The organism is Pantoea sp. Tr-811, from assembly GCF_011752535.1.
In the GTDB taxonomy this organism is placed as follows: domain Bacteria; phylum Pseudomonadota; class Gammaproteobacteria; order Pseudomonadales; family Pseudomonadaceae; genus Aquipseudomonas.
In genome coordinates this window covers 1-111,948 of the sequence record NZ_VWXJ01000010.1, presented here as the reverse complement: position 1 = coordinate 111,948, position 111,948 = coordinate 1, and the positions used below count along the sequence as shown (strand labels likewise).

The 111,948-nt window shown below is 63.6% G+C and carries 106 protein-coding genes and 1 pseudogene (1 of these 107 only partly in view); 53 read left to right on the top strand and 54 right to left on the bottom strand.

Going from position 1 to position 111,948, the window contains the following annotated elements; genetic code table 11:
• The 7 genes from atpA to glmS all read left to right on the top strand — a co-directional run.
• Positions 1-580, top strand: partial view of a F0F1 ATP synthase subunit alpha gene (gene atpA / locus F3J44_RS16620; RefSeq protein WP_085676550.1) — the final stretch only. Its footprint begins 965 nt before the window's first position; only the last 580 of its 1,545 coding nucleotides appear in the window; its start codon lies beyond the left edge, outside the window; its stop codon occupies positions 578-580.
• A 48-nt stretch (positions 581-628) separates the two neighbouring features.
• Positions 629-1,489 (top strand): F0F1 ATP synthase subunit gamma, encoded by an 861-nt coding sequence (gene atpG, locus F3J44_RS16615; protein WP_013974905.1) that lies wholly within the window; start codon positions 629-631, stop codon positions 1,487-1,489.
• A gap of 27 nt (positions 1,490-1,516) precedes the next feature.
• A complete protein-coding gene (gene atpD, locus F3J44_RS16610; RefSeq protein ID WP_167274160.1) occupies positions 1,517-2,893 on the top strand; it encodes a F0F1 ATP synthase subunit beta in 1,377 nt (458 codons plus the stop codon).
• Positions 2,894-2,937: 44 nt separating this feature from the next.
• Positions 2,938-3,357 (top strand): F0F1 ATP synthase subunit epsilon, encoded by a 420-nt coding sequence (locus F3J44_RS16605; RefSeq protein WP_167063652.1) that lies wholly within the window; start codon positions 2,938-2,940, stop codon positions 3,355-3,357.
• 121 nt (positions 3,358-3,478) lie between these two features.
• Positions 3,479-4,846: a bifunctional UDP-N-acetylglucosamine diphosphorylase/glucosamine-1-phosphate N-acetyltransferase GlmU gene (glmU, locus tag F3J44_RS16600; protein ID WP_167274157.1), complete on the top strand. Its 1,368-nt coding sequence runs from the start codon at positions 3,479-3,481 to the stop codon at positions 4,844-4,846.
• Positions 4,847-5,112: 266 nt separating this feature from the next.
• Positions 5,113-5,889: a DeoR/GlpR family DNA-binding transcription regulator gene (locus F3J44_RS16595; RefSeq protein ID WP_167274154.1), complete on the top strand. Its 777-nt coding sequence runs from the start codon at positions 5,113-5,115 to the stop codon at positions 5,887-5,889.
• A gap of 2 nt (positions 5,890-5,891) precedes the next feature.
• The gene (gene glmS, locus F3J44_RS16590; RefSeq protein ID WP_167274151.1) at positions 5,892-7,727 is read left to right on the top strand and encodes a glutamine--fructose-6-phosphate transaminase (isomerizing); all 1,836 of its coding nucleotides are present in this window, start codon (positions 5,892-5,894) and stop codon (positions 7,725-7,727) included.
• Between the two features lie 54 nt (positions 7,728-7,781).
• Here the strand turns inward: glmS and F3J44_RS16585 are convergent, their stop codons facing one another.
• A complete protein-coding gene (locus F3J44_RS16585) occupies positions 7,782-8,303 on the bottom strand; it encodes a DapH/DapD/GlmU-related protein (protein ID WP_205299938.1) in 522 nt (173 codons plus the stop codon).
• Positions 8,304-8,668: 365 nt separating this feature from the next.
• Between F3J44_RS16585 and F3J44_RS16580 the strand changes: the two genes are divergently transcribed.
• Positions 8,669-9,379, top strand: coding sequence for a DUF2182 domain-containing protein (locus F3J44_RS16580; RefSeq protein ID WP_167274148.1), 711 nt, complete (start codon positions 8,669-8,671; stop codon positions 9,377-9,379).
• A gap of 33 nt (positions 9,380-9,412) precedes the next feature.
• Here F3J44_RS16580 and F3J44_RS16575 read toward each other — a convergent pair whose 3' ends face one another.
• Positions 9,413-11,035: a tyrosinase family protein gene (locus F3J44_RS16575; protein WP_167274144.1), complete on the bottom strand. Its 1,623-nt coding sequence runs from the start codon at positions 11,033-11,035 to the stop codon at positions 9,413-9,415.
• Positions 11,036-11,272: 237 nt separating this feature from the next.
• Here F3J44_RS16575 and F3J44_RS16570 point away from each other — a divergent pair, with 237 nt between their 5' ends.
• Both F3J44_RS16570 and F3J44_RS16565 read left to right on the top strand, forming a co-directional pair.
• Positions 11,273-12,571, top strand: coding sequence for an MFS transporter (locus F3J44_RS16570; RefSeq protein ID WP_167063634.1), 1,299 nt, complete (start codon positions 11,273-11,275; stop codon positions 12,569-12,571).
• Positions 12,568-13,341: a substrate-binding domain-containing protein gene (locus F3J44_RS16565; RefSeq protein WP_167063631.1), complete on the top strand. Its 774-nt coding sequence runs from the start codon at positions 12,568-12,570 to the stop codon at positions 13,339-13,341. The genes F3J44_RS16570 and F3J44_RS16565 overlap by 4 nt, the downstream gene beginning before the upstream one ends.
• Here F3J44_RS16565 and F3J44_RS16560 read toward each other — a convergent pair.
• Both F3J44_RS16560 and lpdA read right to left on the bottom strand, forming a co-directional pair.
• Entirely contained in the window at positions 13,327-14,235 is a 909-nt protein-coding gene (locus tag F3J44_RS16560; protein WP_167274141.1) for a LysR family transcriptional regulator, read from the bottom strand. The two genes, F3J44_RS16565 and F3J44_RS16560, sit on opposite strands and share 15 nt — an antisense overlap.
• 73 nt (positions 14,236-14,308) lie before the next feature.
• Positions 14,309-15,709 (bottom strand): dihydrolipoyl dehydrogenase, encoded by a 1,401-nt coding sequence (lpdA, locus tag F3J44_RS16555; RefSeq protein ID WP_167063625.1) that lies wholly within the window; start codon positions 15,707-15,709, stop codon positions 14,309-14,311.
• A 208-nt stretch (positions 15,710-15,917) separates the two neighbouring features.
• On the opposite strand from lpdA, the gene cfaB reads away from it, so the two are divergent.
• Positions 15,918-17,102, top strand: coding sequence for a C17 cyclopropane fatty acid synthase CfaB (gene cfaB, locus F3J44_RS16550; RefSeq protein ID WP_167063622.1), 1,185 nt, complete (start codon positions 15,918-15,920; stop codon positions 17,100-17,102).
• Between the two features lie 36 nt (positions 17,103-17,138).
• On the opposite strand, the gene cls is transcribed toward cfaB, so the two are convergent.
• Complete coding sequence (gene cls, locus F3J44_RS16545; RefSeq protein WP_167063619.1) at positions 17,139-18,578, bottom strand: cardiolipin synthase; 1,440 nt, start codon at positions 18,576-18,578, stop codon at positions 17,139-17,141.
• Positions 18,579-18,708: 130 nt separating this feature from the next.
• Between cls and F3J44_RS16540 the strand changes: the two genes are divergently transcribed.
• Entirely contained in the window at positions 18,709-19,236 is a 528-nt protein-coding gene (locus tag F3J44_RS16540; RefSeq protein ID WP_167274138.1) for a DUF3617 domain-containing protein, read from the top strand.
• A gap of 3 nt (positions 19,237-19,239) precedes the next feature.
• On the opposite strand, the gene folE2 is transcribed toward F3J44_RS16540, so the two are convergent.
• Positions 19,240-20,127, bottom strand: a complete 888-nt coding sequence (gene folE2, locus F3J44_RS16535; protein ID WP_167274135.1) for a GTP cyclohydrolase FolE2 — start codon at positions 20,125-20,127, stop codon at positions 19,240-19,242.
• Between the two features lie 24 nt (positions 20,128-20,151).
• Positions 20,152-20,532: a glutamine synthetase gene (locus F3J44_RS16530; protein WP_167063611.1), complete on the bottom strand. Its 381-nt coding sequence runs from the start codon at positions 20,530-20,532 to the stop codon at positions 20,152-20,154.
• Between the two features lie 111 nt (positions 20,533-20,643).
• Here F3J44_RS16530 and zigA point away from each other — a divergent pair, with 111 nt between their 5' ends.
• Genes zigA through F3J44_RS16515 form a run of 3 tightly spaced genes read left to right on the top strand, consistent with a single transcriptional unit; the run spans position 20,644 to position 23,486 of the window.
• Complete coding sequence (gene zigA / locus F3J44_RS16525) at positions 20,644-21,852, top strand: zinc metallochaperone GTPase ZigA (protein WP_167274132.1); 1,209 nt, start codon at positions 20,644-20,646, stop codon at positions 21,850-21,852.
• Positions 21,849-22,475 (top strand): DUF1826 domain-containing protein, encoded by a 627-nt coding sequence (locus tag F3J44_RS16520; protein WP_167063604.1) that lies wholly within the window; start codon positions 21,849-21,851, stop codon positions 22,473-22,475. The genes zigA and F3J44_RS16520 overlap by 4 nt, the downstream gene beginning before the upstream one ends.
• Before the next feature lie 39 nt (positions 22,476-22,514).
• Entirely contained in the window at positions 22,515-23,486 is a 972-nt protein-coding gene (locus F3J44_RS16515; protein WP_167274130.1) for a GTP-binding protein, read from the top strand.
• Positions 23,487-23,624: 138 nt separating this feature from the next.
• Here the strand turns inward: F3J44_RS16515 and F3J44_RS16510 are convergent, their stop codons facing one another.
• Positions 23,625-24,017: a DUF3301 domain-containing protein gene (locus F3J44_RS16510; RefSeq protein WP_167063598.1), complete on the bottom strand. Its 393-nt coding sequence runs from the start codon at positions 24,015-24,017 to the stop codon at positions 23,625-23,627.
• Between the two features lie 120 nt (positions 24,018-24,137).
• Here F3J44_RS16510 and pdxY point away from each other — a divergent pair, with 120 nt between their 5' ends.
• Positions 24,138-25,010 (top strand): pyridoxal kinase PdxY, encoded by an 873-nt coding sequence (gene pdxY / locus F3J44_RS16505; RefSeq protein WP_167274127.1) that lies wholly within the window; start codon positions 24,138-24,140, stop codon positions 25,008-25,010.
• Here pdxY and F3J44_RS16500 read toward each other — a convergent pair.
• The gene (locus tag F3J44_RS16500) at positions 25,007-25,495 is read right to left on the bottom strand and encodes an acyl-CoA thioesterase (RefSeq protein WP_167063592.1); all 489 of its coding nucleotides are present in this window, start codon (positions 25,493-25,495) and stop codon (positions 25,007-25,009) included. The genes pdxY and F3J44_RS16500 overlap by 4 nt on opposite strands.
• 333 nt (positions 25,496-25,828) lie before the next feature.
• Here F3J44_RS16500 and F3J44_RS16495 point away from each other — a divergent pair, with 333 nt between their 5' ends.
• Entirely contained in the window at positions 25,829-27,589 is a 1,761-nt protein-coding gene (locus tag F3J44_RS16495; protein ID WP_167274124.1) for a cation:proton antiporter, read from the top strand.
• 105 nt (positions 27,590-27,694) lie between these two features.
• On the opposite strand, the gene F3J44_RS16490 is transcribed toward F3J44_RS16495, so the two are convergent.
• The 3 genes from F3J44_RS16490 to uvrD all read right to left on the bottom strand — a co-directional run bounded on the left by F3J44_RS16490 (position 27,695) and on the right by uvrD (position 31,509).
• Positions 27,695-28,102 (bottom strand): SMI1/KNR4 family protein, encoded by a 408-nt coding sequence (locus F3J44_RS16490; RefSeq protein ID WP_167063586.1) that lies wholly within the window; start codon positions 28,100-28,102, stop codon positions 27,695-27,697.
• A 113-nt stretch (positions 28,103-28,215) separates the two neighbouring features.
• Positions 28,216-29,079: a Tim44 domain-containing protein gene (locus F3J44_RS16485; protein ID WP_167063583.1), complete on the bottom strand. Its 864-nt coding sequence runs from the start codon at positions 29,077-29,079 to the stop codon at positions 28,216-28,218.
• Positions 29,080-29,322: 243 nt separating this feature from the next.
• Entirely contained in the window at positions 29,323-31,509 is a 2,187-nt protein-coding gene (uvrD, locus tag F3J44_RS16480; protein ID WP_167274121.1) for a DNA helicase II, read from the bottom strand.
• A gap of 191 nt (positions 31,510-31,700) precedes the next feature.
• Here uvrD and F3J44_RS16475 point away from each other — a divergent pair, with 191 nt between their 5' ends.
• Positions 31,701-34,061, top strand: coding sequence for a bifunctional diguanylate cyclase/phosphodiesterase (locus F3J44_RS16475; RefSeq protein ID WP_167274118.1), 2,361 nt, complete (start codon positions 31,701-31,703; stop codon positions 34,059-34,061).
• A gap of 12 nt (positions 34,062-34,073) precedes the next feature.
• Here the strand turns inward: F3J44_RS16475 and zwf are convergent, their stop codons facing one another.
• Positions 34,074-35,516, bottom strand: a complete 1,443-nt coding sequence (zwf, locus tag F3J44_RS16470) for a glucose-6-phosphate dehydrogenase (RefSeq protein WP_167274115.1) — start codon at positions 35,514-35,516, stop codon at positions 34,074-34,076.
• Positions 35,517-35,619: 103 nt separating this feature from the next.
• On the opposite strand from zwf, the gene hexR reads away from it, so the two are divergent.
• Together hexR and F3J44_RS16460 are read left to right on the top strand one after the other, a co-directional pair.
• Complete coding sequence (hexR, locus tag F3J44_RS16465; RefSeq protein WP_167063571.1) at positions 35,620-36,486, top strand: transcriptional regulator HexR; 867 nt, start codon at positions 35,620-35,622, stop codon at positions 36,484-36,486.
• 199 nt (positions 36,487-36,685) lie between these two features.
• Positions 36,686-36,904, top strand: a complete 219-nt coding sequence (locus F3J44_RS16460) for a PA3496 family putative envelope integrity protein (protein WP_167063568.1) — start codon at positions 36,686-36,688, stop codon at positions 36,902-36,904.
• On the opposite strand, the gene F3J44_RS16455 is transcribed toward F3J44_RS16460, so the two are convergent.
• On the bottom strand, positions 36,846-37,793 hold the full coding sequence (locus tag F3J44_RS16455; protein WP_205299936.1) for a LysR family transcriptional regulator: 948 nt from the start codon (positions 37,791-37,793) through the stop codon (positions 36,846-36,848). The genes F3J44_RS16460 and F3J44_RS16455 overlap by 59 nt on opposite strands.
• A gap of 204 nt (positions 37,794-37,997) precedes the next feature.
• Between F3J44_RS16455 and F3J44_RS16450 the strand changes: the two genes are divergently transcribed.
• Positions 37,998-39,413: an acetyl-CoA carboxylase biotin carboxylase subunit gene (locus F3J44_RS16450; RefSeq protein WP_167063562.1), complete on the top strand. Its 1,416-nt coding sequence runs from the start codon at positions 37,998-38,000 to the stop codon at positions 39,411-39,413.
• An 11-nt stretch (positions 39,414-39,424) separates the two neighbouring features.
• Entirely contained in the window at positions 39,425-41,233 is a 1,809-nt protein-coding gene (gene oadA / locus F3J44_RS16445) for a sodium-extruding oxaloacetate decarboxylase subunit alpha (protein WP_167063559.1), read from the top strand.
• Between the two features lie 131 nt (positions 41,234-41,364).
• Here the strand turns inward: oadA and F3J44_RS16440 are convergent, their stop codons facing one another.
• Genes F3J44_RS16440 through F3J44_RS16430 form a run of 3 tightly spaced genes read right to left on the bottom strand, consistent with a single transcriptional unit; the run spans position 41,365 to position 43,130 of the window.
• Positions 41,365-42,036, bottom strand: coding sequence for a GNAT family N-acetyltransferase (locus F3J44_RS16440; RefSeq protein ID WP_167274112.1), 672 nt, complete (start codon positions 42,034-42,036; stop codon positions 41,365-41,367).
• A 5-nt stretch (positions 42,037-42,041) separates the two neighbouring features.
• Complete coding sequence (locus F3J44_RS16435; protein ID WP_167274110.1) at positions 42,042-42,488, bottom strand: GNAT family N-acetyltransferase; 447 nt, start codon at positions 42,486-42,488, stop codon at positions 42,042-42,044.
• A gap of 12 nt (positions 42,489-42,500) precedes the next feature.
• The gene (locus F3J44_RS16430; RefSeq protein ID WP_167274107.1) at positions 42,501-43,130 is read right to left on the bottom strand and encodes an FMN-binding negative transcriptional regulator; all 630 of its coding nucleotides are present in this window, start codon (positions 43,128-43,130) and stop codon (positions 42,501-42,503) included.
• 90 nt (positions 43,131-43,220) lie between these two features.
• On the opposite strand from F3J44_RS16430, the gene F3J44_RS16425 reads away from it, so the two are divergent.
• Positions 43,221-44,780, top strand: coding sequence for a PLP-dependent aminotransferase family protein (locus tag F3J44_RS16425; protein WP_167274104.1), 1,560 nt, complete (start codon positions 43,221-43,223; stop codon positions 44,778-44,780).
• 43 nt (positions 44,781-44,823) lie between these two features.
• Here the strand turns inward: F3J44_RS16425 and F3J44_RS16420 are convergent, their stop codons facing one another.
• From F3J44_RS16420 to aspA, 4 genes are all read right to left on the bottom strand, one after another.
• A complete protein-coding gene (locus F3J44_RS16420; RefSeq protein WP_167274102.1) occupies positions 44,824-45,927 on the bottom strand; it encodes a polyamine ABC transporter substrate-binding protein in 1,104 nt (367 codons plus the stop codon).
• A complete protein-coding gene (locus F3J44_RS16415) occupies positions 45,927-46,970 on the bottom strand; it encodes a histone deacetylase family protein (protein ID WP_167066303.1) in 1,044 nt (347 codons plus the stop codon). The genes F3J44_RS16420 and F3J44_RS16415 overlap by 1 nt, the downstream gene beginning before the upstream one ends.
• 227 nt (positions 46,971-47,197) lie before the next feature.
• A complete protein-coding gene (locus F3J44_RS16410) occupies positions 47,198-48,190 on the bottom strand; it encodes an AraC family transcriptional regulator (protein ID WP_167274099.1) in 993 nt (330 codons plus the stop codon).
• Between the two features lie 183 nt (positions 48,191-48,373).
• The gene (aspA, locus tag F3J44_RS16405; RefSeq protein ID WP_145184448.1) at positions 48,374-49,798 is read right to left on the bottom strand and encodes an aspartate ammonia-lyase; all 1,425 of its coding nucleotides are present in this window, start codon (positions 49,796-49,798) and stop codon (positions 48,374-48,376) included.
• Positions 49,799-49,980: 182 nt separating this feature from the next.
• Between aspA and F3J44_RS16400 the strand changes: the two genes are divergently transcribed.
• The 5 genes from F3J44_RS16400 (at position 49,981) to F3J44_RS16380 (ending at position 53,594) form a co-directional block, all read left to right on the top strand.
• Positions 49,981-50,913 carry a LysR substrate-binding domain-containing protein gene (locus F3J44_RS16400; RefSeq protein WP_167274096.1) on the top strand — a complete coding sequence of 311 codons (933 nt, stop codon included), beginning with the start codon at positions 49,981-49,983 and terminating at the stop codon, positions 50,911-50,913.
• A gap of 171 nt (positions 50,914-51,084) precedes the next feature.
• Positions 51,085-51,576 carry a 5-(carboxyamino)imidazole ribonucleotide mutase gene (gene purE, locus F3J44_RS16395; protein ID WP_038411454.1) on the top strand — a complete coding sequence of 164 codons (492 nt, stop codon included), beginning with the start codon at positions 51,085-51,087 and terminating at the stop codon, positions 51,574-51,576.
• A gap of 10 nt (positions 51,577-51,586) precedes the next feature.
• On the top strand, positions 51,587-52,669 hold the full coding sequence (locus F3J44_RS16390) for a 5-(carboxyamino)imidazole ribonucleotide synthase (RefSeq protein WP_167274093.1): 1,083 nt from the start codon (positions 51,587-51,589) through the stop codon (positions 52,667-52,669).
• A 96-nt stretch (positions 52,670-52,765) separates the two neighbouring features.
• A complete protein-coding gene (locus F3J44_RS16385; protein WP_167066261.1) occupies positions 52,766-53,011 on the top strand; it encodes a GlsB/YeaQ/YmgE family stress response membrane protein in 246 nt (81 codons plus the stop codon).
• A gap of 49 nt (positions 53,012-53,060) precedes the next feature.
• Positions 53,061-53,594, top strand: a complete 534-nt coding sequence (locus F3J44_RS16380; protein WP_167066258.1) for a DUF3299 domain-containing protein — start codon at positions 53,061-53,063, stop codon at positions 53,592-53,594.
• A gap of 87 nt (positions 53,595-53,681) precedes the next feature.
• Here F3J44_RS16380 and F3J44_RS16375 read toward each other — a convergent pair whose 3' ends face one another.
• Both F3J44_RS16375 and F3J44_RS16370 read right to left on the bottom strand, forming a co-directional pair.
• Complete coding sequence (locus tag F3J44_RS16375; protein WP_167274090.1) at positions 53,682-54,578, bottom strand: D-hexose-6-phosphate mutarotase; 897 nt, start codon at positions 54,576-54,578, stop codon at positions 53,682-53,684.
• A 72-nt stretch (positions 54,579-54,650) separates the two neighbouring features.
• Positions 54,651-55,049, bottom strand: a complete 399-nt coding sequence (locus F3J44_RS16370; RefSeq protein ID WP_027917060.1) for an acyl-CoA thioesterase — start codon at positions 55,047-55,049, stop codon at positions 54,651-54,653.
• 380 nt (positions 55,050-55,429) lie between these two features.
• Here F3J44_RS16370 and F3J44_RS16365 point away from each other — a divergent pair, with 380 nt between their 5' ends.
• From F3J44_RS16365 to F3J44_RS16330, 8 genes are all read left to right on the top strand, one after another.
• Positions 55,430-56,698, top strand: coding sequence for an MFS transporter (locus F3J44_RS16365; protein ID WP_370526761.1), 1,269 nt, complete (start codon positions 55,430-55,432; stop codon positions 56,696-56,698).
• Positions 56,699-56,979: 281 nt separating this feature from the next.
• On the top strand, positions 56,980-57,978 hold the full coding sequence (locus F3J44_RS16360; protein ID WP_167066250.1) for a phosphate ABC transporter substrate-binding protein PstS: 999 nt from the start codon (positions 56,980-56,982) through the stop codon (positions 57,976-57,978).
• Positions 57,979-58,141: 163 nt separating this feature from the next.
• Positions 58,142-60,406 (top strand): ABC transporter permease subunit, encoded by a 2,265-nt coding sequence (locus tag F3J44_RS16355; RefSeq protein ID WP_205299935.1) that lies wholly within the window; start codon positions 58,142-58,144, stop codon positions 60,404-60,406.
• Between the two features lie 92 nt (positions 60,407-60,498).
• Positions 60,499-62,094 carry a phosphate ABC transporter permease PstA gene (gene pstA / locus F3J44_RS16350; protein WP_205299948.1) on the top strand — a complete coding sequence of 532 codons (1,596 nt, stop codon included), beginning with the start codon at positions 60,499-60,501 and terminating at the stop codon, positions 62,092-62,094.
• A 120-nt stretch (positions 62,095-62,214) separates the two neighbouring features.
• Positions 62,215-63,015, top strand: coding sequence for a phosphate ABC transporter ATP-binding protein PstB (gene pstB / locus F3J44_RS16345; protein WP_240158403.1), 801 nt, complete (start codon positions 62,215-62,217; stop codon positions 63,013-63,015).
• Between the two features lie 139 nt (positions 63,016-63,154).
• Positions 63,155-63,922 (top strand): phosphate signaling complex protein PhoU, encoded by a 768-nt coding sequence (gene phoU / locus F3J44_RS16340; protein WP_167066238.1) that lies wholly within the window; start codon positions 63,155-63,157, stop codon positions 63,920-63,922.
• Between the two features lie 165 nt (positions 63,923-64,087).
• Positions 64,088-64,981, top strand: coding sequence for a response regulator (locus F3J44_RS16335; protein WP_167274079.1), 894 nt, complete (start codon positions 64,088-64,090; stop codon positions 64,979-64,981).
• A 190-nt stretch (positions 64,982-65,171) separates the two neighbouring features.
• Positions 65,172-66,074 (top strand): peptidoglycan DD-metalloendopeptidase family protein, encoded by a 903-nt coding sequence (locus F3J44_RS16330; RefSeq protein ID WP_167066232.1) that lies wholly within the window; start codon positions 65,172-65,174, stop codon positions 66,072-66,074.
• 36 nt (positions 66,075-66,110) lie between these two features.
• Here F3J44_RS16330 and F3J44_RS16325 read toward each other — a convergent pair whose 3' ends face one another.
• The 3 genes from F3J44_RS16325 to phoB all read right to left on the bottom strand — a co-directional run bounded on the left by F3J44_RS16325 (position 66,111) and on the right by phoB (position 69,702).
• Positions 66,111-67,451: a hemolysin family protein gene (locus F3J44_RS16325; protein WP_167066229.1), complete on the bottom strand. Its 1,341-nt coding sequence runs from the start codon at positions 67,449-67,451 to the stop codon at positions 66,111-66,113.
• 205 nt (positions 67,452-67,656) lie between these two features.
• Complete coding sequence (phoR, locus tag F3J44_RS16320) at positions 67,657-68,964, bottom strand: phosphate regulon sensor histidine kinase PhoR (RefSeq protein WP_167066227.1); 1,308 nt, start codon at positions 68,962-68,964, stop codon at positions 67,657-67,659.
• 48 nt (positions 68,965-69,012) lie between these two features.
• Positions 69,013-69,702 carry a phosphate regulon transcriptional regulator PhoB gene (gene phoB / locus F3J44_RS16315; RefSeq protein WP_003253341.1) on the bottom strand — a complete coding sequence of 230 codons (690 nt, stop codon included), beginning with the start codon at positions 69,700-69,702 and terminating at the stop codon, positions 69,013-69,015.
• Positions 69,703-69,876: 174 nt separating this feature from the next.
• On the opposite strand from phoB, the gene F3J44_RS16310 reads away from it, so the two are divergent.
• Entirely contained in the window at positions 69,877-70,248 is a 372-nt protein-coding gene (locus F3J44_RS16310; protein ID WP_167066224.1) for a hypothetical protein, read from the top strand.
• Positions 70,249-70,341: 93 nt separating this feature from the next.
• Here the strand turns inward: F3J44_RS16310 and ubiA are convergent, their stop codons facing one another.
• Both ubiA and F3J44_RS16300 read right to left on the bottom strand, forming a co-directional pair.
• The gene (ubiA, locus tag F3J44_RS16305; protein WP_167274077.1) at positions 70,342-71,232 is read right to left on the bottom strand and encodes a 4-hydroxybenzoate octaprenyltransferase; all 891 of its coding nucleotides are present in this window, start codon (positions 71,230-71,232) and stop codon (positions 70,342-70,344) included.
• Positions 71,232-71,789: a chorismate lyase gene (locus F3J44_RS16300; protein ID WP_167274074.1), complete on the bottom strand. Its 558-nt coding sequence runs from the start codon at positions 71,787-71,789 to the stop codon at positions 71,232-71,234. Before F3J44_RS16300 ends, ubiA begins: the two co-directional genes overlap by 1 nt.
• Before the next feature lie 231 nt (positions 71,790-72,020).
• Here F3J44_RS16300 and F3J44_RS16295 point away from each other — a divergent pair, with 231 nt between their 5' ends.
• The 4 genes from F3J44_RS16295 (at position 72,021) to F3J44_RS16280 (ending at position 74,355) form a co-directional block, all read left to right on the top strand.
• Positions 72,021-72,188, top strand: a complete 168-nt coding sequence (locus F3J44_RS16295) for a rubredoxin (protein WP_167274072.1) — start codon at positions 72,021-72,023, stop codon at positions 72,186-72,188.
• A gap of 16 nt (positions 72,189-72,204) precedes the next feature.
• Positions 72,205-73,353, top strand: a complete 1,149-nt coding sequence (locus F3J44_RS16290) for an NAD(P)/FAD-dependent oxidoreductase (protein ID WP_167274069.1) — start codon at positions 72,205-72,207, stop codon at positions 73,351-73,353.
• Between the two features lie 187 nt (positions 73,354-73,540).
• Positions 73,541-73,837 (top strand): HU family DNA-binding protein, encoded by a 297-nt coding sequence (locus F3J44_RS16285; RefSeq protein WP_152957349.1) that lies wholly within the window; start codon positions 73,541-73,543, stop codon positions 73,835-73,837.
• 143 nt (positions 73,838-73,980) lie between these two features.
• Positions 73,981-74,355, top strand: coding sequence for a helicase (locus F3J44_RS16280; RefSeq protein WP_167274068.1), 375 nt, complete (start codon positions 73,981-73,983; stop codon positions 74,353-74,355).
• Positions 74,356-74,542: 187 nt separating this feature from the next.
• Here the strand turns inward: F3J44_RS16280 and F3J44_RS16275 are convergent, their stop codons facing one another.
• From F3J44_RS16275 to exbB, 6 genes are all read right to left on the bottom strand, one after another.
• Positions 74,543-75,946, bottom strand: coding sequence for an aminoacyl-tRNA deacylase and HDOD domain-containing protein (locus tag F3J44_RS16275; protein WP_167274065.1), 1,404 nt, complete (start codon positions 75,944-75,946; stop codon positions 74,543-74,545).
• Positions 75,947-76,024: 78 nt separating this feature from the next.
• Positions 76,025-78,103, bottom strand: a complete 2,079-nt coding sequence (gene recG, locus F3J44_RS16270; protein ID WP_167274063.1) for an ATP-dependent DNA helicase RecG — start codon at positions 78,101-78,103, stop codon at positions 76,025-76,027.
• 3 nt (positions 78,104-78,106) lie between these two features.
• A complete protein-coding gene (locus F3J44_RS16265; protein WP_054884745.1) occupies positions 78,107-79,033 on the bottom strand; it encodes a hydrogen peroxide-inducible genes activator in 927 nt (308 codons plus the stop codon).
• A gap of 94 nt (positions 79,034-79,127) precedes the next feature.
• Positions 79,128-79,838, bottom strand: a complete 711-nt coding sequence (locus F3J44_RS16260) for an energy transducer TonB (RefSeq protein WP_205299934.1) — start codon at positions 79,836-79,838, stop codon at positions 79,128-79,130.
• Positions 79,839-79,855: 17 nt separating this feature from the next.
• Positions 79,856-80,284: a TonB system transport protein ExbD gene (gene exbD, locus F3J44_RS16255; RefSeq protein ID WP_167066201.1), complete on the bottom strand. Its 429-nt coding sequence runs from the start codon at positions 80,282-80,284 to the stop codon at positions 79,856-79,858.
• 3 nt (positions 80,285-80,287) lie between these two features.
• The gene (gene exbB, locus F3J44_RS16250) at positions 80,288-81,247 is read right to left on the bottom strand and encodes a tonB-system energizer ExbB (RefSeq protein WP_167274057.1); all 960 of its coding nucleotides are present in this window, start codon (positions 81,245-81,247) and stop codon (positions 80,288-80,290) included.
• A gap of 191 nt (positions 81,248-81,438) precedes the next feature.
• Between exbB and F3J44_RS16245 the strand changes: the two genes are divergently transcribed.
• Positions 81,439-82,296, top strand: coding sequence for an NAD-dependent epimerase/dehydratase family protein (locus tag F3J44_RS16245; RefSeq protein WP_167274054.1), 858 nt, complete (start codon positions 81,439-81,441; stop codon positions 82,294-82,296).
• 153 nt (positions 82,297-82,449) lie between these two features.
• Here F3J44_RS16245 and F3J44_RS16240 read toward each other — a convergent pair whose 3' ends face one another.
• From F3J44_RS16240 to F3J44_RS16220, 5 genes are all read right to left on the bottom strand, one after another.
• Entirely contained in the window at positions 82,450-83,175 is a 726-nt protein-coding gene (locus F3J44_RS16240) for a hypothetical protein (RefSeq protein WP_167066191.1), read from the bottom strand.
• A 54-nt stretch (positions 83,176-83,229) separates the two neighbouring features.
• On the bottom strand, positions 83,230-83,610 hold the full coding sequence (locus tag F3J44_RS16235) for a RidA family protein (RefSeq protein WP_009684531.1): 381 nt from the start codon (positions 83,608-83,610) through the stop codon (positions 83,230-83,232).
• 23 nt (positions 83,611-83,633) lie between these two features.
• Positions 83,634-85,742 (bottom strand): bifunctional GTP diphosphokinase/guanosine-3',5'-bis pyrophosphate 3'-pyrophosphohydrolase, encoded by a 2,109-nt coding sequence (spoT, locus tag F3J44_RS16230; protein ID WP_167066188.1) that lies wholly within the window; start codon positions 85,740-85,742, stop codon positions 83,634-83,636.
• A 59-nt stretch (positions 85,743-85,801) separates the two neighbouring features.
• On the bottom strand, positions 85,802-86,065 hold the full coding sequence (gene rpoZ, locus F3J44_RS16225) for a DNA-directed RNA polymerase subunit omega (protein WP_016394025.1): 264 nt from the start codon (positions 86,063-86,065) through the stop codon (positions 85,802-85,804).
• Positions 86,066-86,326: 261 nt separating this feature from the next.
• Entirely contained in the window at positions 86,327-87,199 is an 873-nt protein-coding gene (locus tag F3J44_RS16220) for a LysR family transcriptional regulator (protein WP_167274051.1), read from the bottom strand.
• Positions 87,200-87,406: 207 nt separating this feature from the next.
• On the opposite strand from F3J44_RS16220, the gene F3J44_RS16215 reads away from it, so the two are divergent.
• From F3J44_RS16215 to F3J44_RS16205, 3 genes are all read left to right on the top strand, one after another.
• Complete coding sequence (locus F3J44_RS16215) at positions 87,407-88,789, top strand: glutamine synthetase family protein (protein WP_167066181.1); 1,383 nt, start codon at positions 87,407-87,409, stop codon at positions 88,787-88,789.
• A 4-nt stretch (positions 88,790-88,793) separates the two neighbouring features.
• Complete coding sequence (locus F3J44_RS16210) at positions 88,794-89,549, top strand: gamma-glutamyl-gamma-aminobutyrate hydrolase family protein (protein WP_167274048.1); 756 nt, start codon at positions 88,794-88,796, stop codon at positions 89,547-89,549.
• A 118-nt stretch (positions 89,550-89,667) separates the two neighbouring features.
• Positions 89,668-91,206 (top strand): APC family permease, encoded by a 1,539-nt coding sequence (locus F3J44_RS16205; RefSeq protein ID WP_167066175.1) that lies wholly within the window; start codon positions 89,668-89,670, stop codon positions 91,204-91,206.
• Between the two features lie 96 nt (positions 91,207-91,302).
• Here the strand turns inward: F3J44_RS16205 and gmk are convergent, their stop codons facing one another.
• Positions 91,303-91,923, bottom strand: a complete 621-nt coding sequence (gmk, locus tag F3J44_RS16200; protein WP_167274046.1) for a guanylate kinase — start codon at positions 91,921-91,923, stop codon at positions 91,303-91,305.
• Between the two features lie 13 nt (positions 91,924-91,936).
• Entirely contained in the window at positions 91,937-92,788 is an 852-nt protein-coding gene (locus F3J44_RS16195) for a YicC/YloC family endoribonuclease (protein ID WP_205299933.1), read from the bottom strand.
• Positions 92,789-92,995: 207 nt separating this feature from the next.
• Between F3J44_RS16195 and rph the strand changes: the two genes are divergently transcribed.
• The gene (gene rph, locus F3J44_RS16190; protein WP_167066166.1) at positions 92,996-93,718 is read left to right on the top strand and encodes a ribonuclease PH; all 723 of its coding nucleotides are present in this window, start codon (positions 92,996-92,998) and stop codon (positions 93,716-93,718) included.
• A 105-nt stretch (positions 93,719-93,823) separates the two neighbouring features.
• Here rph and F3J44_RS16185 read toward each other — a convergent pair whose 3' ends face one another.
• Positions 93,824-94,603: an exodeoxyribonuclease III gene (locus F3J44_RS16185; RefSeq protein WP_008091582.1), complete on the bottom strand. Its 780-nt coding sequence runs from the start codon at positions 94,601-94,603 to the stop codon at positions 93,824-93,826.
• Between the two features lie 80 nt (positions 94,604-94,683).
• On the opposite strand from F3J44_RS16185, the gene pyrE reads away from it, so the two are divergent.
• Positions 94,684-95,325 (top strand): orotate phosphoribosyltransferase, encoded by a 642-nt coding sequence (gene pyrE / locus F3J44_RS16180; protein WP_011536401.1) that lies wholly within the window; start codon positions 94,684-94,686, stop codon positions 95,323-95,325.
• 121 nt (positions 95,326-95,446) lie between these two features.
• Here pyrE and F3J44_RS16175 read toward each other — a convergent pair whose 3' ends face one another.
• From F3J44_RS16175 to coaBC, 7 genes and pseudogenes are all read right to left on the bottom strand, one after another.
• Positions 95,447-96,106, bottom strand: coding sequence for a DUF799 domain-containing protein (locus F3J44_RS16175; protein ID WP_167066163.1), 660 nt, complete (start codon positions 96,104-96,106; stop codon positions 95,447-95,449).
• A complete protein-coding gene (locus F3J44_RS16170; protein ID WP_167066160.1) occupies positions 96,103-96,471 on the bottom strand; it encodes a DUF4810 domain-containing protein in 369 nt (122 codons plus the stop codon). Before F3J44_RS16170 ends, F3J44_RS16175 begins: the two co-directional genes overlap by 4 nt.
• A gap of 36 nt (positions 96,472-96,507) precedes the next feature.
• Positions 96,508-97,104: pseudogene (locus F3J44_RS16165) on the bottom strand (CsgG/HfaB family protein); the annotation flags it as partial.
• Positions 97,105-97,212: 108 nt separating this feature from the next.
• Positions 97,213-98,118, bottom strand: a complete 906-nt coding sequence (argB, locus tag F3J44_RS16160) for an acetylglutamate kinase (protein ID WP_167066154.1) — start codon at positions 98,116-98,118, stop codon at positions 97,213-97,215.
• Between the two features lie 30 nt (positions 98,119-98,148).
• Positions 98,149-99,537: a phosphomannomutase/phosphoglucomutase gene (locus tag F3J44_RS16155; RefSeq protein ID WP_205299947.1), complete on the bottom strand. Its 1,389-nt coding sequence runs from the start codon at positions 99,535-99,537 to the stop codon at positions 98,149-98,151.
• Between the two features lie 120 nt (positions 99,538-99,657).
• Positions 99,658-100,113 carry a dUTP diphosphatase gene (gene dut, locus F3J44_RS16150; RefSeq protein ID WP_167066149.1) on the bottom strand — a complete coding sequence of 152 codons (456 nt, stop codon included), beginning with the start codon at positions 100,111-100,113 and terminating at the stop codon, positions 99,658-99,660.
• A 5-nt stretch (positions 100,114-100,118) separates the two neighbouring features.
• The gene (coaBC, locus tag F3J44_RS16145) at positions 100,119-101,330 is read right to left on the bottom strand and encodes a bifunctional phosphopantothenoylcysteine decarboxylase/phosphopantothenate--cysteine ligase CoaBC (protein WP_167066146.1); all 1,212 of its coding nucleotides are present in this window, start codon (positions 101,328-101,330) and stop codon (positions 100,119-100,121) included.
• 128 nt (positions 101,331-101,458) lie between these two features.
• Between coaBC and radC the strand changes: the two genes are divergently transcribed.
• Entirely contained in the window at positions 101,459-102,139 is a 681-nt protein-coding gene (gene radC / locus F3J44_RS16140; protein WP_167066143.1) for a DNA repair protein RadC, read from the top strand.
• A 104-nt stretch (positions 102,140-102,243) separates the two neighbouring features.
• Here radC and F3J44_RS16135 read toward each other — a convergent pair whose 3' ends face one another.
• The gene (locus F3J44_RS16135; protein WP_167066140.1) at positions 102,244-103,833 is read right to left on the bottom strand and encodes an ABC transporter substrate-binding protein; all 1,590 of its coding nucleotides are present in this window, start codon (positions 103,831-103,833) and stop codon (positions 102,244-102,246) included.
• Between the two features lie 384 nt (positions 103,834-104,217).
• Between F3J44_RS16135 and rpmB the strand changes: the two genes are divergently transcribed.
• Both rpmB and rpmG read left to right on the top strand, forming a co-directional pair.
• Positions 104,218-104,454, top strand: coding sequence for a 50S ribosomal protein L28 (rpmB, locus tag F3J44_RS16130; protein ID WP_054894119.1), 237 nt, complete (start codon positions 104,218-104,220; stop codon positions 104,452-104,454).
• An 11-nt stretch (positions 104,455-104,465) separates the two neighbouring features.
• Positions 104,466-104,621: a 50S ribosomal protein L33 gene (rpmG, locus tag F3J44_RS16125; protein WP_003253507.1), complete on the top strand. Its 156-nt coding sequence runs from the start codon at positions 104,466-104,468 to the stop codon at positions 104,619-104,621.
• Between the two features lie 68 nt (positions 104,622-104,689).
• Here rpmG and F3J44_RS16120 read toward each other — a convergent pair whose 3' ends face one another.
• Together F3J44_RS16120 and F3J44_RS16115 are read right to left on the bottom strand one after the other, a co-directional pair.
• A complete protein-coding gene (locus F3J44_RS16120) occupies positions 104,690-104,893 on the bottom strand; it encodes an I78 family peptidase inhibitor (RefSeq protein WP_167066137.1) in 204 nt (67 codons plus the stop codon).
• An 83-nt stretch (positions 104,894-104,976) separates the two neighbouring features.
• Positions 104,977-105,336 carry a cupin domain-containing protein gene (locus tag F3J44_RS16115; RefSeq protein WP_167274038.1) on the bottom strand — a complete coding sequence of 120 codons (360 nt, stop codon included), beginning with the start codon at positions 105,334-105,336 and terminating at the stop codon, positions 104,977-104,979.
• A gap of 196 nt (positions 105,337-105,532) precedes the next feature.
• On the opposite strand from F3J44_RS16115, the gene F3J44_RS16110 reads away from it, so the two are divergent.
• Positions 105,533-107,026 carry an aldehyde dehydrogenase gene (locus F3J44_RS16110; protein WP_167274036.1) on the top strand — a complete coding sequence of 498 codons (1,494 nt, stop codon included), beginning with the start codon at positions 105,533-105,535 and terminating at the stop codon, positions 107,024-107,026.
• A gap of 155 nt (positions 107,027-107,181) precedes the next feature.
• Positions 107,182-108,321, top strand: coding sequence for an MFS transporter (locus F3J44_RS16105; RefSeq protein WP_167274033.1), 1,140 nt, complete (start codon positions 107,182-107,184; stop codon positions 108,319-108,321).
• Between the two features lie 74 nt (positions 108,322-108,395).
• Here the strand turns inward: F3J44_RS16105 and F3J44_RS16100 are convergent, their stop codons facing one another.
• Both F3J44_RS16100 and F3J44_RS16095 read right to left on the bottom strand, forming a co-directional pair.
• A complete protein-coding gene (locus F3J44_RS16100; protein ID WP_167274030.1) occupies positions 108,396-109,952 on the bottom strand; it encodes a phospholipase D family protein in 1,557 nt (518 codons plus the stop codon).
• A gap of 60 nt (positions 109,953-110,012) precedes the next feature.
• Positions 110,013-111,443: a PLP-dependent aminotransferase family protein gene (locus F3J44_RS16095; RefSeq protein WP_167274028.1), complete on the bottom strand. Its 1,431-nt coding sequence runs from the start codon at positions 111,441-111,443 to the stop codon at positions 110,013-110,015.
• A gap of 189 nt (positions 111,444-111,632) precedes the next feature.
• On the opposite strand from F3J44_RS16095, the gene F3J44_RS16090 reads away from it, so the two are divergent.
• Complete coding sequence (locus F3J44_RS16090; RefSeq protein ID WP_205299931.1) at positions 111,633-111,854, top strand: DUF1127 domain-containing protein; 222 nt, start codon at positions 111,633-111,635, stop codon at positions 111,852-111,854.
• Positions 111,855-111,948 lie beyond the last annotated feature (94 nt).

The window sequence follows — 111,948 nt, the reverse complement described above, 5'->3', positions numbered from 1 at the left end:
CGGTTCCCTGACCGCCCTGCCGATCATCGAAACCCAGGCTGGCGACGTTTCCGCGTTCGTTCCGACCAACGTGATTTCCATCACCGACGGTCAGATCTTCCTGGAATCGGCCATGTTCAACTCGGGCATCCGCCCTGCAGTGAACGCCGGTGTTTCGGTATCCCGCGTAGGTGGTGCCGCTCAGACCAAGATCATCAAGAAGCTGTCCGGTGGTATTCGTACCGCTCTGGCTCAGTACCGTGAACTGGCTGCATTCGCCCAGTTCGCTTCCGATCTGGACGAAGCGACCCGCAAGCAGCTGGAGCATGGTCAGCGCGTAACCGAGCTGATGAAGCAGAAGCAGTACGCGCCAATGTCCATCGCGGACATGGCCCTGTCGCTGTACGCCGCTGAGCGTGGTTTCCTGACTGACGTGGAAGTCTCCAAGGTCGGTAGCTTCGAGCAAGCACTGATCGCCTACTTCAACCGTGATCACGCCGAACTGATGGCGAAGATCAACGTGAAGGGTGACTTCAACGACGAAATCGACGCTGGCATGAAAGCCGGTATCGAGAAGTTCAAGGCCACCCAGACCTGGTAAGCCGCAGCGGGGGTTTCGGCCCCCGCTTGCTAACCTGATAGGTGATACATGGCAGGCGCAAAAGAGATTCGCAGTAAGATTGCGAGCATCAAAAGCACGCAAAAAATTACCAGCGCCATGGAGAAAGTGGCGGTCAGCAAGATGCGCAAGGCACAAATGCGCATGGCTGCTAGCCGTCCTTACGCGGAGCGTATCCGCCAGGTGATCGGTCATCTGGCCAACGCCAACCCGGAATACCGCCACCCGTTCATGATCGAGCGCCCTGTAAAGCGCGCCGGTTATATCGTGGTGAGCAGTGACCGTGGTCTGTGCGGTGGCTTGAACACCAACCTGTTCAAGGCCCTGGTCAAGGACATGAACGAAAACCGCGAACAGGGCGTTGAAATCGACCTGTGCGTGATCGGCAGCAAGGGTGCGACTTTCTTCCGCATCTTTGGCGGCAACGTCGTAGCCGCGATCAGCCACCTGGGCGAAGAGCCATCGATCAACGATCTGATCGGCTCCGTCAAAGTGATGCTGGACGCCTACCTGGACGGCCGTATCGATCGCCTCTCGGTGGTTTCGAACAAGTTCATCAACACCATGACCCAAAAGCCAACGGTCGAGCAATTGGTACCGTTGGTGGCAACCCCGGATCAGGATCTCAAGCACCACTGGGATTACCTGTACGAACCCGACGCAAAAGAGCTGCTGGACGGCTTGATGGTGCGTTACGTGGAGTCGCAGGTGTACCAGGCGGTGGTCGAGAACAACGCTGCTGAACAAGCGGCCCGGATGATCGCCATGAAGAACGCCACAGACAACGCCGGTGATTTGATCAAAGAGCTTCAGTTGATCTACAACAAGGCGCGTCAGGCTGCGATCACCCAGGAGATCTCGGAAATCGTCGGCGGCGCTGCCGCGGTTTAACGGTTCAAAAATTCAGAGGATCCAGCTATGAGTAGCGGACGTATCGTTCAAATCATCGGCGCCGTCATCGACGTGGAATTCCCACGTGACGTCGTGCCGAGTGTTTACAACGCGCTGAAAGTACAAGGCGCGGAAACCACCCTGGAAGTTCAGCAGCAGCTGGGCGACGGCGTGGTTCGTACCATTGCGATGGGCTCGACCGAAGGCCTGAAGCGCGGTCTGGAAGTCGTTGACTCCGGCGCTGCCATTTCCGTTCCAGTTGGTAAGGCCACCCTCGGCCGTATCATGGACGTACTGGGCAACCCAATCGACGAAGCCGGCCCGATCGGCGAAGAAGAGCGTCGCGGTATCCACCAGCCAGCGCCTTCGTTCGCTGACCAGGCAGGCGGCAACGACCTGCTGGAAACCGGCATCAAGGTTATCGACCTGGTTTGCCCGTTCGCCAAGGGTGGTAAAGTTGGTCTGTTCGGTGGTGCCGGCGTCGGCAAGACCGTAAACATGATGGAACTGATCCGTAACATCGCCATGGAACACAGCGGTTACTCCGTGTTCGCTGGTGTGGGTGAGCGTACTCGTGAGGGTAACGACTTCTACCACGAGATGAAGGACTCCAACGTTCTCGACAAAGTAGCGCTGGTCTACGGTCAGATGAACGAGCCACCAGGAAACCGTCTGCGCGTAGCGCTGACCGGCCTGACCATGGCTGAGAAGTTCCGTGACGAAGGTAACGACGTTCTGCTGTTCGTCGACAACATCTATCGTTACACCCTGGCCGGTACCGAAGTATCCGCACTGCTGGGCCGTATGCCTTCGGCAGTAGGTTACCAGCCGACCCTGGCTGAAGAGATGGGCGTTCTGCAAGAGCGTATCACTTCGACCAAAGAAGGTTCGATCACCTCCGTTCAGGCCGTATACGTACCTGCGGACGACCTGACCGACCCGTCGCCTGCGACCACCTTCGCCCACTTGGACGCCACCGTCGTTCTGTCCCGTGACATCGCCTCCCTGGGTATCTACCCAGCGGTCGACCCACTGGACTCGACTTCGCGCCAGCTGGACCCGAACGTGATCGGCACCGAACACTACGAGACTGCTCGTGGCGTTCAGTATGTTCTGCAGCGCTACAAAGAGCTGAAGGACATCATCGCGATCCTGGGTATGGACGAACTGTCGGAAACCGACAAGCAACTGGTAGCCCGCGCTCGTAAGATCCAGCGCTTCCTGTCGCAGCCGTTCTTCGTGGCCGAAGTCTTCACCGGTTCGCCAGGCAAGTACGTTTCCCTGAAAGACACCATCGCTGGCTTCAGCGGCATCCTCAAAGGTGACTACGACCACCTGCCAGAACAAGCGTTCTACATGGTCGGCAGCATCGACGAAGCGATCGAGAAAGCCAAGAAACTGTAATCCCGGCGCCCCGAAAGGGGCGCTAATCAGGTTGAGGCAAGCAGATGGCTATGACAGTCCATTGCGATATCGTCAGCGCGGAAGGAGAAATCTTCTCCGGCCTGGTCGAGATGGTAGTAGCGCACGGCAACCTGGGCGATCTGGGTATCGCTCCAGGCCACGCGCCGCTGATCACCAATCTCAAGCCTGGTCCGATCACGCTGACCAAGCAGGGTGGCACTCAAGAGGTGTACTACATCTCTGGTGGCTTCCTCGAAGTGCAGCCAAACATGGTCAAGGTTCTTGCCGACACCGTGCAGCGTGCTGCCGACCTGGACGAAGCTCAAGCTCAGGCCGCCCTCAAGGCTGCCGAGAACGCGTTGAACACTAAAGGCTCGGACTTCGACTACGGCGCTGCTGCCGCACGTCTGGCCGAGGCTGCTGCTCAGCTGCGTACTGTCCAGCAATTGCGCAAAGGCAAGTAACCCGCCCCGGGCCGGTAACCTGCATTGCGATTGAGTTAAAGGGTAGCCTCGGCTACCCTTTTTCTTTTTCAGAATTCCCCGCTTCGGTCATCCCTGACCGCCCAGGATCGGTAGCCAGTCAATGTCCCTCGATATCGTCATTCTCGCCGCAGGCCAAGGCACCCGCATGCGCTCCGCGCTGCCCAAGGTGCTGCACCCGGTGGCCGGCAACTCCATGCTCGGCCATGTTATCCACAGTGCCCGCCAGTTGCAGCCGCAAGGCATCCACGTGGTCATCGGCCACGGTGCGGAACTGGTGCGTGAGCGCCTGGCGGCAGACGACCTGAACTTCGTCATGCAGCAGCAGCAGCTGGGCACCGGCCACGCGGTGGCCCAGGCACTGCCGGCCATTACCGCCGACACGGTGCTGGTGCTGTACGGGGATGTGCCGCTGATCGAAGTGGAAACGCTGCAGCGCCTGCTGGCCAAGGTCAGCGACCAGCAGCTGGGCCTGCTCACCGTGACCCTGCAGGACCCGACCGGTTATGGCCGTATCGTGCGCGATGGTGCTGGCCAGGTAACTGCCATCGTCGAACACAAGGACGCCAGTGACGCGCAGAAGGCAATCAAGGAAGGCAATACCGGCATCCTCGCCTTGCCTGCCGCGCGCCTTGCTGACTGGATGGGCCGTTTGTCCAACAACAACGCCCAGGGCGAGTACTACCTGACCGACGTGATCGCCATGGCTGTGGCCGATGGCCTGGTGGTCGCCACCGAGCAGCCCCACGACCCGATGGAAGTGCAGGGCGCCAACGACCGTCGCCAGTTGTCCGAGCTGGAGCGCCACTACCAGCTGCGCGAAGGGCGCCGGCTGATGGCCCTGGGCGTGACCCTGCGTGATCCAGCGCGCTTCGATGTGCGTGGCGAGGTGAGCGTGGGTCGTGATGTGCTGATCGACATCAACGTGATCCTCGAAGGCAAGGTGGTGATCGAGGACGACGTGCAGATCGGCCCGAACTGCGTGATCAAGAACAGCACCTTGCGCAAGGGTGTGGTGATCAAGGCCAACAGCCACCTGGAAGGTGCGGTGATGGGCGAGGGCAGCGATGCCGGCCCGTTCGCCCGCCTGCGCCCGGGCAGCGTGCTGGAGGCCAAGGCCCATGTGGGTAACTTCGTGGAGCTGAAGAACGCGCACCTGGGCGAAGGTGCCAAGGCCGGCCACCTGACCTACCTGGGCGATGCCGAAATCGGTGCGCGCACCAACATTGGCGCTGGCACCATCACCTGCAACTATGACGGCGCCAACAAATTCAAGACCGTGATGGGCGAGGACGTGTTCATCGGCTCGAACAACTCGTTGGTCGCGCCTGTGGAAATCAAGGCCGGTGCCACCACCGCTGCCGGTTCGACCATCACCCAGGCGGTTGAAGCCGGTGATCTGGCGGTGGCCCGTGCGCGCCAGCGCAACATCTCGGGCTGGAAGCGCCCGGAGAAGATCAAGAAAAGCTGAGTTATACACAGCTGATTCAATCGAAAGCCGGCTTATGTGAATAAGCCGGCTTTTTTATGGTCTGTACAAATCTCCTTGTAGGAGCGGGCTTGCCCCGCGAACACCGGCAGAGCCGGTGCCATCCACCGCAGTGCCTGCTTCGCGGGGCAAGCCCGCTCCTACAGAGGCGGGACTTTCTGCTTGGAAATTTTATCCACAGCTTGACGAAACGCCCATCTTAGGTTTTGATTGCAATCATTATCTTTCGAATCGAAACTTAAACGCTCATGTCGAAACGAAACACCCCCCAACGCCGCCACAACATCCTCGCCCTGCTCAGCGAGCAAGGCGAAGTCAGTGTCGACGCCTTGGCCAAGCGTTTCGAAACCTCGGAAGTGACCATCCGCAAGGACCTCGCAGCACTTGAGGCCAATGGGCTGCTGCTGCGCCGCTATGGTGGCGCGGTGCCGGTGCCGCAGGAAATGCTGGGTGAAACCGTGCAGCCTGTGTCCGCCTACAAGAAGGCCATCGCCCGCGCCGCCGTGGCCCGCATCCGCGAACATGCGCGGATCATCATCGACAGCGGCAGCACCACGGCGGCCATGATTCCCGAGCTGGGGCGCCAGCCAGGTTTGGTGGTGATGACCAACTCGTTGAATGTGGCCCGCGCCATCAGTGATCTGGAGCACGAACCTGTGCTGCTGATGACCGGCGGCACCTGGGACCCGCACTCCGAGTCGTTCCAGGGCCAGGTCGCCGAGCAGGTACTACGCTCTTACGATTTCGACCAACTGTTCATCGGCGCCGATGGCATCGACCTGGGCCGTGGCACCACCACCTTCAATGAACTGCTGGGCCTGAGCCGGGTCATGGCCGAGGTGGCCCGGGAAGTGATCGTGATGGTCGAGTCCGACAAGGTGGGGCGCAAGATCCCCAACCTTGAGCTGCCTTGGGGCAGCGTGCACACCCTTATTACAGACGAGCGCCTGCCCGAAGCGGCACGCGAACAGATTCAAGCCCGCGGCATCAACCTGATCTGCGCCGCGATCAGCCAGGAGCAATAACCATGTGTGGAATCGTTGGTGCCGTAGCCGAGCGCAACATCACAGCCATTCTCATCGAAGGCCTCAAGCGTCTTGAATACCGTGGGTACGACAGCGCCGGCCTGGCGGTCTACACCCAGCAGGGCGAGCTGCAACGCCGCCGCCGCATCGGCAAGGTCGCCGAGCTGGAAGCCGCCGTTGCCGCTGAGCCGCTGAACGGCCAGCTGGGCATCGCCCACACCCGCTGGGCCACCCACGGTGCCCCCACCGAAGGTAACGCCCACCCGCATTTCTCCGCCAACGAAGTGGCCGTGGTGCACAACGGCATCATCGAGAACCACGAAGAACTGCGTGAGGAGTTGAAGGGCCTGGGCTACGTGTTCGCGTCGCAGACCGACACCGAAGTCATCGTTCACCTGATCCACCACACCCTCAAGACCGTTGCGGACCTGGCCGATGCGCTGAAGGTCGCGGTCAAGCGCCTGCACGGTGCCTATGGCCTGGCACTGATCAGCGCCAAGCAACCGGACCGCCTGGTCGCGGCCCGCAGCGGCAGCCCACTGGTGATCGGCCTGGGCCATGGCGAGAACTTCCTGGCCTCCGACCAGCTGGCCCTGCGCCAGGTAACCGACCGCTTCATGTACCTGGAGGAGGGCGATATCGCCGAAATCCGCCGTGACCAGGTACAGATCTGGAACCAGGCCGGCCAGCCGGTGCAGCGTGAAGCCGTGCAGTACCACGAGGGCGCGGAAGCCGCCGACAAGGGCGCCTATCGCCACTTCATGCTCAAGGAAATCCACGAGCAGCCAACCGTGGTTCAGCGCACCCTGGAAGGCCGCCTGGGCAAGGACCACGTGCTGGTCCAGGCCTTCGGCCCGCAAGCTGCCGAGCTGTTCGCCAAGGTACGCAACGTGCAGATCGTCGCCTGCGGCACCAGCTACCACGCCGGCATGGTTGCCCGTTACTGGCTGGAAAGCCTGGCCGGCATCCCCTGCCAGGTGGAAGTGGCCAGCGAATTCCGCTACCGCAAGGTGGTGGTACAGCCTGACACCCTGTTCGTCTCGATCTCCCAGTCTGGCGAAACCGCCGACACCCTGGCGGCCCTGCGCAACGCCAAGGAGCTGGGCTTCCTCGGCAGCCTGGCTATCTGCAACGTGGGCATCAGCTCGCTGGTACGCGAGTCCGACCTGACCCTGCTGACCCTGGCCGGCCCGGAAATCGGCGTGGCCTCGACCAAGGCCTTCACCACCCAGCTGGTTTCGCTGATGCTGCTGACCCTGGCCCTGGGCCAGGTGCGCGGCAGCGTGGAAGCGGGCGTGGAAGCCTCGTTGGTGGAAGAGCTGCGCCGCCTGCCAACCCGCCTGGGCGAAGCGCTGGCGATGGACAGCACCGTGGAGAAGATCGCCGAGCTGTTCGCCGACAAGCACCACACCCTGTTCCTCGGCCGTGGCGCGCAGTACCCAGTGGCCATGGAAGGTGCGCTCAAGCTCAAGGAAATCTCCTACATCCACGCCGAAGCCTACCCGGCCGGTGAGCTCAAGCACGGCCCGCTGGCCCTGGTGGACAGCGACATGCCGGTGGTGACCGTGGCGCCGAACAACGAACTGCTGGAAAAGCTCAAGTCCAACCTGCAGGAAGTGCGTGCCCGTGGCGGTGAGCTGGTGGTGTTTGCCGACGAGCAGGCCGGTATGAGCAATGGCGAAGGCACCCACGTGATCAAGGTGCCGCACATTGCCGATGAGCTGGCGCCGATTCTCTACACCATCCCGCTGCAATTGCTGTCGTACTACGTGGCGGTGCTCAAGGGCACCGACGTCGACCAGCCGCGCAACCTGGCCAAATCGGTGACGGTGGAGTAAGCCACCGGGCCTTGCCTGCGTGACCGTGGCCTCCTACGGGGGCCACGGTCTTCCTCACACCTGCTCTGGCACCACCAGCCACTTCTTGAAACGTGCCGGCGAGCCCGCGTACAGCGCATTGGGCGGAACATCCTCGGTCACCACGCTGTTGGCGGCAACCACGCTATTGCACCCGATACTCACACCCGGTAGCACCACACACCCGGCGCCGATCCAGGCGTTGTCGCTTACCGTGATCGGTGCAGTGAAATCGTTGCTCTTGCGCCGCTCTGGGTGAACATCGTGGCTGGTGGTGCACAAGCGCACCTGCGGGCCAAGCATGGCGTAGCGGCCGATGCGAATGGGCGCTTCGTCCAGGAACACGCAGCCGCTGTTGATGAAGGCGCCTTCGCCCAGCTCCAGATTGCCCTGTTCGAAGTAGAACGGCGGACGAATGACCACCTTGCCTTCGGTACTGATGCCCACCTTGGCCATCAGGCGGTTGGACACCTTCTTGCCCAGGTCGTGTGTGTCGAGCAGGCGAATGTACTGGCGAGGGGTGAGGGTACGTTTGAGCTTGGCGATGAATAGCAGCACGCGAAGGTTCCGGGCCTGAAACTGTGAGTGTGAACAAAGGTTATCGGTAGCACTTCGCTTGGCTGAAGAGGGCAATTCCGACACAACCTTGCACTGTGGTGTAGGAGCGAGCGCAGCTCGCGATGGGCTGCAATGCAGCCCCGGCGTTATTAGCCGCGAAGCTGAGGCCCTGCTGGGGCCGCTGCGCGCCCCATCGCGAGCTACGCTCGCTCCTACCGGTGCCCCACCGCTGCCCTGGCGGCGGGCGTTATCAGTACCGCTGAACCCAGCCGACGGAGCGCAGCGGCGCATTGGATGAACCTGCCCTATAGTCAGGTGCGCGGCGCAGGCAGTGCCGTGACAGTCGATGACAGGGAGGTCGGTTCATGGCCAGCACTCATCGCTCCAGGCTCTTTCATGCGTGGCTGCGCGACATCGGCAACGACCCGCTCAAGTGCGCCCTGTGGGGGGCCAGCGCCCTTGCCATTGCCTTCATGGCACTGCAGGACAACCTGCACGGTGATCTTCAATCGTTCTGCATCACCGCCTCGGCATCGCTGCTGGCCGAAGGCTGGGCGTTGCTGCGGCTGTACTACGCGAGCATGGACCTTGGCGGCTTCATTGCCGCGGTGGGCCTGATGTTGATCGCGATGATGTCACCGGCGCTGTACCGGCCTTTGCTCGGCCTGTGGGCGCAGGGCCGTGGGCCGGCAACCGTGGCGTTCTTGCTCGGCTATTTCTGGGTGTGGCTGCTGGGCTGTGCGCTGCTGCTGATGGTGGCCCTGTTGCTGGTGTCATTCAGCGGGTCGGAACTGGCGGCCGGGTTGTTGGCGTTGCTGGCGGGAGGGGTGTGGCAGTTCAGCGCCTTGCGCGCCCGAAGCCTTGACCACTGCCATCTGCAACCTGGCGCGAAACGCTCGGGCCTGCTGGGGCCGGCTCAGGCAGGCGGGCTGGGCGTGATGCACGGGCTGTGGTGCTGCGCCACCTGCTGGCCGTTGATGTTGATCGCGTTTTGCCTGCCAGCGGTGCACGTGCCCTTGATGCTGGCCGGTGCCGTCATCATCGCCCACGAGCGCAGCCAGCACCTGCACACCTGAGCGCGGCGGCAAAGCCGCCGCGCTGGCGCTGGGTCAGAAGGTTTCCAGCTTGAACGGCACCTCGGTTGGCGTGGCAGTGGCGGCCGCGGCATTACCGCTGGCCAGCAGGCCAGCGCCGCTGGGGCGCTTGAGCACCGTGTCGCGGGTCTGCACCTCCACCTCGATGCCGCTTTCATCGATTGCCGTGTTGTTGGCGTTCAGCGGCAGCTTGAAGGTGGCGGTGGCTTCCAGGTGAGTCTGGCAGTTCATGCAACCTTCGACGTGCCAACGGCTGAGGATCGGCCGGGTGCCCAGGTACTCGCGCTTGCCGTCGACCGTGGCATAGGCGCTGATCAGGAACGAGCCACGGATCTTGCCCCGGTTGATGCGGCTGACCCGCAGCGTCTTGCCTTCAGGCTGCACCGCACCGGCCATGAACAGTGCCTGCTTGGTGCGTTGGGCGTAGGCGTCCAGCGAGCCCTTGCCGTAGACGTAGCCGAGCTGCTTCTCGATGTTGATGCAATCGGCCGTGGTGAACGGCTTGCCATCAGCCTTGACGAAGGGGTCGAGGGTGGTTTGCAGGCCGAGGATGGCGTTCGGGTCCAGGCCTGCTGCGCCCGCGGGCGGTTGCACGCCGTCAGGCTTGTAGTAGCTGGCGCCGGGGTCCTTGGCGTCGATGCTGAACTCATCGGTAGCGCCTTGCCGGCGTTGCCAGGTCCAGAACACGTAGTCGATGAAGCAGTGGTGGAAGAAGAAGATCGGGTCCAGGCCAGCGGTTTCGTTCTCGCCCATGTCGCCATTGGCCCCAGGGATCGCCGAGCTGTCGCCTTGGCCTGGGTAGTCGAAACCGCCCACGGCCAGGTGCATGAAGTTGTGTGGCTCCTCCAGTGACACGTAGTGGGTGCCAGCGGGGGCGCTGGCATTGCTGGCGGCGGTGGAGGTGGTGTTGGAGAACAGGGTGTAGGTGGGCGCATCCAGGCAGCTTTCGAAGCGGCTGAACACTTCACCGCGCCATTTGCCGCCGATCTTGATCTTGCCGCTGAGCCAGGTGCTGATGTTGTCGTTTAGGTACTTCACGTTCTGCACGTGGTTGGGGAACCGGCTGTTGTGCAGCTTGGTGGCGATACGGTCGGCTTCGGTGCCCACCAGGCCGGACAACGGGTAGCGCACCGTTTCGTAGCCTTCGGGCTTGCTGTAGATGATCGGCGTGCCCTTCACCTCGTCGACGATGGCCTTGGGGAACACGAACGAGCGCAGGGGGTTCTCGATCCGCTTGCCATCGAGCACGAAGAACTCCTGGGTCAGTGCCGAGGGCAGGCCTTTTTCCCGCGACTCGTCGCTGCATTCATCCCAGAACGGCAGGGTGACGTCCTTGCACCCGGGGATGCTGCGCAGGGCCTCTTCCAGGCGCCACAGGTAGGCGCGGTGCCAGCTGGGGAACAGCACCGTGCCGTGCTGGCAGTAGCCGCCCCACCAGTTGGGGTCGGTCTTGCCCTGGTCACGGAATGGCTCACCGTGCAGGCCGCCGAGGGTGAAGAAGGAGTTGGGGTCGTTTGCGGGCAATTCCTTGATGCCTTTCCAGGCACGAACCAGGTTTTCCAGCTCGGTTTTGTTGCCCTGATCGTAGTCGTGCTGGATATCGCTGAGTGAACGGCGGACACGCGGGGTGGATGACATGGTGAACCTCCTTGTTGCCGATGGCCCCCATTATTCGGGGGTATTTACTGCTCCATGCGACAGCATATCCGGCCTTTGCCAAAGCGCCTGGCCAGACGCCAAACGGTCGCTTCGCTTGTTGATTGATCGCGCCTGCGCATCAATTAATGAAAAATGAACGATTATCTCCAGCGCCCGTTTCACCCATCATTCCGGAAATAAGCACTTACAATTATTAAGAAACGCTGGAGATCCACCATGAGTCTGCCGTCACGCTCGGCCTCCGAGGGCAAGTCCAAGGCCAGTATGGTCTTCCGGGTCACGTCCGGGAATTTCCTCGAACAGTTCGACTTCTTCCTGTTCGGCTTCTATGCCACGCACATTGCGGCGGCGTTCTTCCCCGCCTCCAATGAATTCGCCTCGTTGATGATGACCTTCGCCGTGTTCGGCGCAGGCTTCCTCATGCGCCCGCTGGGTGCGGTGATCCTGGGTGCGTACATTGACGATGTGGGCCGGCGCAAAGGGCTTATCGTCACCCTGGGAATCATGGCCAGCGGCACCTTGCTGATCGTGCTGGTGCCCGGCTACGCGAGCATCGGCTTGCTGGCGCCGGCACTGGTATTGATCGGGCGCCTGCTGCAGGGCTTCTCGGCCGGTGCCGAGTTGGGCGGGGTGTCGGTGTACCTGGCCGAGATGGCCACACCCGGGCACAAGGGTTTCTACGCCAGCTGGCAGTCTGCGAGCCAGCAGGTGGCGATCGTGGTTGCCGCCGCGCTGGGCTTTGCCCTGAACGAGTGGCTGTCGCCTGCCGACATCTCCCAGTGGGGCTGGCGCGTGCCGTTCGCTGTGGGCTGCATGATTATCCCGGTGATCTTCCTGTTGCGGCGTAACCTGCAAGAAACCGAAGAGTTCGCGGCTCGCGAGCACCGCCCAACCATGAAACAGGTAATGGCTACGTTGTTGGCCAACGCCGGGGTTGTGCTGTTTGGCATGCTGATGGTCGCCATGACCACCACGGCGTTCTACATGATTACCGTATACGCCCCGACCTTCGGCAAGACCGTGCTGCAACTGAGCACAGGCGATGCGCTGCTGGTGACCTTGCTGGTGGCGGTGTCGAACTTCATCTGGCTGCCCATCGGCGGCACCCTCAGTGACCGTTTCGGGCGCAAGCCGCTGTTGCTCGCCATGTCGCTGATGACCTTGATCACCGCCTACCCGGCACTGACCTACCTGGCCCAGTCGCCGAGCTTTGGCCACATGCTTGAAGTGCTGCTGTGGTTCTCGTTCCTGTATGGCATGTACAACGGTGCGATGATTCCGGCGTTGACTGAAATCATGCCGGTGGAAGTGCGGGTGGCGGGCTTCTCGCTGGCCTACAGCCTGGCCACTGCGCTGTTCGGCGGGTTCACCCCAGCCATCTCGACCTGGATGATCCATGAAACCGGCGACAAGGCTGCACCGGCCTACTGGCTGATGGTTGCCGCGCTGTGCGCATTCGTCGCGACCTGGTTGCTCTACCGCCGCCTGGCTAATCGCGTACCGGTGACCGTATGAAGGCCGCGTTCAAAACGGTACTGGCAGCCGCCCTGGTTGCCAGCTGCAGCCTCGCTGCCCAGGCAGCGGAGTTGACGGTAATGACCTCCGGCGGCTTCACTGCCGCCTACAAGCAGCTCGGCCCCCAGTACGCCACGCAAAGCGGTGACACCCTGGTGACGGTACTCGGCCCTTCCATGGGCAAGGCTCCGGAGGCCATCCCCAATCGCCTGGCGCGCGGTGAGCATGCTGATGTGGTGATCATGGTCGGCTACGCGCTGGATGAGCTGATCCGCCAAGGCAAGGTCGACCCGGCTTCGCGGGTAGAGCTGGCGGACTCGCGCATTGGCATGGTGGTGAAGGCAGGGCAGGCCAAGCCTGCGATCGGCACCGCCGCCGAGCTCAAGCAAGCTCTGCTGGCGGCGCGGTCGGTAGCCTACTCGGACAGCGCCAGCGGCGTGTACATCGAGAAGCAGCTGTATAAAAAGCTGGGTATCGAAGACCAGTTGGTTGGCAAGAGCACCATGATCGAGCGTATCCCGGTGGCCTCGCAGGTTGCCCAGGGCACCTACCAGCTTGGCTTCCAGCAGGTGGCCGAACTGCTGCCAGTGCCAGGCGTGACCTACGTGGGCAAGATTCCGGAAAGCTTGCAGTCGGTGACCCGCTTCGCCGCTGGTGTGCCGAAAAACGCCGAGCATCCGGCTGAAGCGAAGCAGTTGCTGCAGTACCTTTCCTCGCCCGGCGTACAACCTGCGGTACGCGCCACCGGCCTGGATTCAGTCGCCCGGTAGCACCCCGGGCAGTTCGCGAATCAGCCGTTCCATCTCAAGTGCCGCTGGGGTCAGCGTGCGGCCGCGGCGCTTGAGCAGGCCCATCTTGCGCGTGACCTGCGGTTCGACCAGTGCAATGCTGGCGAGTATCGGGTGCGGCGTCATCGGCAAGGCGATCGAGGGCACCGCGGCAATGCCCAAGCCCGCTTCGATCAGGCCCAGCAGCGTGGTGACGTGGCGGGCCTGGCACACGCTTTCCTTCTCTATCTTCATGCCACTCAAGGCCCTGTCCAGCACCAGGCGGTTGCCCGAGGACTTGCCCAGGGTGATGTAGTCGTGCGTGTAGGCTTGCGCCCAGGTCACCTGTTCGTACTCGGCCAGCGGATGGTCCCGGCGGCAGGCGATCACGTAGCGCTCTTCCAGCAGCACGCTGAAGTCGATTTCCGGGGCAAGGTTGCCGGTGAAGCTCAGGCCAAAATCGGCCTCGCCGGATGCCACGGCGGCGCTCACTTCGTTGGCGGAAGCGTCGTACAGGTTGATGCGCACCTTTGGGTACTGAGCATGGAAGGCGCGAATCGCGTGGGGCATGAAGTAGTAGGCGGCAGAGGGTACGCAGGCGATGGTCAGGTTGCCGGTGCGCAGCGAGCCACCGTCGCCGACACTGAGCAAGGCCAGGTCGAGGTCATCGAGCAGGCGCTCCACCTGGGGCAGGAAGGCGCGCCCCACGTTGGTCAGCGACACCTTGCGCGTGGTGCGTTCGAGCAGCTTCACGCCCAGCGCCGACTCGAGCTTTTCGATGCGCCGGCTCAGGGCCGACTGGGTGATGCGGATGGTGTCGGCAGCGCGGCGGAAGTTGCCTTGCTCGACAACGGCGCGAAAAGCCTGCAGGTCGTTCAGGTCGAAGTTGATGCTCACCCGGTGGGCTCCGCTGGTTTGATCGAAAGCATGCATCAATGGTATTTCGAAAAAACCGGCGGAGCCAGCAGGGTCAGATCTGCATGGCCATCCCGTGCACGTTCATGGCTGCCTGGCGCAGGGCCTCGGAGCGGGTCGGGTGCGGGTGGCAGATCAGCGCGATGTCTTCGGCCGAGGCGGCGAACTCCATGGCCACGCAGAACTCACCGATCATCTCGCTGACGCTTGGGCCAACCAGGTGCACGCCCAGCACTTCGTCGGTATCGGCGTCGGCGATGACTTTGGCGAAGCCTTCGGTTTCGTGGTTGATCTTGGCCCGGCTGTTGGCGGTGAAGGGGAACTTGCCGACCTTGTAGGCTCGGCCTTCGGCCTTGAGCTGTTCCTCGGTCTTGCCGACGGTGGCCAGTTCGGGGCGGGTGTAGATCACCCCTGGGATCAGGTTGTAGTTGACCTCGTGGGGCTTGCCGGCGATGCGTTCGATGCATGCCACTGCCTCGTCTTCGGCCTTGTGCGCCAGCATCGGGCCGGAGGTGACATCACCGATGACCCAGATGCCCGGCACCGACGTGCGATGCTGCTGGTTGCTGAGCATGCCGCGCTTGTCGGTTTCAAGGCCCACGCTTTCCAGGTTCAGGCCCTGGGTATAAGGGCGTCGGCCAATGGCAACCAGCACGTAGTCGGCCTGCAAGGTTTCGGCGGCGCCGCCTGCTGCAGGTTCGAGGGTCAGGCTGACGCCATCGGCCGATGGGCTGGCCTGGGTCACCTTGCTGCCGAGCTTGAAGGCCATGCCTTGCTTGGCCAGGGCCTTCTGCAGGGTCTTGGCGGTTTCCTCGTCGGTGCCGGGGCAGATCCGGTCGAGGTACTCGATGACCGTGACCTGGGCACCCAGGCGGCGCCACACCGACCCCAGCTCCAGGCCGATGACGCCAGCACCGATCACCACCAGGTGCTTGGGCACCTGGGGCAGGGCGAGGGCACCGGTGGAATCGATGATGCGCTGGTTGTCAATGGTGACACCGGGCAGGGGGGTGGGCTCGGAGCCGGTGGCAATGACGATGTCCTTGGCCTGCAGCGGCGTTTCACTGCCGTCCTCGGCTTTGACGATGACCTTGCCGACGCCATCCAGGCGGCCCCAGCCTTTGATCCAGTCGACCTTGTTCTTGCGGAACAGGTATTCGATGCCTTTGGTCAGGCCGGTTACGCTCTCGTCCTTCTGCTTCATCATCTGGGCGAGGTTGAGGGTTGGCTTGACTTCGATGCCCAGGTGGGCGAACTCGCTGCCGCTGGCAGCTTCGTAGAGTTCGGAGGCGTGCAGCAGGGCCTTGGACGGCATGCAGCCGACGTTCAGGCATGTGCCGCCCAGGGTCGAACGGCCTTCCACACAAGCGACGCTCAGGCCCAGCTGACCGGCGCGGATCGCCGCATTGTAGCCGCCAGGGCCACCGCCGATGATCACCACGTCATAGGATTTCATGGGTGTTGTACTCCAGATGAAGAAGCGCGAGAGGGGCACAAGGTTAAGCTGAGACGGCCTGATTGTATACAATCCGTTGTTCTGCTCAGATCAGTTGGTTCTAGACCTTGGTCGCGTTTAGAGGAAACATCCCACGAATGAACTACTCTGTTCCGGCGACGTTCGAAATATCAGGCGTCGTCGTCATATAAGGAAAGGAGGGGTGTTCATGCTTGCACAACTTCCACCGGCACTGCAGAGCTTGCACCTGCCGCTGCGGTTCAAACTGTGGGACGGCAACCAGTTCGATCTAGGCCCAAGCCCGCAGGTCACCATCCTGGTCAAGGACCCGCAGCTGATTACCCAGCTGACCCACCCGAGCATGGACCAGCTGGGTAGCGCATTCGTGGAGGGCAAGCTGGAGCTTGAAGGCGACATTGGCGAAGCGATCCGCGTGTGCGACGAGCTGAGCGAGGCGCTGCTGGCCGGCTACGTTGATGCCGTGCCGTTGCGCGTGGCCCACGACAAAAGCACCGACGCCGAATCCATTTCCTACCACTACGATGTTTCCAATGCGTTCTACCAACTGTGGCTGGACCAGGACATGGCCTATTCCTGCGCCTACTTCCGCGAGCCGGACAACACCCTGGATCAGGCCCAGCAGGACAAGTTCGACCACCTGTGCCGCAAGCTGCGCCTGGATGCCGACGACTACCTGCTGGACGTGGGCTGTGGCTGGGGCGGCTTGTCCCGTTTCGCCGCTCGCGAATACGGCGCCAAGGTGTTCGGTATCACCCTGAGCAAGGAGCAGTTGAAGCTTGGGCGCCAGCGGGTCAAGGCAGAGGGGCTGGCCGACCGGGTCGACCTGCAGATTCTCGATTACCGTGACCTGCCCCAGGATGGACGCTTCGACAAGGTGGTCAGCGTGGGCATGTTCGAGCATGTCGGCCATGCCAACCTGCCGTTGTATTGCCAGAAGTTGTTTGGCGCCGTGCGTGAGGGTGGCTTGGTGATGAACCATGGCATCACTGCCAAGCACACCGACGGCCGCCCGGTCGGGCGGGGGGCAGGGGACTTCATCGACCGTTATGTGTTCCCCAACGGGGAGCTGCCGCACCTGTCGATGATCAGCGCGAGCATCTGTGAAGCCGGGCTGGAGGTGGTGGACGTGGAGAGCTTGCGCCTGCACTATGCCAAAACCCTGCACCACTGGAGCGAGAACCTGGAGAACCAATTGCACAAGGCGGCGGCGCTGGTGCCGGAAAAAACCTTGCGCATCTGGCGTCTGTACCTGGCAGGTTGTGCCTATGCGTTCCAGAAGGGCTGGATCAACCTGCACCAGATCCTGGCGGTGAAACCCTATGCCGATGGGCACCATGACTTGCCGTGGACACGGGAAGATATCTACCGTTGAATAAAGAAGGGGCCGCACTTGCGGCCCCTTCTTCATTTACAGGATGGGGGAGATCAGGCGCGCAATGCGCATCCCCAGTTGTTGAATGCGATGGGTGTCGCGGCTGTCTTCTGCCGTGATCTCCCGGGCCTGTTCGAAGTCTTCCAGCAACATGGCCTCGACCTGGTCGGCAAACAGCTTGTCGACGGTCAGCAGGGTGATTTCGAAGTTCAGGCGGAACGAGCGGTTGTCCAGGTTGGCACTGCCGATGGCGCTGACCTCGTCATCCACCAGCACCACTTTCTGGTGCAGGAACCCAGGCTGGTAGCGGAACATCCTCACCCCCGCACGCACTGCCTCGAAGGCGAACAGGCTGGAGGCCGCATAGACGATCCTGTGGTCCGGGCGGGACGGGATCAGCACCCGCACATCCACCCCGCGCAATACGGCCAGGCGCAGGGCCGCGAAGATGGCCTCATCGGGAATGAAGTACGGGCTGGTGATCCAGACGCGATGGTTGGCTGAGTGGATGGCTTCCAGGAAGAACAGCGAGCAGGTTTCCTGTGGGTCGGCCGGGCCGCTTGCCAAGGCTTGGCAGAGCACCCCGTCGTCGGCATAGGTGTCCGGCAGAATCAGCGGCGGCAGTTGGCGTGTGGCCCAGTACCAGTCTTCGGCGAACGACTCCTGCAGGCAAGCCAGTACCGGGCCGCCAATCTGCACATGGGTATCGCGCCAGGGGGCCAGGGGCGGGCGCTGGCCAAGGTATTCGTCGCCCACATTGTGCCCACCAATGAAGCCCACCAGGCCGTCGACCACGACGATCTTCCGGTGGTTGCGGAAGTTGACCTGGAAGCGGTTGAACCAGCCGCGGCGAGTGGCGAAGGCATGAACCTGCACGCCACCGTCGCGCAACGCCTGGCTGTAGCTGGCGGGCAAGGCATGGCTGCCAACCCGGTCATACAGCACGAACACCTTCACACCCTCGGCTGCTTTGCGCAGCAGCAACTGCTGCAATGCCTTGCCCAGGGTGTCGTCATGAATGATGAAAAACTGCACCAGCACCGCTTCGCGCGCCTGCTCGATTGCGGCGAAAATCGCATCGAAGGTGGCCTTGCCGTTAACCAGCAGCTTCACTTGGTTGTTGGCCAGGCAGGGCATGCGGCTGAGCTTGGGCATGGCGCGCAGGGCCACATAGCTTTGTGATTGGCGCGCAGCCAGCGCTTCCTCCACCCAGGGCCGCCAGTTGAGGTTGGCCATGGCCACGTGCATTTCCTGGTTGGCCTGGCGACGCGCCTGGATATAGGCGTAGAACGAGCGAGCGCCGAAGATCAGGTAGGGAATGAGGGTGAAGTACGGAATGAAAAACAGCGACATGGCCCAGGCGATTGCGCCCTGGGCGGTGCGCACGGTGAACACCGCATGCAGCGCAGCGATGATGCCAAGCAAGTGAATGAAGCCGAGCACGTAGCCGAAGAAGTAGGGGCTGTGGTAATCCATACGCATCCTGCTTGCCGAGTACACAGCGGATAACAGAACACGTTCCAGGCCCGCCTTGCAACCTGAAAGCGGATTTGGCGTCTAAGGCACAACCCGGCCTGTGGCCGGTTTTTTCGAGGAGCGTTCGTTCATGAAGATTCGTCTGCCACTGTTGGCTTTGGCCCTTGGCCTGGGCAGCCCGCTGGTGCATGCGCAGATGTTGCAACCTGGGTTGTGGGAACTGACCACCAGCAACATGCAGGTCGACGGCAAGTCGCTGCCGGACATGCAGTTCATCCTAGGGCAATTGAAGAATCTGCCGCCCGAGCAGCGGGCGATGATGGAAGGCGCCTTGGCCAACCAGGGCGTGTCCATCGGTGGCAATGGCGTTCGTTCATGCCTGACGCCGGAGCAGGTGAAAACCAACGACATCCCGCTGCAGGACCCGAAGTCGGGTTGCACGCAGAAAATTACCGACCGCACGGGCAATGTCTGGAAGTTCCAGTTCAGCTGCCCGAAAGCCCAAGGCACCGGCCAAGCGACCTTTCTCAGCGACAAGGAGTTCACTACCCAGGTCAACGGCACGGTCAATGCCTCCGGTGTTCAGCAGCAAGGCAGCATGAACACTCGCGCGGTATGGCTGGGCAGCGACTGTGGGACCGTCAAACCTCGAACCTAAGCCTCACCACTGCCACTGGCTGCTGGCGACCGCATCGTGGGCATGCAGGCTCTCTGCATGTTCCACGCGCAGGTTGAAGGCCGTGGCCCATTCAAGCTGTCGCAGCGACTGATGCAGGCGTCGCGCGGCGTCTTCACAGAACATCAGGTTCTGCCCGTTGGCCAAGGCGAAGGCTTGTTCGTCTGCACGTTTCACGGCGGTTTGCACGGCAGTGCCCAGGCTGGCCTCAATGGTGTCGATCAAGCCAGTGACTGGCAGCCCCTGTTCATCCGAGCGCAAGCGCACCTGCACCGCTGCCTGGCTGCGTTGGCTATGGGGCGTTGCCACGATGCCTTGGCTACTGCCCAACCAATCGAGTACTTGGCTACGGTCCAGCGTAGGCGTTGTGAAATCTGCCAGGAACTGCTGCTGAATCAACTGCCGGGCCAGCGCGGCAGAGCATGGGCAGGTCGACGAATAGGGCACGCTTACCGATAGTTCCACGTGGAACATTTCATTTTCTAGCTTGGCATCTACCGTTACCGCGTAGCTTTTCCAGCCGGCCAGGGGGCTGATCAGGGCAGGTCGCTTCAGCAAGTGCTGGAAGGAAAGGCGCAGGTACGCAGCCGAAGAAAGCCCTTCGTGGCTGGCGAGAAAGGTCGCCAGCAGGTTGCGAATGGCCATTGGGCTCAGTGGCTGATGTTCCAGCGACTCTAGTGCCAGGTACAGGCGAGACATGTGAATGCCGCGCGCGCTGCCATCCACCAGGCTGACGCCGGCATCGGCCATCGCCGCTACATTGCGCCCATCCATTGGTACAGGCAAGGCGATGCCGCACATACCAACCCAGTTCAGGGGCGTGGCGTGTTGTTGGGACTGGGCGGCGATGTCGGGGAGCAGCAGGCTAGTCATCAGAAATACCAGGTCAGGGAAGCGTCAGCGGCAGCCGCCAAGCAGGCTGCAGTGCAGGTTGAAACGTTGGCCACTGGAACTGGATACGCGGTTCAGCGTGGTCCAGCCAACGCGGCGGCTATATCCCACCCAGGCTTCACCATCGCTGGCCAGGCCGGTGAAGAAGGTCAGCGAGCCATAGCGGCTGTTGGTTTGCGCCCACAGGCGGCGGGTAGCACTGTCGAAACCACGCAAGTAGAAATGGCTGCCTTCGGTGCGCACGCTGTAGTAGCTGCCATGGCGATCCTGGCAGGCCAGCAGTGTTGCACTGCGCGTACACAGCGCCAGCGTGCTGGCCTGGGGCATGGCGAGCACGGATGCGGGCGCGACGAGCGTCAAACACAAGGCAGCGCGGAACAGGTTCATTTCAATCTCCGGGTACTCATCCGACGAGTACGACTTGGCGAAATTGTATTGTTACTTTATAACATTATGCAATGCATCGTTTCGAATGCGCTCGCCTGAAGAGATTTCGCCATGTCCAACCGTTTACCCGTCACTGTGCTGTCCGGCTTCCTCGGCGCCGGCAAGAGCACCTTGCTCAACCATGTACTGCGTAATCGCGACAACCTTCGGGTAGCCGTGATCGTCAATGACATGAGTGAAATCAATATCGACGCCAGCGAGGTGCAACGCAATGTCAGCCTGAACCGCGCCGAGGAAAAACTGGTGGAGATGAGCAACGGCTGCATCTGCTGCACCCTGCGTGAAGACCTGCTGGAAGAAGTTGCCCGCCTGGCTGAGGAAGGCCGTTTCGATTACCTGTTGATCGAGTCCACCGGTATCTCAGAACCGCTGCCGGTGGCCGAGACGTTCACCTTCCGCGACGAGCAGGGGCGTAGCCTGTCCGATATGGCGCGCCTGGACACCATGGTTACGGTAGTCGATGGGCTGAACTTCCTGCGCGATTATCAGGCTGCCGACAGCCTCGCCAGCCGAGGCGAAACCTTGGGCGAGGAAGACGAGCGGTCGATCAGCGACCTGCTGATCGAACAGGTCGAGTTCGCTGACGTGCTGCTGCTGAGCAAGATCGACCTGATCAGCCAGCACGAGCGCGAGGAGCTGACCGCCATTCTGCGCAGCCTCAATGCCCGTGCGCAGATCGTGCCGATGGTCATGGGCCAGGTGCCGCTGGCGCGGATTCTGGACACCGGCCTGTTCGACTTCGACCAGGCATCCCAGGCGCCGGGTTGGCTCAAGGAACTGCGTGGCGAGCACATTCCCGAAACCGAGGAGTACGGCATCGCGGCCACCACCTGGACAGCACGCCGGCCCCTGCACCCCCAGCGCTTTTTCGACTTTGTCCACAACACCTGGAGCAATGGCAGGTTGCTGCGCTCCAAGGGCTTCTTCTGGCTGGCCAGCAAGTTCCAGGAGGCCGGCAGCTGGTCCCAGGCCGGCGGCATGATGCGCCATGGCCTGGCCGGGCGTTGGTGGCGGTTCGTGCCACATGACCACTGGCCTGAGGACAAGCAAAGCAAAGCCGACATCCTCAAGCACTGGAGCGCGGAAACCGGCGATTGCCGCCAGGAGCTGGTATTCATTGGGCAGAACATCGACTTCGTGAAGTTATCCACAGCGCTCGACCGTTGCTTGCTCACCGATGAGGAAATGGAAATGGGCCCCATGGCCTGGCTGCGGTTGGACGATCCGTTCGGCCCTTGGCATGCAGAGGAGGCAGCATGAACTTCGCGTTACAGCCTGTGGATATCCGCCAGGTGCATGGCGACTCACCTAGAACGCTGACCGAAATTTTCCAGGATGGCGTCAACTTGGCCGTGTGGGAGCGCCGCCTGCCGGCCCAGCTGGAGGACTTCGCCACGCTGGCGATCAGCCTCGGCCAGACATTGGCCGACCAGCGCGTGCTGGATGTGAATGAGCACGAGCCGCCTTTGCTGCCGGGGTTGCTGGCCGAGGCTGCGGATCTGCACGGCTACGAGAGCTTCGTCGCAGATGTGAAATGGTTGATCTCGGCCTACACCTGCCTGCTTGGCGCACGCCGGGTCGGCCTGCGCCTGCGGGTACTGCAAGGCGCCATGTGCCCGCGTTTCCATGTGGATAACGTGCCGCTGCGCTTGCTGACCACGTACGCCGGCCCTGGTAGCGAGTGGCTTGAGGAAGGCGCGATAGAGCGGGTGGGCTTGCACCTTGCGCCAGCGCCTGTGGATAACATTCGCACCTTGCAGGCCGGCGACGTGGCGGTGCTCAAGGGTGAAAAATGGCTGGGCAACGAGGGCGCGGGACTTATCCACCGCTCGCCACCCGGTGACCGGAGGCGCCTGCTGCTCAGCCTTGACTGGTTGGCCTGACGGGGCATAGTGAGGGGAAATTCGCCTGGTAATGCTTGCATGCTGCAGAACATCCCCACCCATGTCATCGCCGGCCCCCTGGGCGCGGGCAAGACCAGCTTGATCCAGCAGTTGATGGCACAGCGCCCGGCTGGTGAACGTTGGGCCGTATTGGTCAATGAATTCGGCCAGGTTGGCCTGGACGCGGCACTGCTCAGCCGCGACGAGGACGGCATCGCCATCGCTGAAGTGGCGGGGGGCTGCCTGTGCTGCGTCAACGGCACGCCCTTCCAGGTCGGGTTGGGGCGGCTGCTGCGCAAGGCGCGCCCCGACCGGTTGTTCATCGAGCCTTCCGGGTTGGGCCACCCTTTGCAGCTACTGAACCAACTGCGGGCTGCGCCGTGGATCGGGGTGCTGGCGGTCCAGCCTTTGGTGATGGTACTCGACGCCCAGGCGCTGGCCAGAGGCGAGCCATTGCCGGCCTCTCAACAGCAAGCCCTGGACGCTGCAGCGTTGCTTGTGCTGAATAAAGCCGACGCTGTGGACGAAGATATTAAGTTGTTGATAAATAACAAGTTTTCATCTATCCACAGGGTTTTGGCCCGGCAGGGCTTGGTCGATCTCGAATCGCTGCCAGTTTCATCCACAAGTCAGTTTGATGACGTTTCTGTGAATAAATGGTTAGAGGAAAGGCTATCCACAGCGCCTGAGGCCCTGTGGATAGATCCATCCCAGGCGATGTGTTCAGTGGGAGAGGGTGAGGGGGGTTGGAGCATCGGCTGGCGCTGGCACCCCAGTCGGCAATTTGATCCACAGCGCTTGCTGGCATTTCTCAAGGCGTGGCCATGGGCGCGTGCCAAGGGAGTTATCCACAGCAGCGAAGGTTGGCAGTCATTCAACGGCTTGAGAGGGGAGTTGGGGCTGTGGCAGCCAAGTGACTGGCGCAAGGACTCGCGGGTCGAGCTGATTTTCGGGCAAGCGCAGCCGCAGCAAGCGTTGATGGAAGGGTTGGCTGAGTGCCTGACCCCCTGAGCGCCTGAAAACTGCTCGGGGTTGTATGGCACCGGCCTTGCCGGTGATCGCGAGCTGCGCTCGCTCCTACGGGGTGTTGCGCAGGGCTGGTAGGAGCGAGCAGAGCTCGCGATGGGCCGCACCGCAGCCCGCACGGTTTCAGTTCCGCCAGCGGTTGTGTTCCTGCCGCCACTGTTGCATCTCGATCACATTGTCGGCACGGGGCGGGGTCTTGATCTCGAACGGGTAGGGCGCCAGCTCGATCTGCATGCTATGGGCGCCGAACTGGGTCACGGTGCCGGGGTGGCGTTGCTCCCCGGTGACCGTGAACTCGAACCCATACACACGGGCCAGGCGCTTGCGGCCATTGGCATCGCGGATGAAACCGATGCGCTTGAGCGCCACCGCGTCGTCGAGCAGTTCCAGGTCCAGTTTGGCGCAGTGCTGTTTGACCCGCTCAAGGGCCTTCTCGCGCAGCCCGTGGTTATGCCATAACCAGGCGCCTGCCGTGCCCAATACCATCAGGACGAAGAGATTCTCCAGGGTCAACATTTGCGTATGCTCCAAACAGATGGAATCAGCTTAACTGCGTCCCTGGTCTGTCGTACAGGTGGCAATCGAGTTCATACTGCGCGACGCACAATCCTTGAAACCGTTTTGGAAAACGCCTGTATGAAACGTACCCCGCACCTGCTCGCCATTCAGTCCCACGTGGTCTTCGGCCACGCCGGCAACAGCGCCGCGGTGTTTCCCATGCAGCGTATCGGGGTCAATGTCTGGCCACTCAACACCGTGCAGTTCTCCAATCACACTCAGTATGGCCAGTGGGCGGGCGATGTGCTCGCGCCTGCGCAAATTCCTGCGTTGGTGGAAGGCATTTCCAATATCGGTGAGCTGGGCCACTGCGATGCCGTGCTCTCCGGCTACCTGGGCAGTGCCGAGCAGGGCCGGGCGATCCTTGCGGGGGTCGAGCGAATCAAGGCGGTGAACCCCAAGGCGCTGTACCTGTGCGACCCGGTGATGGGGCACGCCGAGAAAGGCTGCATCGTGCCTCAGGAGGTCAGCGAGTTCCTGCTTGAGCAGGCCGTGGCCAAGGCTGACATCCTGTGCCCCAACCAGCTGGAGCTGGACAGTTTCTGCGGCCGCCGCGCGCAGTCGCTGGATGATTGCGTCGGCATGGCCCGCAGCTTGCTGGCGCGTGGCCCGCAGGTGGTGCTGGTCAAGCACCTGGCCTACCCAGGGCGCGACGAGAACACCTTCGAAATGCTGCTGGTCACCGCGGACCAGAGCTGGCACCTGCGCCGCCCGTTGCTGGCCTTCCCGCGCCAGCCCGTGGGCGTGGGCGACCTCACCTCGGGGCTGTTCCTGGCCCGCGTGCTGCTGGGCGACAGCTGGCTGCAGGCATTCGAGTTCACGGCTGCAGCTGTGCATGAAGTGCTGCTGGAAACCCAGGCCTGCACCAGCTACGAGTTGCAGCTGGTGCGGGCCCAGGATCGCATCGCCCACCCGCGCGTGCGCTTCGAGGCGCAGCGCCTGGCGGGTTAAACCGCTTCGTCGGCTTTCAGGTCCTGGTAGCGCTTTTCCAGTTCCTGGCGAATCTGGCGGCGCTGCTGGCCTTGCAGGAAGCGGCGCTTCTCTTCGCTCGATTGCGGCTGGCGCGGCGGCACCGGTACCGGGCGGCGGTTGTCATCGACGGCGACCATGGTGAAGAAGCAGCTGTTGGAATGGCGCACCGAGCGCTCGCGGATGTTTTCGGTCACCACCTTGATACCCACCTCCATGGAGGTGTTGCCGGTGTAGTTGACCGACGCCAGGAAGGTCACCAGTTCGCCAACGTGCACCGGCTCGCGGAAGATCACCTGGTCGACCGACAGGGTTACCACGTAACTGCCGGCATAGCGGCTGGCGCAGGCATAGGCCACTTCGTCCAGGTACTTGAGCAAGGTGCCGCCATGTACGTTGCCAGAGAAGTTGGCCATGTCCGGGGTCATCAGGACGGTCATGCTCAGCTGGGCGTTTCCAGGTTCCATAGTGTGCTCACGGTTTGGTTGCGCTGAATCGGGGCGGGTATCTGCAGACACTTCTGTTTCCCCTCTTTGAAGGTTTGCCTTCCTGGTTTACGGGACGTTGGCCGCCGTTCCATGGTCACGCCGATTGCGTCATCACAGGCGGCTGATCAGCCGATCTGTTTCTGCATATTGCACCGGCTTTTTGCGGCGGGGTGCGATGTTAACCTGAGTACGCCCATGCAACATGGGCTTTCCTGCACTTAATACAGTATGTACTCGCTGCTCGCTCGGCTTGCCTTGGCAGAGGAGCGGTCTGCCTGGGCATCCCGCAACGTCGAAAAGGAGTATCGCGCCATGCATGCCATCAGTTTCATCCAGGACCTGGCAGTGATCATGCTGGTCGCCGGCGTGGTGACGATTCTTTTCCATCGCCTCAAGCAGCCCGTGGTGCTGGGCTACATCGTCGCAGGCTTCATCATCGGCCCGCACACCCCGCCCTTCGGCCTGATTCACGACGAAGACACGATCAAGACCCTGGCCGAACTCGGGGTGATCTTCCTGATGTTCTGCCTGGGCCTGGAATTCAGCCTGCGCAAGCTGTTCAAGGTGGGCGCCACGGCATTCATTGCGGCGTTCCTGGAAATCGTCCTGATGATCTGGATCGGTTTCGAGATCGGCCGCTGGTTCGGCTGGAATACCATGGACTCGCTGTTCCTCGGCGCGATTCTGGCGATTTCCTCGACCACCATCATCGTCAAGGCGCTGAACGACCTGAAAATGAAGAACGAGCGCTTTGCCCAGCTGATCTTCGGCGTGCTGATCGTCGAGGACATCCTCGGTATCGGCATCATCGCGCTGCTCTCGGGCATCGCGGTCAGCGGCACGGTCAGCTCGGGCGAGGTGTTCTCGACGGTCGGCAAGCTCTCGCTGTTCATGATCGTCGCCCTGGTGGTGGGTATCCTGCTGGTGCCGCGGCTATTGGCCTACGTGGCCAAGTTCGAAAGCAACGAGATGCTGCTGATCACCGTGCTCGGCCTGTGCTTCGGCTTCTGCCTGTTGGTGGTGAAGCTTGAGTACAGCATGGTGCTGGGGGCCTTCCTGATTGGCGCGATCATGGCGGAATCGCGCCAGTTGCTGAAGATCGAGCGGTTGATCGAGCCGGTACGCGACCTGTTCAGCGCCATCTTCTTCGTTGCCATTGGCCTGATGATCGACCCCCAGGTGTTGGTCGACTACGCCTGGCCGATCGTGGTGATCACCCTGGCGGTGGTGCTGGGCAAGATGCTGTCGTGCGGCATGGGTGCTTTCATTGCCGGCAACGATGGCCGCACATCGCTGCGGGTGGGCATGGGCCTTTCACAGATTGGCGAATTTTCTTTCATCATCGCGGCGCTGGGGATGACCCTGCAGGTCACCAGTGACTTCCTCTATCCCGTCGCCGTGGCTGTTTCGGCCATCACCACGTTGTTGACCCCGTACCTGATCCGCGCTGCCGACCCGTTGTCGCAGAAACTCGGCAACGTGATGCCACGGCGCCTGGGGCGGGTGTTGTCGTTGTATGGCGAGTGGCTGCGCAACATCCAGCCGCAAGGCGAAAGCGCGATGCTGGCGGCCATGATCCGGCGCATCCTGCTGCAGGTGGGGGTGAACCTGGCACTGGTGATCGCCATCTTCTTCAGCGGCGGTTACTTTGCCGGGCGTATCGGTGCCTGGCTCAATGAGTGGATCACCGATGTCAGCCAGCAAAAAGCGGTGATCTGGGGCGCGGCGTTGCTGCTGTCGCTGCCATTTTTGATTGCGGCGTACCGCAAGCTCAAGGCGCTGTCGATGCTGCTGGCGGAGATGGGGGTGAAGCCGGAAATGGCTGGGCGGCATACTCAACGTGTGCGCCGCGTGGTGGCCGAGGTGATTCCCCTGCTGTCGCTGCTGGTGATCTTCCTGCTGCTGTCGGCGTTGTCGGCGAGCATTCTGCCCACCAGCGAACTGTTGCTGATTATCGCGGTGGTGGCGGCGGGCGTGGTGGCGCTGCTGTGGCGCTGGTTTATCCGCGTGCATTCGCGGATGCAGATTGCCTTGCTGGAGACGCTGGAAAACAACCGCGATCATTCACACTGATGAAGGGCGCCGCGTGCGGCGCATCGCGAGCTCTGCTCGCTCCTACCGGATCAGGCTACGGCCTGGTAGGAGCGAGCAAAGCTCGCGATGGGGCAAGCACGGTACTCAGCTTTCCAGCCAAACGTCCCGCGCCCAGTGCCACACCGATTCCCAACTGTCCTCGCTCATTACTTCTTCTTCGCCGTCCCACAGCACCACGGTGCCATCTTCCTCGACGCAATAGTAATTGCCGCCATCCTGGCACAGCGGGATCAGGTCGCGCGGTACGCCAGCGTCCCAGGCGTTGGCGGCCACATCGGGCAGGTAGGTGTGCGACTGCGGGTCGGTGCAGGTCACCGGCTCCAGCGAGCCGTACACCACATCACTGACAGTCAGCAGGAACTCCTTGAACACGAAGGGAATGTTGATGAACAGCTGTTCTTCAATTTCAACCAGCTGGTCCTCATCGGGAAGCTCCAGTGGCACGGGCACTGGCTCATTGGCTTCACGGAGTTGTTCGATCACTTCTTCCACGGTTCACATCCTCTGACCTTGATGACAACGCTGCGCGTTATACCCTAGTAGCCTGCTTTGGCAAAAGCAAAACCCCGGGACAGGCCCGGGGTTTTTTGGACAACGCGCGTTGGTTAACCGTTCTGACGGATACCGGCAACCAGCCAAGGCTGGTTATCGCCCTGGGCGCGAACCATGTGCCAGCTTTCGCTGAAGGCCTCACCCTGGTCGAAGCGCGAGTTCTTCGACACGCCACGGAAGGTCAGGGTGGCGTCGGTGCGGTCGGCGCGATCATCAACGCCGTCCAGCTGCACATCGAGGTTGTCGATGTAGGTGGACTGGAAGCCATCACCCAGTTCGGCACGCTCGCGCTTGAGGAATTCAAGCATTTGCGGGGTGACGAATTCGGCAATCTTGTCCATTTCGTTGGCATCCCAGTGCTGCTGCAGCGCCTGGAAGTGGTTGCGCGCAGCGGCCAGGAAGCTCTGCTCGTTGAACCAGGCCGGGGCATTGATCACCGGTGCGGCTGCGGCGGCAGGTGCGGCCGAACCCCCGAAGATGGTCTGCTGGGCCGGTTGAGCGGCCTGGCCGTGGGCTTCACGCTGGAACGGCGCGTGGCCTGGAGCGGCCATTTGCGGCTGCTGTTGGCGACGGCGCGCGGCGATGAAGCGGAACACCAGGAAGGCGATCAGGCCCATGATCAGGAAGTCCATGATCTGCATGCCCTGGAAGCCATCACCCATGAACATGGAGGCCAGCAGGCCACCGGCAGCGAGGCCGGCCAGTGGGCCCAGCCAGCGCGAAGCACCGCTGGCGGCCGCTGGCGCGCGGCCAGGTGCGGTCGGCGCGGCGGCAGGCGTGGTTGGCGTGGCCTGGCGGGTTTGGTGGATTGGCGCGGCGCCCGAGCTCTTGCCGCCGCCGAAACGCTTGGCGTTGGCGTCCAGGCTCAGCGTCAGGCCGACGCAGAGCGCCAGTGCGATGCTAAGAAAACGTTGCATAGATGGGATTTCCCCTGTTGTGGATTGCACGCGCGTCATGGTGCACAGGTTCCTGTGCACATGACCAGCGACAAGATGTTTCCAGCTTTTGCCTGAACCCTGCGCTGGCCCCTGGTAGGAGCGACAGTATGTCGCGATGGGGTGCGCCAGCAGCCCCTGATCGCGGGTTGTGCTTGCAGCATGGAGGGCTGCTTTGCAGCCCATCGCGACATGTTGTCGCTCCTACCGGGAAGTGTTTGGGGTTCAGAGGGCTTCGAGCTTGGCGTAGCCGAGCATCAGCCATTTGCTGCCTTCGGCAAAGTTCACCTGCACCCGTGCCTGGGCGCCGGAGCCCTCGAAGTTGAGGATCACCCCTTCGCCGAACACCGCGTGCTGCACCCGCTGGCCCAGGTTGAAGGCGGTCTGCGGAATGGCGGCATTGGCGAACAGGCTGCTGGCCGTGCTGGTCGAGCCACCGAATGGCCGGCTGACGCTGTTGGAAAGCCGAACTTCCTGAACCAGGCCGCTCGGAATCTCGCGTACGAAACGAGACACCTTATTGTAGGTTTCGCTCCCGTACAGCCGCCGCGTTTCGGCATAGGTCATGATCAGCTGGCGCATGGCGCGGGTGATGCCCACGTAGGCCAGGCGGCGTTCCTCTTCCAGGCGGCCGGGCTCTTCCAGGCTCATCTTGTGCGGGAACAGGCCTTCTTCCATGCCCACCAGGAACACGAACGGGAACTCCAGGCCCTTGGCGCTGTGCAGGGTCATCAGCTGGATGCTGTCTTCGTGTTCGTCGGCCTGGGCGTCGCCGGCTTCCAGCGAGGCATGGCCGAGGAACGCCGACAGCGGCGACAGGTCGGCGTCATCCTCGCTGGGCTCGAAGTTACGCGCCGCGCTGACCAGTTCCTCAAGGTTTTCTACCCGTGCCTGGCCCTTTTCACCCTTTTCTTCCTGGTGATAGATAATCAGCCCGGACTGCTCGATGGCCGTTTGGGTCATGGTGTGCAGGGGCATGTCCGCGACCTTGCCGGCCAAGCCCTCGATCAGTTCGATGAAGGCGCCCAGGGCACTGGCCGCACGGCCCTTGAGGGCCTTGGCGGCGAGCAGCTGGCACATTGCTTCCCACATCGACAGCTGGCTGTGGCGGGCATGCTCGCGGATGGCCTCGACGGTTTTCTCGCCAATGCCACGCGGCGGCACGTTGATGACTCGCTCCAGGGCGGCATCGTTGCCACGGCCCTCGATCAGGCGCAGGTAGGCCATGGCATTCTTGATTTCAGCGCGTTCGAAGAAGCGCTGGCCGCCATAGATGCGGTAGGGAATGCGCTCACGCAGCAGGGCCTCTTCCAGCACCCGCGACTGGGCGTTGGAGCGGTACAGGATGGCGATGTCGCTGCGCGCGTTGCCTTGCTTTATAAGGCTTTCGATGGTTTCGACCACGTAGCGCGCTTCGTCGTGCTCGTTGTAGGCCGCGTACAGCGTCAGTGGCTCGCCTTCGCCCATGTCGGTCCACAGTTCCTTGCCCAGGCGCCCGCTGTTGTTGGCAATCAGCGCGTTGGCCGCCTTGAGGATGCCGCCGGTGGAGCGGTAGTTCTGCTCCAGGCGGATCATCTCGGCATCGGGGAAGTCGGCGGTGTACTGGTGGATGTTTTCGATCTTCGCGCCGCGCCAGCCGTAGATCGACTGGTCGTCGTCGCCCACGGCCATCAGGCTGCCGCCGTTCTTGCCGGCCAGCAGGCGCAGCCAGGCGTACTGCACGGCGTTGGTGTCCTGGAATTCGTCCACCAGCAGGTGGCGGAAACGGCGCTGGTAATGTTCCAGCAGGCCGGGGTGGTCGCGCCACAGGTCGAGGGCACGCAGCAGCAACTCGGAGAAATCGATGACCCCGGCGCGTTCGCAGGCCTGCTCGTAGGCGCTGTAGACGTCACGCATGGTCTGCAGGAACAGGTCGCCACCGGCCTGGATATGCTGCGGGCGCAGGCCTTCGTCCTTCTGCCCGTTGATGAACCACTGGGCCTGGCGGGCGGGCCATTTCTGTTCGTCCAGGCCCAGTTCGCGCATCACCCGCTTGATCAGGCGCTGCTGGTCGTCGCTGTCGAGGATCTGGAAGTTCTGCACCAGCCGCGCTTCCTGCCAGTGCGCCCGCAGCAGGCGGTGCGCCAGGCCGTGGAAGGTGCCCACCCACATGCCCGCCGGGTTGATGCCCAGCAGCTGTTCGATCCGCTGGCGCATCTCGGCGGCGGCCTTGTTGGTGAAGGTCACCGACAGGATCGAATGCGGCGAGGCCTGCTCGACCTGGATCAGCCAGGCGATGCGGTGCACCAGCACGCGGGTTTTACCGGAACCGGCGCCAGCAAGCACCAGCTGACGCCCAAGCGTGGCCGCGACGGCCTGGCGTTGGGCATCGTTGAGGGAGTTCAGCAGGAGGGAGAGGTCGTCTGTGTGCATGCGGCCATTCTAGGGGGAGGCAGGTTACGGGGCAAACACTGCACTGTATAAATATTCACCCTGCAGCGAGCCATTCATCGCCAAGGCCAGGTGAAAGATGACCTGGAGCAGTTTGGTCGACCGCATCGCTTGTGTAAGATCGCTGCTCGTTCAGTGCCAACCATAACAAGAACTCTACAAGAATCAGCGCCATGACCCAGCAATGCACGGTGATCGGAGTATCACCGGAAGTGACACGGAACGTGCGCAGGCAATTCGCCACCCAACTGTCCGTGGAGCGAACCCGCCTGCTTTACCAGGGCTCGTTGTTGCCCACTCTGTTCATGTTGTTCAACGGCCTGCTGTGTGCCTGGCTGTTGTGGAGCCCGGCGCGCTACCTGTTGGTGATCGTGTGGCTGGTCTGGCTGCTGGCGTTGGTGGCCTTGCGGGTCATCCAGGTGGCGGCGTTCGAGGCAGCGGCGCCCCAGCGCCAGGCCAGCCGTGCCTGGCGGCGCATGTTCCTGGCAGGTTCTGCGTTCAGCGGCCTGACCCTGGCCTGCGCCGCCATCGCCCTGGTGCCGGAGGAAAACTTCCTGCAGCAGGCCTGGGTTTTCGGCCTGCTGGGCATGGCTACCCTGAGCGCCAGCATCGCCTACGCAGTCAGCCTGCCGGCGTTTCTCAGTTTCGCCTTGCCCTGCCTGCTGCCGCCAATCGCCTTTCTGTTCTACTTCGATACCGGCCAGCAACAGGGTTGGGGCTGGCTGGGGCTGATCCTGCTGGCGGCCTTGATGGTGGTGGCCTGGCAGGTCAATCGCCTGCTCGACCGCAGCCTGTTGCGGCGCTTCCAGAACCAGGCCTTGAACCAGGACCTGCAGCGCATTTCAGCGCAGAAGGTGTTGGAAGAACAGCAGCGCCTGGCCGCGACAGTGTTCGAAGCCAGCAACGATGGCATTGCGGTGTTCAGCGCCGACTTCGTGGTACTGGCCGTGAACCAGCCCTATTGCCAGATGACCGGGTACGAGCGCGCGCAGTTGCTGGGGCACGAGTTCTTCGAGCTGCCGTGCAGCAGCGACGCCCGTCGCCACAGCCAGGCGATCGAGCAGGCGCTGCAGGTACAAGGCGGCTGGCAAGGCGAGCTGGTGGAAGCACGCCGGCAAGGCGAGTTGCACCCGCAATGGTTGCGCCTTACCGCGGTGCGCGATACCGAAGGCCGATTGAGCCAGGTGGTTGGCTTCTTCACCGACCTGTCGGCGCGACGTGCCTCCGAGGAGCGCCTGCGCTATCTGGCGCACTACGACGAGTTGAGTGGCCTGGCCAACCGTGCGCTGTTCCGCCTGCGCCTGCTCGAAGCCAGCCAGCGAGTACGCCACAGCGGCCGCAGCCTGGCGCTGCTGCACATCGACCTGGACCGCTTCAAGCTGCTCAATGAAAGCCTGGGCCATGAGCTGGCCGACCAACTGATCCGCAAGATCGCCCGGCGCATTGCCAGCACCGTGCCTGAGGCCGACACCGTGGCGCGGCTGTCGGGTGATGAGTTCGCCGTGCTGTTCGACGGCTACAGCAACCTGTCCAGCCTGGTGCGGGTGACCACCCGGTTGCTGAACAAGCTGCGTGTGCCCCAGCGCCTGAACGACCATGAAGTGGTGGTCAGCGCCTCGGTGGGCATCAGCATGCTCACCGACGCCTCGCTGGACGTCGACACCTTGATCAGCCAGGCCGATATGGCCAAGCAACATGCCAAGCACCTGGGCGGCGATAATTTCCAGTTCTACACCGAGAGCCTGCGGGCCAGCACCCTGGAGCGCCTGCAGCTGGAAACCCAGTTGCGCCGGGCCCTCGAGGAAGGCCAGCTGCTGGTCTATTACCAACCCAAGCTGTGCCTGCGCACCGGCCGCCTGCACGCGGCCGAGGCGCTGGTGCGCTGGCAGCACCCGCAACGCGGTATGGTGCCGCCCGCCGAGTTCATTGGCCTGGCCGAAGAAACCGGGCTGATCGCACCCATGGGCGAGTTCGTGCTACGTCGCGCCTGCGAACACGCTTGCCAGTGGCTGCGCGATGGCCTGGAGGTTCGGGTTTCGGTGAACCTGTCGGTGTACCAACTGCGCCAGGGCAAGCTGGTGAGCCTGGTGCGCCAGGTGCTGGAGGAAACCGGGCTGGCGCCGCAGCAGCTGGAACTGGAGCTGACGGAAAGCCAGTTGCTGGACAACGTGGAACACATCATCACCACCTTCGAACAGCTGCACACCCTGGGCGTGCAACTGGCCATCGACGACTTTGGCACCGGCTATTCATCCCTGAGCTACCTCAAGCGCCTGCCGGTGGATTACGTGAAAATCGACCAGGCCTTCATCCGCGGCCTGCACGAAGGCAGCCAGGACGCGGCCATCACCCGGGCGATCATCACCATGGCCGGCAGCCTGGGCCTCAAGGTGGTGGCGGAAGGGGTGGAAACGCCGCAGCAACTGGCGTTCCTGCGCGAGCAGGCCTGTGATGAGGCCCAGGGCTACCTGATCAGCCGGCCCATCCCCGAGCCGGATTTCCGGCGCTTGCTGGCCAGCCCGTGGCAAGCCTGAGCCACGGGCGGTTCAGGCATGCCAATGCCGGCCATGGCGCGCCAGCAAGCTGTTGGCCTGCTCCGGGCCATTGCTGCCGGCCGCATAGTGGCGGGGCGCCTGGAAGTGCTCCTCCCAGCCCTTGATGATCGGGTCGACCCAGGCCCAGGCGGCCTCTACTTCGTCGCGGCGCATGAACAGCGTCGAATCGCCTTCGAGGATGTCCAGCAGCAGGCGCTCATAGGCCTCCCAGCGGCGGGTCTGGCCGAATACCTGGGCCAGGTTGAGGTCCAGGTCGACGGGTTCCAGGCGCATGCCCTTGCCCGGGCTCTTGGTCATCATGCGCAGGCTGATGCGCTCATCCGGCTGTAGCTGGATCAGCAACTGGTTGACCTGGCCGCCGTTGAACAGCTCATGCGGCACTGGCTTGAACTGGATGACGATCTGCGACGAGCGCCGCGCCATGCGCTTGCCGGTGCGCAGGTAGAACGGCACGCCGGCCCAGCGCCAGTTGTCGATGTGGGCATGCACGGCGACGAAGGTTTCGCTGTCGCTGTCGTTGTCCACGTCCTTTTCGAAGTAATAGGCCGGCACCTCCTGGCCACCGATGTAGCCGGCGCCGTACTGGCCGCGCACGGTCTTGTCCTGCACGTCCTGGCCGGTGATCGGCTTGAGCGCCCGCAGCACCTTCACTTTCTCGTCGCGCACGGCCTCGGCTTCGAACTGCGCCGGGGGCTCCATGGCGACCAGGCACAATAGTTGCAGCAGGTGATTCTGCAGCATGTCGCGAGTTGCCCCGGCGCGGTCGTAGTAGCCGCCGCGGTTTTCCACACCAAGGGTTTCGCACACGCTGATCTGCACATGGTCGACCTGGCCATTGCGCCATACCGGTTCCAGCAGGGCATTGGCAAAGCGCAGGGCCATGAGGTTCTGCACTGTCTCCTTGCCCAGGTAGTGGTCGATGCGAAACACCTGGGGTTCGTCGAACACCGCGCCAATCGCTTCGTTGATGGCAGTGGCCGAGGCCAGGGAGTGGCCGATGGGCTTTTCCAGCACGATGCGCGCTTCGTTGTCGGCAAGCCCGGCGACCCGCAGGTGGTTGGCAATCGGCACGAACAGGTTGGGGGCGGTGGCCAGGTAGTAGATGCGCGTCAGCCCTCCAGGCTCGCCCAGGTAACGCGCCAGGCGGCCGAAATCGGCGCTTTGCGCGGCGTCCATGGGGAAGTAGTCCAGCCGTGCGGAAAACCGCTGCCACACTTCCTCTTCGAAGTCCTGGCGGGCGACCTGGGCCCGGCAGTGGCGCTCGGCAAGCGTGAGGTACTGGTCACGGCTGATGGGGCGGCGGGCGAGGGCGATGATGCGCACGGCGTTGTTCAGGCGTGCCTCGCGGAACAGGTGATACAGCGCTGGCAGCAGTTTGTGCAGGGCTAGGTCACCGGTGCCACCGAACACCAGAATGTCGCAAGGGATAGTCAAACCACCACTCTCCACGTTCGTTTAACTGGGCGGGTTGGCGTCCATGTAGTATAACTACAAGAAAGCTACATCCCGGCCAGCCGATCATAACCGAGTCCAGCCCGTGAATCTGTTGCAACATATCGCCCAATCGCGCCACCTGCTGCGCAAATCGGAACTGAAAGTGGCCGACCACGTGCTGCTCGACCCGGCTGCCGTCATGCACAGCTCGATGGCCGACCTGGCGCACAGCGTGGGCATCAGTGAGCCGACCATCGTGCGATTCTGCCGGGCGATCGGCTGTTCGGGCTTCCAGGACCTCAAGCTCAAGCTGGCGCAAAGCCTGGCCGCCGGCGCCAGTTTCGGCCAATTCGCCATCCATGAAGATGACTCGGTTGCCGACTACAGCCTGAAGATCTTCGACACCACCCTGCATACCCTGATGGAAGTGCGCGAACACCTCGACCCGCACGCCCTGCAACAGGCCGTGAGTGCCATGGCCCAGGCGCAGCGCGTGGAGTTCTATGGCTTTGGCGCTTCCGGCGCGGTAGCGGCAGATGCCCAGCACAAGTTCTTCCGCCTGTTGCTCAGCGCTGCGGCCTATTCCGACCCGCACATGCAGGCGATGTCGGCCGTTACCCTCAAGCCGGGTGATGTGGCGGTGTGCATTTCCCAGTCGGGGCGCTCCAAGGATTTGCTGATCACTGCCAACCTGGTGCGCGAGAGTGGGGCCAACCTGATTACCCTATGCCCAAGCGCAACGCCGCTGGCGGAGCTGTCGACGGTCAACCTGGCCATCGATGTGCATGAAGACACCGAAATCTATACGCCGCTGACCTCGCGTATCGCCCACCTGGTGGTGATCGACGTGCTGGCCATGGGCGTGGCCATGGCCCGTGGGCCGAGCCTGGTCAATCACCTCAAGAGTGTGAAGCGCAGCTTGCGCAGCCTGCGTTTGTCGCCCAAGTCGATCAAGGCTACCGACGACTGATTTGTGTTTGTCTGTGCCGGCCTCTTCGCGGGGCAAGCCCGCTCCTACATGGATGGCCTCACCGTTTGTAGGGGCGGGCTTGCCCGCGAAGAGGCCGGCACAGGCGGTCAGATTTCATGGTTTTGTCACCAATCCACAGCCAAACCGTAAACCCCAGGCGCCAGTCTGAAACTCCCGCATCCTATCTGGGAGACAGGCCATGGCTCGTGATTTCGACGGTACGTACCAACCCAGCGCCAAAGCTCGCAAGCAGCAGGAAAAGGACCAACGCCGCATGGAATATCGCCGTGCGATCGAAAGCTACTGCGACCAGCGCCAATTGCTGCGCGACCTGGCCGACTACCCCGAACTGCAAGAACTCACCGTGTGGCAGGCGTCGGCGGCATCTTCCCCGAAAAACGTTCAACAAGCGCGCTGATCAGCGCACGTTCGCTGCGGATGAACGCCAGAAACGCCAAGGCCACCGGCGACTGTCGCTTGGCCTTGGCTTGCACCACGCACCAGCTGCGGTACAGCGGCAGTTCCTCCACCGGGAGCTCCCTGAGCACCCCGGCGGCCAGCTCCATGTTCACGGCGTGGCGGGTCAGCAGGGCGACGCCCAGGCCTGCGATCACGCACTCGCGCTGGGCATCGGCCGAGGCCACTTCCAGGGTTTGGGTGAAGTGCACGCGCTTGTCCTTGAAGTATTCCTCGCAGGCCTTGCGCGTGCCCGAGCCCTGTTCGCGGACCAGCAGGGTATGAGGCTCCAGGTCCTGCAGGCGCAGGTGTTCGAGCTTGCACAACGGGTGCTCGGGCGGCGCCACGGCGATGATCGGGTTGTTCAGGAACGGCAGGAACTCAAGGCCCATGTCCTGCGGCACCATCGACATGATGATGAGGTCGTCACGGTTGTCGGAAAGGCGCCGGATCGCCTGGGCGCGGTTCACCACCGTGAGGGTCAGGTTGACCTCCGGGTGACGCTGCTTGAAGGCGGCGAACAGGTGTGGCACGAAGTACTTGGCACTGGACTCGATCGCCAGTTTCAACTGCCCCTGCAGTGAACCCTGCATGTCCGACAGTTGCATGTCCAGGCTCTCCAGGCGGCCGAAGATGTCGCGGCTGGCGCGCTGCAGCGCCTCGGCCGCTTCGGTCAGGTAGAGCTTCTTGCCAACGTACTCAAACAGCGGCTGCCCCATCAGCTCTTCAAGCTGGCGAATCTGTAGGCTGACCGCCGGTTGCGTCAGCGACATCTCCTCTGCCGCCCGGCTGTACGAGCGTAAATCGCACACCTCGTTGAAAATCTGCAATTGACGTAATGTCATACGCATCAAGGACTTACGCATTTTTATAGGCTCATCGGCAATACCTTGTTACCGAACTATAAGCTTTTGCTAATGCAGCCCCTAACAAATATTGATTTTTGTTTATCAACCTTCGGCGCTAGGGTGAATACGCGACTGGCCAACAACACCTGGTCACGCGCCGACCGGTAAAACCGGATCGTCTGTTCCTACGGCTTTGGGAAGACTCCAGTGATAAAAAAAATCCTGATCGCCAACCGGGGTGAAATCGCAGTTCGGATCGTGCGTGCTTGCGCCGAGATGGGCATTCGCTCTGTCGCGATCTATTCCGACGCCGACCGTCACGCCTTGCACGTCAAGCGCGCCGACGAGGCCTACAGCATCGGTGCCGAGCCGCTGGCCGGGTACCTGAACCCGCGCAAGCTGGTCAACCTTGCTGTGGAAACCGGCTGTGATGCCCTGCACCCGGGTTACGGTTTCCTGTCGGAAAATGCTGAACTGGCAGAGATTTGCGCCGAGCGCGGCATCAAGTTCATCGGCCCGGCTGCCGACGTCATTCGCCGCATGGGCGACAAGACCGAAGCGCGCCGTACCATGATCCAGGCCGGCGTTCCGGTAACCCCCGGCACCGAAGGCAACGTGGCCGATATTCACGAAGCCCTGAGCGAAGGCGACCGCATTGGTTACCCGGTGATGCTCAAGGCCACCTCCGGCGGCGGCGGCCGCGGCATTCGCCGCTGCAACAGCCGTGAAGAGCTGGAGCAGAACTTCCCGCGGGTCATTTCCGAGGCCACCAAGGCCTTCGGTTCGGCGGAAGTGTTCCTGGAAAAGTGCATCGTCAACCCCAAGCACATCGAGGCGCAGATCCTCGGTGACAGCTTCGGCAACGTGGTGCACCTGTTCGAGCGCGATTGCTCGATTCAGCGGCGCAACCAGAAGCTCATCGAAATCGCCCCGAGCCCGCAGCTCACCCCCGAGCAGCGTGCCTACATCGGCGACCTGGCAGTGCGCGCGGCCAAGGCCGTGGACTACGAGAACGCCGGTACCGTGGAGTTCCTGCTCGCCGATGGCGAGGTGTACTTCATGGAGATGAACACCCGCGTGCAGGTGGAACACACCATCACCGAGGAAATCACCGGGATCGACATCGTCCGCGAGCAGATCCGCATTGCCTCGGGCCTGCCGCTGTCGGTGAAACAGGAAGACATCCAGCACCGTGGTTATGCGTTGCAGTTCCGCATCAACGCCGAAGACCCGAAAAACAACTTCCTGCCCAGCTTCGGCAAGATCACCCGCTACTACGCCCCCGGCGGCCCGGGCGTGCGCACCGACACGGCGATCTACACCGGCTACACCATTCCGCCGTTCTACGACTCCATGTGCCTGAAGCTCGTGGTCTGGGCGTTGACCTGGGAAGAAGCCATGGACCGCGGCCTGCGGGCCCTGGACGACATGCGCGTGCAAGGGGTGAAAACCACTGCCGCGTATTACCAGGAAATCCTGCGCAACCCCGAATTCCGTAGCGGCCAGTTCAATACCAGCTTCGTCGAAAGCCACCCTGAACTGACCAACTACTCGATCAAGCGCAAACCCGAAGAGCTGGCCCTGGCCATCGCCGCCGCCATCGCCGCCCACGCAGGCCTGTGAGGAACCCCATAATGTCCAAGAAAATTCACGTAACCGACACGATCCTGCGCGACGCCCACCAGTCCCTGCTGGCCACCCGCATGCGCACCGAAGACATGCTGCCGATCTGCGACAAGCTCGACAAAGTCGGCTACTGGTCGCTGGAAGTCTGGGGCGGCGCTACCTTCGATGCGTGCGTGCGCTTCCTCAAGGAAGACCCATGGGAGCGCCTGCGCAAGCTGCGTGCGGCCCTGCCCAACACCCGCCTGCAGATGCTGCTGCGTGGCCAAAACCTGCTCGGCTACCGCCACTACAGCGACGACGTGGTCAAGGCCTTCGTCGCCAAGGCGGCGGTCAACGGCATCGATGTGTTCCGCATCTTCGACGCCATGAACGACGTGCGTAACTTGCGCGTGGCCATCGAGGCGGTCAAGGCTGCCGGCAAGCACGCCCAGGGCACCATCGCCTACACCGTAAGCCCGGTGCACACCATCGACGCCTTCGTCGCCCAGGCCAAGCAAATGGAAGCCATGGGCTGCGACTCGATCGCGATCAAGGACATGGCCGGCCTGCTGACCCCGTTCGCCACCGGCGAGCTGGTGCGGGCACTGAAGGCCGAGCAGTCGCTGCCGGTGTTCATCCACTCCCACGACACGGCCGGCCTGGCTGCCATGTGCCAGCTCAAGGCGGTGGAAAACGGCGCCGATCACATCGACACCGCGATCTCCAGCTTCGCCTGGGGCACCAGCCACCCAGGCACCGAGTCGATGGTTGCCGCCCTCAAGGGCAGTGAGTTCGACACCGGCCTGGACCTGGAGCTGCTGCAGGAAATCGGCCTGTACTTCTACGCCGTGCGCAAGAAGTACCACCAGTTCGAGAGCGAGTTCACCGCCGTGGATACCCGCGTGCAGGTCAACCAGGTGCCGGGCGGGATGATTTCCAACCTGGCCAACCAGCTCAAGGAGCAGGGCGCGCTCAGCCGCATGAACGAAGTGCTGGCGGAAATCCCGCGGGTGCGTGAAGACCTTGGCTTCCCGCCGCTGGTTACCCCTACCTCGCAAATCGTTGGCACCCAGGCGTTCTTCAACGTACTGGCCGGCGAGCGCTACAAGACCATCACCAACGAGGTGAAGCTCTACCTGCAAGGTGGCTACGGCAAGGCCCCGGGTGTGGTCAACGAGCAGCTGCGCCGCCAGGCGATCGGCAGCGAGGAAGTGATCGACGTGCGCCCGGCCGACCTGCTCAAGCCGGAGATGGCCAAGCTGCGTGGCGACATCGGCGCCCTGGCGCGTTGCGAAGAAGACGTGCTGACGTTCGCCATGTTCCCGGACATCGGGCGCAAGTTCCTCGAAGAGCGCGAAGCCGGCACCCTGACCCCTGAAGTGCTGCTGCCAATTCCCGAGGCCGGCGCTGTCGCCGCTCCGGGCGGTGAAGGCGTGCCGACCGAGTTCGTCATCGACGTGCACGGCGAAACCTACCGCGTCGACATCACCGGCGTGGGCGTGAAGGCCGAAGGCAAGCGCCACTTCTACCTGTCGATCGACGGCATGCCGGAAGAAGTGGTGTTCGAGCCCCTCAACGAGTTCGTGGGCGGCGGCGGCAGCAAGCGCAAGCAGGCCAGCGCCCCGGGCCACGTCAGCACCACCATGCCAGGCAACATCGTCGATGTGCTGGTCAAGGAAGGCGACGTGGTCAAGGCCGGCCAGGCTGTGCTGATCACCGAAGCGATGAAGATGGAAACCGAAGTCCAGGCGGCCATCGCCGGCAAGGTCGTGGCCATCCACGTGGCCAAGGGCGATCGCGTGACGCCGGGCGAGATCCTGATCGAGATCGAAGGCTGAGATAAGCCCTCATCTACAAGCGGTTAACCTCTGGGGAGCGGATGCTCCCCTTTTTTTTGTGTGCGGCCAATACCCAATCCCTGTAGGAGCGGGCTTGCCCCGCGAAGAGGCCAGCTGCCCCAGCACACCCATCAGCTTCTACGGCATGCCTCAAGTGTTTCCACCTGCCCCCCCAGCTGTTGGTTTCCAAGACTCAACCACCGCTCAAACCCCGCCGCCACCTGCGGCCATTCATCATCGGTAATCGAATACCACGCCGTATCGCGGTTATGGTCCTTCACCACCAAATGCTTGCGGAACACCCCCTCGAAGGTGAAACCGAACCGCTCTGCCGCGCGTTTGGAGCGGGCATTGGCGTGGTTGCACTTCCACTCCAGGCGGCGGTTGCCCAGCTCGAAGCTCAGCTTGCCCAGCAGGTAGACGGCCTCGGTGCTCTTGGGCGTGCGCTGCATGGGGGCGCCGAAGGCGATGTGGCCGATCTCGATACGGCCGTGGTCGGGCACGATCGACATGAGCGTGAGCACACCTTGGGCCTGGCCGCTGGCGCGGTCGATGACGGTGAAGTACAGCGGGTCGTGGCCAGCGGCGTTGCCTTGCAGCCAGCGGTCGAACGCGGCGCGCTCGGTGAACGGGCCATAGGGCAGGTAGTCCCACAGTACCGGGTCGGATTCCGGGCCTTGCAGGGCTGCCCACAGGTCATCGCCGTGGCGCGCCGGGTCGAGCTTTTCCAGGCGGATGAAGCGGCCGTCGATGGGCTCGGCCTTGGGCGCCGTGGCGGGTTTCCAGTTCAGTGCGTCAGTCATGTGGCCTACAACCCTTTGCGGAATTGGATGAAGCCTGGGCGCTCGGCAACCTGCTCGTACAGGCTGATGGCGGTGGCGTTGGTTTCGTGGGTCAGCCAGTGCACCTTGATGCAGCCGGCGGCCTTGGCCGTGGTGTATACGTGCTCGATCAACTGGCGGCCGATGCCCAGGCCGCGCTGGGCGCTGTCGACATACAGGTCCTGCAGGTAGCAGGAGTTCTCGATGCTCCAGTTGGAACGATGGTAGATGAAGTTGACCATCCCCACCGCCTTGCCATCGACCCAGGCCAGGGTCGAATGGGTGGGCTCGTTCGGGTCGAGCAGGCGCTGCCAGGTGCTGAGGCTGACCTGCTCGGCCAGTTCGGTCTGGTAGAAGCGCAGGTAGGCCTGCCACAGGGCGAGCCAGGCGGCGTGGTCTTGGGCGCTGACAGGGCGCAGGGTAACGCTGGGCATGGGGCTTTTCCTTCAGAGGTGGCGCATCTGCGCCGCAAGTTGGTTGTCCAGGTAATCGGTGCTGGCGGCCAGGCCGTCGCGCACCCCGGCGAGGTCTTCGGCGCTGCGGTTCTGGCTGAGCTTGCGTGCGCCTTGCAGGCGGGCAATGGGCAAGCGAATGCCGACGATGGCGCGCAGCATGCCGTCGAGGTAGTCGGCAGGGGCGTCGGCGACCTGCCAGGGCTGGCTGCGGCCCTGTTCGTGGCGGTCGGTCAGGCGGCTGACGATCTGCAGCAGCGGCGCGGGCTCGTGGATCACCTGCGCCGCGCCGTAGGCATGCACGGCCAGGTAGTTCCAGGTGGGCACCACCTTGGGGTTGTCGGCCTTGCTCGGGTAGTAGCTGGGGCTTACATAGGCGTCTGCACCGGGAAACACCAGCAAGGCTTCAGCGCCCTGTTCCAGGTCGTGCCACTGGCGGTTGGCCCGTGCCAGGTGGGCGTAGACGGTGCCGAACTCGCCCTCGGCGGTGTCCAGCAGCACAGGCAGGTGGGTGGCCAGCAGGCCCTGTTCGCCATGGCTGATGAGCACGGCCAGGCGGGTGTCGAGCATGTGCTGGTGCAGGCGCCCGAGGTCGTGTTCCTGGTGGGGTTTGCTGTTGTACATGTGCGGTTCCCTTGTGCAGTGGCTCCATCCTAGGCAGGCTAATGGTTCTGGGTAAGAGCCATTAGAAGCTGTTTTGATAGGTCCAATACCATGAGCGATCGCCCCCTCGTTTTACCGTTCGACCCGGCCGGCATCGTGCTCGACCGCCAGCGCGGGCTTAGCCAGCAGTTGTACCAGGCCTTGCGAGCGCGGGTGCTGGACGGCCGCTTGAGCAGTGGCACGCGCCTTCCAGCCACTCGCGACCTGGCCAAGGTGCTGGCGCTGTCACGCAACAGCGTGGTGCGCGCCTACGACCAGCTGTATGCCGAAGGCTATATCGAAAGCCGGGTAGGGGATGGCACCTATGTCAGCCGCCTGGCAAAACTATCCACACAACTATCCACAGGGTTATCCCAGGGGTTATCAACAGGTTTATCCACATTTGAGGGTGAAGGCACTGAGGTTTTATCCAGCAATGCACGTTCCAGCGAGCCCCTGCAGCGGCTGAAAAACAACCATCTGCCAGCACCAAGAAGTGGTGCGCCGCGGGCATTTCGCGTCGGAATTCCGGCATTCGATCTGTTCCCTTTTGACGTCTGGGCCAAGCTGCAGGCGGGTTTCTGGCGCAACCCCAGCCCGGCCCAACTCGGTTACGGCGACCCAGCCGGTGAGCCGGTACTGCGTGAGCTGATCGCGGCCTACCTGCGCCGCTCGCGTGGCCTGAGCTGCACTGCTGAGCAAATAGTGATCACCAGTGGTGCGCAGCAGGCCATCAGCCTTTGTGCACAGCTGCTGTTGCAGCCAGGTGACGGTGTGGCTGTGGAAAACCCAGGCTACCGGGCTGCCGGGCACACCTTCGCCGTGGCCGGCGGCAAGGTGACAGGCGTGCCGGTGGACGACGAAGGCATGGTGTGCCAGCGCCTGGAGCAGGTGGCAAATTGCCGGTTGGCCTATGTCACCCCCGCGCACCAGTACCCGACCGGCGTCACCATGAGCCTGGCCCGGCGCCTGGCCTTGCTGGCCTGGGCCGAGCGTAACGATGGCTGGGTGATCGAGGACGACTACGACGGCGAATACCGCTACAGCGGTGCCCCGTTGGCGCCGCTGGCAGCGCTGGACCGCCAGGGCCGGGTGCTGTACATCGGCACCTTCGGCAAGATCGCTTTCCCGGCGCTGCGCCTGGGCTACCTGGTGCTGCCGCCGCGGTTGGTGCAGGCGTTCAGCCAGGGCCGGGCGCTGGCGGTGCGGCATTCGGAGGTGGGCACCCAGTGCGTGATGGCGCAGTTCATGGCCCAGGGGCATTTCCAGCGGCATATCCGGCGCATGCGCAAGGCGGCATTAAGCCGGCGCAATGTGCTCAAGGCCGGGTGGCCGGTGGACGTGCCTGGGTTGGGGGCGATGCCAGAGGTGGCGGCGGGGCTGCATGTGAAGGTGGCTGTGGATAACTATGCGCGGGAGCAGGAGCTGGTGGCCAGGGCAGAGGCGGTGGGGGTAGAGGTGAATCCGCTTAGCAGTTATTGGCTTGAGGACAGCGAGGTGGCGGTGGATGGGCGGGCGGGGCTGGTGCTCGGGTTTGCGGCGGTGCCTGAGGGAGAGATTGCCGAGGCGTTGATGCGCTTGCGCAAAGCGTGGCGGCCTCTTCGCGGGGCAAGCCCGCTCCTACAAGGGTAATGCGTATCCTGTAGGAGCGGGCTTGCCCCGCGAAGCAGGCGACTCAGGTCCCGGACTTGATCCGGGTCCAGGCGCGCGTACGCGCCCGCTCGGCCTCACGCGACAGCGGCTTGAGCGTATAAAGCTTGGCCATCGCCTCTGCGGTTGGGTAAAGGTTGGGGTTATTGCGAATCGCCGGGCTGACCTTGTCGGTGGCATCCTTGTTCGGGTTGGGGTAACCCACGAAGTCGCTGATCGGCGCGATCACCTCAGGGCGCAGCAGGTAGTTGATGAAGGTGTGGGCATCCTGCGGGTTGGCCGCGTTTTTCGGGATCGCCAGCATGTCGAACCAGATCGGTGCACCTTCCTTGGGCAAGCGCATGTCCACCACCACGCCGTTCTTGGCATCCTTGGCCCGGTTGGCGGCCTGGGAGAAGCTGCCGCTGTAGCCCACCGCCACGCAGATATCGCCGTTGGCGATGTCGGCCATGTACTTCGAGGAATGGAAGTAGGTGATGTGCGGGCGAATCTTGAGCATCAGCGCCTCGGCTTTCTTGTAGTCATCCAGCTTGTCGCTGTTCGGCGGCAGGCCCAGGTACTGCAAGGCCAATGGCAGGATCTCCGACGGCGAGTCGAGCAGCGCCACGCCACACTGCTTGAGCTTGGCGATGTTTTCTTCCTTGAAGATCAGCTCCCAGCTGTCCACCGGGGCGTTTTCGCCCAGCGCCGCCTTGACCTTGTCGGGGTTGAAGCCGATCAGGATGGTGCCGTACATGTACGGCACGGCGAACTTGTTGCCTGGGTCGTTCGCTTCGATCAGCTTCATCAGCGCCGGGTCCAGGTGCTGCCAGTTCGGCAACTTGCTGCGGTCCAGCGGCTGGAACACCCCGGCCTCGATCTGCTTGGCCAGGAACACGTTGGACGGCACCACCACGTCGTAGCCGGAGTTGCCGGTGAGCAATTTGGCTTCGAGCGCTTCGTTGGTGTCGAAGATGTCGTAGACCAGCTTCACCCCGCTGTCTTTCTGGAAGTCGCTCAAGGTCTGCGGGGTGATGTAATCGAACCAGTTATACACACGCAAGGTGGGCTGCTCGGCGTGAGCCTGCAGGGCACCGGTGAACAGGGTGGCAGCGATGAACGGGGTGAGCAGACGCTTGAGTCGGACCATTACCGGGCTCCTGGCTGGGCGCGCTGGAAGCCTTCCAGCACATTGACCGCGTTGATACCGATTTCTTCCACAGCGTAGCCGCCCTCCATCACGAACAAGGTCGGCTTGCCGAGCCGGGCGATGCGCTCGCCCATGGCCAGGTAGTCGGGGCTGTCGAGCTTGAACTGGGAGATCGGGTCGTCCTTGAAGGTGTCTACGCCCAGCGAGATCACCAGTACCTCGGCGTCATACGCGGCGATGCGCTGGCAGGCGTCTTCCAGGGCGTCGCTCCAGGCCGCCCAGTCACTGCCGGCAGGCAGCGGGTAGTTGATGTTGCAGCCAGCGCCTGCGCCTTCGCCGGTTTCGTCGGCGTAGCCGAGGAAGAACGGGAATTCAGCCTGGGGGTCGCCGTGAATCGAGGCGAAGAACACATCCCCGCGTTGGTAGAAGATGTCTTGCGTGCCGTTGCCGTGGTGGTAGTCGACATCGAGGATCGCCACTTTGCTGCGGCCCTGGTCGAGAAACGCCTGGGCGGCGATGGCGGCGTTGTTCAGGTAGCAGTAGCCACCCATCACCTCGGCGGCTGCGTGGTGCCCCGGTGGGCGGCACAGGGCAAAGGCCGAATGGGCGCCTTGCTCGATGGCGGCCTGGGCGGTAAGGGCCACTTGCGCGGCGCTGTAGGCAGCCTGCCAGGTGCCGGCGGTGATCGGTGCGCCGGCATCGAAGCTGTAGTAGCCCAGTTCGCCGTGCAGGCCGGTTGGCTTGACCTGGCGCAGGGTGCGCGCAGGCCAGGTGAAGGGCAGCAGGTCGCCGTCGTGGCCGAGTGCGGCCCAGCGGGCCCAGGCGCCCTGGAAGAAGTCCAGGTAGTCGGCGCTGTGGATGCGCTGCAGCGGTGCGCGGCCGAAGTCGGTCGGGCCACGGACTTCGCCGAGGTTGCGCTTTTTCACTTGTTCCAGGACGTGGTCGGCGCGCGAGGGCATTTCGAAGCAAGGCATCAGCTTGCCGTCGATCAGCTCGCAGCGGCCATGGTGCAGGCGGTGATCATCGGAATAGATCGTCAGCATTTGTTGTTCTCCGGGGGGACTGGCGTGGGCCCATTTTCACGGGCGGGCCAAAGGTGGAGAACGACGCAAACGGCCAAAAGGGGATCGATATGGCCAAGTCATCCTGTGCCGGCCCTTTCGCGGGGCAAGCCCGCTCCTACAAAGGATGGCGGCGCGCCTACGTGCAATGTTCCCTGCACGACAGCGCAGCCGATCGTGTCCCAGGAAGTGTGCAGGCCTTGCACAGGTCAACCGCGAAAATGGCTGGGCGCCACGCCGCTCCAGCGCTGGAAGGCATGGCGAAAGCTCGCTGTCTCACTGAACCCCAGCGTCTCGGCAATCCGGTAGATCGGCATCTGCTCATCGGCCAGCAACTGCTTGGCCCGCTCGAAGCGCAGTTCATCCAGCAGCTGTTGGTAACTGCTGCCAAGCGCCTGCAGGTGCCGGCGCAGGGTGCGTGATGAGCAGTTCATCTGCCGCGCCAACCCTTCCAGCCCTGGCGCTGCATCCAGTTGCTGCAGCAATAACTGGCGAATGCGCCCAAGCCAGGCCTGGCGCCCGGTGAATTCCAGGTTCAGCCGGCGGCAACGTTCGCTCATGGCCTTGTGGGTAATCGGGTCGGCCAGTGGCAGCGGCATATCGAGCCAGCGGCGTTCGAAGGCGAAGGCATTGTCTTCGGCCTCGAAGCCCAGGGGGCACTGGAATGCACGGGTATAGCGCGCGTGGTAGCCGGGGCGGGCATGTTCGAAGCGCGCACCGAGCAGCGGCAGCGGGCGGCCGAGCAGGTCGTCGCAGATCACTTTCAGCGACACCAGGCAGAATTCGGCATTGAAGGCGGCCAGCTCCGGGCAGTCATGGTAGTCGCTGGCGCTGAACCACACGCGCTGCCCATCGTCGACCAGGCGCAGTTTGAAAACTGTTCCCAGCAGTGCCGGATACTGCAGCGCCAGGCGCAGGGCGTCACCCAAAGTGGCACTGGAAAGCAGGGCGTAACCGAGCATGCCGTAGCAAGACACATGCATGCGCTGGCCCAGTTCCAGGCCGATGTCCTCGCGCCGGGCCACGGCATTGGCGCACACCTGCAACTCTTGCTGGGTGGTGATGCGTGCATCGCTATGGCCCAGGTCGGCCGGGCCTATGCCGCTGCCGGCAAGCAGCGCCGACGCTTCGCAACCTGCTTCGTGGAACAGGTTGAGAATCAGCGAAACCGCGTTGAGTGTGGTCAGGTGACTGTGCAGCATGCTGGTTGATCCCGTCGGGCTGGGAGCCATTATGGAGCAAGTTGTGTGCCGACCACCGCATTTCCCCGCCTGCGGCGCCACGTTTCATCAGGCAAAAAAAAGGCCCGGAGCGTGCGCTCGGGCCTTTGAAAGGTTGAGAGGTGTCTAGTCCCTCGACCTGGTGAGACAGTGTGCGGCGGCTCGTTACGCTTTCAGCGGAACCAGGCGCGGGGCGATCATGTTTTCCGGACGCAGGATGTCGTCGAGCATCGCGTCGTCCAGCAGCTTCTCTTCACGTACCAGTTCCAGTACGCCACGGCCGGTTTCCAGGGCAACGCGGGCGATACGGGTGGCGTTTTCGTAGCCGATGTACGGGTTCAGGGCGGTGACCAGGCCGATCGAGTGCTCGACCAGCTCACGGCAGCGCTGCTCGTTGGCGGTGATGCCGACGATGCAGTGCTCGCGCAGCATGTCCATGGCGCGCTGGAGCAGGCGGATCGAGTCGAAGATCTTGTAGGCGATCAGCGGCTCCATCACGTTCAGCTGCAGCTGGCCACCTTCGGCGGCGACGGTCAGGGCCAGGTCGTTGCCCATGATGGCGAAGGCCACCTGGTTGACGGCTTCCGGGATAACCGGGTTGACCTTGCCTGGCATGATCGAGCTGCCTGGCTGACGCGCTGGCAGGTTGATTTCGTTGATGCCGGTGCGTGGGCCGCTGGACAGCAGGCGCAGGTCGTTGCAGATCTTCGACAGCTTGACCGCGGTGCGCTTGAGCATGCCGGAGAACAGCACGAAGGCGCCCATGTCGGAGGTGGCTTCGATCAGGTCGGCAGCCGGTACCAGTGGCTGGCCGCTGATGGTGGCCAGGCGCTGTACGGCCAGGGCCTGGTAGCCCGGGTCGGCGTTGATGCCGGTACCGATGGCAGTGCCGCCCAGGTTGATTTCGGTCAGCAGTTCCGGGGCCAGCGAGCGCAGACGCTGCAGGTCTTCGGTCATGGTGGTGGCGAAGGCGCGGAATTCCTGGCCCAGGGTCATCGGCACGGCGTCCTGCAGCTGGGTACGGCCCATCTTCAGTACGTGGTCGAATTCCTTGCCTTTGGCTGCGAAGGCCTGGATCAGGCTGTCGAGGCTGGCCAGCAGGGCGTCGTGGCCCAGCAGCAGGCCCAGGCGAATGGCGGTTGGGTAGGCGTCGTTGGTCGACTGCGCCATGTTCACGTCGTTGTTCGGGTGCAGGTACTGGTACTCACCCTTCTGGTGGCCCATGGCCTCCAGCGCGACGTTGGCGATGACTTCGTTCGCGTTCATGTTGGTGGAAGTACCGGCACCACCTTGGATCATGTCCACCACGAACTGCTCGTGGTAATCGCCTTTGATCAGGCGGGCGCAGGCTGCACTGATGGCAGCGTGCTTGGCATCGCTCAGGTGTCCCAGCTCACGGTTGGCGTCGGCAGCGGCCTGCTTGACCATGGCCAGGGCCACGACCAGCTTCGGGTAGTGCGACAGCGGAACACCGGAGAGGTGGAAGTTGTTGGCAGCGCGCAGGGTCTGGATGCCGTAGTAGGCATCTGCAGGAACTTCAAGGGTACCCAACAAATCTTTTTCGACGCGGAACGATGCAGCGGAGGACATGATGTATATCATCTCGATTTTGACCCGGCACATGCCGGAATGGCGCTAATCCTAGGCCCGAAGCAGATTTTGCGGCCAATGCTGTTGCACGCTAACCTATGCACAAACGGCATAGTGTTTCATGTGACGCCAATTGACATTCGAGCGTGTTCCATTTTGGTGCACGCCGGGAGATCTGCTTCATGAACCTTGAAAGCAAGTGGCTTGAGGACTTCAGCGCCCTGGCCTCCACCCGCAGTTTTTCCCAGGCGGCGGAGCGGCGTTTCGTCACCCAACCGGCCTTCAGCCGGCGTATCCGCAGCCTGGAGGCGGCGCTGGGCCTGACCCTGGTGAACCGTTCCCGCACGCCCATCGAACTGACCGAGGCTGGCCAGCTGTTTCTCGTCACCGCGCGGACCGTTGTCGACCAGTTGAGCGAAGTTCTTCGCCACTTGCATCACCTTGAAGGCGGGCAGGGCGAGGTGGTTCAGGTCGCGGCTGCACACTCCCTGGCCTCGGGCTTTTTCCCACGGTGGGTCGCGCAATTGCGCAACGATGGCCTGAACATCGCCACCCGCCTGGTTGCGACTAACGTCGGAGACGCGGTGCATGCCTTGAGGGAGGGCGGCTGCGACCTGATGCTGGCCTTCTATGACCCCGACGCCGCCTTGCAGATGGATGCCGAGATCTTCCCGTCGCTGCACATGGGCAACACCGAAATGCTTCCGGTGTGTGCGGTGGATGCCGACGGCAAGCCGTTGTTCGACCTTGAAGGCGACGCCAGCGTGCCCCTGCTGGCCTATAGCGCCGGTGCCTTCCTTGGGCGTTCGGTCAACCTGCTGCTGCGCCAGCGCAACCTACGCTATACCACGGTGTATGAAACGGCCATGGCCGACAGCCTCAAGAGCATGGCACTGGAGGGCATGGGCATCGCCTGGGTGCCGCGGTTGTCCATGCGCGGCGAGCTGGAGCGTGGCGAGTTGGCCATCTGCGGCGGCAGCCAGTGGCATGTACCGCTGGAAATTCGCCTGTACCGTTGCGCCCTGGTGCGCAAGGCCAACGTGCGGCTGTTGTGGCGCAAGCTCGAAGGCGCCGTGACGGTTGACCCGAAAGTCAGCCAAAGCCCCGAAAAATAAGGGCGACAGTTGGTCGCCGGGGGTGCCAGCAAGGCCTTGGGTTACGGTATACTGCGCGGCCTTTCGACCGGATGCGTCCGGTTCTGATCAGCAAACAAGCCACGCCGGTCGTCCCGCGTGGCTTGTTGTTTTTTGACGCGCCCAAGGGCGCACAAGCGAAGAGGCTCGACGATGAGTGCACTGGTTGGCGTGATCATGGGCTCCAAGTCCGATTGGTCCACCCTTAGCCACACCGCCGATATGCTGGAAAAACTCGGCATTCCCTACGAAGTGAAGGTGGTTTCCGCCCACCGCACCCCGGATCTGCTGTTCCAGTATGCCGAGGAGGCCGAGGGCCGTGGCATCGAGGTGATCATCGCCGGTGCCGGTGGCGCTGCCCACCTGCCAGGCATGTGCGCCGCCAAGACCCACCTGCCGGTGCTCGGCGTGCCGGTGCAGTCGTCGATGCTGTCGGGTGTCGACTCGCTGCTGTCGATCGTGCAGATGCCTGCCGGCGTGCCGGTTGCCACCCTGGCCATCGGCCGTGCTGGCGCGGTCAACGCTGCGTTGCTGTCGGCCAGCATCCTCGGCGCCAAGCACCCGCAGTTCCACGCGGCGCTCAAGCAGTTCCGCACCGAGCAGACCGACACCGTGCTGGACAATCCAGACCCGCGCCAGGCTTGAGGCTGAACCCATGAAGATCGGTGTAATCGGTGGCGGCCAACTGGGCCGCATGCTGGCCCTGGCGGGCACTCCGCTGGGTATGAACTTCGCTTTCCTCGACCCTGCGCCGGACGCCTGTGCCGCCCCCCTGGGTGAGCACCTGCGTGCCGATTACGGCGACCAGGACCACCTGCGCCAGCTGGCCGACGAAGTCGACCTGGTGACCTTCGAGTTCGAAAGCGTCCCGGCCGAAACCGTGGCCTTCCTCTCGCAGTTCGTGCCGGTGTACCCAAGCGCCGAGGCGCTGCGCATCGCCCGTGACCGCCTGTTCGAAAAAAGCATGTTCCGCGACCTGGGCATTCCGACCCCGGCCTTCGCCGACATCCTTTCCCAGGCCGACCTGGACGCCGCGGTGGCCAGCATCGGCCTGCCGGCCGTGCTTAAAACCCGCACCCTGGGTTATGACGGCAAGGGCCAGAAGGTGCTGCGCACGGCCGAGGACGTGGTCGACACCTTCGCCGAGCTGGGCAGCGTGCCGTGCCTGCTGGAAGGCTTCGTGCCGTTCACCGGTGAAGTGTCGCTGGTGGCGGTGCGCGCCCGCGATGGCGAAACCCGCTTCTACCCGCTGGTGCACAACACCCACGAGAGCGGCATTCTCAAGCTGTCGGTGGCCAGCCAGGCGCACCCGCTGCAAGGCCTGGCCGAAGACTACGTTGGCCGCGTGCTCAAGCAGCTGGACTACGTTGGCGTCATGGCCTTCGAGTTCTTCGAGGTGGACGGTGGCCTGAAGGCCAATGAAATCGCCCCGCGCGTGCACAACTCCGGGCACTGGACCATCGAAGGCGCCGAGTGCAGCCAGTTCGAGAACCACCTGCGCGCCGTGGCTGGCCTGCCGCTGGGTTCGACCGCCAAGGTCGGTGAAAGCGCCATGCTCAACTTCATCGGCGAAGTGCCGGCGGTGGCCAAGGTCGTGGCCATCGATGACTGCCACCTGCACCACTACGGCAAGGCCTTCAAGGTTGGGCGCAAGGTTGGTCACGCCACCCTGCGCTGCCAGGACATGGCCACCCTCAAGGCCAAGATTGCCGAAGTAGAGGCGTTGATCAGCAACTGATCGAACTTCTGCCGGGGCTTGGCCCTCTGAAATGGCAACATGCCAAAGCGCTGTCTAGGCTTTGGCATGTTCCATCTTCATTTCAGAGGGACTGCCATGGGCATCATTGGAACCATCTTCATCGGCCTTATCGTCGGCCTGCTGGCCCGCTTCCTGAAGCCGGGCGACGACAGCATGGGCTGGATCATGACCATACTGCTGGGTATCGCCGGTTCCCTGCTCGCCACCTATGGCGGCCAGGCCCTGGGTATCTACCAGGCCGGGCAGGCCGCGGGCTTCATCGGTGCAGTGGTGGGTGCGATCATCATCCTGGTGATCTACGGATTCATCAAGAAACGCTGAATACTGGTTAGAATGCCCGGCAATTCATCCCGAGTTGCCGAGCCTTCTCATGCGTGCCTTGTTCCTGCTTCCCTTGCTTCTGGCCAGTACCCTGGCCCATGCCGAATTGCCTGAAACCGACTGGCTGGAGCTGATGCCCAAGTCGGACCAGAAGGCCCTCGAAGCGATGCCCGAAATCGACCACAACTCGCCGGAAGCCAATGGCACCTTCACCGCCAAGGGCGGCCTGAAGCAGAGCAAGGGCCTGCCGGCGGTGATGTACTCGACCAAGACCGTGGCGGCCATGAACGGCAAGGACATTCGCCTGGGCGGCTACCCGGTGCCGCTGGAAAGCGATGCCAAGGGCAACAGCACGCTGTTCTTCCTGGTGCCGTACCCAGGCGCGTGCATCCACGTGCCGCCACCGCCGCCGAACCAGTTGGTGCTGGTGCGCTACCCCAAAGGGCTGAAGATCGACGACATCTACACGCCGCTGTGGGTGACCGGCAAGCTCAAAGTGGAGAAGGTCAGCAATGACCTGGCCGATGCGGCGTATGCGCTGGATGCGGCGAAGGTGAGGGTGGTGGAAGACGCCGACCTCTGATCGCCTGTGCCGGCCCTTTCGCGGGCAAGCCCGCTCTTGTAGGAGCGGGCTTGCCCCGCGAAGGGGCCGGGCCTGCAAAAGCAGGCCTCAAACCGCAGCGCTACCGATCCGCACCTGCAACGCCCAGCTTGCCCCAGGCTCAAGCTTCACCACATCGCCCCACACATTCGCCGTCTCGATGCACAGCATCCGCTGCCAGCCATCGTCGGCCATGTCCGCCAGCTCCCGGGCCCGTTCGGTCCAGGGGTTCCAGATCACCGCCGAACGCGAGCCGCTGCTGGTCAGGGTGATGCGCCGCGCCCACTTCGGGTCGACGATGCTCAAGGTGCTCGGGGTATCGAGGTAGATGCGGTCGGTTTCCCCGGCAAATTCCAGCGCGCCTGGCTGCTGGCGCTGCTCCCAGTCGGCCAGGGTTTCGATGTAGTGCAGCCCCTCGACGCCTTCCACTCGCGCCTGGCGTACATCGCTGACGGCAAAGTAGCTGTGCAAGGCCTGGCTGATGGTCACCGGGCTGGTGCCCAGGTTGCGGCTGGTCAAGGCCACGCTCAGCTCATCACCCAGCACGACCTGCAGCGTCAGCTCGACATCATGCGGCCAGCCAGGCAGGTTGCCCCGGGCCTCGGGCAGGGTGAACAGGATGTGCAAGCCTGCCCCCTGTTCCTCGACGGCCAGCAACTGCCAGTCACGGGTGCGCGCCAGGCCGTGGGCAGGTGCCTGCTCGCCCTGGTACATGGCCTGCACCGAGGCGGGGTTGCGCTGCAGGTTGCCGAACCACGGCCAGCACACCGGGACCCCGGCACGCACCGACTTGCCCTGGCGGAAGATGGCCTGGTCGCTCAGCCACAGCAGCGGTGGCTCGCCAACACGCTGGTAGCTGAGAATCTGTGCGCCTTGCTGGGCAATCAGTAGTTCGGCGCGCTCGCTGCTGATGCGCCAGCAGTTGAGTTCGCCATGTTGCTCGGATTCGACCTTGAAATTAGCCATTGCGCTCGTCTCATTGAATGCCTGTGGGCCCTTGGACCCGGTGACGTGCAATGAGTTTACCGCCCGCAGGGCTCAGCGACGAGGCACCGAGCGGGTACGGCCGCTGCCGTCGATGGCGACGAACACGAACGTTGCCTCGGTGACCTTGCGCCATTCGCTGGACAGCGGGTCATCGCTCCACACTTCGACCATCATGCGGATCGAGCTGCGGCCGATTTCCAGGGTCTGGGTGTAGAACGACAGCTGCGCGCCTACCGCCACCGGCACCAGGAACGCCATGCGGTCGATGGACACCGTGGCCACCCGGCCACCGGCGACGCGGCTGGCCATGGCAGTACCTGCCAGGTCCATCTGGGCCACCAGCCAGCCGCCGAAGATATCGCCGAAACCGTTGGTTTCGCGCGGCAGCGCGGTGATCTGCAAGGCCAGGTCGCCTTGCGGGATAGGATCTTCTTGTTCGAGCTCGATCATGCGAGGGGGCCTCTGACCCGTGACGCTTTCGTTGGTGTGGCGCAAGGCCGAGAAAACGATTCAGCTGACACCATACTACGCTGATTACGTTTTCACTGGTCGGCCATAGGGAAACTCTGCGAAACCGTCTGACATCACGACCGGCGTTTTTGCACAACTTCCCTTGTTAATAGCAGCCTTTTCCTACGAACGACCAGTATATATAGCCAATCGCTCAGCGACGACCGTGCAGTCATGAATATCTGTTGGGTTTTTGTATCGCTTTCAGCGCGGCTCGGCTATTTGCTATCTTCGCTGCTCTTTCCAATCCAGAAGCCGCGTACCAAGCGGCCTGCATGCCTACAAGAGAACGACGAGCGATGACCTCCGTGCCGAGCAGTATCGAGCAGCCCCCGCGGCCGCTGACCCGCAGTGACTACAAGACCCTCTCACTGTCCGCCCTGGGCGGCGCGCTGGAATTCTACGACTTCATCATCTTCGTGTTCTTCGCCACGGTAGTCGGCAAGTTGTTCTTCCCCGCCGACATGCCCGAATGGCTGCGCCTGATGCAAACCTTCGGCATCTTCGCCGCCGGTTACCTGGCGCGCCCACTGGGCGGCATCGTCATGGCGCACTTCGGCGACCTGCTTGGGCGCAAGAAGATGTTCACCTTGAGCATCTTCATGATGGCCTTGCCGACCCTGGTCATGGGCCTTTTGCCCACCTATGCGCAAATTGGCCTGTGGGCGCCGATCCTGCTGCTGCTGATGCGGGTGATACAGGGCGCGGCGATTGGTGGCGAGGTGCCCGGTGCCTGGGTGTTCGTTTCCGAGCACGTGCCGGCGCGCAACACCGGCTACGCCTGCGGCACCCTCACTGCCGGCCTGACGGCGGGCATTCTCCTGGGCTCGCTGGTGGCCACGCTGATCAACAGCGTCTACAGCGCCGAGGAAGTGGCCGACTATGCCTGGCGCATTCCGTTCCTGCTGGGCGGCGTGTTCGGCCTGTTCTCGGTGTACCTGCGCCGCTGGCTGCACGAAACCCCGGTGTTTGCCGAAATGCAGGAGCGCAAGGCCCTGGCCGAGGAGCTGCCGCTGCGTGCGGTGCTGCGTGACCACCGTGGCCCGATCATCCTGTCGATGCTGCTGACCTGGTTGCTGTCGGCGGGCATCGTGGTGGTGATCCTGATGACCCCGGCGCTGCTGCAGAGCATCTACCACGTTAGCCCCACCGATTCGCTCAAGGCCAACAGCCTGGCCATCGTGTTGCTGAGCCTGGGCTGCATCGGTGCGGGCGGCCTGGCCGACCGGTTCGGCGCAGGCCGGGTGTTCGTGATTGGCAGCCTGCTGCTGCTGGTGACTTCGTGGGCGTTCTACCACAGCCTGCCCACCCGCCCAGAGCTGCTGTTCCCGCTGTACGCGGTGACCGGCCTGTGCGTGGGTGTGATCGGCGCGGTGCCCTACGTGATGGTCAAGGCGTTCCCGGCGGCGGTGCGTTTCAGTGGCCTGTCGTTCTCCTACAACGTGGCCTATGCCATTTTCGGTGGCCTGACGCCGATGGTGGTGACGGCGCTGCTGAAGGTCAGCCCGATGGCCCCGGCTTATTATGTGGCTGGGCTGTGCGCCGTGGGCTTCTGCGTTGGCCTTTACCTGCTTGCCAACAAGCGCTGATTTGCGACTGTAGAACGCTGTGGGGCCGCTGCGCGGCCCATCGCGACATGCTGTCGCTCCTACATTGACCGCGTTTCCATTCGCACTGGGTAGGAGCGACAGCATGTCGCGATGGGGTGCGGAAGCAGCCCCGACGCCCCCGCACCTGCGCTGTATTGGCGCTGTTGGAAATGATGGCCTTTCATCCATTTGTCATAATCAAGTCATATCGTGTTCATGCGGCCTGCCGATACTTGGGCCCGTTCCATCCAACACCCCAATATTCCTGCTAGGAGCAAGGCATGAAACTGAAGCGTTTGATGGCGGCCCTCACGTTCGCCGCCGCTGGCGTTGCAGCCGCCAACGCGGTAGCCGCCGTCGATCCGTCGATCCCGACCTACACCAAGACCACCGGTGTATCGGGCAACCTCTCCAGCGTCGGTTCCGACACCCTCGCGAACCTGATGACTCTGTGGGCCGAGGCCTACAAGAAGGAATATCCAAACGTAAACATCCAGATCCAGGCCGCTGGCTCGTCGACCGCGCCACCCGCCCTGACCGAAGGCACCGCCAACCTCGGCCCGATGAGCCGCAAGATGAAGGACGTCGAGCTGCAGGCGTTCGAGCAGAAGTACGGCTACAAGCCAACTGCAATCCCGGTTGCCGTCGACGCCCTGGCCGTGTTCGTGCACAAGGACAACCCGATCAAGGGCCTGACCATGGCTCAGGTCGACGCGATCTTCTCCTCCACCCGCCTGTGCGGTGGCAAGGCCGAAGCCAAGACCTGGGGCGACGTTGGTGTGACCGGCGACCTGGCCAACAAGCCAATCCAGCTGTTCGGCCGCAACTCGGTATCGGGCACCTACGGCTACTTCAAGGAAGAAGCCCTGTGCAAAGGCGACTTCAAGCCTAACGTCAACGAACAACCTGGCTCGGCTTCGGTCGTGCAGTCGATCAGCTCCTCGCTGAACGGCATCGGCTACTCGGGCATCGGCTACAAGACCGCCAGTGTGAAAACCGTTGCCCTGGCCAAGAAGGAAGGCGGCGAGTACATCGAGGACAACGAAGCCAACGCCCTGAACGGCTCGTACCCGCTGTCGCGCTTCCTGTACGTTTACGTCAACAAGGCGCCGAACAAGCCTCTGGCCCCGCTGGAAGCCGAGTTCGTCAAGCTGGTACTGTCGCAGGCTGGCCAGCAGGTCGTGGTGAAGGATGGTTACATCCCGCTGCCGGCCAAAGTGGTCGACAAGACCCTGGCTGACCTGGGCCTGTCCCACAGCGACAACGTTGCAAAGAAGTAAGTAACTGAGAAGCGGCCGGCGGCAAACGCCGGCCCCTTCCACGCTTTCCCCAGTCCGAAGCCAGGGTTCCTGTGCGGCGGGCTTTGTCGCGTCAACACATTGTCATGTTTTTGTCATACGGGACCGCTAGGGTGTGCGCATGAATGATCTGGCCAATTCCACAATGACCCCAAATTCTCCACCCGTGCGGATTGACTTCAATACGCCCGAGCTGCAACGCAAGCGCCGCATGCGCGCCCTCAAGGACCGCCTGACCCGCTGGTACGTGCTGGTGGGCGGGCTTGCCGTTCTGGCCGCCATCACCCTGATCTTCTTCTACCTGGCCTACGTGGTGCTGCCCCTGTTCCAGGGCGCCGAGCTGACCCGCAAGCCAGCCCTGGCGCCTGCCTGGCTGCAGCAGGACGCTGGCAAGCCATTGATGATTGCCCTGGAAGAGCAGAACCTGGTGGGCATGCGCGTTTCCGACAAGGGCCAGGCGCTGTTCTTCGATACCAAGACCGGTAACGAGATCAAGCGCGTCGACCTGCCATTGCCGGCAGGCACCCAGGTCAGCTCCATCGGCAGCGACCAGCCGGGCAGCCCGCTGGTGGTGCTGGGCTTGTCCAATGGCCAGGCGCTGGTGTTCCATCACACCTACAAGATCACCTACCCGGACAACAAGAAGACCATCACGGCCGGCATCGACTACCCCTATGGGCAGGCACCGTTCGTGCTCGACGACCAGGGCCGGGCGCTGGAACATGTCAGCGTCAACGTCAACGGCGACACCCTGGTGGTGGCCGGCTCCACCGGCGCGCACCTGCAGGTGCTGGCGCTGACCCGCACGGAAAACATGATGACCGAAGAGGTCACCACCGAGCAGAACCGTATCGAGCTGCCGCAGATGACCGAGGCGGTGAAGAACATCTTCATCGACCCACGCCAGCAGTGGCTGTATGTGATCAACGGCCGGGCCACCGCCGACGTGTTCAGCCTGCGTGAGAAAAGCCTCAACGGCCGCTATAAGCTGGCTGAAAGCGCCGACACCGAAATCACCGCCAGCACCCAGCTGGTCGGCGGCATTTCGCTGATCATCGGTGACTCCAAGGGCGGCCTGGCCCAATGGTTCATGGCCCGCGACCCGGATGGCGAACAGCGCTTCAAGCAGATCCGCACCTTCCAGATGGGCAAGGCGCCCATCGCCCAGATCGATGCCGAGGAGCGCCGCAAGGGCTTCATCGCCCTGGACACCGAAGGCAAGCTTGGCGTGTTCCACAGCACCGCGCACCGCACGCTGCTGGTGGAGCAGGCCGCCGAGGGCGCCGGCATCCTGGCCCTGTCGCCACGGGCCAACCGCATCATCATCGAGGAAGGCGGCAAGCTGCAGCCGCTGAGCCTGCGCAACCCGCACCCGGAAATTTCCTTCAGTGCGCTGTGGGGCAAGGTCTGGTACGAGAACTACGACGAGCCCAAGTACGTCTGGCAGTCGACGGCCTCGAACACCGACTTCGAGCCCAAGCTGAGCCTGTCGCCGCTGACCTTCGGCACCCTCAAGGCCGCGTTCTACGCGATGATCCTGGCGGCGCCGCTGGCCATCGCCGCAGCCATCTATACCGCCTACTTCATGGCCCCGGGCATGCGCCGCAAGGTCAAGCCGGTGATCGAGCTGATGGAAGCGATGCCGACGGTGATCCTCGGCTTCTTCGCCGGCCTGTTCCTTGCGCCGTACCTGGAAGGCCACCTGCCGGGTGTGTTCAGCCTGTTCCTGCTGATGCCGTTCGGCATCCTGCTGGCCGGCTTCACCTGGAGCCGCCTGCCGGAGTCGATTCGCCTGCGGGTGCCGGATGGCTGGGAGGCGGCGATCCTGATCCCGGTGATCCTGTTCACCGGCTGGTTCGCCCTGACTCTGAGCCCGCACCTGGAAAGCTGGTTCTTCGGCGGTGACATGCGCCTGTGGATCACCAACGACCTGGGCATCACCTACGACCAGCGCAACGCCCTGGTGGTGGGCATCGCCATGGGCTTTGCGGTCATCCCGAACATCTACTCGATTGCCGAAGACGCCGTGTTCAGCGTGCCGCGCAGCCTGACCCTGGGCTCCCTGGCCCTGGGTGCGACGCCGTGGCAAACCCTGACCCGCGTGGTCATCCTCACCGCCAGCCCGGGCATCTTCTCGGCGCTGATGATCGGCCTGGGCCGTGCGGTGGGCGAAACCATGATCGTGCTCATGGCCACCGGCAACACCCCGGTGATGGAGATGAACCTGTTCGAAGGCATGCGCACCCTGGCCGCCAACGTGGCGGTCGAGATGCCCGAGTCGGAAGTCGGCGGCAGCCACTACCGCGTGCTGTTCCTCGCTGCCCTGGTGCTGCTGGTGTTCACCTTCATCATGAACACCTTGGCCGAGCTGATTCGCCAGCGCCTGCGCAAGAAATACTCGTCGCTTTGATAGAAAGGTAGCGATCCGTGAAAAAGGATTCCCTCAAAGGCTGGTTCAAGAGCGGCGCCCCTGGTGTCTGGATCAGCGGTGGCGCCGTGGCCATGGCGGTGATCATGACCGTTGGCCTGCTGGCGGTGATCGCCGTGCGCGGCCTGGGCCACTTCTGGCCGGCCGACCTGGTGCAGGCCACCTACAAGGTGCCGGGCCAGGCCGACCACGTCGTCATCGGCGAAGTGGTGCAGAAAGAACAAGTCCCGCGTGCCCGCCTCAAGGGCGCTGGCCTGCCGGTCCCGGACCAGGGCCCGGAGTTCATGACCCGCGAGCTGGTCAAGGTGGGTAACCGCGACCTCAACGGCAACGACTTCACCTGGGTGGTCGGCGACTGGCTGGTGGACGAGCAGCGCCCGGCTGACCTGATGGCGCTGGAGCGCCGTGAGTGGGGCAACTTCTATGGCTACCTGGTCAGCGTCAAGGAAGAAGGGCGCGTCGTGGCCCAGGGCCCGGCGGCGTGGAACGAGCTGCAGGCTCGCCTCAAGCGCGCCAGCCAGCTCAACAGCGAGCTGCAGCAACTTGAGAAGAAAGACATCGGCGCCATCAACCACGGCCTTGAGCGCCTGCGCCTGCAGGGCCGCAAGCTGGAGCTGCACGGCCAGCTGGACGCCGCCGCCCAGGCCGACATGGATGCCGAGCGCGCCGAACTCAACAGCCGCTACAAGGCCATCGAGGAGCGCCTGAGCGGCTTGCACCAGGCCTTCGCCCGCGACAGCCTGGTGGCCCGCGATGCCAATGGCCGGGAAGTTGAAATCAACCTGAGCAAGGTGGTGCACGCCATCCAGCCCAACGGCATGTCGCTGCTGACCAAGCTGGGCACCTACTTCGCCAAGGTGTGGGAATTCCTCAGCGACGACCCGCGTGAAGCCAACACCGAGGGCGGGATTTTCCCGGCCATCTTCGGCACCGTGATGATGACCCTGATCATGGCCGTGATCGTCACCCCGTTCGGTGTGCTGGCGGCCGTGTACCTGCGTGAGTACGCCCGCCAAGGCCCGGTCACCCGCCTGATCCGCATTGCCGTGAACAACCTGGCCGGTGTGCCGGCAATCGTTTACGGCGTGTTCGGCCTGGGCTTCTTCGTCTACGTGCTGGGCGGCTCGATCGACCGGCTGTTCTTCCCCGAGGCGCTGCCGGCGCCGACCCTGGGTACACCGGGCCTGCTGTGGGCCTCGTTGACCCTGGCGCTGCTGGCCGTGCCGGTGGTGATCGTGGCCACCGAGGAAGGCCTGGCGCGCATTCCGCGTACCGTACGCGAAGGCTCCCTGGCCCTGGGCGCGACCAAGGCCGAAACCCTGTGGAAGATCGTGCTGCCGATGGCCAGCCCGGCGATGATGACCGGCATGATCCTGGCCGTGGCCCGCGCCGCCGGCGAAGTGGCGCCGCTGATGCTGGTGGGTGTGGTGAAGCTGGCACCGTCGCTGCCGCTGGACGGAAACTACCCGTACCTGCACCTGGACCAGAAGATCATGCACCTGGGCTTCCACATCTACGACGTCGGCTTCCAGAGCCCGAACGTCGAGGCCGCACGGCCGCTGGTGTACGCCACCGCGCTGCTGCTGGTGCTGGTGATCGCCACGCTCAACCTGTCGGCGGTGTGGATCCGTAACCACCTGCGCGAGAAGTACAAGGCGCTCGACAGCTGAGCCTGATCTGCAAGCGCGCCGCGCCGCGCCGCCCCCAGCCGGGCCGCGCGGCCCTTTGAAACGAATTGATAGCGTATGGAGTTGACCATGCAGCATGAATCCCACACCCACGGCATCGACATGTCTGCCTTGGGTCGCAGCAAACAGGGCCTGCGCCTGGCCGAAGAAACCGTGGCCATCGAAGTACCGGGCCTGAGCCTGTTCTACGGCGACAAGCAAGCCCTGTTCGATGTGCAGATGAACATCCCCAAGCAGCGCGTGACCGCCTTCATCGGCCCATCCGGCTGCGGCAAGTCGACCCTGCTGCGCACCTTCAACCGCATGAACGACCTGGTTGACGGCTGCCGCGTGGACGGCGCGATCAACCTGTACGGCAACAACATCTACCGCAAGGGCGAGGACGTGGCCGAGCTGCGCCGCCGGGTGGGCATGGTGTTCCAGAAGCCCAACCCGTTCCCCAAGACCATCTACGAGAACGTGGTCTATGGCCTGCGCATCCAGGGCATCAACAAGAAGCGCGTGCTCGACGAAGCCGTGGAGTGGGCGCTCAAGGGCGCGGCCCTGTGGGATGAGGTCAAGGACCGCCTGCACGACTCGGCCCTGGGGTTGTCCGGTGGCCAGCAGCAGCGCCTGGTGATTGCCCGTACCATCGCCGTGGAGCCGGAAGTGCTGCTGCTCGACGAACCCTGCTCGGCGCTCGACCCGATCTCGACGCTGAAGGTCGAAGAGCTGATCTACGAACTGAAATCCAAGTACACCATCGTTATCGTGACCCACAACATGCAGCAGGCAGCCCGCGTTTCGGACTACACCGCGTTCATGTACATGGGCAAACTGGTCGAATTCGGTGACACCGACACGCTGTTCACCAACCCGGCGAAGAAGCAGACCGAAGACTACATTACCGGTCGCTACGGTTAAGCGCCGCTCGCGATGGGCGACTGGCCCCTGTGGGAGCGGGTTCAACCGCGAGCCGGGCGGCCCAGTGCATGGCACCGGCTTTGCCGGTGTTCGCGGGTGAAACCGGCCCTACAGGGCCGCGCTAGCAAAGGACAAAACGATGATCAACAAAGAAAGCCTGACGCACCACATTTCCCAGCAGTTCAACGCCGAGCTCGAAGAAGTACGCAGCCACCTGTTGGCCATGGGCGGCCTGGTCGAGAAGCAGGTCAACGACGCGGTCACCGCGCTGATCGAAGCCGACTCGGGCCTGGCCCAGCAAGTGCGTGAGGTTGACGAGCAGATCAACCAGATGGAGCGCAACATCGACGAGGAATGCCTGCGCATCCTCGCCCGTCGCCAGCCGGCGGCGTCCGACCTGCGCCTGATCATCAGCATTTCCAAGTCGGTGATCGACCTGGAGCGCATTGGCGACGAGTCGACCAAGATCGCCCGCCGCGCCATCCAGCTGTGCGAGGAAGGCGAGGCGCCACGTGGTTACGTCGAGGTGCGCCATATCGGCGACCAGGTGCGCAACATGGTGCGCGACGCCCTGGACGCCTTCGCCCGCTTCGACGCCGACCTGGCGCTGGCGGTGGCCCAGTACGACAAGACCATCGACCGCGAATACAAGACGGCCCTGCGTGAGCTGGTCACCTACATGATGGAAGACCCGCGCTCGATCTCGCGGGTGCTCAGCGTGATCTGGGTGCTGCGTTCGCTGGAGCGCATCGGCGACCACGCGCGCAACATCTCGGAGCTGGTGATCTACCTGGTGCGCGGCACCGACGTGCGGCACATGGGCCTCAAGCGCATGAAGGCCGAGGTGGAAGGCACCGCCGGCCTGGCCGAAAGCGCTAATGTTCCGGACGAAGCGGACGATAAATAAGATTGCTCCCGAGCATCGACGCCCGGCCTGTGCCGGGCGTTTTCGTTTGTGGCAGCGCAACCAGCAGGCACCCGCGAACGATGCGAAGAAGTCCCGGCGTGACCCAGTTATTGGCAATTGGCCACCATTGCGCGGTAGGCTAGTCGGGATTCAAGAGGAGTATCGATGAGTAAAGTCAATGTGCTGGTCGTGGATGACGCACCGTTCATCCGTGACCTGGTCAGGAAGTGCCTGCGCAATGCCTTCCCGGGCATGGTCATCGAAGACGCGGTCAATGGCCGCAAGGCCATGGCCATGCTGGCCAAGGAGACCTTCGACCTGGTGCTGTGCGACTGGGAAATGCCCGAGATGTCTGGCCTGGAACTGCTCACCTGGTGCCGCCAGCAGGCGGAAATGAAAGACCTGCAGTTCATCATGGTGACCAGCCGTGGCGACAAGGAAAACGTGATCCAGGCCATCCAGGCCGGGGTTTCCGACTTTGTCGGCAAGCCGTTCACCAACGAGCAACTGCTGACCAAGGTGAAAAAAGCCCTGGCCAAGATCGGCAAGCTGGACAGCCTGCTGGGCGGCGCCGCGGCGCGGGCCAATTCGGCGTTCGCCAATGACTCGCTGAGCGCCCTGACCGGCGGCAAGCCGGAAGCGGCCAAGATGGCGGCGCCCGCGCCGGCCAGGCCGCTGATCAATGCGCCCACGCCGCAATCGGCAGCCGCCGCCGCAACGGCCGGCCGCGGCCAGGGCCAGTTGCGTTTGTCCAGCGGCACCCAGCCCTGCGTGATCAAGGCCCTGAGCCTCAAGGAAGCGCTGCTGGTGGTGCGCCGCAGCGCGGCGCTGCCCCAGGTACTGGAAGGTGCGGTACTGGACCTGGAACAGGGCGAGAACGCCGAGGTGGCCCGCCTGAACGGCTACCTGCACGCCATTGCGGCACTGGAGCCCAAGCCTGAGAGCGAATGGCTGCAGCTGACCTTCAAGTTCGTCGACCAGGATGCGCAGAAGCTCGACTACCTGTCGCGCCTGATTGCCCGCGGGACCCAGCAGAAGCACTTCACCCCCGGCGCGTAGTTGGGGCCCCTTTGTAGGGGCGGGCTTGCCCCGCGAACCAGGCGCCGCGGTGGCTGGCACCGGCTTTGCCGGTGTTCGCGGGGCAAGCCCGCTCCTACACAAGGGAGTGCATGAGCCGACCAACTGTCATATCCCTCTCAAATCTCGCTGCTAGGCTTCGACAGACCGTAACTGTCAAAAAGCCACCATCATGCCAGCCACCGCCCGCCTGCTGTTGTTCGGTGCCTTGCTCTCGGCGTCCGCGTCGAGCCTGGGTATGACCATCTACAAGACCGTCGACGATACCGGCGTGGTTTCCTATTCCGACCGTTACAGCCCAGGGGCGAAAACCTTCGAGTTCCGCGAGCCGATCCTCGATCACATCGATGGCAAGGTGCGGCTGCAGGCGGAAACCTTCCCCGGCGGTGTGCGCTTCATGGTGCGCAATGAGTTGTATGTGCCGATGCAGGTGGTGCTGCGCATCGACAAGCTGGCCAACGCCTTTGGCGGCAATCAACCGCGTAACATTCGTGCTGTGGTTGGGCCCCGGTCAAGCAAGGTGCTCAGTTCGGTGCTGGCGGCGCCGGGCGGCAAGCTGCAGTATGCCACCGACTTCCAGTACGCCATGGGTGACCCCGGCCAGCGTTCGTTGGCTTACCGCTACCCATTTCCGTGGAAGGGCGGGCCTTTTCGTCTGACACAGGGCCCCAATGGCCGTTTCAGTCATTTCGGCCCCAGAAGCCGCTATGCAATGGACATCGCCATGCCCGAGGGAACGCCGATCATCGCTGCCCGTGGCGGCTTGGTGGTCAAGGTGGAGAACAGTCAAAACGGGCGTGGCAATAACCCTGCAGGTAATTTCGTGCGAATTCTGCACCCCGACGGCACCATGGGCGTGTACCTGCACCTGATGCGTGGTTCGGTGGTGGTGCGTGAGGGGCAGCAGGTGGCGTTGGGGCAGGCGCTGGCCAAGTCGGGCAATACCGGCAACAGCACTGGGCCCCACCTGCATTTCGTGATCCAACGCAACGTGGGGCTGGCGCTGGAGTCGATCCCGTTTCAGTTCGACCGGCCGATTGGCGGGTTGCCCGACTTCACCGCCGGCAACCCCTGAGCCACGCGGATGGGCTGCGTAGCAGCCCCCCCACGGTCAATCCAGTTTCAGCACCTTGGCCAGCACGATCTTTGGCCCTTTCATCTTCTTGATGATGATGCGCAGGCCTTCGACCTCCAGCACTTCCTCTTCCTCCGGCACGCGCTTGAGGGTCTCGTAGACCAGCCCGGCCAGGGTTTCCGCCTCGATATGGTCCAGGTCAACGCCCAGCAGGCGCTCGACCTTGAACAGGGGCGTATCACCGCGTACCAGCAGCTTGCCCGGCTGGTAGGCGAGGATGCCGCGCTCGGTCTTGCGGTGCTCGTCCTGAATGTCGCCCACCAGCACTTCCAGCACGTCTTCCATGGTCAGGTAGCCGATTACCTTGCCGTCGGCTTCCTCCACCAGCACGAAGTGCGCGCCGCCCTTGCGGAACTGCTCCAGCAGTTGCGACAGCGGCATGTGCCGCGATACCCGCTCCAGCGGGCGGGCGAGGTCTTCGAGGTCGACCGTTTCCGGCAGGTGCTCAAGCTCCGCAAGCTCCAGGAGCAGGTCCTTGATGTGCAGCAGGCCGGTGAACGCTTCACGCTCGGCGTCGTACAACGGGTAGCGGCTGAACTTGTGGCGGCGCACCAGCGCAAGGATTTCCTTGAGTGGGGCATGGGCGTCGATGCTGACCATGTCCTCACGCGAGTTGGCCCAGTCGACCACCTCCAGTTCGCCCATTTCCACGGCCGAAGCCAGCACGCGCATGCCTTGGTCGCTGGGGTCCTGGCCGCGGCTGGAGTGCAGGATCAGCTTGAGCTCTTCGCGGCTGTAGTGGTGCTCGTGGTGCGGGCCAGGTTCGCCTTGGCCGGCGATGCGCAAAATGGTGTTGGCGCTGGCGTTGAGCAGGTAGATGGCCGGGTACATGGCCCAGTAGAACAGGTACAGCGGTACCGCGGTCCACAGCGACAGCAGCTCGGGCTTGCGGATTGCCCACGACTTGGGCGCCAGCTCACCGACCACGATGTGCAGGTAGGAGATGACGAAGAAGGCGACGAAGAACGACACCCCCTTGACCAGCTCGGCGCTGTCCACGCCCAGGTACGCCAGCAGCGGTTCGAGCAGGTGGGCGAAGGCCGGCTCACCGACCCAGCCCAGGCCCAGCGAGGCCAGGGTGATACCCAGCTGGCAGGCCGACAGGTAGGCGTCGAGCTGGTTGTGAACCTTGCGCAGGATGTTGCCGCGCCAGCCGTGCTCTTCGGCGATGGATTCCACGCGGGTGGCGCGCAGCTTGACCATGGCGAACTCGGCGGCTACGAAGAAGCCGTTGAGCAGCACCAGCAGGAAGGCGAAGATGATCATGCCGAAATCGGCGAATATCGAGGTGAGGCTGATACCAGGGGAAGGGTCCATGATGGAGTTTTTACGGGGTCCGTCTTAGCTGGGAGAGAAAAAAAGTGCCAGCTCTTGCTGGCACAGGGGATCCAATGTAGCGGCTGGGGCTGCAAAAGCAAAGGGTGCTGGTTTCATTGGGGCCGCTTCGCGGCCCATTCGCGGCGCACGCACCCCCTTGTAGGAGCGGGCTTGCCCCGCGATGGGCTGCAAGGCAGCCCCAACCTCAGCCCTTGCCACCCGCCAATTGTGCCGGGGCAAAATGACAGGTAAAGGTGCTGCCATGCCCCGGCACGCTGCTGATTTCCAGCTTGCCACGGTGGCGCATCAGCACGTGCTTGACGATCGCCAGGCCCAGCCCGGTGCCGCCGGTGTTCGAGGCGCGGCTGGAATCTACCCGGTAGAAGCGTTCGGTAAGGCGCGGCAGGTGCTTGGCGTCGATGCCGACCCCCGAGTCCTGCACCGACAGGTGCGCGCCCTGTTCGTCGCCCCACCAGCGAATGCGAATGTTGCCCTCGTCCTGGGTGTATTTCACCGCATTGAACACCAGGTTGGAAAAGGCACTGCGCAGTTCCGACTCGCTGCCCTTCAGGCGCAGGCCTGGTGCGGCTTCCAGGCTGATGCGCTGGTTGCGCGGCCCGGACAGTGCCTGGGCGTCGTTCTTGATGGCGGCAAGCAGGGCGTCGACTGCCACCGGCTGGTTGTCCGACGGGTAGTCGGTGGCTTCCAGCTTGGCCAGCAGCAGCAGGTCGTTGAGCAGGGTTTGCATGCGCGAGCCTTGCTGGGTCATCTGCTGCAAGGCCCGGGCCCAACGCGGGTTGACGTCCTCGACGTTGTCCAGCAGGGTTTCCAGGTAGCCGGTGATCACCGTCAGCGGCGTGCGCAGCTCGTGGGACACGTTGGCGACGAAGTCTTTGCGCATCTGTTCGAGCTGGTGAATACGGGTGACGTCGCGCACCAGCATCAGGTGCTCGTTGTTGCCGTAGCGGGTGATGTGCAGCTGTACGCGCAGGCGGTCGTTGATCGGCGAGGGGATTTCCAGCGGCTCGACGTAGTTTTCCGCTTCGAAATATTCCTTGAAGCGTGGGTGGCGCACCAGGTTGGTCACCGGTTGGCCGCCATCCTGCGGGGTCTTGAAGCCCAGCAAGGTTTCTGCGGCGCGGTTCCACCACTCCAGGTTGCCGTCGCTGTCGAGCATGATCACCGCGTCGCGCAGGGCGGCGGTGGACTCCTGCACCCGGTCGATCACCGCCTGCAGGCGCCCGCGCACGCGCTGGTCGCGGCGTTGCAGGTGGTAGATGCTGTCGAACACCTCGCCCCACAGGCCGTAGCCATCGGGCGGGGCTTCCTCGGGTTGGTGGTTGCGTAGCCAGTCGTGCAGGCGCAGCAACTGCTTGAGGGTCCAGCCCAGGTACAGCGCCAGGCCGATGGCCAGGCTCCAGCCGTAATACCCGCTGGCCAGGCCACCGATCAGGCAGACGGTGACCAGCAGCAGCAGGTGGCGAATCAGGGTCGCGTGCCAGTTCTGGTTCAATTGACGGTCCTTGTACAACGACGTGCAGCTTGGCGCTTTTCGACTCGATCAGCTCTTGGTCGAGAAGCGGTAGCCAGTGCCCCGGACGGTTTGTACCAGATTTTCATACGCTTCACCCAGTGCCTTGCGCAGGCGACGGATGTGCACGTCGACGGTGCGCTCCTCGACATACACGTTGCCGCCCCATACCTGGTCGAGCAACTGGCCACGGGTGTAGGCGCGCTCCTGGTGGGTCATGAAGAACTGCAGCAGGCGGTATTCGGTAGGGCCCATCTCGGCCGGCTTGCCATCGATGGTCACGCGGTGGCTGATCGGGTCGAGCAACAGGCCACCCACTTCGATTGGCGCCTCGCTGTCGCTCGGGCCGGTGCGGCGCAGCACGGCCTTCAGGCGTGCCACCAGCTCGCGTGGCGAGAACGGCTTGGTGATGTAGTCGTCGGCGCCCACTTCCAGGCCCTGGATCTTGTTGTCCTCTTCGCCCTTGGCGGTGAGCATGATGATCGGGATGTCCCCGGTCAGCTCGTCGCGCTTGAGGCGGCGCGCCAGTTCGATCCCGGAGGTGCCGGGGAGCATCCAGTCGAGCAGGATCAGGTCGGGCTTGCGGTCGACGATGATAGCGTGGGCTTGCTGGGAATTTTCGGCTTCCAGGCAGTCATAGCCGGCCATTTCCAGGGCAACGGCGATCATCTCGCGAATCGGTGCTTCGTCGTCGACGATCAGAATGTTTCTGCCAACCATGCTCAAAACCTCTCCCAGGATTCGTGTCTTGGCCCGCATTAGATAACGGAATTATTGCAGCTGTGTGACAGGGTGTTGGCCGTTCTGGCGACATTCCGTGACTGGGCTAGGCTACACAAGGCCGCGCAGGCGGTGAACAACACGCATTCCAAGCCCGAATTCAAGGTGAATCCAATGACACGACATACGCTGAGCTGGATGGCCCTATTCGCTGCACTGGCGCTGCCCGGGGTGGCATCCGCCCACCATGCCATGGAGAAGAACGGCATGCTGGTCGACCACAACGGCATGACCCTGTACACCTTCGACAAGGACACCGGCGGCAAGTCCATGTGCAACGGCGACTGCGCCAAGAACTGGCCACCGCTGATGGTCAAGAAGGATGACGAAGCACCCAAGGGCAAGTGGACCCATGTGAAGCGTGACGACGGTTCCATGCAGTGGGCCTACGGTGGCAAACCGCTGTACACCTTCGTCAAGGACAAGAAGGACGGCGACATGACCGGAGACGGCATGAAAGACGTCTGGCACGTGGCCAAGCCTTGATAGAGCTGGGGCCGCTCCTACAAGTGCCTGCACACACCGGCCGATGTAGGAGCGGCCTTGAGCCGCGAATGGGCCGCAGAGCGGCCCCAATCTTCAGCGAAGTGCGTAATCCAGCACCACCCCGATAAACACCAGCAACCCCGCCCAATGGTTGTGCAGGAAAGCCTTGAAGCACGACTCACGGTCCAGCTTGCGCGTCGACCAGAATTCCCAGGCAAAGCACGCCGCAGCGCCCAGCAGGCCAAGGTGGAACCAGCCGCCCAGCTCGAAGCGGTTGCCCGCCAGCAGCAGGCAGCCCAGTGACAACAACTGCAAGGTCAGGATGATTGCCCGGTCCGCTTCGCCGAACAGGATCGCGGTCGACTTCACGCCAATCTTCAGGTCGTCGTCGCGGTCGACCATCGCGTAGTAGGTGTCATAGCCCACCGTCCACAGCAGGTTGGCGATGTACAGCAGCCAGGCACTGGCCGGCAGTTCGTCACCGGCGGCGGTAAAGGCCATGGGAATGCCCCAGGAATACGCGGCGCCCAGCACCACTTGCGGGTAGTAGGTGTAGCGCTTCATGAACGGGTAGCAGAACGCCAGGGCTACCGCGCCGAACGACAGCCACACGGTGCGGCTGTTGGTGCACAGCACCAGCAGGAAACTCACCCCGACCAGGATCGCGAACAGTGCCAGGGCCTCGCGCGACTTCACCCGGCCACTGGCCAGCGGCCGGTCGGCGGTGCGTTTGACATGGCCATCGACCTTGCGGTCGGCGAAGTCGTTGATGCAGCAACCGGCGGCGCGCATCAGCACCACGCCCAGGCCGAAGATCAGCACGTTGGCCAGGGTGGGAGCACCTTGCCCGGCAATCCACACCGCCGCCAGGGTTGGCCAGAGCAGCAGGTAGATGCCGATGGGGCGGTCCATGCGGCTGAGCTGGACGAAGTCCCAGGCGCGCGGGTGCAGGCGGTTCAACGACTTGAGCAGTTGCAGGTACATCAGCGGTTCTCCTCCTTGGCCGCCTGCCACAGTGTAGGCAGAAACACCTCCGCCACCAGCAAGTCGAGGCCGCCACGCTCGAAACGCGAGCGCCGCCCCCACAGGCCGGCATGGGCAGCTGCGGCCGGCAGCCAGCCCTGTGGATAACGGCACACCTCGATCGGGTGGCGAATGAAGGCCTGGTCGCAGAACAGCAGTTCGCCCAGCGAGCGGCTGCCCAGGTGTTCCAGGTCCAGCCCGCCGCGCTCCAGGGCGCTGCGGCTGGCGACGCTACGGGCGAACACCCATGGCCGGCCATGGCCGCGCAGGTACACCTCGCGCACCCAACCCTCGGCGCCCGGCGCGACGCCCAAGGCCTGGCATTCGTCGGCGCGCAGCGGCTGCCAGCCCTCGAACAGGGGCGTGACGCTGAAGTGGTCGTGGGACAGGCGGGTGAGGCGGCGGGTCAGCGACCCTTCGTCGAACAGCCAGTCCAGGGTCGGCTGGTCGGTATCGGTGGCCAGTTGTGAATACGCCAGCCACGCGACAGCGGCTGCTTGCGGGGTTTCGTACGACACGTCGGTATGCTTGATGACAGCCAGAGAGGCGGCGAGCTTAGCATGATTGCCCCCAGCGCTTGCATCCTGCTGGCAGGGCCGCTACAAAGCCCTCAAGAATTGCGCGCTGGCCCCTTCGCGGGCAAGCCCGCTCCCACAGGTTGAATGCAGCCCTTGTGGGAGCGGGCTTGCCCGCGAAGTGGCCATCAGCAGCAACATACGCCCCGAGCCTGAACCGAGGACCAAGACCCCATGAAAAAGTGGCAATGTATTGTCTGTGGCCTGATCTACGACGAAGCCGAAGGCTGGCCCGACGACGGCATCGCCCCCGGCACCCGCTGGGAAGACGTGCCGCAAGACTGGCTATGCCCTGACTGCGGCGTAGGCAAGAGCGACTTCGAAATGATCGCCATCAGCTGATAGAGGAAAGCACGACATGACGTCCCCCGTGGTAATCATCGGTACCGGCCTTGCCGGCTACAACCTGGCCCGCGAGTTCCGCAAGCTCGATGGCGACACCCCGCTGCTGCTGATTACCGCCGATGACGGCCGCTCGTACTCCAAGCCGATGCTCTCCACCGGCTTTGCCAAGCAAAAGGACGCCGACGGCCTGTGCATGGCCGAACCCGGCGCCATGGCCGAGCAACTCAAGGCCGAGGTGCGCACCCACACCCGTATCAGCGGCATCGACCCGGGCCACAAGCGCCTGTGGATTGGTGAGGAAGCGGTCGAGTACCGCGACCTGGTACTGGCCTGGGGCGCACAGACCGTGCAGGTGCCTATCGAGGGTGATGGCGCCGGCCTGGTATTCCCGATCAACGACCTTGAAGACTACGCCCGCTTTCGCGCCGCCGCCGCGGGCAAGCAGCGCGTGCTGATTCTTGGCGCTGGCCTGATCGGCTGCGAATTTGCCAATGACATGCACCTGGGCGGTTTCCAGGTCGATGTGGTGGCGCCCTGCGAGCAGGTGATGCCAACCCTGCTGCACCCGGCGGCTGCCCGCGCCGTGCAGGCCGGCCTTGAAGGCCTGGGCGTGCGTTTTCACCTGGGCCCGGTGCTGGCGCGTTTGAACCGGGCAGGGGAAGGCCTTGAGGCGCACCTGTCCGATGGCCAGGTGATCGCCTGCGACCTGGTGGTATCGGCCATCGGCCTGCGCCCGCGCACCGACCTGGCGGCTGCCGCCGGCCTGCAAACCAACCGGGGCGTGGTGGTCGACCGCCAGTTGCGCACCTCGCACGGCAACATCTTCGCCCTGGGCGACTGCGCCGAGGTCGACGGCATCAACCTGCTCTACGTGATGCCGCTGATGGCCTGCGCCCGGGCCCTCGCCCAGACCCTGGCCGGCAACCCGACCGCCGTCAGCTACGGGCCAATGCCGATCACCGTGAAAACCCCAGCCTGCCCACTGGTGGTTTCGCCACCGCCCCAGGGCCGTGACGGTACGTGGCAAGTCGAAGGGCAGGGTGGTGACCTCAAGGTGCTCTGCCATGCCGCCGACGGCCAGTTGCTTGGCTACGCCCTGACCGGCAGCGCGGTGATGGAAAAACTCGCCCTGAACCGCCAGTTACCTGCCCTGATGGCCTGAATAACGGGCGTTCTGTCGGATTTATCCTGTTGTTGCCCCTACAATGGCCGCCCAGATACTGGCGCGGCCCCGGTGAGCGTGCCATTCTCAGTTCCGTCTGCCGCAGATTAGAGCCTGCGGTGCCTTGAGCGCTGCCTCAATGGCAGCACGGCATAACAACAAGAAATCCCGTCAAAGAGGCTTCACTATGCGTAAACCAGAACTCGCCGCCGTCATTGCTGAAAAGGCCGACCTGACCAAGGAAAAGGCCAACCTGGTGCTCAATGCGATTCTCGACAGCATCACCGGTGCCCTGGACAAGGACACGGTTACCCTGGTCGGCTTCGGCACCTTTGAAAAACGCCACCGTGGTGCCCGCACCGGCAAGAACCCGCAAACGGGCGAGCCCGTGAAGATCAAGGCCAGCAATACCGTTGCCTTCAAGCCCGGCAAGAACCTGCGCGACAGCGTCAACGCCCCGGCCAAGCCCGCCAAGAAAAAGTGATCGCTTGACCTCCAGTGTCAGCCAAACGGGCGCCCTGCGGCGCCCGTTATGCTTTCTGCAGGCAAAATGTTGCGATCTTGCATAAATAGTTCAGGAAAAGGATAAACTGCGCGCTTCAGTCATTTTTCATTCGAGGCGCGTTGATGAAGTTTCGCTTTCTTCTTTGGGCCATGGGGCTGTTGATGGCCAGGGCCAGCCGCAACAACCCGGCATTCCAGCAGCAGCTCAAGGACAAGGACCTGGTGTTCCAGATGCAGACCCTGGACGGCAAGGTCGCACGGCACTTCATCGTCAGCGGCGAGCGTATCAGCAGCAAGGGCGGCAGCCACCCACAGCCGGCCTTCGCGATTGCCTTCAAGGATGCAGCCTACGGCTTTGCGACGATGCAGGCGGCCAACAAGCAGTTGGCGTTCATGCAGGGGATTCAGGACAAGAGCATCCAGATCAAGGGTAACCCGGCGCTGGTGATGTGGTTCCAGGGCTTGATGAAGTACCTGAAACCCAAGAAGAAAGCCTAGCCTTCACGCGTGCAGGGAACGGTGCCTTTGTGGGAGCGGCCTTGTGTCGCGAAAGGGCCGCAGCGCGGCCCCAGGATCTTGAGTCTGCCTCACCATTGCCGGGGCTGCTGTGCAGCCCTTTCGCGACACAAGGCCGCTCCCACAAAAGGGGATAGGGTTTGTTCGATAGGAGCGCGGGGCCGCTTCCTTAGTGCGGTGCGTTTAGCTGGGTGGCCAGGTCGCGCAGCAAGGCCTCGGCTTCGAGCACCTTGTTCACCACGTCCTCGGCCTTGTCCCGAGTGATTCCCAGCCGCTCCAGCAACTCGTCCGGAATGGCTTCCTGCGGCCCGGAGCCGATGCCCTTGGAGCGCAGCAGGCGTGTGGCCAGGCACACCAGGTTGGGGAATGCCGACAGGTCGCCGTCATACGCCGGGTCATGCTGGAAGCGCAGTGCGGTGGACAGCTCCTCCGGCATGTCCCACAGCTTCATCAGCCAGGCGCCGATCTGCTCCCGGCTGATGCCCAGCAGGTGCTGCTCCACATAGGTGTGGCTCAGGTGCGGGTTGACCTCCAGGTGGCGGCAGATCAGCGAGAAGTGCGGCGGGAACACATGCGCCAGCAGCAGGTAGCCAAAGTTGTGCAACAGCCCGGCCAGGTAGGTCAGGCCGGCCTCAGGGCGCTCGGCACGCGGCATGGCGCGGGTCAGGCCTTCGATGATGGCAGCGGTGTAGATCGACTGCTGCCAGTACGGCGTGGCCTGTTGCGGGTGGTCCTTGGGCAGGCTCAGGGTCTTGCCCAAGGCCAGGCCCAGGGCCAGGTTGATCACCAGGTCGAAGCCCAGCACGCGGACGATGGCGTCTTCCACCGAGCGGATCTTGCCGGGCGAGGCGTAGTAGGGCGAGGCCGCCCAGCTGACCACCTGGGCGGCCAGGGCCGGGTCGGTTTCGACCACGCCGGTGATGTCGTCGATGCTGGCGTTAGGGTCTACCCGCAGCTTGATGATTTTCTGCGCGGTGTCGGCCAGTGGCGGGATCTCGATGGTTTCCTCAAGGCGCTTCTGGATACGCCGGGCGGTAAAGGCCTGCACCGCCTGGGTAATTTCCTTGGGGTCGTCGTCCGGCCGGTCGAGGTTGGGGCGGATATCGCGCACAGGGATGCCGAAGTTGCCGGCGCTGGCCTTGGCGAGCATGCGCTTGAAGTCGTCACGGTGAATCTTCAGCAGCAGGCCAGCCTCGCCGGACTGCACCAGCAGGTACTCGGCGTCGAGCAGCTTGCCTTCGTACAGACAGGGTGAACTGGTCAGCGCCGGAATGGCCGGCAGGGCCTTGAGCTGGTGCTTGTCGAGCATCTGCCTGAGGCGCGGCACCGGCACGGCCGTGAGCTTGCGCCCGGTCAGTTCTTCGAGGCGGGCCAGGTCCAGCAGCTTGCTCTGTGGGAACAGCACCAGCAGGGCACCGACCTCGTCATCGAGGAGAATCGCCTGTACCCGCGAGGCGGCTGGCAGCTCTGGGTGTTCCGCCACCTCTTCAAAGGCCACGTGCAGTTTTTCGAGCAACAGCCGGATGACAGACGGTGCGTGTGGGGTTGCGGTGTCAAGGGCAACTTCAGTCATGGTCTGTATCCACAAATTCTTTTGAAGGCAAAGTATAACCAGCCTGTTGGCAAAGCTGGATCCATTCTGGGACAGGTGTCACACCTGGCCATATTGCTGGCCGTGGCGCAGCCAGCGGTCGAGCAGTGGGCTGACATGTTCGGGCCAGCGGGCCAGCAGCGCCTGGGCCGCATCGCGCACGGCCGGCAGCAGGTCGGCATCGCGCATCAGGTCGGCGACCTTGAATTGCAGCAGGCCGGTCTGGCGGGTGCCGAGCATTTCGCCGGGGCCGCGCAGTTCCAGGTCTTTCTCGGCGATGATGAAGCCGTCGTTGGTTTCGCGCATGATGCCCAGGCGCTCGCGGCCGATCTGCGACAGCGGCGGGTGGTACAGCAGCACGCAATGGCTCGCCGCGCTGCCCCGGCCCACGCGGCCACGCAACTGGTGCAGCTGGGCCAGGCCCAGGCGCTCGGGGTTCTCGATAATCATCAGGCTGGCGTTGGGCACGTCCACGCCCACCTCGATGACCGTGGTGGCCACCAGCAACTGCAGGTCGCCTTGCTTGAACTCGGCCATGACCGCGGCTTTTTCCGCAGGCTTCATGCGCCCGTGAATCAGGCCCACGCGCAGCTCACCCAGGGCGCTGCCCAGCTCCTCGAAGGTGCTTTCGGCAGCCTGGCAGGTGAGTTCTTCGGATTCTTCGATCAGCGTGCACACCCAGTAGGCCTGGCGCCCCTCGGCGCAGGCGGCGCGTACCCGCTCGACCACTTCGAAACGGCGGCTGTCGGCGACCAGCACGGTGTTTACCGGGGTACGGCCGGGCGGCAGCTCGTCGAGCACAGAGGTGTCGAGGTCGGCGTAGGCGCTCATGGCCAGGGTGCGCGGAATAGGCGTGGCGGTCATGATCAGCTGGTGCGGGCACAGTTCGCCGGCCACGCCTTTCTTGCGCAAGGCCAGGCGTTGCTGCACGCCGAAACGGTGCTGCTCGTCGATGATCGCCAGGGCCAGGTGCTTGAATTGCACCTCCTCCTGGAACAAGGCGTGGGTGCCGACCACCATGGGCGCGCCACCGGCGATTTGTTCCAGGGCGCTGGCGCGGGCCTTGCCCTTGAGCTTGCCGGCCAGCCAGGCGACTTCGATGCCCAGTGGCTCCAGCCAGCGCTTGAAGGTGATGTAGTGCTGTTCGGCCAGGATTTCAGTGGGCGCCATCAGCGCCACCTGGTAGCCGGCTTCCAGGGCCTGCAGCGCTGCCAGGGCGGCGACCACGGTCTTGCCGGCGCCGACATCGCCCTGCACCAGGCGCAGCATCGGTTCGTGCTGGCTCAGGTCGTAGGCGATTTCGCTGGCCACCCGCTGCTGCGCGCCGGTGGGCTTGAAGCCCAGGTTGGCCAGGTATTGGGTTTGCAGGCGCTGGGCCTTGGGCAGCACGGGCGCGCGCAGGCTGCGCAAGCTTTCGCGCAGGCGTTGCTGGGACAGCTGATGGGTCAGCAGCTCCTCGAAGGCCAGGCGGTGCTGGGCCCAGTGCTGGCCTTCTGCGAGTTCGTCGAGGTCGGCGTCGGCTGGCGGGTTGTGCAGGTAGCGAATGGCATCGTCCAGCGGCGCCAAATGATAGTCGCGGGCCAGCTCGTCGGGCAGCCAATCAGGCAGGCTGCGTGGGCCGAGCATGCCCAGGCTCTGCTGGCACAGCAGGCGCAGGCGCTGTTGGGTGAGGCCTTCGGTGGACGGGTAGATCGGCGTCAGGGTCTGCTCCACCGGGGGGGGCGGCTCGTCGCCGTTCAGCGCGCGGTATTCGGGGTGGTAGATCTCCAGGCCCGAAGCGCCAGGGCGGGCTTCGCCGTAGCAACGCAGGTGCGTGCCGCGTTTCAGGCCTTCCTTTTGCGCGTTGCTGAAATGGTAGAAGCGCAGGCTCAGCACGCCGGTGCCGTCACCCAGGCGCACCACGAGGCTGCGGCGCTTGCCCATGGTCACGTCGGCGCCGCTGACCACCCCTTCGATCACCGCGTCCTGCCCGGGGCGCAGTTGGCCGATGGGCACTACCCGGGTGCGGTCCTGATAGCGCAGGGGCAGGTGGAACAGCACATCCTGCAGGTTCTCCAGGCCCACCTTGGCGAGCTTTTCCGCCATGGCATCGCCTACGCCCTTGAGCGCGGTGACCGAGACCTTCGACAGCTCAGCCATGGATCAGGCCGGTTGTTCCACGGGCGGCTTGGCTACCGAGCAGAGGCGGATCGAGTCGGCAAGGATCTCGATTGCCTTTGGCCGCGGGAAGCTGGCACGCCAGGCGATGGCAACGGTGCGAAACGGCGCCGGAGGAGTAAGCGGACGCACTTCGATGACCCCCGGTGCGTAATGGTGGCTGTGTACCGCCGACAGCGGCAGGATCGACACGCCAAGGCCCGATGCGACCATGTGGCGGATGGTTTCCAGCGAGCTGGACTCGACCGTGGTGTGCTTGGAGCCTTCGCCACCCTTGTTCAGCGTTGGGCAGGCTTCCAGCACCTGGTCGCGGAAGCAGTGGCCCTCGCCCAGCAGCAGCAGGCTCTTGTCGTTCAGCATGGCGGTGTCGATGGTTTTCTTCGCCGTCCACGGGTGGTCGGCGGGCATCAGCGCGCAGAAGGGCTCGTCGTACAGCGGCAGGGTCAGCACGTCGGCCTCGTTGAACGGCAGGGCGATGATCACCGCGTCCAGTTCGCCGTTACGCAGTTTTTCGCGCAGCACGTGGGTGAAGTTTTCTTCGATATACAGCGGCATCTGCGGGGCGACCCGGTGCAGCTGGGGAATCAGGTGTGGGAACAGGTAGGGGCCGACGGTATAGATGGCACCGACCTTGAGCGGGGCGGTGAGCTGGTTCTTGCCAGCCTGGGCCAGTTCGCGGATGCCCTGGGCCTGCTCCAGCACCTTTTGCGCCTGGGCGACGATGCTCTCGCCGACCGGGGTCAGGCGCACCGCGCTTTTGCTGCGCTCGAAAATCAGTACGCCAAGCTCGTCCTCAAGCTTCTTCACACCGACCGACAGGGTCGGCTGGCTGACGTGGCAGCGCTCGGCCGCATGGCCGAAGTGCTGCTCCTGGGCGAGTGTGACGATGTAGCGTAGTTCGGTGAGGGTCATAACGTGCGTCCATGAAGTTGCGGGCCCAGCATAGCGGCTGCAATCGATAGACGCACGTTATCAGACTTGCCGATTTGTGACAGAAACAAAAGTCTCAGCGACGGTCCAGGGAGTAGACGAACGGCGCTACCACTTCGATCGTGCCATTGGTCAACAACTCGGCAGGCGGTTTCGGTACGGTGCCGGCCCGGCGGATCATCTCCAGGGTGGCACGGTCCAGGGCCGCGCTACCAGAGCCGCCCGCCATGGCGTACGACACCACCTTGCCTTCGGCGTCGACCACGAAACGCAGGCGGTTGATGCCCTGCAGGCCGCGACGGCGCGCGTCTTCCGGGTAACGCTTGTACTTGGCCAGGTGGCGCAGCAGGTCGCTCTGCCAGGTTGGCAGCGCCTGGCTGTTGGACGCGATGCTTGGCGTCGGTGCCGCTGACTTCTGTGGTGGCGTGTTGCTCGGTGGCGTGTCGACGACCTGTTCCTTGGCCGGTGGCTCGTCCTTCGGCGGCTCAGGCTTCTTCTCAGGCTTGGGTGGCTGAGGTTTGGGCTTGGGCTTTGGCTTGGCGATGGCGATTTTCGGTTTCGGCGCCTCGGCCAGCTTTGGCAGCGGCGGTTCTTCGACCACGGCCGGCGGCTGTGGGGCGGCCTTCGGTGGAGGCGGTGGCGCGGGCTCCGGCAGCGGTGCCAGCTCGACCATCATGGCTGCCGGGGGCAGCTCGATGGCCTGGGGCACCGACCAGTTGAGCGTCAGCAGCACGGCGACCACGTGCACGCCCAGCACGATCGCCAGGCTGCCACCGTAGCGCGCCATGTTTGAGCGCGTTTTCGTCATTTCTTGGCTGCCGTCTCGAGACCTACCAGACCGACCTTGAGGTAGCCGGCCGCGCGCATGGTGTTCATCACTTCCATCAGGTCACCGTAATCCACGCCCTTGTCGGCCTGGAAGAAGATGGTGGTTTCCTTGTCACCCTTGGTCTTGGCGTCGAGCATCGGGCCAAGCTGGTCGGGTGCGGCTACCTGATCGTCGCCGACGTACAGCTTCTGGTCGGCCTTGACGCTGACGAACACCGGTTTCTCGGGCCTCGGCGCCGGCTTGGCGGTCGAGGCCGGCAGGTCGACCTTGATGTCGACCGTGGCCAGGGGGGCTGCGACCATGAAGATGATCAGCAGCACCAGCATTACGTCGATGAACGGCGTAACGTTGATTTCGTGGTTCTCGGCGAGGTCATCGCCACCTTCGTTGAGATGCAGGCCCATGGCTTACCCCACTTTCACCATGTGCGGGGCAGCGCGCTCGCCGCCTTGGTGGTCCAGGTCACGGCTGACCAGCAGCAGTACCTGGGCGGAGGCGTCGGACACCTGTGCCTTGTAGCCGGCGATGGAGCGGGCGAAGACGTTGTAGATGACCACGGCCGGAATCGCTGCGACCAGGCCCAGGGCGGTGGCCAGCAGGGCTTCGGCGATGCCTGGGGCAACCACGGCCAGGTTGGTGGTCTGGGTCTTGGCGATGCCGATGAAGCTGTTCATGATGCCCCACACGGTGCCGAACAGGCCGACGAACGGTGCGGTGGAACCGATGGTGGCCAGCACGCCGGTGCCGTTGCTCATGGTGCGGCCGCTGGCGGCTACCAGGCGCTCCAGGCGGAAGCTCACGCGCTCCTTGATGCCTTCTTTCTCGCGGGCATTGGCCGACAGGCGCATCTCTTCGAGGGCATCATGGACCAGGGTGTGGGCCAGGGTGCCTTCCTTGTTGGAGACTTCGCTGGCTTCCTTGAGGCTCACCGATTTCTTCAGTGCGGCGATTTCGCCACGCAGGCGACGCTTGGCGCCCAGCAGCTCGAAGCCCTTGGCGATCCAGATGGTCCAGGTGATGATCGAGGCGATGGCCAGGCCGATCATCACGATTTTCACGACGATGTCGGCATTCTTGTACATGCCCCATGGGGACAGGTCGTGGGCCATGCCCAGCGAGGTGTCTTCAACCAGTTCCTGAATGGCCGGGTCGGCTGCGGCAGGTGCATCCACCGGGGTGGCGGCCTGGCCTTCGGCAGCGGGTGCCGGAGTGGCCGGGGCCGTTGCGGCAGCCGGGGTGGCGGCGGCATTGGCATTAGGCTCATCGGCCATGGCCACTGGGGCCAGCACCAGGCTGAACATCAGCGCGGCGATGGCGCGCCAGGCGCGCGACGGGTTTGGCGAAGCGGAAGGTTGAGTACGTGTCATGCTGGCCGGACCTGATGAAGAAAAAAGTGAGCGTTCTCCAAGGCCTCGAGATCGGCCGAGAACAGATAGGGGTGCCATTATTGCAAGTAATTCTTGTTAACAAAAGTAATCTTGTTGCTTTTTTCGGTTTAGGTGTAGCCGCCTATCGTGTAGTCCGGCTAGCCTGATCCTTTGGTCTAGGGAGTTTTGTGATGTCAGACCTTTCCGCAATGATCGTAGGGTGTGGTGATGTAGGCGGCCGTTTGGCCCAGCAATTGATGGCTAAAGGATGGCAAATTAGTGGCCTGCGTCGTACGGTGACCGCACTGCCCGAGGGTGTTGTGCGCGTCGCGGCCGACCTGGCCGACCCGGCCATGCCACAGGCGTGGCCGCAGCGCTCACCGGACTATTTGGTGTACTGCGTTGCCGCCAGCCAGCACGATGAAGGCGGTTACCAGGCGGCCTATGTAGACGGTTTGCGCCATGTGCTGGAGTGGTTGGCCGAGCGTGGCCAGCGCCCGCGCCGCCTGTTGTTCGTTTCCAGCAGCAGCGTGTTCGCGCAAAAGGATGGGGAGTGGATCGATGAAACCGCTGCCACCGCGCCGGAGGGCTATTCCGGCCGGGTCATGCTCGAAGCCGAAGGCCTGGCCCTGGCCAGTGGCCTGCCGGCGAGCGTGATCCGCCTGACCGGTATCTACGGGCCTGGCCGCGAGTGGCTGCTGGGCCAGGTGCGCCAGGGCTATCGGGTTGCCGAGGCGCCACCGCTGTACGGCAACCGTATCCACGCCGAAGATGCCGCCAGCCTGATCGCGTTCCTGCTGCAAGCCGATGCCGAGGGTGTGGCGCTGGAGGACTGCTACATCGGTGTCGACGACGACCCGGCGCCATTGGCGGATGTGGTGGCCTGGCTGCGGGCGTACATGGGGGTCACCGAGTGGTCCGATGAACAGCGCGTGCGCCGCACCGGCAGCAAGCGCTGCAGCAATGCCCGGGCCAAGGCGCTTGGCTGGGCGCCGGTGTATCCGAGCTACAAGGAAGGCTATGCGGCCATCCTGAAGGGAGCGCGCTGACCTGGTAGGAGCGAGCGTAGCTCGCGATGGGGCGCGCAGCGGCCCCATGGCCTCAGCTTCGCTGCACATGATGCCGGGGCTGCTTTGCAGCCCATCGCGAGCTGTGCTCGCTCCTACCGGGTCCACCGTCAACGGGTGAAAACGGGGACTTCTTCAGTCCTTCTCCAGCACCCACTGCTGGGCACCGGCAACCAGTTGCGGAATCTCGTCCGGCTGGGCGGTATTCACGGCCTGGAAGATGGTCAGCTTGTCGCCATCGCGCTTGAAGATGAACGGCGCGCCGCGCTGGTTGCGCTCCAGCCACAGGCTGTCGTTACTGCCGCCCATGCTGGCGCAGTCGCCGGCCAGGCACAGGGCGTAGCGGTCCGGGCCGGGCAGGCCGGTGATGCCGCCGTTGTCGGCAAAGCGCACCACGCCGCCTTTGCCCTGGCCTTCGAGGATCTTCCAGTCGCCGCCCAGGTAGGCCTGGTACAGCGCTTTTTCGAAGCTGCCGCCCAGTGGCGTGTTGCCCGGCTGCTTGGCGCGCACGAAGGTCTGCTTGGCACCTTGCTGGTCGGTGGCTTCAAGCTCATCGCCATCGAGCGCCAGTTGTTCAGTCTGGCCGCCTGGGAAGCTGGCCTGCCATTGCTTGTCGTTGGCGCTGAGCTGGCCGTCGGCCGCTTCGAAGCCATTGCTGTAGCTGGCCTGCTGGCTGCCCACATCGAGCTTCCACTCGAAAACCGGGCCATGATCGTTCAGGGCCTGGCGCAGGCTGTCGCCTTTGACCGCGGCCTTGATTGCGTCCTGGTTGATCCAGGTGCCGTTGAAATCTTCGGGTTTGTGGCTGGCGCAGCCGCTCAGAAGCAGGGCTGCCAGCGCGAGGGGCAGTGCTTGACGCATACGGGTAAACCTTGCAGAGGAGGGTGACGGGCAGGGCGCCCGTCACCAAGGGCATCACTCGATGACCAGGATGGCGTCCATTTCGACCTGGGCGCCTTTTGGCAGCGCAGCAACGCCGATGGCGGCGCGGGCTGGGTAAGGCTGTTCGAAGTAGCGGCCCATCACTTCGTTGACCTTGGCGAAGTGGCTCAGGTCGGTGAGGAAGATGTTCAGCTTGACGATGTCCTTGAACGAACCGCCAGCGGCTTCAGCCACGGCCTTGAGGTTTTCGAACACCTGCACGGTCTGGGCCTCGAAGCCTTCGACCAGTTCCATGGTCTTTGGGTCCAGTGGAATCTGGCCCGACATGTACACGGTGTTGCCGGCCTTGATCGCCTGAGAGTAGGTGCCGATAGCGGCAGGGGCCTTGTCGCTGTTGATGACGGTCTTGCTCATGATGACTCCTTGCGGTTGGCGGACTACGTACGCATGCGGGTGATGCGAACCACACCGGTCAGGGTACGCAGCTTCTTGATCACACGCGCCAGGTGCACGCGGTCGTGCACGCTGACCACCAGTTGGACCACGCTGATACGGCCGTCGCGTTCGTCCATGCTGATCTTCTCGATGTTGCCGTCGGCAGCGTTGACGCTGCTGGCCAGCAGGGCGATCAGGCCACGCTGGTGTTCCAGTTCCACGCGCAACTCTACATTGAACTCGCCGGCGATGTCCTTGGCCCAGGAGAGCTGTACGCACTTCTCCGGGTTATGCCGGATTTCACTGATGTTGCGGCAGTTTTCCAGGTGCACGACCATGCCCTTGCCGGCCGACAGGTGGCCGACGATCGGGTCACCTGGAATCGGCGTGCAGCATTTGGCGTAGCTCAGCACCAGGCCTTCGGTGCCGCGGATCGCCAGCGGGCCTTCCGGCGCCGGCAGCTGTTCGCCTTCGGCAGACAGCAAGCGGCGGGCGACCACGTAGGCCATGCGGTTACCCAGGCCGATGTCTTCGAGCAAGTCCTCGATCAGCTCCAGGCGGTACTCGGCCAGAATGCCCTGGATACGCTCCTGGGGGATTTTCTCCAGGCTGCTGTCGAACCCGGTGAGCACCTTGTTCAGCAGGCGCTCGCCGAGGCTGATCGACTCGGAGCGGCGCTGCTGCTTGAGGGCATGGCGGATGTGTGTGCGGGCCTTGCCGGTCACCACGAAATTGAGCCAGGCCGGGTTCGGCCGGGCGCCTGGCGCGCTGACGATTTCCACGGTCGAGCCACTTTGCAGCGGCTCGGAAAGCGGCGCCAGGCGGCGGTTGATGCGGCAGGCAATGCAGCTGTTGCCAACGTCGGTGTGCACCGCGTAGGCGAAGTCGACGGCGGTGGAGCCTTTGGGCAGCTCCATGATCCGGCCCTTGGGCGTGAACACGTAGACCTCGTCCGGGAACAGGTCGATTTTCACGCTTTCGATGAATTCCAGCGAGTTGCCGGCCCGCTGCTGAAGCTCAAGGATGCCCTTGACCCACTGCCGTGCACGGGCGTGGCTGCCCTTGGGCTGCTCGTCCTCGTTGGACTTGTACAGCCAGTGCGCGGCGATGCCGTTGTTGGCCATCTCTTCCATCTCGCGGGTGCGGATCTGGATTTCGATGGGCACGCCGTGCATGCCGAACAGCGTGGTGTGCAACGACTGGTAGCCGTTGGCCTTGGGGATCGCGATGTAGTCCTTGAAGCGCCCGGGCAGTGGCTTGTACAGGTTGTGCACGGCGCCCAGCACGCGGTAGCAGGTGTCGACCTTGTCGACGATGATGCGAAACGCATACACGTCCATGATCTCGTTGAAGGCGCGGCGTTTGCCGCGCATCTTCTTGTAGATGCCATAGAGGTGTTTCTGCCGGCCGCTGACCTCGCCCTCGATGCCGTCGGCGGCCAGGCAGTTGGCCAGCGAGTGTTCGATCTTGGCGACGATTTCCTTGCGGTTGCCACGTGCGCTTTTCACCGCCCGGTGAATCAGCGACGAGCGCATGGGGTGCATGGCCTTGAAGCCGAGGTCCTCGAATTCCACGCGCACGGTGTGCATCCCCAGGCGGTTGGCGATGGGGGCGTAGATTTCGAGGGTTTCCTTGGCGATGCGCCGGCGCTTTTCGCCAGACAGCACTTCCAGGGTGCGCATGTTGTGCAGGCGGTCGGCCAGCTTGACCAGGATCACGCGGATGTCGCGGGCCATGGCCATGGCCATCTTCTGGAAGTTTTCGGCCTGCGCCTCGGCCTTGGTTTCGAAGTTCATCTGGGTCAGCTTGCTGACCCCATCGACCAGCTCGGCCACGGTCTCGCCAAATTGCTGGCTGAGGGCTTCCTTGGCGATGCCGGTGTCTTCGATCACGTCGTGCAGCATGGCCGCCATCAGGCTCTGATGGTCCATGTGCATGTCGGCGAGGATGCTGGCCACGGCCAGCGGGTGAGTCACGTAGGGCTCGCCGCTGCGGCGGCGCTGCCCATCGTGTGCCTGTTCGGCGTAGAAATAGGCGCGGCGAACCAGGTTGACCTGTTCGGGCCCCAGGTAGGTCGACAGCCGTTCGGCTAAGGCTTCTATGCCCGGCATGGTTTCACCTCTTGCCGAGGAAGAGGGCCTTGTGCCGCGCGACGTCGACAGGGCATCGATCAGACAGCCTCGTTGGACTCGTCCTCGAACGCGGCGAAGACCGGATCCTCGGTGACGATCTCTTCGGCGGCGATGAACTCAGGGGTGACGATACCTTCGGCGATTTCGCGCAGGGCGACCACGGTCGGTTTGTCGTTTTCCCACGCTACGCGCGGCTCTTTGCCGCCGGTAGCCAGCTGACGGGCGCGCTTGGTCGAGAGCATGACCAGCTCAAAACGGTTATCCACGTGTTCCAGGCAGTCTTCAACAGTTACGCGGGCCATGGTCTTCCTCAGTAGCAAATGCGGTAGGCGTGCAGCCCAATATTGGGCAGGCGGACTCGATAGTTTAAAAAATCACCAGCCAATAGGGAAGCGCTGTTTTGTCGGGTGGTCGCCTTCGAGCCTTGTGTCTGCCTCTTCGCGGGCAAGCCTGCTCCCACAGGTACGAAGTATTTCTCACCGGCGCCGCTCACCCTGTGGGAGCGGGCTTGCCCGCGAAAGGGCCGGAACAGACACCCCCGCTGCATGATCCCGACGATAACCTCAGAGCATTGCATCCCGCAACCGCGGCGTAAGTTCCTCGAACAAGGTCTGCACCGAACGCAATGCCCGGCAATCGGGCCGGGTCAGCAGCCACAGCTGAGTATCGCAGCCCGGCAGCGGCCCGCTCAGGGCATCCACGCCGGGCAATGCATCGACCATGTAGTCCGGCAACGCCGCCACCCCCAGCCCGGTGCTCACCAGCTGGGCGATGGTCGACATGCTGCTGCACTGGTAGCGTGGGCTCAGCCCGGGGTACTGCTGGTTGCGCCAGACCACCGTGGGGTGGTCCTGCATCGAATCGTCCGGGGCGATCCACGGCACGCTGCCGGCCGCGGCATCCAGGCGCTCGCGCCACTGTGGCTGGCCGCAGATCACATAGGAGGTGGAACCCAGGCAGCGGCCCACCAGGTGCTCCGGTGGCGTGTTGGTCAGGCGCAGGGCGATGTCGGCATCGCGCCGGCTGAGGTTGGCGAAGGTATTGGAGGTGCCCATCTCCAGCGACAGTGCCGGGTAGTTGGGCATGAACGCCGCCAGCGCCGGCAGCAGCAGGCTGTGCATCACCGCCTCGGTGCAGGTCAGGCGCACGGTGCCGCTGACCACCGTTTCGCCACTGGTCATGGCGATGCGCGCCGCTTCCAGTGCTTGTTCGGCGCGCTCGGCCTGCTCGGCCAGGGCCTGGGCGGTGTCGGTTGGCAGGTAGCCCTTGCGGCTTTTGACGAACAGCGCGGTGCCAAGCGCCGATTCGAGCCGGCGAATCGAACGGAACACGGTCGAAACGTCGACCTTGAGCAGTTCGGCGGCCTTGGCCAATGAGCGACCGCGCTCCAGTGCCAGCACCAGGGAGAGGTCGGCGTGGGTAATCTGATATTGCATTGGTGCACGCTCTGCTTGCCGAATTGCCAATGTCTGTTGCGTCAGGGCCATTTTATAGTGAAACGGCCCCCGGGAATCAATGCGCCCGGTCGGGTAACCAATCCCCACGATGGGAAAGTGAAAAGAACAACAGCTGCAACCATCGTCGCCCGTGAGGCGCCAGCCGTATCCCCCCACATCGCCGCAGCAAATCATAGGATGTAAGCCATGACGTCGGTCACCCCGTGCGCCAGTACTTCCAGCGAGATGAATGACTTCCTTCAGGCCCATCCGGACACGCAGTACGTCGACCTGCTGATTTCCGACATGAACGGCGTGGTACGCGGCAAGCGCATCGAGCGGGCCAGCCTGCACAAGGTGTACGAGAAGGGTATCAACCTGCCGGCGTCACTGTTCGCCCTGGACATCAACGGTTCCACCGTGGAAAGCACAGGCTTGGGCCTGGACATCGGCGACGCCGACCGTATCTGCTACCCGATCGCTGGCACCTTGTGCGACGAGCCGTGGCAAAAGCGCCCGACCGCGCAACTGCTGATGACCATGCACGAGCTCGACGGCCAGCCGTTCTTCGCCGACCCACGCGAAGTGCTGCGCCAGGTGGTGAGCAAGTTCGACGCCCTGGGCCTGGATATCTGCGCCGCGTTCGAGCTTGAGTTCTACCTGATCGACCAGGACAACCTCAACGGCCGCCCGCAGCCGCCGCGCTCGCCGATTTCGGGCAAGCGCCCGCAGTCGACCCAGGTGTACCTGATCGACGACCTCGACGAATATGCCGACTGCCTGCAGGACATGCTCGAAGCGGCCAAGGAACAAGGCCTGCCGGCCGATGCCATCGTCAAGGAAAGCGCCCCGGCGCAGTTCGAAGTGAACCTGCACCATGTGGCCGACCCGCTGAAGGCCTGCGACTACGCGATCCTGCTCAAGCGGTTGATCAAGAACGTCGCCTACGACCATGAAATGGACACCACGTTCATGGCCAAGCCCTACCCGGGCCAGGCCGGCAACGGCCTGCACGTGCACATTTCGTTGCTGGACAAGAAAACCGGCAAGAACATCTTCGCCCACGACGAGCCGCTGCAAAGCGATGCCCTGCGCCACGCCATCGGTGGCGTGCTGGAAACCATGCCGGCGTCGATGGCCTTCCTCTGCCCGAACATCAACTCCTACCGCCGCTTCGGCGCGCAATTCTACGTGCCGAACGCGCCGAGCTGGGGCCTGGACAACCGTACCGTGGCCGTGCGCGTGCCCACCGACAGCAGCGACAACGTGCGCATCGAGCACCGCGTGGCCGGTGCCGACGCCAACCCGTACCTGATGCTGGCGGCGATCCTGGCCGGCATTCACCACGGCCTGACCCACAAGCTCGAACCCGGTGCGCCGATCGAAGGCAACTCCTACGAACAACTGGAGCAAAGCCTGCCGAACAACCTGCGCGATGCCCTGCGCGCGCTGGATGACAGCGAAGTCCTCAACCAATACATCAGCCCGGACTACATCGATATCTTCGTGGCCTGCAAGGAAAGCGAGCTGGCCGAGTTCGAAGTGTCGATTTCCGACCTTGAGTACAACTGGTACCTGCACACGGTGTAAGCCCATGAGCGCAACTGCGGTCCCCTTGATCGGTGTCAGCGCCTGCCGCCAGCAGGTGGGGAAGAACTCGTCGCACACGGTGGGCGACAAGTATGTGGAGGCCGCCGGCTTCGCCGGGTTGCCGTTGATCCTGCCGGCCCGTGACGGTGGCAGCGACCCGCAGGCGCTGCTGGCCCATCTCGACGGCATTGTTTTTACCGGCTCGCCTTCAAATGTCGAGCCGCATCATTACAATGGCGCCGCCAGCGCCGAAGGCACCCGCCATGACCTGGCGCGTGACCGCCTGACCCTGCCCTTGCTGCAGGCGGCCATCGCTGCCGGCGTGCCGGTGTTGTGCATTTGCCGGGGCTTCCAGGAACTGAACGTGGCCCTGGGCGGCAGCCTGCACCAGCGGGTGCAGGAGCTGCCCGGCTACCTGGACCACCGCGAGCCGGAGGATGCCCCCCTGGAGGTGCAGTATGGCCCGCGCCATGCAGTGAGCGTTGCCCCTGGCGGGCTGTTCGAGCGCCTGGGCCTGCCTGCGCAGTTTCAGGTCAACTCGCTGCACAGCCAGGGCATCGACCGCCTGGCCCCGGGCCTGCGGGCCGAGGCACGGGCCCCGGATGGCCTGATCGAAGCGGTGTCGATGCCGGATGCGCCGGGCTTTGTGCTTGGCGTGCAGTGGCACCCGGAATGGCGTTTCGCCGAAAACCCGGTCTCGCGGAGCCTCTTCCAGGCGTTTCGCGAGGCCTGCATTGCCCATGCTGCACGGGAGGCCTGACCGCAAGTCAGGCAAAAGTCCGGGATGACGCACCCCCGGCAGCGCGCTTTCAATGAGTGGAAGCAGGTCTTGGGAACAGGGCCTGTGAAAACAATTCCAATAGTTACGGCATAAACTCATGAGCAATTACACAGAAGCCGGCCGCCCACCCGATGTGGCCGACTCGGGCAGCACCCAGCGCAGCAAAGGCCTGGCCAAGGGCCGGCTTGGCCTGCTGGCCAGCGTGGTGCTGGGCATTTCCACCATCGCCCCGGTCTATACCCTGACCGGCGCCCTTGGCCCGACCGTGCGTGAGGTTGGCGCCCACCTTCCCGCCGTGTTCATCGTCGGCTTCCTGCCAATGCTGCTGGTTGCCCTGGGCTACCGTGAGCTGAACTCCGCCGAGCCGGACAGCGGCACCTCGTTTACCTGGTCGGCCCGCGCATTCGGCCCGATGATCGGCTGGATCGGCGGTTGGGGGCTGGTGGTCGCCACCACCATCGTGCTGTCCAACCTGGCCGGTGTGGCTGTCGACTTCTTCTACCTGTTCCTCAGCCAGATCACCGGCCAGCATGCGCTGGCGGCCCTGGCCGACAACCTGTTGGTGAACATCACCACCTGTTGCGTGTTCATCGCCCTGGCGGTGTGGATCTGCTGCCGGGGCATGGCCACCACCATGACCGTGCAGTACGGCCTGGTGGCGCTGCAGTTGATGGTGCTGCTGGGCTTTGCCTTCGCCGCCTTCGGCGGCACCACCGCGCCACCGCCGCTGGAATTCGATTTTGCCTGGTTCAACCCGTTTGGGGTCGAGTCGTTCTCGGCCTTTGCCGCTGGCCTTTCGCTGTCGATCTTCATCTTCTGGGGGTGGGACGTGTGCCTGACCGTCAGCGAGGAGTCGATTGGCAGCGATGAGGTGCCGGGCAAGGCGGCCACCTGGACGGTGTTGCTGATTCTTGGCCTGTACCTGGTCACCGCCATCGCCACCCTGCAGTTCGCCGGCATCAGTGAGCACGGCCTTGGCCTGAACAACCCGCGCATCCAGGAAAACGTGTTCGCCCACCTGGCGGGGCCGGTGATGGGGCCGCTGGCGATCCTGATGTCGATTGCGGTGCTGGCCAGCACCGCTGCGTCGCTGCAGTCGACCTTCGTGTCGCCGGCGCGCACGCTGCTGGCCATGGGGTATTACGGGGCGGTGCCGCAGAAGTTCGCCAGCGTTTGCCCGCGTTCGCAAACACCGCGCTACGCGACCATTTGCGCTGGCGTGGCGGCAGGGGTGTTCTACGTGACCATGCGGACCCTGAGCGAGAACGTGCTGGCTGACACCATCACCGCCTTGGGCATGATGATCTGCTTCTACTATTCGCTGACGGCGTTCGCGTGTGTTTGGTACTTCCGAGGCAGCCTGTTCGGCAGCCTGCGCCACTTCTTCATGCGTGGCCTGTGCCCGCTGGTGGGTGGGGTGATCCTGTCGGTGATCTTCGTGCGCACGGCCATCGACAGCGCTTCGCCAGACTTTGGCAGCGGCTCGCATGTGGCGGGGTTGGGGTTGGTGTTCGTGATTGCGGCGATCATTTCGGCACTGGGGATCGTGCTGATGATGATTTCGCGGATGCGCGCGCCGGCTTACTTCCTGGGGGCCACTTTGCGCCAGCAGGCTAGCTTGCCGTTGCAGGACTGATGCAAGGGGCTGCCTTGCAGCCCATCGCGACCTTTGGTCGCTCCTACCAGGGACCGCATCCCCGTAGGAGCGACCGAAGGTCGCGATAGGGCCCTATCAGGCCAGCAACTCTTTCAGCAGCCCACTGTAACGCTGCTGCTGCTTGCCCAGCAGTAACCGGTTGGCCACGAACACCGCCTTCAATTCCTCCAGCGCCACGGCGAAGTCGTCATTGATGATGACGTACTCATACTCGTTGTAGTGCTCCATCTCGCTGACCGCTTCCTGCATGCGCCCGGCAATGATCTCCTCGCTGTCCTGGCCACGGCCGTCCAGGCGCTCGCGCAGGGCCTGCTGGCTTGGCGGCAGGATGAACACCGAGCGCGCCTCGGGCATCAGCTTGCGTACCTGCTGGGCGCCCTGCCAGTCGATTTCCAGAATCAGGTCGTTGCCCTGGTCGAGCACTTCCTGCAAGGCGCTGCGCGAGGTGCCGTAGAAGTTGCCGAACACTTCGGCATGTTCAAGGAAATCACCTTTGCCGATCAGCGCCTTGAAGTCGTCATGGCTGACGAAGTGGTAGTTCACGCCGTGCTGCTCGCCCGGGCGCATGGCGCGGGTGGTGTGCGAGACCGAGACGCTGACGCGCGGGTCGGCCTTGATCAGGGCGGTGACCAGGCTGGTCTTGCCGGCACCCGAAGGTGCCGAAACGATATAGAGGGTGCCGCTGCTGTGGTTCATGGTCGGGTTGGCCTTACTCGATGTTCTGTACTTGTTCACGCATCTGTTCGATCAGCACCTTCAGGTTGACCGCCGCTTGCGTACTGCGTGGGTCGAAGGCCTTGGAGCCCAGGGTGTTGGCTTCGCGGTTCAGTTCCTGCATCAGGAAATCCAGGCGCCGGCCTGCAGCACCGCCAGACTTGAGCACCCGGCGCACCTCGGTGACGTGGGTGCTGAGGCGGTCGAGCTCTTCGGCAACGTCGCTTTTCTGCGCCAGCAGCACCATTTCCTGCTCCAGGCGCTGCGGGTCGAGCTCGGCCTTCAAGTCGCCGAAGCGGTCGAGGATCTTCTGCCGTTGGCCGGCGAGCATCTGCGGCACCAGGGCGCGCAAGGTGGTGACCTCGCTGGCCATGCTGTCCAGCCGCTCGTTGATCAGCCGCGCCAGTTCCTGGCCTTCGCGCAGGCGCCCGGCCTTGAGTTCGGCCAGGGCTTCGTCGAACAGTGCCACGGCTTCGGCATTCAGGGCTTGCGGGTCGCTGGCATCGGCCACCAGCACGCCCGGCCAGGACAGCACTTCCAGCGGGTTGAGCGCAGCCGGCTGCTTGATCAGCCCGGCCACCTCTTCGGCGGCGGCAACCAACTGCGTGGCGCGCTCGCGGTCAACCTTCAGCGGCTTGCCGCTGCTGTCTTCGTGCAGACGCAAGGTGCATTCGACCTTGCCCCGCGACAACCCCTGGCGCAGGCCCTCGCGCACCGCGCCTTCGAGGTCGCGCAGGGCGTCGGGCAGGCGCAGGTGCGGCTCCAGGTAGCGGTGGTTGACCGAGCGCAGCTCCCAGACCAGGGTGCCTTGACTGCCGGCGCGCTCGACACGAGCAAAAGCGGTCATGCTGTGCACCATGGGGAGTACCTCGCGTAAATGAGTTGAGGCGCGGGATTGTAGCGCAGTGCGCCCGTGGCGCCCATGTTACAGAGCGGGCATTCACCCAGGGGAAAAGGCGACAGGCTGCCGGGGGCGCGACGATAGGCGTGTTCTCGCCGGGCGACGGGCCCTATAATGGCGGTCAGATTCAAAGTCCCAGTACAGGTATCCCAGATGAAACGTCCAAGTGGTCGCGCCGCCGATCAGCTCCGCTCGATCCGCATCACCCGCAACTACACCAAGCACGCCGAAGGGTCGGTACTGGTCGAGTTCGGTGACACCAAGGTCATCTGCACGGTCAGTGTCGAAAATGGCGTGCCACGGTTCCTCAAAGGCCAGGGCCAAGGCTGGCTGACCGCCGAATACGGCATGCTGCCGCGCTCCACTGGTGAGCGTAACCAGCGCGAAGCCAGCCGTGGCAAGCAGGGTGGCCGCACCCTGGAAATCCAGCGCCTGATCGGCCGCTCGCTGCGCGCCGCGCTGGACATGAGCAAGCTGGGCGACATCACCCTGTACGTCGACTGCGACGTGATCCAGGCCGATGGCGGCACCCGCACCGCGTCCATCACCGGTGCCATGGTTGCCCTGTGCGACGCCCTGGCAGTGATCAAGAAGCGCGGTGGCTTGAAGGCCGGCAACCCGCTCAAGCACATGATTGCCGCAGTGTCGGTAGGCATGTACCAGGGCGAAGCGGTGCTCGACCTGGACTACCTGGAAGACTCGGCTGCCGAAACCGACCTGAACGTGGTGATGACCAGCGCCGGTGGTTTCATCGAGGTGCAGGGCACCGCCGAAGGCGCGCCATTCCAGCCTGAAGACTTCAATGCCATGCTGGCGCTGGCGCAGAAAGGCATGGGCGAGATCTTCGAGCTGCAGAACGCCGCCCTGGCTGACTGAGTGATTGCACACGGTTTCATCGCGAGCTGCGCTCGCTCCTACATGGCATGGCCTGCGTAGGAGCGAGCACAGCTCGCGATGGGCCGCAAAGCGGCCCCACCGTACTTAGATGGTCAACGTCCAGTCGTAGTCGACAATCAACGGCGCATGCTGGGAGAAGCGCGGCTGACGCGGCAGCCGAGCGTTGCGCACGAAGCGGCGCAGGCCCGGGGTGAGGATCTGGTAGTCGAACCGGTAGCCCAGGTTGAGCATCTCGGCCTGTTCGTTGTCCGGCCACCAGCTGTACTGGTCGCCTTCACGGCTGACTTCGCGCAAGGCATCGACATAGCCCATGTCGCCGGTGATCGCATCCATCCAGGCGCGCTCAGGCGGCAGGAAGCCCGGCGACTGCTGGCTGTCACGCCAGTTCTTGATGTCGAGCTTCTGCTGCGCCACGTAGAACGAGCCGCAATAGATGTACTCGCGGCGCTTGCGGCGCTGCTTGTCCAAATACTTGGCGAAGTCGTCCATCAACTTGAATTTCTGGTTCAAGTCTTCGTCACCGTTCATGCCCGAAGGCAGCAACAGGCTGGCAATACTCACTTTGTCGAAATCTGCTTGCAGATAACGCCCGTAGCGGTCGGCTGTCTCGAAGCCCAGGCCGGTGATGACTGCCTTGGGCTGCATGCGCGAGTAAAGTGCTACGCCACCTTGGGCGGGCACCTCTGCGTCGCAGGCATAAAGGAAATAGCCATCGAGCTGGAAAGCTGGGTCGTCGAGTTCAAAGGCCGAGGCGCGGGTATCCTGAAGGCAGATGACGTCGGCATTCTGGGCTTGCAGCCAGCTGAGCAAACCACGCTCGGCCGCAGCCTGAATGCCATTCACGTTCACACTGATGATCCGCATAAATGGCCCCAAAAATCTCGTGCGTGTATGATACCCGAGCTCAACCCATTTAGCTAAATCCGTGGTGTCCGGGACCTTACATGCAGCCGTATCAGCGCGACTTCATCCGTTTTGCCATCGATCGCGGCGTGCTGCGCTTCGGTGAATTCACCCTGAAATCGGGGCGTACCAGCCCGTATTTCTTCAATGCCGGCCTGTTCAACACCGGTTCCGCCCTGGCCCAGCTGGGCCGCTGCTACGCCGCAGCCATCGTCGACAGCAAGATCCCGTTCGACGTGCTGTTCGGCCCGGCCTACAAGGGCATCCCCCTGGCGGCGGCCACGGCCGTGGCCCTGGCCGAGCAGCACCAGCTCGACGTGCCTTGGTGCTTCAACCGCAAGGAAGCCAAGGACCACGGCGAAGGCGGCAGCCTGGTAGGCGCGCCGCTGGCAGGTGACGTGCTGATCATCGACGACGTGATCACCGCCGGCACTGCCATCCGTGAGGTCATGCAGATCATCAATGCCCAGCAGGCCAAGGCCGCAGGCGTGCTGATCGCGCTGAACCGCGAAGAGCGCGGCAACGGCGAGTTGTCGGCCATCCAGGAAGTGGAGCGTGACTTCGGTATTCCGGTGGTCAGCATCGTTTCGCTGACCCAGGTACTGGAGTTCCTGGCGGACGACCCGCAGCTCAAGCAGCACTTGCCGGCTGTTGAGGCCTACCGGGCGCAGTACGGTATCTGATCCTGGCCTGGTAATGAAAAAGGCGACCTTCCTGGAAGGTCGCCTTTTTTTGTGTCGCCTGGTCCGGCCTCTTCGCTTGCAGGAGCGGGCTTGCCCCGCGAAGAGGCCGGTGCGGGTGAACTCAATCGGTGCCGTACTTAGGCGACCGCGGCCCATACAGAATGCCGCCATTGGCATACGGCGTCAGCAGCCGGGCACTGGTCATGCCGGCAATCGGGTAACCGGCATCGTCCTGCACACTGCTGATGATCTGGTTCACCGCCGCGGTAATCAGCATGCCGACGATGCCGCCCTGGTTCTGCTGGTTCTCCTGGCTGGAGGCCGTGGCAGTGCCGGTCCACAGGGTGGTGCCGGTCTTCAGGTCGACCAGCTTGGCGCTGGCGGTGACGATGGTGGCGCTGCTCAGCACCATGTAGCGGGTGCCGTAGTCCGACACGGTCACGTACAGGCCGGCATCAGCGCCGAAGATATCGTGCAGCTTGGTGGTTGGCAGCTGGTGGATGTCGGCCGGGGTGGTCATGCCGTTCTGGCGGAAGGTTTCGTCCACCAGCGCCACCGGCATCACGTAGTAGCCGGCTTCGGCCAACGGGTAAGTGACCTGCGAGAGCATGCTGTAGGTCGCCTTGACGTCAGGCGATTCGTTCAGCGGCGGCAGGATCAGGATCGACTTTGGCCGGCTCTGCTTGTAAGCCGAGTAGTCGATGCTCTTGCGCTCGGCGCAGCCGGCGAACAGGGCCAGCACGCAGGCGCCGACGATCAGTTGGGTCAGGCGCTTGATCATTTCACGGCTCCCTTGCTGGCGTTGCTGATCAGGAAGTCCATGTAGGCGGCCGATTCCGGGAACAGGGCCTTCTCGGTGCGGAACTGCTGGATCATCTGGTCATCCTTGCCCAGGCTGGAGTACAGCAGGCCGAGCTGCGCGTGGTAGCCCGGGGGCACGGCGCCGTTCTTGGCCTTGATCTTCTCCAGGTCGCGCTCAAGGGCGGTGGCCTGTTCTTCCTTCGAGTCGCCCTTGAGGTAGCCGTACACCTGGGGTTGGTAGCTTTCCCACTGGTACAGGGTCTTCGGGCCGCTGCAGCCGGCCAGCAGCAGGCCGCCCAGCACCAGGCCCGCGCAGCTGCGCAGGGCCGGGAGAGTGATAGTCATTGATGTGTCCTTCCTGGAATGAATCGGTTACTGAGCCTTGCCGTTGAGCGTCGAGTCATAGCTGGCGGTGCCGCCGAAACCGATGATTTCGCGGTTGGACAGGGCATACTCACCCGCGCCCTGGCTCGAATACACCACTTCCGAGGTGCTGATGTTGACGATGTTCAGCGCCACCTTGGCGTAGGCGATCTGGGTTTTGCCGCGGCCGAGAATGCCGAACAGCTGGTGATCGCCCACTTCCTTGCGGCCAAACTCGGTCACATCGCCCGTCACCACGAAATCGGCGCCCTTGAGGCGCTGGGCCTGGCCCTTGATCGCCGCTTCCTGCTGGATCTCGCTCATGTTGTCGCGGTCGAGCACGTTGAAGCGGTTGGTTTGCTGCAGGTGGGTGATGAGGATGGTCTTGGCCTGGCCGCCAAGGCGGTCGACGCCATCGGAGAAGATGCCGCGCATGTAGCTGGAGCGGTTGTCGAACTTGCCCACGGCAATCGGTGCACGCACGCCGCTGTAAGGGCGGCTGACGCTTTCGACCTGTTGCACGGCGATGGCGGTGGAGGTTTCAGTGGCACAGCCAGCGATGGACCCGACAGCCAGGGCGGCTGCCAGCACGAGTCCTTGTGATGCGTATTTCACGCGTTTTCTCCAAAAGACAGAACAAAATTCAACGAGCCAGTATTTTGCCATGTCTTTTGCAGAAAAATCATCGCCGGCAAGCCGGCGATGGGGGAGGGTGTAGCAGGATCAGTGGCGTTTGCGGTTGCTTATCAGGGTGCCCACGCCGCTGTCGGTGAAGATTTCCAGCAGCACCGCATTCGGCACGCGGCCATCGATGATGTGCGAGGTCGTCACGCCGCCCTGAACCGCATCCAGCGCGCACTTGATCTTCGGCAGCATGCCGCCGTAGATGGTGCCGTCGGCGATCAGTTCGTTGACCTGCTCGGTGGTCAGGCCGGTCAGGACCTTGCCTTCCTTGTCCATCAGCCCGGCAATGTTGGTCAGCAGCATCAGCTTTTCAGCTTTCAGTGCCTCGGCCACCTTGCCGGCCACCAGGTCGGCGTTGATGTTGTACGACTCACCGTTGGTGCCCACGCCGATCGGCGCAATCACCGGAATGAAGTCGCCCTTGACCAGCATGTTCAGCAGGTCGGTGTTGACGCTCACCACCTCGCCAACGTGGCCGATGTCGATGATTTCCGGCTGGGTCATCTCTGGGGTCTGGCGGCTGACGGTGAGCTTCTTCGCGCGAATCAGCTCGGCGTCCTTGCCGGTCAGGCCGATGGCGCTGCCGCCGTGGCGGTTGATCAGGTTGACGATGTCTTTGTTGACCTGGCCGCCGAGGACCATTTCCACCACGTCCATGGTTGCCGCGTCAGTGACGCGCATGCCATCGATGAAGTGGCTTTCGATCGACAGGCGCTTGAGCAGGTCACCGATCTGCGGGCCGCCACCGTGCACCACCACTGGGTTGATGCCCACGGCCTTCATCAGCACGATGTCCCGGGCGAAGCCGGTTTTGAGCTCTTCGCTCTCCATCGCGTTGCCGCCGTACTTGATGACCAGGGTCTTGCCGACAAAGCGGCGGATGTAAGGCAGTGCTTCGGACAAAACCTCGGCTACATGGGAAGCGGCATCGCGATCGAGGGTCATGCAGGGCTCCTGTAAGGAACAGATAGTCGGTCAGAACGGCAGTTGCAGCTCAGGGGCAACCCGCAGCAACTGGGCACGGAAAACATCCTTGATACGTTGCAACTCGGCGGCGCTTTCGGCCTCGAAACGCAGCACCAGCACCGGTGTGGTGTTGGAAGCGCGTACCAGGCCCCAGCCGCTGGCATAGTCGACCCGCACACCGTCGATGGTGGTCAGGCTGGCTGCGCCCCAGTCGGCGTCGCGTTGCAGTGCATCAATGATGCTGAATTTACCCTCGTCGGTCACATCAATGTTGATTTCCGGTGTGGAAATATCATTGGGGAACGCGGCGAACAGGTTTTCGGCGCTTTGCGCGGCATGGCTGAGAATTTCCAGCAGGCGTGCGGCGCTGTAGATACCGTCGTCGAAACCGTACCAGCGCTCCTTGATGAAGATGTGGCCGCTCATCTCGCCTGCGAGCAGCGAGCCGGTCTGTTTCATCTTCTTCTTGATCAGCGAATGGCCGGTTTTCCACATCAGGGCCCGGCCACCGTGCTGTTCGATCAGCGGGGTCAGGCGGCGGGTGCATTTGACGTCGAAGATGATTTCGGCGCCGGGGTTGCGGGCCAGCACGTCCTGGGCGAACAGCATCAGCAGGCGGTCGGGGTAGACGATGCTGCCGGTGTTGGTCACCACGCCCACGCGGTCGCCGTCGCCATCGAAGGCAAGGCCGATATCGGCGCCGGTTTCCCGCACCTTGGCGATCAGGTCTTGCAGGTTTTCCGGTTTGCCCGGGTCCGGGTGGTGGTTGGGGAAGTTGCCGTCCACCTCGCAGAACAGCGGGATCACTTCGCAGCCCAGGGCTTCGATCAGCTGTGGCGCGACCACGCCGGCCGCGCCGTTGCCGCAGTCGACCACCACCTTGAGCTTTTTCGCAAGCTTCACGTCGCTGACGATTTGTTGGAAGTAGCGGTCGAGGATTTCAACCTTCTGCACGCTACCCTGGCCACGCGGGACGTCGTTGGCCTTCAGGCGCGCCAGCAGGGCCTGGATCTGTTCGTTGGCCAGTGTGTCGCCGGCGATGACCACCTTGAAACCGTTGTAATCCGACGGGTTGTGGCTGCCCGTGAGCATCACCCCCGAGGTGCCGGCCAGCACGTTGGCGGCGTAGTACAGCGCCGGGGTTGGCACCAGGCCGACGTCGCTGACCTGGCAACCGGCGTCGACCAGGCCCTGGATCAACTGTTCGACCAGCATGGGGCCGGAGAGGCGGCCGTCCCGGCCCACGGCGATCTGCGGTTCGCCCTGGGCGAGGGTCTGCGCGCCGATGGCGCGGCCGATCCAGTAGGCGGTTTCGCCATGTAGGGTTTTGCCGACCACGCCACGGATGTCATAGGCGCGGAAGATGCTCTCGGGCAATGCGGGGACCAGGTGGGCCATGTCGTTCATCTCTGGAAGCTCCATAGTCTAAGGCTTTCTGGGCTGGCGCAAACTGAACGCTTGGACGGTGGAATGCCCCGAGAGTTCGCCTTCCATGGCGCCAACGGTCGCTGCCGGGGCTTAGCGGGTGCCGGAGTGGCCAAAGCCACCGGCGCCGCGCTGGGTTTCGTCGAAGGCCTCGACGATGTCGAAGTGCGCCTGCACCACCGGCACCAGAATCAACTGCGCGATGCGCTCGCCAACGGTGATGGTGAACGGCGTATTGCCACGGTTCCAGCACGACACCATCAGTTCGCCCTGGTAGTCCGAATCGATCAGGCCGACCAGGTTGCCAAGCACGATGCCGTGCTTGTGGCCCAGGCCCGAGCGCGGCAGGATCATTGCTGCCAGGCCCGGGTCACCGATGTAGACCGACAGGCCGGTCGGGATCAGCAGGGTCTGGCCCGGTTCGAGGACCGTGTCTTCCTTGAGCAGGGCGCGCAGGTCGAGGCCGGCAGAGCCAGGCGTTGCGTATTGCGGCAGCGGGAATTCGCTGCCCAGGCGTGGGTCGAGGATCTTGGCTTGAAGAGCGTGCATGTAACTTATTGAACCTGGTTGAGCCGTTCGGCGATGAAGGCGACCAGCTGGCGGGCGATCTTGCCCTTGCTGGTCTGCGCGAAGAGGGTCTGGTGCTGCTGGCGGTCGATCACGGTCAGGGCATTTTCCTCGCTGTTGAAGCCGATGCTGGGGTTGGCCACATCATTGGCGACGATCAGGTCGAGGTTCTTGTCCTTGAGCTTGCGCGTGGCGTAATCGAGCAGGTGTTCGGTTTCGGCGGCGAAGCCGACGCTGAACGGGCGGTCGGTGCGGCCAGCAAGGGTGGCAAGGATATCGGGATTGCGCACCATCTGCAGCAGCATGCCGTCGCCGGTCGTAGGATCTTTCTTTAGCTTTTGCGGGGCAACCACCTCTGGGCGGTAGTCTGCGACCGCTGCGGACGCGATGAACAGGTCACACGGCATGGCCGCTTCGCAGGCCGCGAGCATGTCCCGCGCGCTCACCACGTCGATGCGCTGCACCCGGTCTGGGGTCTGCAGGTGCACCGGGCCTGTCACGAGGGTCACCCGAGCCCCGGCCTCGGCGGCCGCTTCGGCCAGGGCGAAGCCCATCTTCCCGGAGCTATGATTGGTGATGTAGCGCACCGGGTCGATGTTTTCCTGGGTGGGGCCCGCGGTGATCAGCACGTGCTTGCCGGTCAGCGCCTGGCGCTTGAAGCTTTCGGCCGCGCACCAGGCAAGGTCGGTGGCTTCGAGCATGCGGCCCAGGCCCACGTCGCCACAGGCCTGGCTGCCGGATGCCGGGCCGAACACCTGGATGCCACGGCTCTTGAGCAGGTCGAGGTTGGCCTGGGTGGCTGGGTCGCGCCACATGGCCTGGTTCATGGCTGGGGCCACGGCCACGGTGGCATCGGTGGCCAGCACCAGGGTGGTCAGCAAATCGTCGGCCATGCCTTGGGCCAGGCGCGCCATGAGGTCGGCGGTGGCTGGGGCAATCAGCACCAGGTCGGCCCACTTGGCCAGTTCGATGTGGCCCATGGCCGCTTCCGCGGCGGGGTCGAGCAGGTCCATGTGCACCGGGTGGCCAGACAGCGCCTGCAGGGTCAGCGGGGTGATGAATTCGGCACCCCCACGGGTCATGACGACGCGCACCTGCGCGCCGTGCTCCAGGAGTCGGCGAATCAGCTCGGCGCTTTTGTAGGCGGCAATGCCACCCCCGACGCCGAGAACGATGCGCTTGCGATACAGCCGCTGCATAGGCTTGCCTTTTTCCAGTGAACGCGGGCCGCGACGTCTGAAACTGCCTGCGGCAGAACGTCGCATGTACGAGGCGAAATAGATTACCACAGGGCCGAAACGGGCCGCAGCAAAGGCAGGGAGTAGGGATGAACATCAGGGAATGGCCGACCGATGAGCGGCCAAGGGAAAAGTTGTTGGAGCGTGGGGCGGCGGTGCTGTCGGACGCTGAGTTACTGGCCGTGTTGCTGGGGTCGGGCGTTGCCGGTCGCAATGTGCTGGACCTTGCGCGTGGGCTTTTGTCGCGCTTTGGCGGGCTTAGGCTGTTTCTTGAAGCCGACCGCGAGGCGGTATTGCGCGAGCCGGGGGTGGGGCCTGTGAAATATGCGCAGTTACAGGCGCTGCTTGAGATTGGCAGGCGCTATCTGGATGAAAAAATCGAGCGCACAGCGGCCCTGGAGAGCCCGGCAGCGGTGCGCCGCTACCTGAAGTCCATGTTGCGCCATGAGGTGAGCGAGGTGTTCGGTTGCTTGTTCCTGGACAGCAAACACAGGCCGCTGGCGTTCGAGATTCTGTTTCGGGGCACGATCGACCGGGCGAGTGTCTACCCGCGCGAAGTGGTACGCCGGGCGCTGCAGCACAATGCAGCGGCGTTGATTTTGTGCCACAACCACCCTTCGGGGCACAGTGAGCCCAGCCAGGATGATGTGCACCTGACGGTTTCGTTGAAGCGTGGGCTGGCGTTGATCGATGTGCGGGTGCTGGATCACATCATCATTGGGGATGGGGAGCCGTTGTCGATGGTCGAGCAGGGGTGGGTGGTGGCTTAGGTGGGCCTGCCTTGAGGGATGTGGTGGCAGTGAGATCGAGCGCCGCCCGCGCGGCGCTCGATCTCACAGGCGACAAATCCCCCAAACCAGGCCCCTCTCCAACCTCACCGCCCCGCCGACACCTTGCTGAAATCCAGCCGCCCGAACGGGCTCACCTGGAACCCTTCCACCCCTTGGCGCAACAGCGTCGCCGCCGTTGGGTGCGCCAGCGGCACCCACAGCGCCTGCTGCTGGATCAGCGTCTGCGCCTGCTGGTACAACCGGCTGCGCACGCTCTGGTCATTGGTGGTGCGCCCGGCGCTGATCAGCTGGTCCAGGCGGTTGTCGCAGAACCGCGCGAAGTTGGTGCCCGACTGCACCGCCGCGCAGGAAAACTGCGGGCTGAGGAAGTTGTCCGGGTCACCGTTGTCACCGGCCCAGCCCATGAACAGCAGGTCATGCTCGCCCGCCTTGGCACGGCGGATCAGCTCGCCCCACTCGATCACGCGGATCTCGGCCTTGATGCCGATTTTCGCCAGGTCCGCCTGCAGCATCTGCGCGCCCAGGCTCGGGTTGGGGTTGAGCAGGCTGCCCGACGGGCGGGTCCAGATCGTGGTGCTGAAGCCTTCGGCCAGGCCAGCCTTGGCCAGCAGGGCCTTGGCCTTGTTCACATCGAGCGGGTAGCCGGGCAGGTCCTTGGCGTAGCTCCAGGTGTTGGGCGGGTAAGGGCCGTTGGCGGCGGTGGCGGTGTCTTCGAATACCGCCTTGAGGTAGGCCTGCTTGTCGAAGGCCAGGTTGATTGCCTGGCGCACCTCGGGCTTGTCCAGCGGCGGGTGTTCGCTGTTGATGGCCACGAAGGCCGTCATGAACGCAGGCGTGGTGGCCACCTTGAGGTTGCCGTCCTTGCCCGCTTCGGCGATGTCCAGCGGCTTGGGCGACAGGGCCACCTGGCATTCGCCCCGCTTGAGTTTCTGCAGGCGCACGTTGGCATCGGTGGTGATGGCGAAGATCAGCGGGTCGACCGCCGGCTTGCCACCGAAGTAGTCAGGGTTGGCGCGGTAGCGCACCACGGCGTCCTTCTGGAAACGCTGGAACACGAACGGGCCGGTGCCGATCGGCTGGCTGTTGAGCTTTTCCGGGGCGCCTTCCTTGAGCAGCTTGTCGGCGTATTCGGCCGAGTAGATCGACGCGAAGCCCATGCTCAGGGTGGCCAGGAAGGTCGCGTCGGCATGGGTCAGGGTAAAGCGCACGCTGTTCGGCTCGGGGGCTTCGATCGCTTTGATCAGGCTGTCCAGCTGCAGCGACTGGGCATGCGGGTAACCGCCCGGGGCCGTTTTATGCCAGGCGTGGGCGGGGTAGAGCATGCGCTGGAAGCTGAACAGCACGTCGTCGGCGTTCAGCTCGCGGGTCGGCTTGAAGTACGCCGTGGTGTGGAACTTGACCCCGTCACGCAGCTTGAAGTCATAGACCAGGCCGTCCGCCGACACCGTCCAGCTCTGCGCCAGGCTCGGCACGACCTTGCCCTGGCCTGCGTCAAACTCGACCAGGCGGTTCATCAGCATATCGGCCGACGCATTGGTGGTGGTCAGCGAGTTGTACTGGACCACGTCGAAGCCTTCGGGGCTGGCCTCGGTGCAGACGCTCAGCGGTGCAGCCTGGGCGATGCCTGCGGCAAACAGGGAGGTGAACAATAAGGAAAGGGCGGCAGCACGCATGGTGGCTCCTTGGCTGGTCGATGGCCCATCTGCCGGTGCAGTCTGGAAACGTCCTACCCTAGTGGGACCGCCGGCAAATGACCACACCCTTTTTTACAAAAACGGCGACGAGTGGTCGACGCTGGACAAGGCCTGCCGCTATGCTGGGCGGCGCGCTTGAGCCAGGGGCTTGCTGGCCTGGAATGACAACGTGGAATATCACGAGATGTTGTTGCAGCCGAGTCTTTCTGGTATAAAGCAGCGCTCTTTTCTAGGGGCTCGGCCTGTCGCATCAGCGGATCCGGTCGATAAGACCTCCAGAATCACGGCGCCTGGCGCCAAAGACTGAGAGATTAAGCGGCCAACCCATGCCGGGTTGGGCATGTGGTTTTAGAGGGCTGAGTCATGTCGAGAGTCTGTCAAGTTACTGGTAAGGGTCCAGTAACCGGGAACAACATTTCCCACGCAAACAACAAAACCCGTCGTCGTTTCCTGCCGAACCTGCAGCACCACCGTTTCTGGGTTGAATCCGAGAACCGTTTCGTGCGTCTGCGCGTATCCGCCAAAGGCATGCGTATCATCGACAAGCGCGGCATCGACGCCGTTCTGGTTGACATCCGTAAAGCTGGCGCCAAGGTTTAAGGGAGAGCATCATGCGTGAATTGATCCGTCTGGTTTCGAGTGCCGGTACCGGCCACTTCTACACCACCGACAAGAACAAGCGCACCACCCCGGACAAAATCGAGATCAAGAAATACGATCCGGTTGTTCGCAAGCACGTGGTGTACAAGGAAGCCAAGATCAAGTAATTGATCGGCGATCTGAAAAAAACCCGCCTCCGAAAGGATGCGGGTTTTTTTATGCCTTGCGTTCAGCCTCAGTTGAACTCAAAGCCCTTGATGCGGCCTTGGCCATCGACCGTGACGTGAATTCGGTTGGGGTCGAACTCGCGGGTGCTGAAATCGCGAGGGCCTACAACACGGGCGCGGCCGGTCAGGCTGGTGATGGTGTCTTTCACCGCGTCGTCATAGTCGGTGCCGACGAGATGGGCGAGGGCTTGCAGGACTTCGTCGTTGTTCATGGTTCGATGCCTTTAGCTGGATGATGGCCCGAAATGGGCCGGGCCATGGTCATCCAGGCAGGCGAGGGCCATGTGTTACAAGGTTACCGCTGCTCGAACATCACATAGATCTTGCGGCAAGGCTCCAGCACTTCCCAGGTGCCCTTGAAGCCCGCAGGGATCACGAACCGATCACCGGCGCGCAGGGTTTTTGCCCCGCCATCCTGGTCGCGCAGCACTGAACCGCCCTGGACGATCTCGCAGTATTCATGTTCGGTGTAGTTCACCGTCCATTGCCCCACCGCCCCTTCCCAGACGCCAGCGGCAAACTGCCCGCATGGGCTGGAATAGTGGTTGTAGACAGCCTGGTCCGGCTCGCCCTTGAGGATTTTCTCGGCTGCCGGGCGGTAGCGTTCGGCCTCGGTGAGAACCTGGGCGAAATCGATGATGCTGTCGATGCTCATGGTGCGGCTCCTGTTGTTGTTTAATAAAATGAACATCAGTAGGCTTTTAGGCTGTTCGTGTCAAATATATTGATACTTTACCCGCCCTGGTTTAGGGTATCGCTTGCCCGTGTGCGCTCGTCGCCCGGCCAGAATTCTGACAACGCCAGTGAGTCCTCAGTGCGGCGTTGCACCTAAACAAGAGGAGGAGTTTCGTATGACCACCCTGACCCGTGCGGACTGGGAACAACGTGCCCAGCAACTGAAGATCGAAGGCCGCGCCTTCATCAACGGCGAATACACCGACGCCGCATCCGGTGAAACATTCGACTGCCTGAGCCCGGTCGACGGACGCTTCCTGGCCAAGGTTGCCAGCTGCGACCTGGCCGACGCCAACCGCGCCGTGGAAAACGCCCGCGCCACCTTCAATTCCGGCGCCTGGTCGCAACTGGCCCCGGCCAAGCGCAAGGCCAAGCTGATTCGCTTCGCCGACCTGCTGCGCAAGAACGTCGAAGAGCTGGCGCTGCTGGAAACCCTGGACATGGGCAAGCCGATCGGCGACTCCTCCAGCATCGACATCCCAGGCGCGGCCAATGCCATTCACTGGACCGCCGAGGCCATCGACAAAGTCTACGACGAAGTCGCGCCAACCCCGCACGACCAACTGGGCCTGGTGACCCGTGAGCCGGTTGGCGTGGTCGGTGCCATCGTACCGTGGAACTTCCCACTGCTGATGGCCTGCTGGAAGCTCGGCCCGGCACTGGCCACCGGTAACTCGGTGGTGCTCAAGCCGTCCGAGAAATCCCCGCTCACCGCCATTCGCATCGCCCAGCTGGCCATCGAAGCCGGCATTCCGGCAGGCGTGCTGAACGTGCTGCCAGGCTACGGCCACACCGTGGGCAAGGCCTTGGCCCTGCACATGGACGTCGACACCCTGGTGTTCACCGGCTCCACCAAGATCGCCAAGCAGCTGATGGTTTACGCGGGCGAGTCGAACATGAAGCGCATCTGGCTGGAAGCCGGCGGCAAGAGCCCGAACATCGTCTTCGCCGACGCACCGGACCTGCAAGCCGCTGCCGAAGCCGCTGCCAGCGCCATCGCCTTCAACCAGGGCGAGGTCTGCACCGCAGGTTCGCGCCTGCTGGTGGAGCGTTCGATCAAGGACAAGTTCCTGCCAATGGTGGTCGAGGCCCTCAAGGGCTGGAAGCCTGGCAACCCGCTGGACCCACAAACCACCGTGGGTGCCCTGGTCGACACCCAGCAGATGAACACCGTGCTGTCGTACATCGACGCCGGCCACAAGGACGGCGCCAAACTGCTGGCCGGTGGCAAGCGTACCCTGGAAGAAACGGGCGGCACCTATGTTGAGCCGACCATCTTCGACGGCGTAACCAATGCCATGCGCATTGCCCAGGAAGAGATCTTTGGCCCGGTGCTGTCGGTAATCGCCTTCGACACCGCCGAAGAAGCCGTCGCCATCGCCAACGACACCCCGTATGGCCTGGCCGCCGGCATCTGGACCTCGGACATCTCCAAGGCCCACAAGACTGCCCGCGCCGTGCGCGCTGGCAGCGTCTGGGTCAACCAGTACGACGGCGGCGACATGACCGCGCCGTTCGGTGGCTTCAAGCAGTCGGGCAACGGCCGTGACAAGTCGCTGCATGCGCTGGAGAAGTACACCGAGCTGAAGGCGACCTGGATCAAGCTGTAAATCCAGAGGGGCCGCTTTGCGGCCCATTCGCGGGGCAAGCCCGCTCCTACAGGAATATCGCCGCCTCGACACTGGTGGTGAACCTGTGGGAGCGGGCTTATCGGACCGCCGCACCGCCGCAAAGGGGCCTGAAAAATTCTGCCTGGGAGGCTGCAATGCGTTGGGGAACCTACTTTGCCGTGCTGGCGTCGGTGCTCAGTGTCGGGCTCGCGCTCGGCGTGAGCATGCCGCTGGTGTCCCTGCGCCTGGAGGCCTGGGGCTACGGCGGGTTCGCCATCGGGGTCATGGCGGCGATGCCGGCACTGGGCGTGCTGCTTGGCGCAAGCCTGGCCAGCCGCCTGGCCGGCTGGGTCGGCGTGCCCGCGGCGATGCGCCTGTGCCTGTGGGGCGGGGCGTTGTCGATTGGCCTGGTGGCACTGCTGCCCAGCTACCCCCTGTGGCTGGCCCTGCGGCTGCTGATCGGCATGTCGCTGACCGTGGTGTTCATCCTCGGTGAAAGCTGGATCAACCAGCTGGTGGTCGAGCAATGGCGTGGCCGCCTAGTGGCGCTGTATGGCAGCAGTTACGCCCTGAGCCAGCTGGCCGGGCCGTTGGTGCTGGGCTTCCTGGGTTCCGACGATGACTTCGGCTTTTGGGCCGCGACCGCGTTGCTGCTGCTGGCACCCCTGGTGTTGCTGGGCCGTGGCGGGGCGCCCAGTACCGAAGCGTGCAGCGTCACCTTTGGCGACCTGTTCGCCTTCTGCCGACGCCTGCCGGTGATTGCCTGGGCCGTTGCCCTGTTCGCCGCGTTCGAGGCGATGATTCTGACCCTGCTGCCGGTGTACTGCCTGCAGCAGGGCTTTAGCACCGAGATTGCCCTGTTCATGGTCAGTACCGTGGTGGTGGGCGATGCGGTGCTGCAACTGCCGATTGGTGCGTTGGCCGACCATATGTCGCGCCAGGCGCTGTTCACCGGCTGCGCGGTGACCTTGATGGTGTCCAGCCTGGCGATCCCCCTGCTGCTGGATACGCCGGTTATCTGGCCGCTGTGGGTGTTGTTCGGGGCCAGTGCCGGGGGCTTGTTCACCTTGTCGCTGATTCTGATCGGCGAGCGCTATCGCGATGATGCACTGGTGCGGGCCAATGCCCATGTGGCGCAGCTTTGGGGTATTGGCTGCCTGCTCGGGCCGTTGCTGGCGGGGGCGGGGAGCCAGTGGGTCAGTGGGCACGCATTGCTGTGGCTGATGGCGGCGGGGGCGGCGGGGTTGGTGTTGCTGACCCGGCGGCCTGGGGCGTTTGAGGTTGCGTCTGCCTGATCGATTTTGGGGCCGCTTTGCGGCCCATTCGCGGGGCAAGCCCGCTCCTACAAAAGCGCCCGCGGCAATCGCGATTACAACATCTTCTCCAACCCCACCGCCTTGCTGATCCAGGCATTGAACCGCCGCCAGATACCCCCAGGCTCGGCGGTCAGCATATGCCGCTGGCCATTGTCCTCGGTTGCCCACACCAGCTTGCCCCCCACCAGCTTCACCTGGTAACTCAACGCCGGCGCCATGCCCTGCAAGGCCAGGGCGCGGGTGTACTCGGCCAGCTCCGGGCTGTCCACCAGCACGCCAACCTCGGTGTTCCACAGCACCGAACGCGGGTCGAAGTTGAACGAGCCGATGAACGTCTTGTGCCGGTCGAACACCATCGCCTTGCTGTGCAGGCTCGAATCCGAGCTGCTGCCATGCAGCCCCAGGCGCGAAGGTGGCGGCGCGCCCGGTTGGCGGCGCAGCTCGAACAGCTGCACGCCATGCTCCAGCAAGGCCCGGCGATAGGGCGCGTAGCCGCCGTGTACGGCCGGCACGTCGGTGGCCTCCAGGGAATTGGTCAGCAGCTTCACCGAGGCACCGGCATCGGCGCGGCCGGTCAGGTACAGGAGCCCCGGCTCGCCCGGCACGAAGTAGGCTGAAACCAGAATCAGCTCGCGGTGCACGCTGGCCAGGTCCGGTGCCAGTTGCTGGCTCAGCAGCAGCTGTGGGTCTGGCTCGTCGTCGGCCAGCACCTTGCTTGGCGCATCCCACAACGCCTGGGCGTGGGCCCAGATCAACTCGTTGCGCCACACATCCAGGCGTGGCTGGGTCTGGTAGGCCATCAGCCGTTCATACAGCGCCCTGCGCTGCACCCGCGCCTGGGCCAGCGACACTTCCAGGCGCTGGCGGCTGGCGCGCAGGTCGTCGGCATCGGGCTTGCGCCAGAGGAAATCGCTGATCGGCCGGCTCAGGGCGGTGTTCCAGTACTGGTCGAAGCTGTGCCCCAGCTGCTCGGCCACCGGACCCACGCCCAGCAGGTCGATGTCGGTGAAGTTGAGGTTGGGCTCGGCGTCGAAGTATTCGTCGCCCAGGTTGCGCCCGCCAACGATGGCCATGCTGTTGTCCACCAGGAACAGCTTGTTGTGCATGCGCCGGTGCTGGCGCGACAGGTTGAACAGGCGGCCCACGGCACGGGTGGCGCCGGTGCTGCGGCCCAGGTTCAGCGGGTTGAACACGCGAATCTGGATGTTCGGGTGGGCGGCGAGGGTGCCCATCAGGGTGTCCAGGCCATCGCTGGTGGTGTCGTCGAGCAGGATGCGCACACGCACGCCACGGTCGGCGGCACGCAGCAGCTCATGCACAAGCGCGCGGGTGCTGAGGCCGTCATGGACGATGTAGTACTGCAGGTCGATGCTTGCCTGGGCGTTGCGGATCAGCTCGGCGCGGGCGCGGAACGCCTCGTTGCTGTTGGGCAGCAGGCGAAAGCCCGAGCGCCCCGCGTAGGGCGCAGCCTGGCGCAGTACCGAACGGCCGAAGGCCGACTCGTTGGCAGGCAGCGCCTGGCTGGTCAGGCGGGGCGTGTCGACGCTGGCGCAGCCACTGAGGCCGAGCAGCAGCAACAGCAGCAGAGGCAAGGCTCGCTGGAGTCTCAAGGGTGGGTCGTCCTGTACGGCTAAGCGCTTGGGGGTTGGACTACAAAGGGCGGCGCAAAGTTACGCCGGCCCGTGGTCTTCATCCAGTAGACGAAGGGCGGTTTCACCCACCTTGCGCACCGCTGCCTCGATCTGCGGCGTGGGCCGCGCGGCGAAGTTCATGCGCAGGCAATGGCGGAACTTGCCCGAGGCCGAAAAGATGCTGCCCACGGCAATCTGCACGCCCTGCTCCAGTAAAGCGCGGTTCAGCCGCAGCGTATCGAAATGTTCCGGCATTTCCACCCACAGCATGAACCCGCCCTGGGGCCGGCTGACCCGGGTGCCTGGCGGGAAGTAGCGGGTCACCCAGTCGCTCATCAGGTCACGGGCGCGCTGGTACTGGCTGCGCATGCGCCGCACATGGGGCTGGTAGTGGCCGCCGGCGATGAAGTCGGCGATCGCCAACTGGGGCTGGCTGGCGGTGCTGCCGGTGCTGATGTACTTCATGTGCAGCACCCGCTCCAGGTAGCGCCCAGGGGCCACCCAGCCGATGCGCAGGCCGGGCGCGAGGGTTTTGGAGAACGAGCTGCAGAGCAGCACGCGGCCATCGTCGTCGAACGACTTCAGGGTGCGCGGGCGTGGGTAGGTGTAGGCCAGGTCGCCATACACATCGTCTTCGAGAATCGCCACGTCGTAGCGCTGGGCCAGGCTCAGCAGGGCCTTCTTGCGCGCCTCGGGCATGATGTAGCCCAACGGGTTGTTGCAGCTGGGGGTGAGCTGGATGAGCTTGATCGGCCACTGCTCCAGGGCAAGCTCCAAGGCTTCGAGGCTGATACCAGTGACCGGGTCGGTGGGGATTTCCAGCGCCTTCATGCCCAGGCCCTTGAGGGTTTGCATGGCGCCGTGGAAGCTTGGGGAGTCCACCGCGACGATGTCGCCCGGCTGGCACACCGCGCGAATGCTGCACGACAACGCTTCATGGCAACCGGTAGTCACCACCAGGTCGGCCGGGCCCAGGAGGCAACCGGAGTCGAGCATCAGCCGGGCGATCTGTTCGCGCAGGGCCAGGTTGCCATGGATAGTGTCGTAGTACAGGCCTGGCATGTCCTGGCGGCGGCTGAGCTGGGCCAGGCTGCGCAGCAGGGGCTTGAGGCTGGGGCTGTCGATGTCGGGCATGCCCCGGCCGAGCTGGATCACGTCCTGGCGCGGGGTGCTGCGCACCAGCTCCAGCACCTGTTCCCATTGCGAGATGTCCACCGGGCGCTGGGCGGGGCGGCTGACGGCGGGCAGGGCGGGCAGTGGGCGATGGTCGCTGACGAAATAGCCGGACTTGGGCCGTGGCGAAACCATGCCGCTGTCTTCGAGCATGCGGTAGGCCTGCTGTACGGTGCTAAGGCTGACACCGTGCTCCTCGCTCAGGGCACGTACCGAGGGCAGGCGCTGGCCGGGGCGGTAGAGCCCCTGCTCGATGCGCGCACCCAGCAGTTCAGCGAGGTTCAGGTAGAGGGTCACGGCATACTCCTGGTTGTTATTGTAGGAAGCGACCAGTACAGATGCGCTGAAAATACAGCATTCAGCTGCAGAACGGCCAATTCTGTATGGGAATAATAAGCCGGTATTGGATCTGTATTGGCGATGGCGCGAACGCGCATGCTGTCCCCACGGTTACACACTGAATGGGAGAGAGCAGCGATGGGTGGCATGAGCGATGTACGCTTGCAACTGTTGGCCAAGGAACTGGACGCCGGGCAGCAGACCAAGGTTTTCAGCGCGCCGGCAGGGCTGGGCGTTGTGGGGCTGATGCTGCATCGCTGGCACACCCGCCGCGCGCTGCTGGAACTTGACGATGACCAACTGCGGGACATCGGCCTGAGCCGCCAGCAGGCAAGGGAAGAGGGCCGCAAACCCTTCTGGAAGGACTGATAATCTGGCACCCGCGCGGCCCCTGTAGGAGCGGGCTTGCCCCGCGAACACCGGCAAAGCCGGTGCCAGCCAGCGCGGTAGGGCACCGGCTTCA

Bases quoted from the DNA above. Each gene is read 5' to 3' on its own strand.
- atpG (WP_013974905.1), top strand. From the start codon at position 629: ATGGCAGGCGCAAAAGAGATTCGCAGTAAGATTGCGAGCATCAAAAGC.
- atpD (WP_167274160.1), top strand. From the start codon at position 1,517: ATGAGTAGCGGACGTATCGTTCAAATCATCGGCGCCGTCATCGACGTG.
- F3J44_RS16605 (WP_167063652.1), top strand. From the start codon at position 2,938: ATGGCTATGACAGTCCATTGCGATATCGTCAGCGCGGAAGGAGAAATC.
- glmU (WP_167274157.1), top strand. From the start codon at position 3,479: ATGTCCCTCGATATCGTCATTCTCGCCGCAGGCCAAGGCACCCGCATG.
- F3J44_RS16595 (WP_167274154.1), top strand. From the start codon at position 5,113: ATGTCGAAACGAAACACCCCCCAACGCCGCCACAACATCCTCGCCCTG.
- glmS (WP_167274151.1), top strand. From the start codon at position 5,892: ATGTGTGGAATCGTTGGTGCCGTAGCCGAGCGCAACATCACAGCCATT.
- F3J44_RS16580 (WP_167274148.1), top strand. From the start codon at position 8,669: ATGGCCAGCACTCATCGCTCCAGGCTCTTTCATGCGTGGCTGCGCGAC.
- F3J44_RS16575 (WP_167274144.1), bottom strand. From the start codon at position 11,035: ATGTCATCCACCCCGCGTGTCCGCCGTTCACTCAGCGATATCCAGCAC.
- F3J44_RS16570 (WP_167063634.1), top strand. From the start codon at position 11,273: ATGAGTCTGCCGTCACGCTCGGCCTCCGAGGGCAAGTCCAAGGCCAGT.
- F3J44_RS16565 (WP_167063631.1), top strand. From the start codon at position 12,568: ATGAAGGCCGCGTTCAAAACGGTACTGGCAGCCGCCCTGGTTGCCAGC.
- lpdA (WP_167063625.1), bottom strand. From the start codon at position 15,709: ATGAAATCCTATGACGTGGTGATCATCGGCGGTGGCCCTGGCGGCTAC.
- cfaB (WP_167063622.1), top strand. From the start codon at position 15,918: ATGCTTGCACAACTTCCACCGGCACTGCAGAGCTTGCACCTGCCGCTG.
- cls (WP_167063619.1), bottom strand. From the start codon at position 18,578: ATGGATTACCACAGCCCCTACTTCTTCGGCTACGTGCTCGGCTTCATT.
- F3J44_RS16540 (WP_167274138.1), top strand. From the start codon at position 18,709: ATGAAGATTCGTCTGCCACTGTTGGCTTTGGCCCTTGGCCTGGGCAGC.
- folE2 (WP_167274135.1), bottom strand. From the start codon at position 20,127: ATGACTAGCCTGCTGCTCCCCGACATCGCCGCCCAGTCCCAACAACAC.
- F3J44_RS16530 (WP_167063611.1), bottom strand. From the start codon at position 20,532: ATGAACCTGTTCCGCGCTGCCTTGTGTTTGACGCTCGTCGCGCCCGCA.
- zigA (WP_167274132.1), top strand. From the start codon at position 20,644: ATGTCCAACCGTTTACCCGTCACTGTGCTGTCCGGCTTCCTCGGCGCC.
- F3J44_RS16520 (WP_167063604.1), top strand. From the start codon at position 21,849: ATGAACTTCGCGTTACAGCCTGTGGATATCCGCCAGGTGCATGGCGAC.
- F3J44_RS16515 (WP_167274130.1), top strand. From the start codon at position 22,515: ATGCTGCAGAACATCCCCACCCATGTCATCGCCGGCCCCCTGGGCGCG.
- F3J44_RS16510 (WP_167063598.1), bottom strand. From the start codon at position 24,017: ATGTTGACCCTGGAGAATCTCTTCGTCCTGATGGTATTGGGCACGGCA.
- pdxY (WP_167274127.1), top strand. From the start codon at position 24,138: ATGAAACGTACCCCGCACCTGCTCGCCATTCAGTCCCACGTGGTCTTC.
- F3J44_RS16500 (WP_167063592.1), bottom strand. From the start codon at position 25,495: ATGGAACCTGGAAACGCCCAGCTGAGCATGACCGTCCTGATGACCCCG.
- F3J44_RS16495 (WP_167274124.1), top strand. From the start codon at position 25,829: ATGCATGCCATCAGTTTCATCCAGGACCTGGCAGTGATCATGCTGGTC.
- F3J44_RS16485 (WP_167063583.1), bottom strand. From the start codon at position 29,079: ATGCAACGTTTTCTTAGCATCGCACTGGCGCTCTGCGTCGGCCTGACG.
- uvrD (WP_167274121.1), bottom strand. From the start codon at position 31,509: ATGCACACAGACGACCTCTCCCTCCTGCTGAACTCCCTCAACGATGCC.
- F3J44_RS16475 (WP_167274118.1), top strand. From the start codon at position 31,701: ATGACCCAGCAATGCACGGTGATCGGAGTATCACCGGAAGTGACACGG.
- F3J44_RS16460 (WP_167063568.1), top strand. From the start codon at position 36,686: ATGGCTCGTGATTTCGACGGTACGTACCAACCCAGCGCCAAAGCTCGC.
- F3J44_RS16455 (WP_205299936.1), bottom strand. From the start codon at position 37,793: ATGCGTATGACATTACGTCAATTGCAGATTTTCAACGAGGTGTGCGAT.
- oadA (WP_167063559.1), top strand. From the start codon at position 39,425: ATGTCCAAGAAAATTCACGTAACCGACACGATCCTGCGCGACGCCCAC.
- F3J44_RS16440 (WP_167274112.1), bottom strand. From the start codon at position 42,036: ATGACTGACGCACTGAACTGGAAACCCGCCACGGCGCCCAAGGCCGAG.
- F3J44_RS16435 (WP_167274110.1), bottom strand. From the start codon at position 42,488: ATGCCCAGCGTTACCCTGCGCCCTGTCAGCGCCCAAGACCACGCCGCC.
- F3J44_RS16430 (WP_167274107.1), bottom strand. From the start codon at position 43,130: ATGTACAACAGCAAACCCCACCAGGAACACGACCTCGGGCGCCTGCAC.
- F3J44_RS16425 (WP_167274104.1), top strand. From the start codon at position 43,221: ATGAGCGATCGCCCCCTCGTTTTACCGTTCGACCCGGCCGGCATCGTG.
- F3J44_RS16420 (WP_167274102.1), bottom strand. From the start codon at position 45,927: ATGGTCCGACTCAAGCGTCTGCTCACCCCGTTCATCGCTGCCACCCTG.
- F3J44_RS16415 (WP_167066303.1), bottom strand. From the start codon at position 46,970: ATGCTGACGATCTATTCCGATGATCACCGCCTGCACCATGGCCGCTGC.
- F3J44_RS16410 (WP_167274099.1), bottom strand. From the start codon at position 48,190: ATGCTGCACAGTCACCTGACCACACTCAACGCGGTTTCGCTGATTCTC.
- aspA (WP_145184448.1), bottom strand. From the start codon at position 49,798: ATGTCCTCCGCTGCATCGTTCCGCGTCGAAAAAGATTTGTTGGGTACC.
- F3J44_RS16400 (WP_167274096.1), top strand. From the start codon at position 49,981: ATGAACCTTGAAAGCAAGTGGCTTGAGGACTTCAGCGCCCTGGCCTCC.
- purE (WP_038411454.1), top strand. From the start codon at position 51,085: ATGAGTGCACTGGTTGGCGTGATCATGGGCTCCAAGTCCGATTGGTCC.
- F3J44_RS16390 (WP_167274093.1), top strand. From the start codon at position 51,587: ATGAAGATCGGTGTAATCGGTGGCGGCCAACTGGGCCGCATGCTGGCC.
- F3J44_RS16385 (WP_167066261.1), top strand. From the start codon at position 52,766: ATGGGCATCATTGGAACCATCTTCATCGGCCTTATCGTCGGCCTGCTG.
- F3J44_RS16380 (WP_167066258.1), top strand. From the start codon at position 53,061: ATGCGTGCCTTGTTCCTGCTTCCCTTGCTTCTGGCCAGTACCCTGGCC.
- F3J44_RS16375 (WP_167274090.1), bottom strand. From the start codon at position 54,578: ATGGCTAATTTCAAGGTCGAATCCGAGCAACATGGCGAACTCAACTGC.
- F3J44_RS16370 (WP_027917060.1), bottom strand. From the start codon at position 55,049: ATGATCGAGCTCGAACAAGAAGATCCTATCCCGCAAGGCGACCTGGCC.
- F3J44_RS16360 (WP_167066250.1), top strand. From the start codon at position 56,980: ATGAAACTGAAGCGTTTGATGGCGGCCCTCACGTTCGCCGCCGCTGGC.
- F3J44_RS16355 (WP_205299935.1), top strand. From the start codon at position 58,142: ATGACCCCAAATTCTCCACCCGTGCGGATTGACTTCAATACGCCCGAG.
- pstA (WP_205299948.1), top strand. From the start codon at position 60,499: ATGGCGGTGATCATGACCGTTGGCCTGCTGGCGGTGATCGCCGTGCGC.
- pstB (WP_240158403.1), top strand. From the start codon at position 62,215: ATGTCTGCCTTGGGTCGCAGCAAACAGGGCCTGCGCCTGGCCGAAGAA.
- phoU (WP_167066238.1), top strand. From the start codon at position 63,155: ATGATCAACAAAGAAAGCCTGACGCACCACATTTCCCAGCAGTTCAAC.
- F3J44_RS16335 (WP_167274079.1), top strand. From the start codon at position 64,088: ATGAGTAAAGTCAATGTGCTGGTCGTGGATGACGCACCGTTCATCCGT.
- F3J44_RS16330 (WP_167066232.1), top strand. From the start codon at position 65,172: ATGCCAGCCACCGCCCGCCTGCTGTTGTTCGGTGCCTTGCTCTCGGCG.
- F3J44_RS16325 (WP_167066229.1), bottom strand. From the start codon at position 67,451: ATGGACCCTTCCCCTGGTATCAGCCTCACCTCGATATTCGCCGATTTC.
- phoB (WP_003253341.1), bottom strand. From the start codon at position 69,702: ATGGTTGGCAGAAACATTCTGATCGTCGACGACGAAGCACCGATTCGC.
- F3J44_RS16310 (WP_167066224.1), top strand. From the start codon at position 69,877: ATGACACGACATACGCTGAGCTGGATGGCCCTATTCGCTGCACTGGCG.
- ubiA (WP_167274077.1), bottom strand. From the start codon at position 71,232: ATGTACCTGCAACTGCTCAAGTCGTTGAACCGCCTGCACCCGCGCGCC.
- F3J44_RS16295 (WP_167274072.1), top strand. From the start codon at position 72,021: ATGAAAAAGTGGCAATGTATTGTCTGTGGCCTGATCTACGACGAAGCC.
- F3J44_RS16290 (WP_167274069.1), top strand. From the start codon at position 72,205: ATGACGTCCCCCGTGGTAATCATCGGTACCGGCCTTGCCGGCTACAAC.
- F3J44_RS16285 (WP_152957349.1), top strand. From the start codon at position 73,541: ATGCGTAAACCAGAACTCGCCGCCGTCATTGCTGAAAAGGCCGACCTG.
- F3J44_RS16280 (WP_167274068.1), top strand. From the start codon at position 73,981: ATGAAGTTTCGCTTTCTTCTTTGGGCCATGGGGCTGTTGATGGCCAGG.
- F3J44_RS16275 (WP_167274065.1), bottom strand. From the start codon at position 75,946: ATGACTGAAGTTGCCCTTGACACCGCAACCCCACACGCACCGTCTGTC.
- recG (WP_167274063.1), bottom strand. From the start codon at position 78,103: ATGGCTGAGCTGTCGAAGGTCTCGGTCACCGCGCTCAAGGGCGTAGGC.
- F3J44_RS16265 (WP_054884745.1), bottom strand. From the start codon at position 79,033: ATGACCCTCACCGAACTACGCTACATCGTCACACTCGCCCAGGAGCAG.
- F3J44_RS16260 (WP_205299934.1), bottom strand. From the start codon at position 79,838: ATGGCGCGCTACGGTGGCAGCCTGGCGATCGTGCTGGGCGTGCACGTG.
- exbD (WP_167066201.1), bottom strand. From the start codon at position 80,284: ATGGGCCTGCATCTCAACGAAGGTGGCGATGACCTCGCCGAGAACCAC.
- exbB (WP_167274057.1), bottom strand. From the start codon at position 81,247: ATGACACGTACTCAACCTTCCGCTTCGCCAAACCCGTCGCGCGCCTGG.
- F3J44_RS16245 (WP_167274054.1), top strand. From the start codon at position 81,439: ATGTCAGACCTTTCCGCAATGATCGTAGGGTGTGGTGATGTAGGCGGC.
- F3J44_RS16240 (WP_167066191.1), bottom strand. From the start codon at position 83,175: ATGCGTCAAGCACTGCCCCTCGCGCTGGCAGCCCTGCTTCTGAGCGGC.
- F3J44_RS16235 (WP_009684531.1), bottom strand. From the start codon at position 83,610: ATGAGCAAGACCGTCATCAACAGCGACAAGGCCCCTGCCGCTATCGGC.
- spoT (WP_167066188.1), bottom strand. From the start codon at position 85,742: ATGCCGGGCATAGAAGCCTTAGCCGAACGGCTGTCGACCTACCTGGGG.
- rpoZ (WP_016394025.1), bottom strand. From the start codon at position 86,065: ATGGCCCGCGTAACTGTTGAAGACTGCCTGGAACACGTGGATAACCGT.
- F3J44_RS16220 (WP_167274051.1), bottom strand. From the start codon at position 87,199: ATGCAATATCAGATTACCCACGCCGACCTCTCCCTGGTGCTGGCACTG.
- F3J44_RS16215 (WP_167066181.1), top strand. From the start codon at position 87,407: ATGACGTCGGTCACCCCGTGCGCCAGTACTTCCAGCGAGATGAATGAC.
- F3J44_RS16210 (WP_167274048.1), top strand. From the start codon at position 88,794: ATGAGCGCAACTGCGGTCCCCTTGATCGGTGTCAGCGCCTGCCGCCAG.
- F3J44_RS16205 (WP_167066175.1), top strand. From the start codon at position 89,668: ATGAGCAATTACACAGAAGCCGGCCGCCCACCCGATGTGGCCGACTCG.
- gmk (WP_167274046.1), bottom strand. From the start codon at position 91,923: ATGAACCACAGCAGCGGCACCCTCTATATCGTTTCGGCACCTTCGGGT.
- F3J44_RS16195 (WP_205299933.1), bottom strand. From the start codon at position 92,788: ATGACCGCTTTTGCTCGTGTCGAGCGCGCCGGCAGTCAAGGCACCCTG.
- rph (WP_167066166.1), top strand. From the start codon at position 92,996: ATGAAACGTCCAAGTGGTCGCGCCGCCGATCAGCTCCGCTCGATCCGC.
- F3J44_RS16185 (WP_008091582.1), bottom strand. From the start codon at position 94,603: ATGCGGATCATCAGTGTGAACGTGAATGGCATTCAGGCTGCGGCCGAG.
- pyrE (WP_011536401.1), top strand. From the start codon at position 94,684: ATGCAGCCGTATCAGCGCGACTTCATCCGTTTTGCCATCGATCGCGGC.
- F3J44_RS16175 (WP_167066163.1), bottom strand. From the start codon at position 96,106: ATGATCAAGCGCCTGACCCAACTGATCGTCGGCGCCTGCGTGCTGGCC.
- F3J44_RS16170 (WP_167066160.1), bottom strand. From the start codon at position 96,471: ATGACTATCACTCTCCCGGCCCTGCGCAGCTGCGCGGGCCTGGTGCTG.
- argB (WP_167066154.1), bottom strand. From the start codon at position 98,118: ATGACCCTCGATCGCGATGCCGCTTCCCATGTAGCCGAGGTTTTGTCC.
- F3J44_RS16155 (WP_205299947.1), bottom strand. From the start codon at position 99,537: ATGGCCCACCTGGTCCCCGCATTGCCCGAGAGCATCTTCCGCGCCTAT.
- dut (WP_167066149.1), bottom strand. From the start codon at position 100,113: ATGCACGCTCTTCAAGCCAAGATCCTCGACCCACGCCTGGGCAGCGAA.
- coaBC (WP_167066146.1), bottom strand. From the start codon at position 101,330: ATGCAGCGGCTGTATCGCAAGCGCATCGTTCTCGGCGTCGGGGGTGGC.
- radC (WP_167066143.1), top strand. From the start codon at position 101,459: ATGAACATCAGGGAATGGCCGACCGATGAGCGGCCAAGGGAAAAGTTG.
- F3J44_RS16135 (WP_167066140.1), bottom strand. From the start codon at position 103,833: ATGCGTGCTGCCGCCCTTTCCTTATTGTTCACCTCCCTGTTTGCCGCA.
- rpmB (WP_054894119.1), top strand. From the start codon at position 104,218: ATGTCGAGAGTCTGTCAAGTTACTGGTAAGGGTCCAGTAACCGGGAAC.
- rpmG (WP_003253507.1), top strand. From the start codon at position 104,466: ATGCGTGAATTGATCCGTCTGGTTTCGAGTGCCGGTACCGGCCACTTC.
- F3J44_RS16120 (WP_167066137.1), bottom strand. From the start codon at position 104,893: ATGAACAACGACGAAGTCCTGCAAGCCCTCGCCCATCTCGTCGGCACC.
- F3J44_RS16115 (WP_167274038.1), bottom strand. From the start codon at position 105,336: ATGAGCATCGACAGCATCATCGATTTCGCCCAGGTTCTCACCGAGGCC.
- F3J44_RS16110 (WP_167274036.1), top strand. From the start codon at position 105,533: ATGACCACCCTGACCCGTGCGGACTGGGAACAACGTGCCCAGCAACTG.
- F3J44_RS16105 (WP_167274033.1), top strand. From the start codon at position 107,182: ATGCGTTGGGGAACCTACTTTGCCGTGCTGGCGTCGGTGCTCAGTGTC.
- F3J44_RS16090 (WP_205299931.1), top strand. From the start codon at position 111,633: ATGAGCGATGTACGCTTGCAACTGTTGGCCAAGGAACTGGACGCCGGG.